This window comes from Aeromicrobium sp., from assembly GCF_023146395.1.
Taxonomy (GTDB): domain Bacteria; phylum Actinomycetota; class Actinomycetes; order Propionibacteriales; family Nocardioidaceae; genus Aeromicrobium.
Genome location: NZ_JAGLCD010000007.1, coordinates 1 through 114,735, shown reverse-complemented (window position 1 = coordinate 114,735; position 114,735 = coordinate 1). Strand labels below are relative to the sequence as shown.

The window sequence follows — 114,735 nt, the reverse complement described above, 5'->3', positions numbered from 1 at the left end:
GACGGCCTCGACCCGAAGGACGAGAGCAAGACCGACACGCGCGAGCCGTCCGACGACGTGCCGTTCTCGGGCCTGGCGTTCAAGATCGCCACGGACCCGCACCTCGGCAAGCTCACGTTCGTGCGCGTCTACTCCGGCCGCCTGGAGGCGGGCACCCAGGTGCTCAACGTCACCAAGGGCCGCAAGGAGCGGATCGGCAAGGTCTATCAGATGCACGCCAACAAGCGTGAGGAGATCGCGTCGGTCGGCGCCGGTCAAATCGTCGCCGTCATGGGCCTGAAGGACACCACCACGGGTGAGACGTTGGCCGACTCGGCCAACCCCATCGTGCTGGAGTCCATGACGTTCCCCGACCCGGTCATCCAGGTCGCGATCGAGCCCAAGACCAAGAGCGACCAGGAGAAGCTCGGCGTCGCGATCCAGAAGCTCGCCGAGGAGGACCCGACGTTCCAGGTCCACACCGACGAGGAGACCGGGCAGACCATCATCGCCGGCATGGGCGAGCTGCACCTCGACATCCTGGTCGACCGCATGAAGCGGGAGTTCAACGTCGAGGCCAACGTCGGCAAGCCGCAGGTCGCGTACCGCGAGACCATCCGCAAGACGGTCACGGGGCACAGCTACACGCACAAGAAGCAGACCGGTGGCTCGGGCCAGTTCGCAAAGGTCGTCATCGGCATCGCCCCCAACGGCCCCGAGACCGGCGGCGAGGGCGGCTACGAGTTCGTCAACGAGGTCACGGGTGGTCGCGTCCCGCGCGAGTACATCCCGTCGGTCGACGCCGGTGGACAGGCCGCCATGGAGTTCGGCGTGCTCGCCGGCTACCCCATGGTCGACGTCAAGTTCACCCTGGAGGACGGCGCGTACCACGACGTCGACTCCAGCGAGCTCGCGTTCAAGCTGGCCGGCAACATGGCCTTCAAGGAGGCCGCTCGCAAGGCCGGTCCGGTCCTGCTCGAGCCGATGTTCTCGGTCGAGGTCACGACGCCCGACGACTACATGGGCGACGTGATCGGCGACCTCAACTCCCGCCGCGGCCAGGTCCAGTCGATGGACGAGGGCTACGGAGGCGCGAAGCTCATCAAGGCTCTCGTGCCGCTCTCGGAGATGTTCGGCTACGTCGGCGACCTGCGGTCCAAGACCTCGGGTCGTGCCTCGTACTCGATGCAGTTCGACTCGTACGCGGAGGTCCCCAAGGCCGTCGCGGAGGAGATCGTCAAGAAGGTTCGCGGCGAGTAGTCCGCGGGGCCTCGGCCCCACCACCACTCGGTAGTACCCATCCCCTAAGGTGGCCTGAGGTTTCCCACGCGGGGCCCGACGGCTTTCACAGTCAGCACCATCACAACCCAGAAGGAGCCCCAGTGGCTAAGGCGAAGTTCGAGCGGACCAAGCCGCACATGAACATCGGCACCATCGGACACATCGACCACGGCAAGACGACCTTGACCGCGGCGATCACGAAGGTGCTGCACGACAAGTACCCCGAGCTGAACGAGGCCTCGGCCTTCGACCAGATCGACAAGGCTCCCGAGGAGCGTCAGCGCGGCATCACGATCTCGATCTCGCACGTCGAGTACCAGACCGAGAACCGCCACTACGCGCACGTCGACTGCCCGGGTCACGCCGACTATGTCAAGAACATGATCACGGGTGCGGCGCAGATGGACGGCGCGATCCTCGTGGTCGCCGCCACCGACGGCCCCATGCCCCAGACGCGTGAGCACGTGCTGCTCGCCCGCCAGGTCGGCGTGCCGTCCATGGTCGTGGCGCTCAACAAGTGCGACATGGTCGACGACGAGGAGATCCTCGAGCTCGTCGAGATGGAGGTCCGCGAGCTGCTGAGCGACCAGGACTTCGACGGCGACAACGTCCCGATCGTCCGCGTCGCCGCGCACCCCGCGCTGCAGGGCGACGCGAAGTGGGGCGACTCGATCGCCGAGCTCATGGCTGCTGTCGACGACTACATCCCGCTGCCCCCGCGTGAGACGGACAAGCCGTTCCTCATGCCGGTCGAGGACGTCTTCACGATCACCGGTCGTGGCACCGTCATCACCGGTCGCATCGAGCGTGGTGTCATCAAGGTCAACGAGACCGTCGACATCGTCGGTATCCGTGACACGAAGCAGACCACGACGGTCACGGGCATCGAGATGTTCCGCAAGCTCCTCGACGAGGGCCAGGCCGGCGAGAACGTGGGCCTGCTGCTCCGCGGCACCAAGCGTGAGGACGTCGAGCGGGGCATGGTCATCATCGCTCCCGGCTCGACCACGCCGCACACGGAGTTCGAGGGCCAGGCGTACATCCTGTCCAAGGAGGAGGGCGGCCGTCACACGCCGTTCTTCAACAACTACCGTCCGCAGTTCTACTTCCGCACCACGGACGTCACCGGCGTCGTCACGCTGCCCGAGGGCACCGAGATGGTCATGCCCGGCGACAACACCGAGATGAGCGTCGAGCTGATCCAGCCCATCGCCATGGAGGAGGGCCTGCGCTTCGCCATCCGCGAGGGCGGCCGTACCGTCGGCGCCGGCCGGGTCACCAAGATCAACAAGTGATCGAGTTGATCTGACCCAGCTCAGCTGAGACCAAGCCCCTCGGACCTTCGGGTCCGGGGGGCTTCGTCGTGCGCCGGGAGCGCCGCGTGGGTGGTCCCGGCCTGCGCCGGTGGCGACGCAATCTGCGGGGTTGCGGGTGCCCTGGCGCCCTCAACCCCGCAGACTCGGTCGTGCGAGCGACCGCCATCCCTCAGATTCGGTCCACGTGGGGGAGCGGCGGGGTGGGAACGGTTGTCGTGGGCGTCCCTTGGGCGGACACGCCCTCGCCGTCTCGGCGGTGCGCGCGTAGCGTCGGGTGCATGGGACACGGACACGACCACACTGCCGGCGGGGCCGGGGTTCGCCATCGCCGCAAGCTCGTGCTCGTGCTGGTCCTGACGGTGGCGGTGCTCGTGGTGCAGGCCGTCGTCGCGATCATCACCGGGAGCCTCGCGCTGCTGGCTGACGCCGGCCACATGCTCAGTGACTCGTTCGGTCTGGTCATGGCGCTCGCGGCGATCGCGGTCGCCCAGCGCGGCGCGCCGGCCGGCTCGCCCCGCACGTTCGGGTACCACCGCACCGAGATCCTCGCCGCCGGCGCGAACGGCCTGCTGCTGGTCGGTCTCTGCGCGTGGATCGTGGTCAGCGCCGTCCGCCGGCTCGGCGATCCTGTCGAGCTCGAGGCCTGGCCCGTGCTCGCAGCCGGCGCGGTGGGCCTGGTCGTCAACGTCATCGGCCTCCTCGTGCTGCGCTCCGGCGCAGGGGAGAGCCTGAACGTCCGGGGCGCCTACCTCGAGGTCATGGGCGATGCGCTCGGCTCGATCGCCGTGCTGGTGTCCGCCGTCGTGATCCTCGCGACCGGCTGGTACCGGGCCGACGCGGTGGCCTCGTTGGCCATCGCCGTGCTGATCCTGCCGCGGGCCGCGAGTCTGCTGCGGGACGTGGGCGCGGTGCTGATGGAGTCGTCGCCGCAGGACGTCGACCTCGCCGAGCTGCGCCGCCACATCCTGCAGACCCCGGGCGTGGCCGACGTGCACGACCTGCACGTGTGGACCATCACCTCCGGCATGCCGGTCATGAGCGCCCATGTCGTCGTGGAGGACTCGATCGAGCAGATGGGTCAGGCTCACGCGGTGCTCGACGGTCTTCGTGCGTGCCTGGCGGAGCACTTCGACGTCGCCCACTCGACCCTGCAGATCGAGCCGCGCGGCCACGCCGACTCCGAGCCGCACCTGCACGCCTGACACGTAGGGCCCGGCCCCCGACTCGTGTGAGCCTGGGACCGGGCCCCTGGGGCGCGGCGGGTCAGGAGGTCGGCAGGGCCTCGGTCCAGATCTGCTCGGGGATCTCGGTGTCCTGGCCGATGACCGTGGCGGCCTGGCGCTTGTACTCGAACTGGTAGGCGTCGGCGCGGGTGTTGACCTGGAACGCGACCCATCCCTTCGCGGCCTCGCCGGAGGAGGGGTTGTCGAGCGGGGTGAGGCCCGCGGCCTCCAGGTCCTCGTCGAGGATCGTGGTCGCGGAGCCGGCCAGCTCACCGTCGGCGGTGACCAGCTTCCAGCCGCCCTGGATGCCGCCGGAGAACTGGTCGCCGGCCACGAGGTCGAGCTCGAGGAGCACGAACTCGCCGCCGCCCTCGACGACGGCACTGCCGGTGTCGCTGGGCGCGAAGTCGCGGACCATCTGCGTGACCGAGATCGTGTCGCCGAGCACGTCGTCGGTGATCGTGATGCTCACCGGCAGCGTCTCGCTCTCCGGGGCCTCCGCGGTGTCCTCGGTCTGCTCGACGGTGGGGGTGGGGGTGGACTCGGAGTCGGAGTCGTCGGAGCCGCACGCGGTCAGGGTCAGGGCGACGGCGGCGGCCAGGGCGATGTGGCGGAGCTTCACAGGGCGATCCTCGAATCTGGGGTCGGTGGTGATGTCTCGGATGACGGTGTCATCCTCCCAGTCTCCACACAGGCGACGCACAGCAGGCGGCTCGCCCGTGATCGTGCTGGACACCGGTCTGAGGGGGGCAGGGCGCCAGATGTTCCCGCCTCTCGGCCACCGATTTGGAGATCCGTGCCGATCTCTGTCAGACTAGTGCGGTTGCTCCGGCCGGACTGCTGGGGTGCGCTCGCTCGGAACTCACGCCGAGACTCAACGGGTGCGCCGAACCTGAGGTCCGACCCGGTTCGCCGAAAGCTCGATGATCTCCCGATCATCTGCAGCACAGCGAATCCAACCACCCAACTTGAGATCTGTGCATGTCCGCGCCAGCGCGCAGTAGCGACACGCCCGACCTCGGGGAACGTGGGACCGGAGTGGCCGAGCCACTCCGAGGGGGAGTGGATCGCGAAACGTACGACGACGCAAAGGACAACGCGAGCATGGCGGGACAGAAGATCCGTATCCGGCTCAAGGCCTACGACCACGAGGTCATTGACTCCTCGGCACGCAAGATCGTGGACACGGTGACGAGCACGGGCGCGAAGGTGGCCGGACCGGTCCCGCTCCCGACGGAGAAGAACGTGTTCTGCGTGATCCGTTCGCCGCACAAGTACAAGGACAGCCGCGAGCACTTCGAGATGCGCACCCACAAGCGGCTCATCGACATTCTCGACCCGACCCCCAAGACGGTCGACTCGCTCATGCGACTCGACCTCCCCGCGGGTGTCGACATCGAGATCAAGCTCTGAGGGGACTGCGAGTCATGAGCAACTCTGCCACCGCCACCGCGCGCGGCATCCTCGGTCGCAAGCTCGGGATGACGCAGGTCTGGGACGAGGACAACCGGGTCGTCCCGGTCACCGTCATCGCCGCCAGCACCAACGTCGTGACCCAGATCCGTACCCGTGAGACCGACGGCTACAGCGCCGTTCAGATCGGGTTCGGCGAGATCGACGGACGCAAGGTCAACAAGCCGCAGTCCGGTCACTTCGCCAAGGCCGGCGTCACGCCGCGCCGCCACGTCGTCGAGATCCGCACCGAGCTGGTCGCTGACTACACGCTCGGCCAGGAGATCTCGCCCGAGATCTTCAGCGCCGGCGACAAGATCGACGTCACCGGCACCAGCAAGGGCAAGGGCTTCGCGGGCGTCATGAAGCGTCACGGCTTCGCCGGCGTCGGTGCGTCGCACGGCGCCCACCGCAACCACCGCAAGCCGGGCTCGATCGGTGGCTGCGCCACGCCGGGTCGCGTCTTCAAGGGCCTGCGCATGGCGGGCCACATGGGCACCGACACGGTGACCACCCAGAACCTCACCGTCCACGCGGTCGACGTCGAGAAGGGCATCATCCTGGTCAAGGGTGCCGTGCCCGGCCCCAAGGGCCAGCTCGTCGTCCTCCGCTCCGCCGCCAAGGGGGCATGACCATGGCTCAGACGATCGACGTCGACCTGCCGGTCGACATCTTCGACACCCAGGTCAACGTGCCGTTGATCCACCAGGTGGTCGTGGCGCAGCTCGCCGCGGCGCGCCAGGGCACGCACAGCACCAAGACGCGCGGCGAGGTGTCCGGCGGCGGCAAGAAGCCGTACCGCCAGAAGGGCACCGGCCGCGCCCGTCAGGGCTCGATCCGCGCCCCCCAGTACGCCGGCGGTGGCACGGTCCACGGCCCGACGCCGCGTGACTACGAGCAGCGCACGCCCAAGAAGATGAAGGCCGCCGCCCTGCGCGGTGCCCTCTCGGACCGGGCCCGCTCGGGTCGCCTCCACGTCGTGGAGTCCTTCGTCACGGGCGACGCCCCGTCGACCAAGGCCGCCATCGCCGCGGTGCGCGCCGTCACGACGCGTCACCGGGTCCTGGTCGTCATCGAGCCCGGTGACGACGTCACGGCCAAGAGCCTGCGCAACCTCACGGGCCTGGTGGTCCTGACGTTCGACCAGCTCAACACCTACGACGTCATCAAGAGCGACGACGTGGTCTTCACCAAGGCCGCGTTCGACGCCTTCGTGGCGGCTCGGTCGGCCGAGGGTGTCGACACCATCAAGCTGAGCGCGGCCGTCGTCGAGTCGTCCGGTGCCCCGTCGGCCCCGGCCAAGAAGGCGGCCCCGGCCAAGAAGGCCCCGGCCACCAAGGCGGCAGCGGCCAAGGCCGACGAGCCGGCCGACGCCGGCGTCACCAAGACCCAGCCGTACGGCCCGGGTTCCAAGGCTCCGCTCAAGAGTGGCAACGCCCCCAAGGGCTTTGACATCAAGGGCAACGCCGATTCCATGAAGTACCACGTGCCCGACGGCCAGTGGTACGACGCCACGATCGCCGAGGTCTGGTTCGACTCCGTGGAGTCGGCCGAGGCCGCGGGATTCACGAAGGCTGGTGAGTGACCATGACCAACCTGCCCAAGGACCCGCGCGACGTCGTGCTGTCCCCGGTCGTCAGTGAGAAGACGTACAACCTCATCGACGACAACAAGTACACCTTCGTGGTGCACCCCGACGCGAACAAGACGGAGATCAAGATCGCCGTCGAGCAGATCTTCGACGTCAAGGTCACCGCGGTCAACACGCTCAACCGCAAGGGCAAGACGCGCCGCACCCGCAACGGTGTCGGCAAGCGCAAGGACACCAAGCGGGCGATCGTCAGCGTCGCTGCCGGTCAGAGCATCGACATCTTCTCGAGCCCGAGCTGAGGACTGAGCAGACATGGCAATCCGTAAGTACAAGCCGACCACCCCGGGCCGTCGTGGCTCCTCGGTGGCCGACTTCGCCGAGATCACTCGCACGACTCCTGAGAAGTCGCTGGTCGAGCCGCTGCCCAAGAAGGGCGGCCGCAACAACCAGGGACGCATCACGACTCGTCACCAGGGCGGTGGCCACAAGCGTGCCTACCGCATCATCGACTTCAAGCGCTACGACAAGGACGGCGTGCCGGCCAAGGTCGCTCACATCGAGTACGACCCGAACCGCACCGCCCGCATCGCGCTGCTGCACTACGCCGACGGTGAGAAGCGGTACATCATCGCGCCCGAGGGTCTGCGGCAGGGCATGACGGTCGAGTCCGGCGTCGGCGCCGACATCAAGACCGGCAACAACCTGCCGCTGCGCAACATCCCGGTCGGCTCGGTCGTGCACTCGGTCGAGCTCCGCCCCGGGGGCGGCGCCAAGATGGGTCGTTCGGCCGGCGTTCGCGTCCAGCTCGTCGCCAAGGAGGGCTCGCGCGCACAGCTGCGCCTGCCGTCCGGCGAGATGCGCTACGTCGACGTCCGCTGCCGCGCCACGCTGGGCGAGGTCGGCAACGCCGAGCAGTCCAACATCAACTGGGGCAAGGCCGGCCGCAACCGGTGGAAGGGCAAGCGCCCGACCGTCCGCGGTGTCGCCATGAACCCGGTCGACCACCCGCACGGTGGTGGCGAGGGCAAGACCTCCGGAGGCCGTCACCCGGTCAGCCCGTGGGGCAAGCCCGAGGGCCGTACGCGCAAGCGCAAGGCCAGTGACCAGATGATCGTCCGCCGCCGCAAGTCCGGCCGCTGAGAGGACCTGAACAATGCCCCGCAGCCTGAAGAAGGGCCCGTTCGTCGACGGCCACCTCGAGAAGAAGGTGGACGCTCAGAACGAGGCCGGTACGCACACCGTCATCAAGACCTGGTCGCGTCGCTCGATGATCCTGCCGTCCTTCATCGGACACACGGTCGCCGTGCACGACGGCCGCAAGCACGTCCCCGTGTTCATCACCGACTCGATGGTCGGCCACAAGCTGGGTGAGTTCGCTCCCACCCGCACCTTCCGTGGCCACGAGAAGGACGACCGAAAGGCGAAGCGTCGATGAACGTGAACTCCGTCGTCAATTGCGCGGCAGTCGTCACGTCGGCTGCCACGCCGTCCGTATCGAACCAGGTGGTGTCCTCATGAGTGCACAGACTCGCGAGCAGGTTTCTGCGCGTCGCGAGCGCCTGCTGGGCGACCAGCCCGGTGCGTTCGCCGTCGCCCGATTCGTCCGCGTCACCCCGCAGAAGGCCCGCCGTGTGGCGGACCTGATCCGCGGTGCGCAGGTCGACGAGGCCGTCGCGACGCTCCAGTTCGCCCCGCAGGCCGTCGCCCAGAACTTCCTGAAGCTGGTCGAGTCCGCTGTCGCGAACGCCGAGACCACCGAGGACCTCGACGCCGCCGACCTGGTGGTCAGCGTCGTCACGGTCGACGAGGGCCCCACGATGAAGCGTTGGCGCCCCCGCGCCAAGGGTGCGGCCAACCGCATCCTCAAGCGCACGAGCCACCTGACCGTCGTCGTCACGCCGGTCGACACCACGAAGGGAGGGACTCGCTGATGGGACAGAAGATCAACCCGCACGGGTTCCGACTCGGTATCTCGACCGATCACAAGAGCCGTTGGTACGCCGACAAGCTGTACAGCAGCTACGTCGGCGAGGACGTCAAGATCCGCAAGATGCTGACCAAGGGCATGGACCGCGCCGGCATCAGCCGCGTGGAGATCGAGCGCACGCGTGACCGCGTCCGCGTCGACATCCACACCGCGCGTCCGGGCATCGTCATCGGCCGCCGCGGCGCCGAGGCCGACCGCATCCGCGGCGATCTCGAGAAGCTCACCGGCAAGCAGGTGCAGCTCAACATCCTCGAGGTCAAGCAGCCCGAGCTCGACGCGCAGCTCGTCGCGCAGGGCGTGGCCGAGCAGCTGAGTGGTCGTGTGCAGTTCCGTCGCGCGATGCGCAAGGCGATGCAGACCACGATGCGTTCGGGTGCCAAGGGCATCCGGATCCAGTGCTCGGGTCGTCTCGGCGGCGCCGAGATGAGCCGCTCGGAGTTCTACCGCGAGGGCCGCGTGCCCCTGCACACCCTCCGTGCCGACGTCGACTACGGCTTCTACGAGGCCAAGACCACGTTCGGTCGCATCGGCGTCAAGGTCTGGATCTACAAGGGCGAGGTCGCCGGCACCCGTGCCGAGCGCGAGGCCGAGGCCGCCAAGCGCGCCGCAGCCCCGGGTGCCCGCCGCGCCGGTCGTGGCGGCGGTCGCCGTCCCGAGCGTCCGGCCCGTGAGGGTGCCCCCGCGTCGGCCACGTCCGAGGCCCCGTCGTCGGCTCAGCCTGCGGCCGAGCCGGTCGCGGCTGCCGCTGCTCCTGCTACCGCCGAGGGAGGCGAGTCCTGATGTTGATGCCCCGACGGGTCAAGTACCGCAAGCAGCACCACCCGAAGCGCCGCGGCATGGCCAAGGGCGGCACGACGCTCGCCTTCGGCGAGTACGGCATCCAGGCGGTCGAGGGTCACTACGTGACCAACCGCCAGATCGAGTCGGCTCGTATCGCCATGACGCGTCACATCAAGCGTGGCGGCAAGGTCTGGATCAACATCTACCCGGACCGCCCCCTCACCAAGAAGCCCGCCGAGACCCGCATGGGTTCGGGCAAGGGCTCGCCGGAGTGGTGGGTCGCCAACGTCAAGCCGGGCCGCGTCATGTTCGAGCTCTCGGGCGTCGACGAGAACACGGCCCGCGAGGCGATGCGCCGCGCGATCCACAAGCTGCCGATGAAGGCACGTTTCATCAGCCGTGAGACCGAGGGAGGCATCTGATGGCGATCACGACTGCAGTGGAGCTGCGTCTGCTCGACGCCGACGGCCTTGCCGAGAAGCTGCGCGACGCCAAGGAAGAGCTGTTCAACCTGCGCTTCCAGAACGCGACGGGCCAGCTCGACAACACCGCGCGTCTGCGCACCGTCCGCAAGGACATCGCCCGCATCTACACGGTGCTGCGCGAGCGTGAGCTCGGCATCATCGAGACCACCGACGACAACGCCGAGGTGGACGCATGAGCACGAAGGACGAGACTGTGACGAACGAGCGCTCTGCACGCAAGGTGCGCGAGGGCCTGGTCGTGAGCGACAAGATGGACAAGACCATCGTCGTGAACGTCGAGGAGCGCTACAAGCACGCCCTGTACGGCAAGGTGCTGCGCCGCAACATCAAGCTGAAGGCCCACGACGAGGAGAACGGCGCCGGGATCGGCGACCGCGTGCGGATCATGGAGACCCGCCCGCTGTCGGCCACCAAGCGCTGGCGCCTCGTCGAGGTCCTCGAGAAGGCGAAGTGACGACATGATCCAGCAAGAGTCGCGACTCAAGGTCGCCGACAACACCGGTGCGAAGGAGATCCTCTGCATCCGTGTCCTCGGTGGCTCGGGCCGGCGTTACGCCGGCATCGGCGACACGATCGTCGCCACCGTCAAGGACGCGATCCCGGGCGGCAACGTCAAGAAGGGCGATGTCGTCAAGGCCGTCGTCGTGCGGACCGTGAAGGAGCGCCGTCGTCCCGACGGTTCCTACATCAAGTTCGACGAGAACGCGGCCGTGATCCTCAAGGCGGACGGAGACCCGCGCGGCACGCGCATCTTCGGCCCCGTCGGGCGCGAGCTTCGTGACAAGAAGTTCATGCGCATCATCTCGCTGGCACCGGAGGTGCTGTGATGTCAGGCATCAAGAAGGGCGATCAGGTCCAGGTCATCGCCGGCGCCGACAAGGGCGTCACCGGCAAGGTGATCCAGGTCCTGACCGAGCACGATCGCGTGATCGTCGAGGGCGTCAACCGCGTCAAGAAGCACACCCGGGCTGCCCAGTCCGGTGGCGCTGAGACCGGCGGCATCATCACGGTCGAGGCCGCGATCCACATCTCGAACGTGCAGCTCGTCGTCGACGGCGACGACGGCAAGACCACGACGCGGATCGGCTACCGCCGCGACGACGTCACCAAGACCCGGCCCGACGGCTCGACCTACGCGGCCCAGCGCAGCGTGCGGATCGCGCGCAAGACCGGAAAGGAGATCTGAGCATGGCTACTGATTCATCGACGGCCACCGCCACGGCTCCGCGTCTCAAGGAGAAGTACCGCAACGAGATCGTCTCGGCGCTGCGCGAGAAGTTCGAGTACGACAACGTCATGCAGGTGCCCGGCCTGACCAAGATCGTGGTCAACATGGGCGTCGGCGAGGCTGCGCGTGACGGCAAGCTGATCGAGGGCGCCGTGCGCGACCTCACCGCGATCACCGGCCAGAAGCCGCAGGTCACCAAGGCCCGCAAGTCCATCGCCCAGTTCAAGCTGCGCGAGGGCATGCCGATCGGTGCGCACGTCACGCTGCGTGGCGACCGCATGTGGGAGTTCCTGGACCGCCTGCTGACGCTGGCGCTTCCCCGCATCCGCGACTTCCGTGGTCTCAGCCCCAAGCAGTTCGACGGACGCGGCAACTACACCTTCGGTCTGACCGAGCAGGTCATGTTCCACGAGATCGATCAGGACAAGATCGACCGCTCGCGGGGCATGGACATCACGGTCGTCACCACCGCCACGAACGATGACGAGGGTCGCGCGCTGCTCAAGCTGCTCGGCTTCCCCTACAAGGAGAACTGACATGGCGAAGACTGGTCTCAAGGTCAAGGCCGCCCGCAAGCCCAAGTTCGCGGTGCGTGGCTACACGCGCTGCCAGCGTTGTGGCCGCTCGCAGTCGGTCTACAAGAAGTTCGGCCTGTGCCGCATCTGCCTGCGTGAGATGGCGCATCGCGGAGAGCTGCCGGGCGTCACGAAGTCCTCCTGGTAATCCAGAAGAACACCTACCCGTTGGAGGTCCCCTCCCACTCGGCCCCGGCCGAGGACGAGACGGAAACCGCAGCGAGAAACGGAAACACCACCCATGACGATGACTGACCCGATCGCGGATCTGCTGACGCGGATCCGCAACGGCAACCAGGCGTACCACGACTCCGTGACCGCGCCCTACAGCAAGCTGAAGGAGGGTGTCGTCACCCTGCTGAAGCAGGAGGGCTACATCACGGACTTCTCCGTGGCCGAGCCCGCCGAGGGCGAGGTCGGCCGCACGCTGACCGTGACCCTCAAGTACGGCCCGCACCGCGAGCGCTCGATCGCCGGCATCCGCCGCATCAGCAAGCCCGGTCTGCGTGTCTACGCCAAGAGCAGCAACCTGCCCAAGGTCCTCGGCGGCCTCGGCGTGGCGATCATCTCCACGAGCCAGGGTCTGCTGACCGACCGTCAGGCCAACAGCAAGGGCGTAGGTGGGGAAGTCCTCGCCTACGTCTGGTGAGGGGAGGAGAACCATGTCACGCATTGGCAAGATTCCCGTCGCCGTTCCCGCGGGCGTCGAGGTCTCGATCGAGGGCCAGGACGTTCGCGTCAAGGGCCCCAAGGGCGAGCTCTCGCACACCGTCGCGGAGCCCATCACCGTCACGAAGTCCGAGGACGGCAGCCTGGCCGTCGAGCGCCCGAACGACGAGCGTCGCAGCAAGGCGCTCCACGGCCTGAGCCGCACCCTGATCAGCAACATGGTCGTGGGCGTGACCGAGGGCTACGAGAAGAAGCTCGAGATCGTCGGCGTCGGCTACCGCGTGCTCGCCAAGGGCCCGAACGCCGTCGAGCTCAACCTCGGCTTCAGCCACCCGGTGCCGTTCGACGCGCCCGAGGGCATCACGTTCGCGGTCGAGTCGGCCACCAAGCTGTCGGTGCAGGGCATCGACAAGCAGCTGGTCGGCGAGGTCGCTGCCAACATCCGCAAGATCCGCAAGCCCGAGCCGTACAAGGGCAAGGGCGTGCGCTACGCCGGCGAGCGCGTCGTGCGCAAGGCCGGAAAGGCTGGTAAGTGATGGCCATCTCCATCAATCACAAGCGCAATCTCGCGAGCCGCGCTGCGTCGCGGTCGCGTCGTCAGATCCGTGGGCGCAAGAAGATCGCCGGTTCGGCCGATCGTCCCCGCCTCGTGATCACCCGGTCGAGCAAGCACATCGTGGCTCAGGTCGTCAACGACCTCGAGGGCCACACGCTCGCCTCGGCCTCCACCATGGAGTCGGACCTGCGTTCGTTCGAGGGCGACAAGACGGCCAAGGCCAAGAAGGTCGGCGAGCTCGTGGCCGATCGTGCGAAGGCGGCTGGAGTCGAGACGGTCGTGTTCGACCGCGCCGGCAACAAGTACGCCGGTCGCGTCGCGGCCCTGGCCGACGGCGCTCGCTCGGGCGGACTGGAGTTCTGATGACCACCATTCACACCAACACCTTTGGGAGCGTTGCATGAGCCAGCGTCGAGGCGGCGGAGCCGGTCGCGGTCAGCGAGGCGACCGCGGCGAGAAGTCCAACTACATCGAGAAGGTCGTCACGATCAACCGTGTCGCCAAGGTCGTCAAGGGTGGTCGACGCTTCAGCTTCACCGCCCTGGTGATCGTCGGCGACGGCGACGGTCAGGTCGGCGTCGGCTACGGCAAGGCCAAGGAGGTCCCCACGGCGATCTCCAAGGGTGTCGAGGAGGCGAAGAAGAACTTCTTCCGCGTCCCGCGCATCCAGGGCACCATCCCGCACCCCGTGCAGGGTGAGAAGGCGGCCGGCGTGGTCTTCCTGCGCCCGGCATCGCCCGGTACCGGCGTCATCGCCGGTGGTCCGGTGCGCGCCGTGCTCGAGGCCGCCGGCATCCACGACGTGCTGAGCAAGTCGCTCGGCTCGTCCAACGCCATCAACATCGTGCACGCCACGGTCGAGGCCCTCCGCACCCTGGAGTCGCCCGAGCAGGTCGCCGCGCGGCGTGGTCTGCGCGTCGAGGACGTCGCTCCGGCGGCGCTGCTCAAGGCCGGCCAGGAGACCTCGGCCGCCCCGGCCGAGCCCGTCGAGGCAGGTGTCTGATGGCGAATCTCAAGGTCACCCAGGTCAAGTCGGCCATCGGCCGACCCCAGAACCAGCTGCACACGCTGCGTTCGCTGGGCCTGAAGCGCATCGGCCACACGGTCGTCAAGGAAGATCGTCCCGAGATCCGCGGCATGGTCGAGACCATCCCGCACCTCGTGACGTTCGAGGAGATTGATTGACATGACGCTCAAGCTGCATCACCTGCGCCCCGCCCCGGGCGCCAAGACCGCCAAGACCCGTGTGGGTCGCGGTGAGGGCTCCAAGGGCAAGACGGCCGGTCGTGGCACCAAGGGCACCAAGGCCCGCTACCAGGTGCCCGTCGGCTTCGAGGGCGGCCAGGTCCCGATCCACATGCGCCTGCCCAAGCTGAAGGGGTTCACCAACCCGTTCCGCGTGGAGTTCCAGGTCGTCAACCTCGACCGGCTCGAGGCCCTGTTCCCCGAGGGCGGTGCCGTCGACGTCGACGCGCTCGTCGCCAAGGGTGCGGTCCGCAAGAACCAGCCGGTCAAGGTGCTCGGCAACGGCGAGATCGGCGTGGCCGTCCAGGTCACCGCCGACAAGTTCTCGGCCAGCGCCAAGACCAAGATCGAGGCGGCCGGCGGCAGCGTCAGCGAGCGCTGACACCCGTACGGTTCGCACCCGGTGGCGAGGCTCTCCTCGGAGGGCCTCGCCGTCGTGGTTCAGCAGGGCGGCCCCTCCGGGCCGCATGCGCGTCCCGATGACGCGAACCCGACGCAGGCGTGTGCGTCGGTGAGAAGTGTGACTGTTACAGTCGCCGGGTTGCCCGGCTGCCCACCCTGAGGAGGACGGAAGTGCTCAGCGCCTTCGTCAATGCGTTCCGCACGCCTGACCTGCGACGCAAGTTGCTCTTCGTCCTGGGCATCATCGTGCTGTTCCGGCTCGGGTCCATGACGCCGGCTCCCGGGATCGATGTCGCCAACGTGCAGCAGTGCATCGACACGGCCAGCGCTGGTGAGAACGGCAACCTGTTCGCCCTGATCAACGTCTTCTCCGGCGGCGCTCTCCTGCAGCTCACCGTGTTCGCGCTCGGCATCATGCCGTACATCACCGCGAGCATCATCCTCCAGCTGCTCGTCGTCGTGATCCCGCGTCTGGAGGCCCTCAAGAAGGAGGGCCAAGCGGGTCAGGCCAAGATCACGCAGTACACGCGCTACCTGACGCTGGGCCTGGCGGTCCTCCAGGCCACGGGCATCGTGGCCCTGGCGCGCAGCGGCCGGCTGTTCGGCGGCGCCTGCACGCAGGACCTGCTCTACCACCCCGACAGCATCCCGGCCTTCCTGCTCATCGTCCTGGTGATGGTCGCGGGCACCGCCATCATCATGTGGTTCGGTGAGCTCATCACCGACCGCGGCGTCGGCAACGGCATGTCGATCCTGATCTTCACGCAGGTCATCGCGACCTTCCCCGGCGCGCTGTGGCAGATCAAGGCGCAGGCCGCCTCCGAGCGCGAGGGCTGGATCACCTTCTCCCTCGTGATCCTGGTCGGTCTGCTCGTCGTGGCGGGCGTCATCTTCATCGAGCAGGCGCAGCGCCGGATCCCGGTGCAGTACGCCAAGCGCATGGTCGGGCGCCGCATGTTCGGCGGCTCGTCGACGTACATCCCGCTCAAGGTCAACCAGGCCGGCATCATCCCGGTCATCTTCGCCTCGAGCCTGATGTACCTGCCGGCCCTGCTCGCGCAGTTCAACGAGGGGTCGAGCTGGGCGACGTGGGTCAACGACCACTTCGTCCGTGGCGACCACCCGTACTACATGATCACGTTCTTCACGCTGATCGTGTTCTTCACGTACTTCTACGTCGCGATCACCTTCAACCCCGAGGAGGTCGCCGACAACATGAAGAAGTACGGCGGCTTCATCCCGGGCATCCGTGCCGGCCGTCCGACGCAGGACTACCTCCAGTACGTCCTGAGCCGCATCACCGCTCCGGGCGCGCTGTACCTCGGCCTGATCGCGCTGATCCCGATGTTCGCCATCGCGCTGCTCAACGCGAGCCAGAACTTCCCGTTCGGCGGCACGACGATCCTCATCATCGTCGGCGTCGGACTCGACACGGTCAAGCAGATCGAGAGCCAGCTCCAGCAGCGCAACTACGAAGGGTTCCTGCGGTCATGAGGATGCTCATCATGGGCCCGCCCGGCGCGGGCAAGGGCACCCAGGCCACCGGCCTGGCCGAGCGCATCGGGGGCGCCCACATCTCGACCGGAGACATCTTCCGGGCGAACGTGGCCGGTGGCACCGAGCTCGGCAAGCTGGCGCAGTCCTACATGGACGCCGGCAAGTACGTGCCCGACGAGGTCACCAACGCGATGGTCAAGGACCGGCTGGCCCAGGACGACGCGCGCACCGGGTTCGTCCTCGACGGCTACCCGCGCACGCCGGACCAGGTCGAGACGCTCGACGCGATCCTGGCCGACCTGGGTGCGGCCCTCGACGCGGTCCTGGTGCTCACGGTCGACCACGAGGAGCTCATCGGTCGCCTGCTGAAGCGCGCGGAGACCAGCGGTCGTGCCGACGACACCGAGGACGTCATCCGCGAGCGGCAGGAGGTCTACATCGCCGAGACCGCGCCGCTGCTCCCGGTGTACCGCGAGCGCGGACTGCTGCGCGAGGTCGACGGTGTGGGATCGATCGACGAGGTCGAGGCCCGCATCAACGCCGCCCTCGGACTCTGACCGGGTACGACCGCATGTTCGGCCGCAGCGTCGAGTACAAGACGGCCGACCAGATCGCCGTGATGCGCCGGGCCGGTGCAGTCGTGGCCGAGATGCACGCGGCCGTGCGTGCGGCCGTGGCCCCGGGCGTCACGACGCGCGAGCTGGACCTCGTGGCCCGGGAGGTCCTGGCTCGCCACGGTGCCACGTCGAACTTCCTGGGCTACGGCGCACGAGGCGCCTCCGGTGAGGGGGGATTCTCGGGCGTCATCTGCACGTCGGTCAACGACGAGGTCGTGCACGGCATCCCGGGGGGCCGCATCCTGCGTGACGGCGACCTCGTCTCGGTCGATGCCGGCGCCGTGGTCGAGGGCTGGCACGGCGATGCGGCCATCACGGTGCCGGTCGGTACCGTCAGCGCGGCCGATGCGGAGCTGTCGCGCGTCACCGAGGCTGCCCTCTGGGCCGGCATCGAGGCGGCCCGTCCTGGAGCCCGGCTCGGCGACATCGGCCACGCGATCGCCACGACGATCCGTGCGGCCGGCGACTACGGCATCGTGGAGGGGTTCACGGGCCATGGCATCGGCACCGCGATGCACATGGACCCGGACGTCGCGAACACGGGGCGCCCGGGCCACGGCATGAAGCTCAAGCCGGGCCTGGTCATCGCGATCGAGCCCATGGTCTCTCGCGGCTCGCCGTACACGCAGATCCTCGAGGACGACTGGACGGCGGTCACGATCGACGGCTCCCGTGCCGCCCACTGGGAGCACACGGTGGCCGTCACGGCGGCCGGCCCCGTCGTGCTGACGCTGCCGACTTAGGGCGCGCGGCTCCTTCGTCGCCGCTCCACCGGTTCGTACCGGTTCCTGAGGTGTGAGCGAGGAACGAGCGAGCCTCGAAGGGCACCGGTGCCGGGCTTCGCCCGGGCGCCTGCCTCGCCTCCGGCTCGGCCCGTGGATCCACCGGGGGCGGGCGAGGCACGGACCACGACTCGAGTGATTGCCGGTGCGCCAGCAACCTTCCAGACCCGTGGTGGGGTTGCCCACCCACCCCCGGCAGACGGGGCGTGGTCCGAACCCGTCAGCTGCCGTAGATGGCGGGGACCTCGGAGGCCGGCTTGGTCTCGTCGCCGATGCGTACGAGAGTGCCGGGGTGGATCCGCCCCTCGACCATGAATCCGCGCACCCGCTCGGTCGGGTAGGGGCCGTACTCCTGACCGTGGATCACGAGGAACACGTCGTCGTCGGTCTCCGCGTCCTCCTCGTCGGCGGCGACAGCTGCTCCAGCGGCAGCGGAGTCGTGGTCGTCGGCGGGCAGGTCGGCCTGGGCCGGTGTCGCCGGCGGCGGGGTGCCGTCGACGTGGGGGACCGGCGGCGCCAGGGCGACGACCGGCTCGGGACGGGGCCCGCGCACCAGACACAGCAGCACGATGAGCGCCTGCAGGGCCAGCACCACGACGAGGAACGGCAGCCCGCTCGACGGGCCCCAGGAGCGGTTGGGCTCCAGGAAGCTGCTGCGGAAGTTCGTGTCGATGATCTGGACCGCGAAGCCGACGTGCAGCAGGGCCGAGACGAGGGTGACGACGAGGACGCCGACGGCGAACCGGCGCGCAGCGAGGCCGATGATGGCCAGCCCGCCGGCGAGGGCACCGAACGACTCGGCGCCGAGGGCGAGGAGCCGGAACCGCCCGTCGGAGTTGTTGCTGCCGAAGGGGTCGTAGACGCTCCAGAGGTCGTTGCGCACGATGTCGACCCACTGCGTCAGCGCCATGAGGGCGAGGTAGCCACCGAGGAACGCGGCGACGGCCAGCGCGAGGGTGCGAGCGGTCCCGAAGCGCCGGACGGGTCGACCGTCGTCGACGGAGGTGGTGTCGGCCGGGGTGGCCTCGACGGGGGCCGGTGGGGGAGTCGTGCTCGTCATGTCGTGAAGCCTAGAACGACGCAGGGCCTCGTGCGCGTCACGACTCACGTGAGGCCGGCAGGAAAGCGCAGGTCAGGCGTGGTGCTCCATCGTGCAGCACTTCACGCTGCCGCCCGAGGTGCGGAACTCGCTGAGCTCGACCGGCACCGGCTCGTAGCCGCGGTGCGTGAGCCGCGCGGCCAGTGCGGAGGCATCGTGCGGCAGCACGACGTGCCGTCCGTCGCTCACGAGGTTGAGGCCGAGGGTGAGCGCCTCGTCGCGACCCACGAGGAGCGCGTCGGGGAACAGCTCGCGCAGGGTGCGCCGGCTGTGGGCGCTGAACGCGCCGGGGTAGTAGGCGATGTCCGCAGGAGCGTCTCCGCGTCCGTCGTCGAGCACACCGAGTGCGACGTCGAGGTGGTAGAAGAGCGGGTCGACCAGCTCGAGGGTCACGAACGGACGGTCGATCACGGTGGCGGCCTCGACGTGGGCGGCCAGGCTCGTGCGAAAACCGGTGCCGGCCAGGACGACGTGGCCCAGCACGAGAAAGTCGCCCTCGCCCTCCGCCGGGTGGGAGGCCGGCACGACGTCGACCCCGCGGTCGCGCCACCAGGTCGCGAAGGCGGCCGCCTCGGCGGTCCGCTCCGGGAAGCGGAACTGCGAGCCGTAGGCGACCTCACCCACGACCAGGGCGCCGTTCGCGGCGAAGACCATGTCGGGCTGACCGGGCAGCGGATCGACTTCCTCGACCCGGTGCCCGAGGGAGCGGTACGTCGCGACGAGCCCCTCCCACTGGCGCATCGCGCGGGCCCGGTCGACCGGACGCGACGGGTCCATCCAGGGGTTGATCGCGTACTCGACGGTGAACTCGGTCGGGCGGCACATCACGTAGCTGCGGGTGCGGGGACTGCGGGCGGGTGCGGCGGGCGTCGCGTGGCGGCCGGTGGGCCGGGTGCGGTGCGGGTCGAGCACGGTCATGGTGGTCACCTCGGGTCTCGTGGCGAGAGGACGTCAGTCCCGGTCCGCGGCGCCGGTCGGGGTGGGACCGAGCGCAACGAATCAATGCTAGAAGCCAACTGGTGCGACACGCGAAGCCGATACGTGGCTTCCCGTCGAAGATCTGTTGCGTTGGCACCGCGAAACCATCGGATTCTTGCACCCGTGCGACGATGACCACATGGACACGATCGATCGACGCATCGTCGAGGTGCTGCTGGACGACGGCCGGGCCAGCCTCGCGGTCATCGGCGATCGGGTCGGACTCTCGGCGCCCGCGGTCAAGCGCCGCGTCGACCGCCTCGTGGCCGACGGGGTCATCCGCGGCTTCACGGCCGTGCTCGACCCCCAGCACCTCGGCTGGGGCACCGAGGCGTACGTCGAGCTCCACTGCCAGGGCACGATCGGTCCTGCCGAGCTGCGGGCGGCCTTCGCCTCGGTGCCCGAGGTGCAGGACGCGGCGACCGTGACCGGTCAGGCCGATGCCATCGTCCGTCTCGTCGCGCGCGACGTGCGCCACCTGGAGGATGCGCTGGAGCGGCTGCGCAACGCGGCGCGCAACGTCGAGCGCACTGAGACGGCCATCGTGCTCTCGCGTCTGGTCGAGCGCGGTGGGGCGCTGCCGGCACGACCGCTCGAGTGAGCGCCAGCGGGTGAGCGCACCGGACCTGAGCGCACTGGCCGGGTGAGGATGCTGGGCCGTGGTCCACGCCCGTCGTACGCTCGGCAGGTGACCTCGACCTCGCGCGCCACCTCCATCGGCGCGGGTCTGGTCGGAGCCCTCGTCTTCGTCGAGTTCGTCAGCGGGTTCCTGCAGGGCTACTACACCCCGCTCGCGTCCGACATCGGCCGGCACCTGGGCATCAACGACGCCGACGTCAACTGGTTCGAGGCGGCCCAGCTGCTGCTCTCGGCCCTGTGCGTGCCGGCGCTGTCGAAGCTCGGAGACCTCGTGGGGCACCAGCGGGTGCTCTGGTGGTCGGCCGTGCTCACGGCCGTCGCGACCTGGGGCGTCGCGTTCTCGTCGTCCTTCGAGACCTACCTCGTGTTCTGGGCGCTCCAGGGGGTCTTCACGGTGTGGCTGCCGCTCGAGGTGGCCCTGATCTACCGCCGCAGCCTCGGCATCGCTGACCGTGCCTCCGCGACCCGCAGGGCCACGGGCGTCATCGTCGCCGCGCTGCAGGCGGGAGCGATCGCCGGAGCCCTCTCGGCCGGAGCGACGTCCGCTGCCTTCGAGCCCATCTGGATCGTGCTCGCGGTCCCGGCCCTGCTCACGACAGGTGTCGTGCTCGTGATCCATCTCGCCGTCGACCGTGAGCACGTGGTGCAGGAGGGCAGCCTCGACGTCCGCGGGCTGGTGCTCGTGAGCGCGAGCCTGCTGCTGGTGACCGGCGGCCTGTCGCTCGTGCGCACCGAGGGGGTCGCCTCGCCGTGGCCCTGGCTCGCGATGGCGATCGGCCTGGTGATGCTCGTGCCGTTCGGGCGGTGGGAGCTGCGGTCGCCCGACCCGCTGGTCGACCTGCGGGTCATGCGCCGCTCGTCGATGTGGCCCGTGCAGCTGACCGCGCTGCTGTTCGGCGTGAGCGTGCTGGGCGCGCAGATCCCGCTGTCGACCTTCGCGCAGACCGATCCCGACGAGTTCGGCTTCGGACTCGGACTCGACTCGTCGTCGGCCGCGCCGTTGATCGGCGTGTACGTGCTCTCGCTCCTCGTGGGAGCGCTGGCGTTCGCCCGGATCAGCCAGCGGTTCAGCCCCCGCAACTGCCTGATCGGAGCCGCGACGCTCGTGGCGATCGGGTACGGGCTCCTGGTGCCGCTGCACGACACGGTGCCGACCGTCGCAGCCTGCATGATGGTGGCCGGCCTGGGCGCGGGAGCCCTCGTGGCCGCCCTGCCCGCGGCCGCCGCAGCCGCTGCACCGGAGGGCCGCACCGCGGTCGCGACCGGCCTGACCAACACGACCAAGACGATCGGCGGCGCGATCGCCTCGTGCGTCTTCGGCGTCGCGCTCGCCCAGGGCACGGCGGGCGAGACCGCCGCCTCGCTCAGCGGCTACTACACGGTGTGGGTCGTGTGCTCGGCCACCGCCGTGGTGGCGGCCGTGCTGCTGACCTTCGTGCCCAAGCTCGCCTTCGCCGACCCCGAGAGGCCCGTGATCCCGTGACTCCCGCAGCCGGCCCTGCGCCCGACCCCCACGGCAGCACCGTGGCGGAGCGGCTCGCCGAGCTCGTGCGCTGCCGCACCGTCTCGGCCCCCGACGAGCGCGACGAGGCCGAGTTCGTGCGGTTCCGCGAGACGTTCGCGCGCCTGTACCCGCGGCTCCACGCCGAGCTGGAGCTCGTGACGTTCCCGGTCGGCTCGCTGCTGTTTCGCTGGCGCGGTCGCACCGAGGCCGATCCGGTCGTGCTCATGGCGCACTACGACGTCGTGCCCGCGCCGGCCGAGCAGTGGGACCGCGACCCGTTCTCGGGCGAGGTCGTCGACGGACCGACCGGGGCGGTCGTGCACGGGCGCGGCACGCTCGACGACAAGGGGTCGTTGGTCTGCGTCGCGGAGGCGGTCGAGCGGCTGCTCGCGGACGGGCACGTGCCCGCGCACGACGTGTGGCTCCTGTTCGGGGCCGACGAGGAGGTCGAGGGCCACGAGGCGCGCCGGGTCGTCGACCACCTGGCGGCACTCGGGGTGCGGCCCTGGCTCGTCTCCGACGAGGGCGGGGCCGTGGTCGACGACGCGCTGCCCGGTCTCTCGGGCTTCAGCGCGATGGTCGCGACGGTCGAGAAGGGCATGACGAACGTGCACCTCGTGGCGCGCGGCGGGGGAGGGCACGCCTCCACCCCGGCACCCGGGGGCGCCACGGCCCGGCTGGCGCGCGCCGTCGTCCGGATCGAGGAGAATCCCGCGCCGGTCGGGCTGTCCGAGCCGGTGCTGCAGATGCTCGACGTGGTGGCGCAGGCCATGCCGTGGCCCGCGCGGGCGGTCCTGCGCCAGGCGCGCCGTGCGCCCCGACCGGTGGCCGAGGTCCTGGCGCGGGTCAGCAAGGAGACGAGCGCGATGGTGCGCACCACGATGGCCGTGACCCGGTTGAGCGGGAGCCCGGCCGCGAACGTGCTCGCGACCGAGGCGCGGGCCGTCGTCAACGTGCGTCTCGCGGTGGGCGACGACCGCGAGGCGCTGCGGTCGCGGATGACCGCGCTGCTGAAGGGCCTCGACGTCGAGATCGAGTCGATCGAGGGCAACGACCCGCCCCCGGTCTCGCGGACCGACTCCGCGGCGTGGGCCCACCTCGTCGCCGCGATCGCCGCGCTCGACCCTGCGCCGCACGACGGCATCCGGGTGGTGCCGTACGTGCAGACCGGGGCGACCGACAGCCGGTACTTCACGCGCATCAGTGACGGGGTGTACCGGTTCAGCCCTCTGCGGATGAGCCGCGCCCAGCGCGACTCGATCCACGCCCCGAACGAGTGGGTCGACGCGATGTGGCTCGAACGCGGTGTCGCGTTCTACCGGGCGCTCGTCGCCGGCGAGCGGTGAGCTGCTCGTCTATCCCGGCCCTCGATCGGCGAGCAGCTCACCGCCGCACCGGCGGACAGGCGAGCAGCTCACCGCCGCGATTTGGTCACCGCGCCGGTGCGGGCGTAGACTTGCGAGTCGGCCTGTCCAGGCGGGTTTCCGCATGTCCGGGCCACCAGACGAAGCAACACCGAGAAGCTGAGGTTCATGGCGAAAAAAGAAGGCGTCATCGAGATGGAAGGCGCGGTGGTGGAGGCTCTCCCCAACGCGATGTTCCGCGTCGAGCTGACGAACGGGCACAAGGTGCTCGCTCACATCAGCGGCAAGATGCGCCAGCACTACATCCGGATCCTCCCCGAGGACCGTGTCGTGGTGGAGCTCTCGCCGTACGACCTGAGCCGCGGACGCATCGTCTACCGCTACAAGTGACGCATCGTCCCTGACGCGTCGCGGGCACCGCGTGCCCACACAACTGCATAACCGACAATCACGTTCAGAAAAGGGCTTCTCCATGAAGGTCAACCCGAGCGTGAAGAAGATCTGTGACAAGTGCAAGGTGATCCGTCGCCACGGCCGCGTCATGGTCATCTGCGAGAACCCCCGGCACAAGCAGCGCCAGGGCTGACGCAGACCCGCGTTCTTCTTCACCAGCACGACTGAACATCTGACGGCTCACCCGGGACCACTCCCGGGTGCGACCCCCGGCGCGAAGGCCGGGGCCCGGTTCCGGAACACCCTGCTCCCCACACCCGTGACGGAGAGGCCTCCGGGAGGCAACCGGGGCGCCGCGGATGACCACACCTTCGCCGTACCGAAAGGAACTGCCAGCACATGGCACGCCTCATCGGAGTCGATCTCCCGCGCGAGAAGCGCCTCGAGATCGCACTCACCTACATCTTCGGCATCGGGCGCACCCGCGCCGCCGAGACCCTCGCCGCCACCGGCGTCTCCGGCGACCTCCGGGTCCACGAGCTCACCGACGACCAGCTCGTCGCGCTCCGTGACCACATCGAGGCCAACTACCAGACCGAGGGCGACCTCCGTCGTGAGGTGACCGCCGACATCCGTCGCAAGATGGAGATCGGCAGCTACCAGGGCCGTCGTCACCGTGCGCACCTGCCGGTCCGCGGCCAGCGCACCAAGACCAACGCGCGCACCCGCAAGGGCCCCAAGCGCACCGTCGCCGGAAAGAAGAAGTGATTCGCTGATGCCTCCCAAGAGCGCTGGCGCCAAGAAGGTGCGCCGCAAGGAGAAGAAGAACGTCGCTGCGGGCCACGCCCACATCAAGAGCACGTTCAACAACACGCACGTCACCATCACCGACCCGTCCGGCGCGGTCATCGCCTGGGCGTCCGGTGGAACCGTGGGCTTCAAGGGCTCCCGCAAGTCGACCCCGTTCGCGGCCGGCATGGCGGCCGAGGCGGCTGGGCGTCAGGCCCAGGAGCACGGCATGAAGAAGGTCGACGTCTTCGTCAAGGGTCCGGGTTCGGGCCGCGAGACCGCGATCCGCTCGCTGAGCGGCGTCGGTCTGGAGGTCGGCACGATCTCCGACGTCACCCCCAGCCCCCACAACGGCTGCCGCCCGCCCAAGCACCGTCGTCTCTGAGACCTTCGCGTCCCAGCTCGACCCACGAATTTCAGGAGCACTGAACCATGGCCCGTTACACCGGTCCTCTCACCAAGAAGTCGCGCCGCCTCGGCGTCGACCTCGTCGGTGGTGACGCCGCCTTCGAGCGCCGTCCCTACCCGCCCGGCCAGCACGGCCGCGCCCGCATCAAGGAGTCCGAGTACCGCACCCAGCTGCAGGAGAAGCAGAAGGCGCGCTACACCTACGGCATCCTCGAGAAGCAGTTCGCCAACTACTACGAGCTCGCCTCGCGTCGTCCCGGCAAGACCGGCGACAACCTGCTGACGCTGCTCGAGTCGCGTCTGGACAACGTGGTCTACCGCGCGGGCCTGGCTCGCACGCGTCGCCACGCTCGTCAGCTCGTCAACCACGGTCATTTCCTGGTCAACGGCGTCAAGACGAACATCCCGTCGTTCCAGGTCAGCAAGTTCGACATCGTCGACGTCAAGCCCAAGAGCCTGAACACGACGCCGTTCATCGTCGCGCGCGAGACCCACGACTCCGACACCGTGCCCGCGTGGCTCGACGTCTCGCCCGAGCGAGGCCGGATCCTGGTCCACCAGAACCCGGTCCGCGAGCAGATCACCGTTCCGATCCAGGAACAGCTCATCGTCGAGTTCTACTCGAAGAAGTAGTCATCCCACCGACCCGGGCTTCATATAACGGTTGTCCCGGAAAGGAATCACCATGCTGATCGCCCAGCGCCCCACCCTGTCCGAAGAGGTCGTCGACGAGTTCCGTTCGCGGTTCGTCATCGAGCCCCTCGAGCCCGGGTTCGGCTACACCCTCGGCAACTCGCTGCGTCGCACCCTCCTGAGCTCGATCCCGGGTGCAGCCGTGACGTCGATCAAGATCGACGGCGTCCTGCACGAGTTCTCGACCGTCCCCGGGGTCACCGAGGACGTCACCGAGATCATCCTGAACCTGAAGGGCCTCGTGGTCTCCTCGACCGTCGACGAGCCCGTCGTCATGTACCTGCGCGCCTCGGGCGCCGGCGACGCGACGGCGGCCAACATCGAGGTGCCGGCCGACGTGGAGATCCACAACCCGGATCTGCACATCGCCACGCTCAACGACAAGGCCCGTCTCGACATCGAGCTCGTCGTCGAGCGGGGTCGCGGCTACGTCACGGCGGTGCAGAACAAGACCGGCGACGAGGAGATCGGCCGCATGCCGATCGACTCGATCTACAGCCCGGTGCTGAAGGTCACCTACAAGGTCGAGGCCACGCGTGTCGAGCAGCGCACCGACTTCGACAAGCTCGTGATCGACGTCGAGACCAAGGGTTCGCTCCTGCCGCGCGACGCCATCGCGTCGGCCGGTTCGACCCTCGTGGAGCTGTTCGGCCTGGCCCGTGAGCTCAACGTCGAGGCCGAGGGCATCGACATCGGTCCCTCGCCGGTCGACGAGCAGCTCGCCGCCGATCTCGCGCTGCCGATCGAGGACCTCGACTTCAGCGTCCGGTCGTACAACTGCCTCAAGCGTGAGGGCATCCACACCGTCGGCGAGCTGATCACCCGTTCGGAGCAGGATCTCCTCGACATCCGCAACTTCGGGCAGAAGTCGATCGACGAGGTCAAGGAGAAGCTGGTCGAGATGGGTCTGGGCCTGAAGGACAGCCCGGCCGGCTTCGACCCGAGCGCCGCGTTCGACGACGAGGCCGACGCCTCGTTCGCCGAGGACGAGCAGTACTGAGCCCCCCGGCGAGCCGACGGCCCGCCGCATCCCACCTGGAGTAACGCATGCCCACCCCCACCAAGGGTCCCCGCCTCGGCGGCAGCCCCGCGCACCAGCGGCTGATCCTGGCCAACCTGGCGCAGTCGCTGTTCGAGCACGGCAAGATCACGACGACCGAGGCCAAGGCCCGCCGTCTGCGTCCCTACGCCGAGCAGCTCATCACCAAGGCCAAGACCGACACCGTGGCCAACCGCCGCCTCGTCGTCAAGGTCATCCGTGACAAGAACGTGCTGCACACCCTGTTCACCGAGATCGGCCCGGCCATGGCCACCCGTCCCGGCGGCTACACGCGCATCACGAAGCTCGGCCCCCGCAAGGGCGACAACGCCCCCATGGCCGTGATCGAGATCGTCGAGGCCCAGGAGTTCGCGGCGCAGAACCAGGCGCCCCAGGCCACGAAGGCCGAGACGCCCGCCCCCGTCGAGGAGGCTCCCGTCGAGGAGACCGCCGACGAGGTCGTGACCGACGAGGCTGCGGAGACGCCGGCCGAGGAGACCACCACCGAGGCTCCGGCCGAGGCGGAGGCCACCGACGCCGACGTCACCGACGAGGAGTCCTCCACCAAGGAGTGACACCCGCCTGCCTGACGATGAAGGCCCCGCACCGTTCACCCGGTGCGGGGCCTTCGGCGTCCTGGCCTCAGGGGCGCCGGGCCCGCAGGAGGCGGAAGCCCTTCGCCGAGCCGATGCGCTCGGTGGGCCAGCCCTGCTCGACGAGCCATCGCTGCAGCGAGTCGGCACCGAGCTGCCGCCCGACGACCATCGTCATGGTGCCCTCGGCGGTCAGACGGTCGAGCCAGTGCAGCAGCAGGTCGTGCAGGGCCTGCTTGCCGATCCTGATCGGCGGGTTGGACCAGATCGCGTCGAACGTCAGGGCGTCGGGGACGTCCTCGGGCAGCGAGGTCGTCACGGGGAGGTCGTGGCGCTCGGCATTGCGTGCGGTGAGCTCCAGGGCGCGCTCGTTGACGTCGACGGCCCAGACCTCGGCCTGCGGCCAGCGGGTCGCCAGCGCGAGCGCGACGGGGCCCCAGCCGCACCCGAGGTCCAGGACCCGCGCGGGTGTGGTGTCGTCGACGTCGAGCCGGTCCAGCAGGTGCCGCGTCGCGTGGTCGAGGCCGTCGGCGGAGAAGACACCGGACGACGTGCGCATCGCGAAGGACCGACCGCCGATCTCCACCTCGATCTCGCGCAGGCGTGCCGCGACCCCGGGCTTGCGGGAGAAGTAGTGGTCGGCCACCGGTCCAGTCTTTCTCAGCAGTGCTCGAACACGTACTCCGGGTCGCCCACCGGTGTGACGTCCCGATCGCGCAGCAGGATCGAGCGCCGGCCGGCCGCGTCGTCGCAGACGTCCTCGTACGTGTCGCGGCCGTTGTCGGTGTACTCGATCTTGATGACGTGTCCGCCGTACCGGTCGGGATCGGGCGCCGAGGTCCTGTCGCGCGTCACCACCTCGACGTCGTCGGCGGGCTCGTAGGCGCCCCCGAGCTGGTAGTCGACCACGGCGCCGACCGGCGGCAGGTCCAGGGTGCCGTCGCCGGGCCCGCCCGCGCAGCCGGTCAGGAGAGCGACCAGGAGAAGCAGCGCCGGACCGGCGCGCCTCACGACTCGGCTTCCCATGCCTTCCGGACCCGAACCTTTGCCATCAGGCGCCAGGCCTCGGTCAGCAACTCGCGGAGCTCCTCGGGGGCGACCTCCTCGGGGCGCACGAGGACCGCGTTCGTGCCGAACTTCCGGAAGTGTTCGATGGTGAAGAACGGGCTCGTGTCGTCGGCCACGAGGGCCTCGAGCTCCTCGGGGGCGACCTTGACGGCCACGGAGCCGGGGGAGTCCGGCGCGTCGCGCCACCACGCGACGAGCTTGCCGCCGGTCTTCACCGCGGGGTTGCCCCACGTCGTGGTGAGCTCGGTGTCAGGCAGCTGTGTCAGGTGAGCCACGATCGCGTCCCAGTCCATGGCCTCAGTCTGACAGCGCGGCGAGCCGCTGGAGGTGCTCCGCCTGCGCCGCGACCACGACCGTGGCGGCGGTCTCGAGGTCGAACCACGCGACCCGGTCGAGCTCGGGCACCTCGAGGGTGCGTCCCGATCGCGGGGGCCACTCCAGGGCGAACGTGCCGGGGACGACCGTGTCCGGGTCGAGGTCGGCCTCGAGCGCCCAGATGCGGACGTCCTTGCGCGACTGGCGCACCGTGCCCAGGTCGACGAGGGTGCCCTCCGGCACGGGGACGCCGAGCTCCTCGCTGAACTCGCGGCGGGCTCCGTCGATCGGCTCCTCCCCGTCCTCGACGACGCCCTTGGGGATCGACCAGGCCCGCTCGTGCTTGCGGGCCCAGTACGGGCCGCCCAGGTGGCCGAGGAGCACCTCGCTGCGCCCGTCGCGCCGTCGGTGCAGCAGGATCCCCGCGCTCAGCAACCTCGCCACGTCACTCGTCCCGGCGGCGGCGTGCGGCGTGGACGCGGGCCGCGAGCCCGGCCTCGTCGGGGTACACGACCTCCTCGAGCACCAGGCCGTGCGGCTCCATGACCTTGACCCGGGAGTCGCGCACCTTGCCGGCCAGCACCTCCGCGGCGAACTCCGGGGGGAAGCGGCGCTCGCCCACGGCGACGAGGCAGCCCATCAGCGAGCGCACCATCGAGTGGCAGAACGCATCGGCGCGGACCGTCGTGGCGATCGTCTCGCCGCCGCGGACCGTGCGCAGCGCCAGCAGGGTGCGGATCGTCGTGGCCCCCTCCCGCTTGCGGCAGAACGCGGCGAAGTCGTGCTCGCCCAGCAGGTGGTCGGCCGCCTCGTTCATGAGGTCGACCGTGAGCGGGCGAGGGTGGGCCACGATCATGCCGCGGGCCAGCGGATCCGGGCCCGCCGGATGATCGGTCATGCGATAGACGTACCGACGCTCCACGGCGGCAAAACGCGCCTCGAAGTCCGGGTGGGCCTCGGAGATCGCCTTGATCCGGATGTCCGGGGGCAGGTAGCGGCGCAGACGACGCTCGAGCACGCCCGGGTGGGTCTCGAGGTCGACGTGCGCGACCTGGCCCCGGGCGTGGACGCCGGCGTCGGTGCGACCCGCGACCGTGACCGAGGGCGGCGCGGGAAGACGCAGGATCGTGCCGAGGGCGGCCTCCAGCTCACCCTGCACGGTGCGCTGGCCCGGCTGGGTCGCCCAGCCGGCGAAGTCGGTGCCGTCGTACGCCAGGTCGATCCGCAGTCTCACGGGGACACGGTAGTCGGCCGGGTCATGGACCACTCGACGGGGCGCGACCACCCTGTCGCGGCTTCCCCCGAGGACCCACCGGGGGAGTCGGGGGAAGCCGCAGACCGGAGGAGGTCAGGCCCAGCGCTGCGCGGCCGGGACGAAGTCGAGCGTGCGCTGGCCGGTGTAGATCTGCTTCGGGCGGGCGATCTTCTGCTCCGGGTCGTCGACGAGCTCGATCCACTGCGCGAGCCAGCCCGAGGTGCGCGGGATGGCGAACAGCACCGTGAACATCTCCGGCGGGAACTGCAGCGCCTCGTAGATCAGGCCCGAGTAGAAGTCGACGTTCGGGTAGAGCTTGCGCGAGACGAAGTACTCGTCGTTGAGCGCGATCTTCTCCAGCTCCTGCGCGACCTCGAGCAAGGGGTTGACGCCCGTGACCTCGAAGACGTCGTCGACGGCCTTCTTGATGATCGTGGCGCGCGGGTCGAAGTTCTTGTAGACGCGGTGACCGAAGCCCATGAGCTTCTCCTCACCGTTCTTGACCCCCTCGATGAAGGCCGGGACGTTGTCCTTGGTCTTGATGCGCTTCAGCATGCGGAGCACGGCCTCGTTGGCGCCGCCGTGCAGCGGGCCGTAGAGGGCGGCGATGCCGGCGCTGACGGCCGAGTACGGGTCGACCTGGCTGGAGCCCACCGAGCGCACGGCGTTGGTCGAGCAGTTCTGCTCGTGGTCGGCGTGCAGGATGAACAGGACCTCGAGGGCCTTGACCAGGCGCGGGTCGGCGTCGTAGTTGCGCTCGCTCATCTTGAAGAGCATCGAGAGGAAGTTCTCGGTGTACGACAGGTCGTTGTCGGGGTAGACGTACGGCTTGCCCTGGGCGTGACGGAACGACCAGGCGCCGAGCGTCGGCATCTTGGCGATCAGGCGCACGACCTGGGCCATCCGGGTCTCGGGATCCTTGATGTTGCGCGCCTCGGGGTAGAACGTCGACAGCGCGCCCACGCTCGACAGCAGCTGACCCATGGGGTGCGCGTCGTAGCGGAAGCCCTGCATGAAGCTCTTGAGGTTCTCGTGCACGAAGGTGTGGAACGTGATGTCGTGCACCCACTGCTCGTGCTGCTTCTGGTTCGGCAGCTCGCCGTTGACCAGGAGGTAGGCGACCTCGAGGTACGTCGAGTGCTCGGCCAGCTGCTCGATCGGGTAGCCGCGGTACTCGAGGATGCCCTTCTCGCCGTCGATGTAGGTGACGGCGCTGCGGGTCGAGGCGGTGTTGGTGAATCCGGGGTCGTAGACCGCCAGGCCGGGGGAGTCGTCGGTCTTGCCGATCTTGCCGAGGTCGGTCGCGCGGACGGCGCCGTCGGCGATGTCGACCTCGTACTCCTCACCCGTGCGGTTGTCGCGGACGGTCAGGGTGTTCTTCTCGGTCACGATGGGTCTCCTGTGACGTACGTCGTGCGCCGGGGTGTGACGCTTCCGACATCAACTTAGCCCCGCCTGACGAGGCGCGCGTCCCGGGGGTGGCGCCAGGACCGGTCGTTTTGACCCGGGAGACCCCGGGCGGTTAGTCTTGGACGTCGTCGTGCCTGCTGTATCGCCACCGACCCACATGCGGGCGACGGCCATCGATCCTCATCGCGGCTTCCTGCCGCTATTTTCCACCAGCTCCAGAACGAGAAGGTCACGCCGTGCGCACGTTCAGCCCGAAGCCCGCTGACATCACCCGTCAGTGGCACGTCATTGATGCCCAGGACGTCGTCCTGGGCCGCCTGGCCGTCGAGGCTGCCACGCTGCTGCGTGGTAAGCACAAGCCGACCTTCGCCCCGCACGTCGACGGTGGCGACTTCGTCATCATCGTCAACGCCGACAAGGTGGCCCTGTCCGGCGCCAAGCGCACCGACAAGCAGGTCTACCGTCACAGCGGCTTCCCGGGCGGTCTGAAGCAGATCTCCTACGGCGAGCTGCTCGAGCGCGACGCCCGCAAGGCCATCGAGAAGTCGGTCAGCGGCATGCTGCCCAAGAACCGTCTCGGCCGCGCGCAGATCAGCAAGCTCAAGGTCTACTCGGGCCCGAGCCACCCGCACGCCGCCCAGAAGCCCCAGCCGTTCGAGATCACGCAGATCTCCCAGACCCAGACCGCTCAGTGAGCACGAGAGAGCAGACCACCGTGGCTGACAGCACCACCGACACCGAGCTCGAGGTTCCGGCCTCCGGCGTGTACACCTCCGAGTCCAGCGGCATCTCCGCCTCGGCGACCGACCGTCCGGCCCTCGTGGCCCCCGGTGCCGCCACCGGCCGCCGCAAGGAGGCCGTCGCGCGCGTGCGCATCGTGCCCGGCACGGGTGTGTGGACCGTCAACGGCAAGCCGCTCGAGGAGTACCTCCCGAACAAGCTGCACCAGCAGATCGCCAAGGAGGCGCTCACGGCCGTCGGTCTGGCCGACAGCTTCGACGTCGTCGCCCGCGTCACCGGTGGTGGCATGACGGGTCAGGCCGGCGCGCTGCGTCTGGGCGTCGCCCGCTCGCTCAACGGCATCGACGAGGAGGCCAACCGCCCGGTCCTGAAGAAGGCCGGTCTCCTCACGCGCGACTCGCGCATCAAGGAGCGCAAGAAGGCCGGTCTCAAGAAGGCCCGCAAGGCTCCGCAGTACAGCAAGCGCTGATCCGCGCGTGGGTCGGATCTTCGGAACCGACGGGGTTCGGGGGCTCGCCAACCGCGACCTGACGGCCGAGCTGGCCGTCGACCTGGCCGTCGCGGCCGCCCACGTCCTGGGCGAGCGCGGCGCGTTCGCCGACAGCCGGCCCACCGCGGTGGTGGCCCGTGACACGCGGGTCTCGGGTGAGTTCCTCGAGTCCGCGGTCGTCGCTGGCCTGGCCTCGGCCGGTGTCGACGTGCACCGGCTCGGTGTCGTCCCGACGCCGGGCTGCGCGTTCTTGACGCAGCATCTCGACGCCGACATGGGCGTCATGATCTCGGCGAGCCACAACCCCATGCCCGACAACGGCATCAAGTTCCTGGGCCGAGGTGGCCACAAGCTCGACGACGCGATCGAGCGACAGATCGAGGACCGCCTCGAGGAGCCCTGGGACCGCCCGACCGGCGCGGCCGTGGGCCGGGTCGGCGACAGCCGGGCCGGGCTCGGCGAGTACGTCCGCCACCTCGTGCGCACCTCGCCGGCACGCCTCGACGGTCTGCGGGTCGTCCTGGACTGTGCGCACGGTGCCGCGTACGAGGTCGGTCCCGAGGCGTTCGCGGCCCTGGGTGCCGAGGTCGTCGCGATCAACGCCTCCCCGGACGGCACCAACATCAACGAGGCCGCGGGATCGACCCACCCCGAGAGCCTCCAAGCCGCCGTCGTCGCGCACCAGGCCCACGCGGGCTTCGCCTTCGACGGCGACGCCGACCGCTGCCTGGCGGTCGATGCCGACGGCGAGCTGGTCGACGGCGACCAGATCCTGGCGATCCTGGCCCTCGCGGCGCAGGAGGCGGGCAGCCTCACCGGCGACACCGTCGTCGTGACCCAGATGAGCAACCTCGGCTTCGTGCAGGCCATGGAGCGGTCGGGCATCGTGTGCGTCCGCACCGCGGTCGGCGACCGGTACGTGCTCGAGGCGATGCGCGCCGGCAGCTTCGCCCTGGGCGGCGAGCAGTCGGGGCACGTCATCATCGCCGAGCACGCCACCACGGGCGACGGCGTCCTCGCCGCGATCCAGCTGGCCGCCCGGATGCGGGCCACGGGTCGCAGTCTGGCGGACCTGGCCACCGTCATGACGCGCCTTCCGCAGGTGCTCGTCAACGTGCCCGACGTCGACCGCAGCCGCAGCGGCACCGATCCGGTGCTGCAGGGTGCAGTCGCGGCGGCCTCCGGCGCGCTGGCCGGGCGCGGTCGGGTGCTGCTGCGTCCGTCCGGCACCGAGCCCCTGGTCCGAGTCATGGTCGAGGCGCCCACGTCCGACGAGGCCGAGCGGGTCGCGGACGATCTCGCCGCTGTCGTCCGTGCCCAGCTCGCGCTCTGACGCTCGTGGAGGTCGGGGAGCTGCGGCTCGAGATCGGCGGCCTGGACCGTGACGACGTGCGGGCTCTGCTGGCGGAGCACCTCGTGGAGATGCGGGCCACGAGCCCTGCGGAGAGCGTGCACGCCCTGCCGCTCGAGGCTCTTCGTGCCGAGGACATCACCTTCTGGACCGCACGCGCCGGCGACGTCCTGGTCGGCTGCGGTGCCCTGAAGGACCTCGGTGACGGGCACGTCGAGATCAAGTCCATGCGCACGGCAGTCGCGGCGCGTGGCCGTGGGGTGGGTCGGCGCCTGCTCCGGCACCTGCTCGAGGAGGCGCGACGCCGCGGTGGCACGCGGGTCAGCCTCGAGACGGGTACGCAGGACCACTTCGCCGCGGCCCGCCGGCTGTACGAGCGGCACGGCTTCGTGCCGGTGGCCCCGTTCGGCAGCTACGTGCTCGATCCGAGCAGCGCGTTCTACTCGCGCGAGCTCTGAGGTCCTGGCGACGCTGGCACCGGGGACCGGTCCCCATGGTGCCGCGGCTCGATTCGCTCCTAGGTTGGGGGCGTCGTATCCTGCGGCCCACGGGCGGCGCCGTCATCTGGCCTGACCAAGGGTGGCCGGACCCAGGGGCGCTGGGCGCGACAGATCTGGGGCAGGACAGTTCTGGGCAGGACAGTTCTGGGGCACGGCAGTGCGGGACGGGAACAGACCGGGAGGGCCGATCGGGTGACGCAGACAACCGCAGTGACGTGGACGCCGGACATCGTGTCGGCGGGCGTCACGCTGGTCGCGTCCGGCTCGACCCACGAGGGAGCAGTGCGCACCCACAACGAGGACGCCTGGCTCGTCAGTCCACCGGTGTACGTCGTGGCCGACGGCATGGGGGGTCATGCCGCGGGTGACGTCGCCAGCCAGCTCGTGATCGAGGCCTTCGCCGAGCTCGCCGGCCGCGACGACGTCACCGCGCCGGACATCGAGCGCGTGCTGGAGTCGTCACGCACGGCGGTCGCGGCCCTCGCCACCTCACCCGTCACGGCGCCCGGGTCCACGGTCGTCGCGGCGGTCTACGTCGTGGAGCGGGGGCGTGGCTACTGGCTGCTCGTCAACATCGGCGACTCCCGGGCCTACCTGCTGACGCCGGAGCGGCTCGAGCAGGTCAGTCACGACCACTCCCTGGTGCAGGAGATGATCGACGCCGGCGAGATCGACGAGCGACAGGCCCGCGTGCACCCGGACCGGCACGTCATCACCCGCGCGATCGGCGCGGTCGACGACGCGGCCGCCGACTTCACCCTGATGCCCGCTCGCGGAGGCACCCGTCTGCTGCTGTGCTCCGACGGGCTCACCGGCGAGCTCGACGACGCCCGCATCGAGCGCATCCTGCGCGGTGGCGCCGCGGCGGCCGTGACCTCGGCGCGCCTCGTCGCCGCGGCGGTCGAGGCCGGCGGCCGCGACAACGTCACCGCGATCGTGATCGACGTGATCGGCAGCGACGTCCTGTCGCAGGCCGACACGCTCGGTCACTGCAGCGATCCCGAGGTCGACACCGTGCCGCAGGCGAGGAGCCACGCATGAGGGGCCACGCGTGAGCGGCCTGCGACCGAGGAGCGGTCCGTCGTGACCGGCCGCTGGTACCGGTCCGGAGACGCCCTCGCCCTCGTCACGGGCGTGGGCGTCGTCGTGACCGATCCCGGTCAGGAGGCCACGCTCGCCGCGCTGTTCGAGCAGCCGCTCACGGTGCCCGGTCTCGTCGAGGCGCTCACGGCCCGTGGCTGGTCGTCCGTCCCGGACTTCGCCTGCACCCTGGTGGAGGGTGACGAGGTCCGCGTGCTGGTGCGGGGCCGTCACCGGGTCGAGATCGGCGACGAGCTGCTGGAAGGGCACGGGGTCACGACCTGGTCGGAGCGCTCGTGGCCCCGCGCCGAGGTCGACACCGTCGTGCTGCACGCCGGCGACAGCGGTGGAGCGGAGCCGTCGGACGCCGTCCGCCTGCCGATCGACGCCGGTCTCGTCCGGGCCTCGCAGGTGCGATGGGTCCTGCGGAGCCGCCCCGAGGCCGGTGCGGCGGCGCCTGCCGCTCTTTCCACCGCCGCACTTTCCACCGCCGCGGACCCGGTGCCCGCTGCCGACCCAGTGGCTGCCGAGCCACCGGCCCCCGACTCGCCCGCGACGATCATCGAGCCGGACGAGCACGAGTTCGACGCGATGTTCGGCGTCACGGTGCCTGGTCGCCGGCCCGAGGACGCCGCCGTGCGTCCGGTCGAGGCCGATCTCGACGAGGGGCCCGAGGACCCCGCGGAGGAGGACCCCACCACCCCGGAGGCCGTCATGACTCCCGGAAGCGGCGACCACGACGGTCACACCGTCGCGCGCGCGAGCCTGCCCCGCCGGGGTGCGGCCGCCCGGACGGTGTCGCACCGACCGGGCCCCCTCGTGACCCTGACCCTGAGCACGGGGGAGACCTACGACGTGTCCGGCCGGGCCCTCGTCGGTCGCAGCCCCCGCTCGACCGCCGTCACGGGGGCTGCGCTGCCCCAGCTCGTCGTGGTCGACGACCCGTACGTCTCCAGCACCCACTTGGAGATCGCGGTGGCCGCGGCTACCGTGCTGGTGACCGATGTGTCGACCAACGGCACGACGCTGACTCCGCCTGGGGGCACGGAGGGGGTACTGGTGCGGGACGTCCCCACCGATGCGGCTGACGGCTCGGTGCTGCGCCTCTCCGACGACCTCACGATCACGCTCGCCCTCTCCGGCGGTGCGCCGTGACCCGCCTGCGCAGCACGCCACCCCGTCTGACGGGCTTCACCTTCGTCGACCACATCGGCGAGGGCGGATTCGCCGACGTCTTCCTGTACCGCGACGGTCTCAACCGGCAGGTCGCGGTCAAGGTACTGCTGGAGTCGGCGGTCCAGGCGGCCGAGCGCGACGTCTTCCACGCCGAGGCCAACCTCATGGCCCAGCTGTCGGACCACCCGTCGATCGTCTCGATCTTCCAGGCCGGGGTCAGCGTCGACGGACGCCCGTACCTGGTCATGGAGTACTGCCCGGCGCCGAACCTCGCCGCGCGCTACCGGGCCGAACGCTTCTCGGTGCCCGACACCCTGGAGATCGGGGTCCGGCTCTGCAGTGCGGTCGAGACCGCCCACCGCGCCGGCATCCTGCACCGCGACATCAAGCCGCACAACATCCTCACGAGCGCCTACGGGTCGCCCATGCTCACCGACTTCGGCATCGCGGCCACGACGCACGACACCGACACCGGCGCCACGGGGGTGTCGGTGCCCTGGTCGCCGCCGGAGTTCTTCGGCGACGACCCGCCGACCGACGTCCGCAGCGACGTCTGGTCGCTCGGCGCCACGCTGTACACGCTGCTGGCCGGGCGCTCGCCGTTCGAGGTCCCCGGCGCGGCCAACGACAACGCCACCCTCATGACCCGCATCGAGCGGCAGCAGCCGGCCCGCATCAACCGCGGCGACGTGCCGGACTCGCTCATGACGATCCTCACGACCGCCATGAGCAAGGACCTCGAGGCGCGCCAGCCCTCCGCGCTGGCCCTGGCGTCGGCGCTCTACGACGTGCAGCTCGAGCTCGGCGAGCCCCCCACGCGCATCGAGGTGCTCGACGCCTCGGCCACCGACCCGGTCACCCCGAGCGACGACGACCGCACCCGGGTGCGCCCCGTCGCGGTCGTCGAGCCCCAGTCGAAGGACCAGGCCCAGCCCGAGGGCACCCGCCTGCGTCCGGTCGTGATCTCCGACGTCGACGACCGCACCCACGTGCGCCCCCTGCCGTCGGGCCCGCCCGTGCCGGCCGCGTCCAGTGCCCCGACTCCCGCACCCTCAGGTCGGGTCGCGCCGCCGGCCGGCCCGGCGTCACCCGCCCCGGCACCGCGACCTGCGACACCGGCTGCGGGCCATGACGACGCCATCCCGTGGCACGTCGCCTCGGCCCTGGCTCCGGTCGCCGCGCCCCCGGCCGCCACCACGGCCCCGGCCGCGGAGCGCGCTCGCCGCTCGCCGTGGCTCTGGGTCGGGGGGCTCGTGGTGCTCCTCGTCATCGTGGGCCTCGTCGCCGCTGCACTGCTGAGCGGCACCTCGTCGGACCGCGACCAGGCCGACGACCTCGACGACGGACAACGCCAGGACCCCACCGTGGTCGTGGGCGACGCGCCCCAGGCCCCGACCGACCTGGAGGGTCGGATCCAGGAAGGTCTCGCGGTCTTCACCTGGACCAACCCCGATCCGGAGACGGGCGACACGTACGTCTGGATGCGGGCCGGTGCCGGTCAGCTCGAGACCGCCAACGAGGTGGCCGAGCCGACGCTCACGATCCGCGCCGCCGGGACCGGGTCGACGTGCATCGTCGTGCTGGTCAAACGCGCCGACGGGCGGACCTCGCCCGTCGAGGACTCCGGCCCGGTCTGCGCGCGGTGAGGGACCGGGGGAAGATATGAGGATCGTCGGGGGGCGTCGGCTCCGCGGGGCACCGTCCCTCCACGGACAGCGAGCACAGGAACAGGACGCGAGAACATGAGTCACGGGGGCGTGGGCGACGACGCGACGTCGCAGGACCTCGAGGTCGGCGATGACGACCTCGTGCCCGGTGGCGCGCGTCTGACGGTCGAGTTCTGCGGCGAGGAGTACGACGTCGCGGTCGGGGAGTCCTTCACGATCGGCCGCGAGGGCGACCTCGTGGTCGACGAGGACAATCCTTACCTGCACCGCCAGCTCGTCGACCTGCGCCACGAGCGGGGCTTCTGGTGGATCAGCAACGTCGGCACCCGCCTGTCGCTGACCGTCACGGGCGAGGCCGGCACGCTGCAGTCGGTCGTCGGCCCGGGTTCGCAGGTTCCGGTCGTTCTGCCGGACCTGGCCGTGCTGTTCACCGCGGGTGAGACGACCTACGAGGTCACGGTGCACAGCGCCGCGCCGACGTTCGTCGTGAGCCCGCACCAGGATCTCGAGCAGCCGTCGGGCGATCACACCCTCGGGGCCGTGGAGCTCACCCCGACCCAGTTTCGCCTGATCCTGGCCCTGGCCGAGGGCTCCCTGCGCCGCGCCGGGACCGGCATCAGCGAGCTGCCCAGCAACGCCAAGGCGGCCGAGCGGCTCGGCTGGCCCATCACGACCTTCAACCGCAAGCTCGACAACGTCTGCGACAAGTTCTCCGCGGCCGGGGTCAAGGGGCTGCGCGGCGGAGCCGGCCGGCTCGCCACCAACCGGCGCGCCCGCCTCGTGGAGTACGCCGTGGCAGCCCGGATCGTGCGTCCCGAGCACCTGGAGATCCTCGACGAGCCCCAGGAGCGCACGTGAGGCGCTCGGCCGGGGGCCGGCGCGTCGCGGCCCCGGCGGCCACGGCGGCCCGAGGGCTCGCGAAGCCGCGGGCCCGCCGCTGGCGCACGATCGCCTCGGGTGCCTCGCTGGCCCTGGTCTCGTCGCTCCTGGTGGTCCTGGCCTTCCGGGCCGACGGCACTCCCGTCACCGATGTCGAGCTGCACGACGGCAGCGTCTGGGTCTCGAACTCCCAGCGGCTCCTGATCGGCCGGCTCAACCCGCAGATCAAGCAGCTCGACCTGGGCGTCTCGACCGACTCGGCCGACGTGGACATCTTCCAGAACGGTCCCACGGTCTTCATCGACAACCAGTCCGGCACCCGCACGCTGCGACAGGTCGACGTCGCCAGCGCCGTGGCCTCGGAGCCGGTCGAGCTCCCGGAGACCGTCGACGCCGCCTTCGGCGGCCACACGATCGGTCTGCTCGACACCCAGACCGGCCAGCTGTGGGTCCGGTCGAGCCAGAACGTGGCGTCGTTCTCGGCCAAGGCCGAGCCGGAGATCGCCAAGGTCGCGCGCGACGGCGCGGTCGCGGTCAGCCCGAACGGGGTGGCCTACGTCCTGGACCGCAGCTCCGGCACCGTCACGAGCTTCGCGCTCGCCGAGGACGGCACCCCCGAGCAGGAGGGAACCTGGGAGCTCGGCGACTCGATCGGCGAGGACGCCCAGCTCACGGTGGTCGGCTCGGACCCCGTCGCCTACGACGCCGCCCAGGCCCGGCTGTTCCGCGCGGGCGCCGAGCCGGTGCGGATCGAGACCGAGAAGCCCGGCGCGGTGAAGCTCCAGGTGCCCAGCGCCGCAGGTGGCACGCTCTACATCGGCACCGAGGAGGGGCTGCTGAGCACCTCGCCGACCGGTGGCGACCTCGAACAGCTCAAGCAGCCGCCCGTCGCGGGCGACCCCGCGGCCCCGGTCGTGCTCGACGGCTGTGTGCACGCGGCGTGGGCCGACGCCCGCACGACCGACGACGGCGCGGCCGAGTCCTACACCCGCCTGTGCGAGGGGGAGCGGCCCTTCCACAAGGCGATTCCTGGCCTCACGGCGTCGGCGAACCTGGTGTTCCGGGTCAACCGGGACGTCGTGGTGCTGAACGACACGGTCTCCGGCGACTCCTGGATGGTGCAGAAGGACTCGCTCGACCGCGTCAACAACTGGGACGACGTCGACCCCAACACCCAGCGCCAGGAGCTCGAGAAGCAGGAGGTCGAGGACCCCGACGAGCAGCCCGAGAACCGCCCGCCCGTCGCGAACCCCGACAACCTCGGCGCACGCCCCGGTCAGGCCACGATCCTGCCGGTCGTGCTCAACGACACCGATCCGGACCGTGACCTCATCACGATCACCAAGGTCACCCACGTGAGCGGCCCCGAGCCCGTGAGCGGCTACGCCGTCGTGGGCAACGACACCCAGGTCCAGGCCTCGTTCGCCCCCGACGCCGCCGGTGACGCGGTGTTCCGGTACGACATCGCCGACGGGCGCGGCGGCACGGCCTCGACCGAGGCCACGATCGCGATGCGCGGCGCGGCCGAGAACCTCGTGCCGGTCAAGCTCCCCGACCGCGACACCTCGCTGACGGTGGCACAGGGGCAGCGCAACTCCGTCTTCGTCCTGGCCGACTGGCTCGACCCCGACGGCGACGACCTCACGATCTCGGCAGCCACCGCCACGGGGGAGGGTCAGGTCGAGTTCCGTCCCGACGGCACGGTGGAGTTCGTCGACACGCTCGGTCAGATCGGGCAGAACGGCATCGAGATCACGGTCTCGGACGGTCGTGGGGGCGATGTCACGGCGGTCGTGCCGGTCAACGTCGTGGCCGCGACGTCGGCCGTCCCGGAGCCGATTGCCGACCGCGCGGTGGGCATCGCCGGCACCAAGACCCTGGTCGAGCCGCTGCTCAACGACGGCAGCCCGACGGGGGTGCCGCTGACCCTGACCGACGTCGGTCGTCCCGAGGGCGTCGAGGTCGTCGTCGACGCGATCGCGGGGACCTTCACGGCCACGACCCAGCGACCCGGCACCTACTACCTGCCGTACACCGCCGCGAACGTCGACAAGTCCGCCTCGTCGGTCGTGCGCCTCGACGTCAAGGCCCCGTCCGACGCCAACGCGGCCCCGGTCGCGGTCAAGGACCAAGGGGTCCTGCCGGCGGGTGGCTCGGTGCTCGTCGACGTCCTCGCCAACGACTACGACCCCGACGAGGACGTCCTGGTGGTCCAGGGCGTCGAGGTCGGCGACGGGGTGCCGCTCAAGGCGGTGCTGCTCGAGAACAGGATGCTGCGCGTCGAGGCCACGGGCGAGCTGACCGAACCGGCCCAGATCGACTACGTCCTGTCCGACGGCGAGGAGACCGCGACCGGCGCCGTCGTCATCAGTCCCGGCCCCCGCGGCGAGAACCGTCCCCCGGTCGTCAACGCCGACTACCAGACCATGCGTGCCGGTGCCGTGGCCACCGTGTCGGTGCTCGAGAACGACTCCGACCCCGACGGTGACGACCTCGACCTCGTGCAGGACGACCTCGTGGTCGACGAGGCCACGACCGAGGCGGGGCTGCTGGTGTTCGTGTCGGGCCAGGACCTCAAGGTCCGGGCCCCCGAGGAGCCGGGCCAGTACTCGTTCACGTACGGCGTGCGCGACGCCGCCGGGGTGCGGGTGGCCTCGACGGTCTGGCTCACGGTCAAGCCCGACACCCCTGAGGGCAACAGCGCGCCTCGACCCAACCCCATCGTCGACCGCGCGATCGTCGGCAGCACCGTGCGGATCCCGCTCAACGTGCAGGGCGCCGATCCCGACGGCGACGCGGTGGGCTTCAAGAGCGTCGTCCAGGCCCCGCAGAAGGGACGCATCGTCGCGACGGGTGCCGACTGGGTCGAGTACGAGCCCTTCGAGAGCGAGTCAGGCACCGACGTCTTCAGCGTCACGGTCGCCGACAAGTACGGCGGGTCGGCCCCCGCGGAGGTGCGCGTCGGCGTGATCCCGCAGGCTCCGGTCAACCAGGCGCCGGTCGCCCTCAACGACGAGCTCCTGGTCAAGCCGGGCAAGAAGATCCAGTACGACCCGCGCCTCAACGACGCCGATCCCGACGGCGACCCGATCGACCTCCTGGCCGAGCTCACAGTGCCGTCCGGCTCCGACGCCCGGGTCTCGGGCACGTTCATCGAGGTCACCGCCCCCCAGCCCGACGGCGACCAGACGGCCACGAGCTCGATCGGCTACACGATCACCGACGGGCTCGGCGGCAACGGCACCGCGTTCTTCGTCCTCAGCGCCAGCGAGGACGCCCCGTTCCACGCTCCCATCGTGCGCGACGACTCGGCCGACCTCGCCGAGGTCACGGGCAAGAAGGCCGGTGACACGGCGCTCGTCGACGTCCTGGAGAACGACGGAGACCTGGACGGCCGGCTCGAGGACCTGGAGATCGAGGCGATCGACGCCGACGTGAGCCGGGTCAAGGGTCGCCAGCTCGAGGTCACGCTCGCCGCCGAGGACCAGGTCGTCGCCTACAAGGTCACCGACGCCGACGACCAGGTCGCCTACGGCTTCGTGTTCGTGTCCGGCACCGACAGCGCCCCGCCGACGGTCGACCCGACGGCGGTGCCGCTCGAGACGCCGGTCAACACCCCGATCGAGATCGAGCTCGCCGACGTCATCCTCGTCCGGGACGGACGCACGCCCGTGCTCACGACGCAGGACGTCATCACGGCGCAGCGCTCCGACGGCTCGCCCCTGGTGCGCGACGGCCAGGACGACCGCGTGGTCTTCACGCCGCAGGCCGACTACGTCGGCCCCGCCTCGGTCACGGTCGAGGTCACCGACGGCGACGGCCTGAACGATCCCGACGGCAAGCGAGCCCTCCTGACGATCCCGATCGACGTCACGCCCGACGGCAACGTGCCCCCCACGATGCGCACGGTGCGGATGGTCGTCTCCGACGACGGCGAGCCCTCGCGGCTCGACCTGGTGAACGCGGCGACGGACCTCAACGACGACGACCTCAGCTTCGAGGTCACCGGGGTCGAGGGGCCGGTCGACGCCGACATGGACGGCAGCACGGTCATCGAGGTCTCGGCCCAGGACGGCGCCGCGACGGGCGACACCGCCACGGTCGACGTCGTGGTCGACGACGGCACGGTGCAGGTGCCGGGCCAGGTGCTCGTGACGGTCTCGAGCTCCACCCGGCCGCCCATCGTCGTCGCACCGATCCGCGTCGACGCCACGGCGGGCGATCCCGTGACGATCGACGTCGCCGACTTCGCGACCAACCCCTACGCCGACGACGACGAACCGCTCCGGGTCTCGCAGGTGCAGGTCGAGTCCGGTGAGGGCACGATCTCCGGCGAGCGGGGCACCGAGTTCACGGTGACCCCGAGGGCCGACACGTTCGGCGTCGTGTCGGTCAAGTTCACGGTCTCGGACGCCTCGGGCGACTCCTTGCGCGACGTCGTCGGGCGGGCGACCGTCACGGTCGCCGGCCGTCCCGAGGCGCCCGGTCGCCCCCAGGTGACCACGACCGAGGCCCGTTCGGTCGTGCTGACCTGGTCGGCGCCCAACGACCGGGGCGCCCCCATCACGACCTACCGGGTCACCGGATCGGGCGGAGTCAGCCAGGAGTGCGCGTCGACCACGTGCACGATCGGGGGCCTCAACCCCGGTGACGCGTACACGTTCACGGTGGTGGCGGTGAACCGGGTCGGCGACAGTGATCCGAGTGCCGCGTCCGCGCCGGTCACGCCCGACAAGATGCCCGACGTCATGGCTCCGCCGCAGATCGCGATCGAGCCGACCGCGATGGACGGCCAGCTCCGGCTCTCCTGGACGCCGCCGGGCAACGAGGGCTCGGCCGTGACGTCGTACGAGATCAAGATGGTCGGGTCGGGGCAGTCGCAGTCGGTCCCCGGTGGCTCGACCTCGTACACGTGGGCCGGGCTCACGAACGGCACGACCTACCAGTTCCAGATCCGCGCGATCAACAAGACGCCGACGCAGCAGCAGTTCTCACCGTCGTCGGCCGCCGTGGCCCCGTTCGGCAAGCCGGCCGTCATGCGGGCACCCGTGGCCGAGGCGCTGAGCAACGGCGCCGACGGCGGCAAGACGATCCGGGCCCTGTGGGAGCCGTCGGACGACAACGGTGACCCCATCGCGGGCTACCGGCTCGTGACGTACGCGAACGGGTCGGTCCTGCGCACCGAGGAGCTGCCGGCGGGCACGACGTCGCGCACCTACAACGGCGTCGAGAACGGCATCGACTACTCCTTCGCGATCGAGGCGCGCAACCGCGCCGGCTGGAGCCCGAGCCCAAGTCCGCAGTCCAACGCGGTCAAGCCCTTCGGGCCGGCGAGCGAGCCGCGGATCACCGGTGCCACCGAGGGCGACGGCCGGTTCGACCTGCAGATCGTGACCCCGGCCGACAACGGCGGCTACCCCGTGCGCGCCTACCGGGTCTCCGGCGCGGGCGGCACCAAGACCGTCAACGCGCCGACCCAGGCCGAGGGTGCCGCGACGACGCTGACGGTGACCGGCGTGGCCAACAGCGAGAGCGGCTACAACGTCTCCATCGTGCCGCTCAGCGGCGACAACGGATCGCTGCCGGGTGCGCAGTCCAACACCTGGAACAACATCCGCCCCAACGGTCCGCCCAACGCGCCGACCAACGTCCAGGCCAGTCGCGACGGACGTACCGCGATCAACTACTCCTGGTCGCGGCCGGCCACCAACGGCCGGCCCATCTCCGGCTTCGAGTACCGCATCGACGGCGGCACCTGGCGGTCGACGAACGGCACGAGCTTCCGTGGCACGGGCTACGAGCCCGGTTCGCGGCACACGATCGACGTCCGCACGGTCGACTCCGAGGGTCGCAAGTCCGACCCCCGGTCGGCGGCAGCCACGACCGAGGACTTCAACCCGACGGTCACCACCGGGTACACCGGCGGCACCCGGTTCGGCTTCCCCGAGGTCCGGATCAACGGTGACGACCTGCCGAACGGCAACTACACGATGTCGCTGCGCAAGGACGTCGACGGAACCCTGCTCGACGGGACCGAGCAGCGCACGGTCACGGCCTCGAACAACCAGGTTCGCGAGTTCGGATCGGCCTGCGCCCCGGGCGGCGGGAGCAACCGCTACTACGCCCAGCTGGTCAACAACTCGACCGGCCAGGTCTACCAGTCTAATCGCGTCACCTTCCAGCGCTGCCCTGGAACCTAAGGAGCTCATCGATGACCCTCACCCCCGACCAGACGCAGTGGTTCGCCACGACGTTCAGCCAGCTCGTCGGCAACGTCGAGCAGGCCGTCGTGGGCAAGACCCACCAGGTCCAGCTCGCGATGGCCTGCCTGCTGGCCGAGGGCCACCTGCTCCTGGAGGACTTCCCGGGCACGGGCAAGACCTCGCTGGCCCGCGCCATGGCCCAGACGCTGAAGGGCGACCAGAGCCGCATCCAGTTCACGCCCGACCTGCTGCCCAGCGACGTCACGGGCGTCACGATCTTCGACCAGCGCACCGAGAAGTTCGAGTTCCACCCGGGTCCGGTGTTCACCAACATCCTGCTGGCCGACGAGATCAACCGTGCCTCGCCGAAGACGCAGTCGGCCCTCCTCGAAGTCATGGAGGAGGGGCAGGTCACGGTCGACGGCATCACGCACCGCGTCGGCCGCCCGTTCATGGTCATCGCCACGATGAACCCGATCGAGCAGGCCGGCACCTACCGGCTGCCCGAGGCCCAGCTCGACCGCTTCCTCATGAAGACGACGCTGGGCTACCCCGACCACGCCAGCACGCTGAAGATCCTCGCGGCCACGGCCACCAAGGCCTCGGCGAGCGAGCTCGAGCCGCTCATCACGACCGAGGCCGTCGCCTCGATGATCGACCTGGCCGCGCGGGTGCACGTCGACGACGTCGTGCTGGAGTACGTCACGACGCTGCTCGCCGAGACGCGCAGCGCACCCGAGGTGCAGCTCGGCTGCAGCGTCCGGGCGGGCCTGGCCCTGATCCGGGTCGCCAAGGTCTGGGCCGCGGCGTCGGGGCGCCACTACGTGCTGCCCGACGACATCAAGGTCCTCGCCAGCCCCGCGCTCGCGCACCGGATGGTGCTCGATCCGGAGGAGGAGTTCCGCGGCCTGACGACCGAGGCGGTCGTGCAGCGCCTGCTCGACACGATCCCGGCTCCGCAGGAGCGCGCGGCGGGATGACAGCGACGGGGGCTGAGCAGCGGATCACGGGCGCGCGACGGCGTGTCCGTCATCTCGCGCTGGGCACCCGCGACCGCCTGGCCCGCCTCACGGCGACCCCGCGACGCTGGCTGCAGCCCGTCACCGACGTCACGAGCGAGGCGGCTGCTGCGGTCGCGGTGGCGGCCCTCACCGCCGGCCTCGTCGGCTGGCGGCTCGGGTGGCGCGAGCTCGTGCTGGGCTTCTGGCTCGGGCTCGCGCTGCTGGCCGTCTGTGCGCTGTTCGTGCTCGGGCGCCATCAGCTGTCGGCGCGCTTCGACCTCGGCCGAGACCGGGTCGTCGTGGGCGAGCGCGCCAACGGGGCGATCGTCGTCAGCAACCGGTCGCGCCGCCGCAGCCTGCCCGTCACGGTCGAGCTGCCGGTGGGGCGGGCCAGCGCCGCGTTCCACGTCACGTCGATGCGGGTCGGCGACGAGCGGGAGGAGCTCTTCGCGATCCCGACCCATCGCCGCGCGATCATCCCGGTCGGCCCCGTCCTGTCGGTGCGGGCCGATCCGTTCACGCTCTTTCGCCGGGAGCAGCCCTTGACCAGGGAGCACGAGCTCTACGTTCACCCGCGCACGGTGCGCCTCGAGAGCTCGGCCACCGGCCTGATCCGCGACCTCGAGGGCCAGACGGTGCGCAAGCTCTCCGACAGCGACGTCGCCTTCCACGCCCTGCGCCCGTACGTGCCCGGTGACGACCGCCGGTACATCCACTGGAAGTCCAGCGCCCGCACCGGCACGCTGATGGTGCGCCAGTTCGAGGAGACCCGCCGCTCGCACCTGCTCGTGGCGCTCAGCACCCGGCTGGACGACTACGCCTCCGACGAGGAGTTCGAGCTCGCCGTCTCGGTCGCCGGCTCGCTCGGGGTGCAGTGCCTGGGGGAGGGGCAGACCCTCAGCGGGTCCACGTCGACCCGACGGCTCCGCACGCCGACGGTGCAGCAGTGGCTCGACCAGCTCTCTGGGGTCGCCTACGAGGCCACGTCGCCGCGGCTGTCGGAGCTCGTGCGCCGACTCGTGCGCGAGGTCACGGGAGCCAGCGTCGCGGTGCTCGTGTGCGGGGCGCTCGTCGATCCCGCCGAGATCCGCCGCGCCCGCCGCTTCCTGCCGATCGACGTGCGCACGATCGTGGTGCAGGCGCGCCCCGGCGCGCAGTCCCAGATCCACCCCATGGGTGACGTCGACGTCGCGGTCCTGGGCGAGCTCGACGACCTGGCGACCACGATGCGAAGGCTCGCGACATGAGCACCGGCACGAGCACGGCCGACCGGGTCAGCCGCGCTCGGACGCTGCAGACGTCCGAGCTGCGCGACCGTCGCCTGACCGCGCCGCTCGTCGTGCTCGATCTCGTGGCTCTGCTCGGGCTGGGCCTGGTCGCCGCCAGCCCGCTCGCCGATGCCTACGGCGGGACGCGGTGGGCGCTCGCCGTCGGGGGCGGCCTCCTGCTCGGCCTGCTCGTCGCACTGCTCTCGCGCGTGGCGCGGCTCGGAGCGTGGCCCACCGCGGGGGTCCTGGTGCTGGTCTACCTGCTCGTCGGGCCGGCTCTGGCCACCCCCGAGGTCGCCGCGGGTGGCGTCGCGCCGAGCCCTGACGCGATCCGCACGCTGCTCACGGGGATCGTCGACGCCTGGCGCGACTCGCTGACCCTGGTCGCCCCGCTCGGCAGCAGCGGCAACGTGCTCGTCGTGCCCTGGGTCGTGGGTCTGCTCGGCGGCGTCCTGGCCGGCATCGCGGTCTGGCGCAGCCGCTGGCCCGGTGCCGCCGCCCTCGTGATCCTGGCCGTCCTGGCGGTCTCCTCGGCGTTCGGCACGGCCCTCACGACCCACACGACGCTGCGCGGCGTCGGCCTCGCGGTGCTCCTGCTGCTCTGGGTCCGCTGGCGGTCGATGACCGGGTCGCGGGCCGCGTGGGTGCGACGGGGACTGCTCGGGGCGCTCACCCTGGCGCTCGTGGGCGGTGCCGCGGTCGGCGTCACGGGCCTGACCGACCCGCCCCAGCGCGAGGTGCTGCGCGATCACGTCGACCCACCGTTCGACCCGCGCGACTACCCGAGCCCGCTCTCGAAGTTCCGGGCCTACACCGACCAGCTCAACCTCAAGAACACGCCGATGTTCCAGGTCGAGGGTCTCGAGGGCGGAACGCTCGTGCGGGTCGCGACGATGGACTACTTCGACGGCATCGTGTGGAACGTCACCGGGGGCGCCGGCTCGGGCGACGCCTCGGGCACGTTCGTGCGGTTCAGCGACGGTCTCGTGTCGGGCGACACGACCGAGGTCACGGTGCGGATCGACCAGTACACGGGAGTCTGGGTGCCCTCGGTCGGGGACAGCCAGACCGTCACGGTGCGCGACGTCGGTGGCGACGTCGACGGGGAGCGGTCGGCACGCGTGCTCCACAACGTGGCGACCGGCACGGTCGCCCAGGTCGGCGGGGTCGCGCCCGGCGTCGAGTACCAGTACGAGACCGTGCTGCCCGAGGCGTTCTCCGAGGACGAGGTCGCCGACGCCGCGCGACAGCAGGGGGTCGACCTCGAGGCCCCCGTCGGCGTGCCGGAGAACCTCGCCAAGCTCGTCGAGAGCTGGATCGGTGACGCCGCCGCGCCCGGCGGCGACGGGGCCACGGCCCAGCTGTTGGCGCAGCGTTTCAAGGACGACGGGTTCTACAGCGACGGCAAGCCGAGCGGCTATCCCTCGGCGGCGGGCCACGGCGTCAAGCGGATCACGGACCTGGTCGAGCGTCCGCGCCAGATGGTCGGCAACGACGAGCAGTACGCGGCGGCACTCGGCGTCGCCCTGCAGAACCTCAGCGTGCCGGCCCGGGTCGTGATCGGGGCCGAGGTCCCGGCGAGCGGCCAGGTCACGGGCGACGACATGCACGCCTGGGTCGAGGTCGCGCTCGACGGTCTGGGCTGGGTGCCGTTGCAACCGACTCCGCCGGACGACCAGATCCTCAAGGAGGAGCAGGAGGAGCCGGACCCGGTGCCGCAGCCCTACCTGCCCCAGCCGCCGGAGGTGCCCCAGGAGCCGGGCGAGGCCGACCAGGCACCCCCGCAGGGTGCCGGCGAGAACACGGGCTTCGACCTGTGGGGCCTGATCCTGACGATCCTGGGCTACCTCGTCGACCTGCTCAAGCTCTTGCTGCTGCTGTCGCCGATCTGGGGCCTGCTGCTGGCCAAGCGGCTGCGGCGCAACCGGCGGCGACGGGCGGGCGACCCAGTCGTCCAGCTCAGCGGCGGCTGGCGCGAGGTCACCGACCGGGCCCGAGACCTGGGGGTGCGCCTGCCGGTCAGCAACACGCGCTACCAGAACGGCCTGGTGCTCGACGGACGGTTCCCCGACGCTGAGGCTCCGCGGCTCGCCTCCGTCGCCGACCGGCACGTCTTCGCGCCGGGCCAGCCCACGCCGGACGAGGTCGAGTCCTACTGGGACGACGTCCACACCGCCCTGGTACGGATGCGCACGTCCGTGCCATGGTGGCGGCGCTGGATCGCGGTGCTCTCGCCGGCCAGCATTCCGTGGGCCGACCTCGCCCGCCGAGCGCGCTCGCGGGCCGTGGGTCTGGCACGATTCGCACGACGGTCCGGCCCCGCCCGCTGGGGTGCGGACCGTGCGGCGGCGCTGCGACGTCGCCAGCACCAGCGCAGAGGGAAGGGGACCTCATGACCGAGTCGTCGAGCCAGGTGAACCGCGTCGGCACCGTGACCGGGCCGTTCGCGTCGCTCGGGGCCCGTCTCGGGGCCTTCGTGATCGACCGGATGCTGCTCCTGGCCTTCGTGGCCCCGGCTGCGGCGCTGTACTACGTGGCCCTCGAGGACGGCTCGCCGAGCGGTCGACAGCTGTTTTTCGCGGGGATCCCGACGCTCCTCACGGTGGTCCTGCTCGTCGTGCAGTGGGTCAACCTCGCCCGGCGGGGTCGCACGATCGGCGGGTTCGCGCTCGGGGTGTCGGTCGTGCGCGGCGACGGTGGGGCGCCCCTGGGCTTCGGCAAGGCACTGCTGCGGACCGTCGTGCTCCAGCTGATCGCGGCGGTGCCCTTCCTGGTCCTCGTCGCGATGATCCTCAGCGCCAAGCACCCGCGTCGCCAGGCGTGGCACGACAGCGCCGTGGGCGCCGTGGTCGTCAAGGCCACCCCCGAGTCGCTCCTGGAGGCGGCCGACCGTCGCGCTCGTGAGGCCCCCATTCCGTTCGGCGGCCCTCCCGTGCTCCTCGACAGCTCCGCGCCGCCCGCGGTAGCGAGCCAGGCCCCCGCGTCGCCCGCCCCGGTCGTGCCCGCGCCCCCCTCGGCAGCTCCGGCAGCCCCGTCGGCACCCCCGGCGGCGCCGCCCACGGGGCCTCCGGCCGAGGTGCTTCCCCCGCTGCCGCTGCCCCCGCCGCCCAGTGCGCCCGAGACCAGTGCGTCCGAGACCAGTGCGCCCGAGACCGCTGCGCCCCAGACCGACACGTCGGACCTGCCGGCGCCTGCGTCGCCCGAGCCCGAGGTGGCCCCGGCCCCGGCCTCCCAGCCGGCCCCCGCTGCGCCGGCTGCCTCGGTCGCGCCGACTGCCCCCGCGGCGCCAGTGGCCCCGGCCGCGCCGTCGTCCCCGCCGTCGGGTGCCGCGGGCGGGCGACTCATCACCTCGGTGCCCGGCTTCGAGCCGGAGCAGGAGGAGCCCTCCGGTGCGGCCCCGGTCGATTCTGCACCTGCCGAACCTGCGCCGGTCGTCGGTCGTCGGCGGGCCACCCCCGTGGCCGAGGAGCAGCCGCTCGACGCACCGTCCGAGGGTGATGACGTCGACGGAGCCACCCGCGTCGGTCAGCGGCGCAGCACCCGCCCCACGTGGGTCCTCGTCGGTGAGGACGGCCGGCGGATCGCGGTGCGCTCCACCGTGGTCGTGGGGCGTGACCCCGACACCGGCGACCACACCGGCGCGCTGCCGGCCGCGGTGCCGGACCCGGAGCGCAGCGTGTCCAAGACCCACGCCGTGCTCACGGTGGCCGACGGCGCCCTGCGCGTGGACGACCTCCACTCCACCAACGGCACGCACGTGCTGAGCCACGGAGTCGAGTCAGCCGTGCAGCCCGGTCAGCCGCTCGAGATCCAGCCCGGCGACACCGTGTGGTTCGGCGACCGCGCGTTCGTCGCGGAGCACGGCGGATGAAGCTCAAGCTCTCCCTCCAGCGGACCTCGGGACCCACGACCGACGTCGTCCTGATCACCGAGCCGACCGCGGCCGTGGGCGACGTCGCGCGCGAGATCGTGGAGCAGGACCCGCTCGTGCCCGACGCCGTGCGCAGTGCGGCCGAGGTGACGCTCGCGGTGGCGCCGCCCGGCGACGGACGACCCGTCGTCCTGCCGACCGAGCGCCTGCTCGGCGAGGCCCCCGTGGCCTCCGGCAGCGTCGTGTCGGTCGTGGAGTCGGTCAGCGGGTCGCGGTCCACGGAGGTCGCTGCCACGATGCGCATCGAGTCCGGGCCCGACGCCGGGCGACAGGTCAACCTGCCGCCGGGATCGACCGTGCTCGGTCGCGACCCCTCCGCCGACGTCGTGCTCGGTGACCAGTTCGTCTCCAAGCGGCACGCGCGCGTCGAGGTCGGGGCCACGATCGAGCTCGTCGACCTCAACTCGGCCAACGGCATCGTCATCGACGGCTCGGTCGTCTCGCGTGTCGCGATGCTGCCGGGCCAGGTCGTCCAGCTCGGCGACACGCGTCTGTCCTTCGCGATGGTCGCCGGACAGCAGCCCGTCACGGCCAGTCCGGAGATCCGCGGCGGGGCGATCCCGTTCAACCGGTCGCCCCGGGTGGAGGAGCGGTATCCCGAGCACCAGCACCCGCGGCCCGCCGTCCCGGTCGAGCCGACCCCGGCGCCCTTCCCCTTCCTCATGATGGTCGCGCCGATCGTCATGGGCACCGCGATGTTCACGATCACCGGCAACCCGATGTCGTTGCTGTTCGTGGCCATGGCGCCGCTCATGATGACGAGCAACTTCGTCAACCGGAAGCTGCGCAACAACCGGCAGCTCGCGGTCGACTCCGAGAAGTTCACCGAGCAGCTGCGCGTCCTCGAGCAGCGGCTGCGCGAGGCGATGCCGCAGGAGCATCGCGTGCGGCAGGCGGAGGTGCCGGCCGTGGCCCTGGTCTACCAGGCCGGCATCGAGCGCAACGACCTGCTCTGGACCCGCCGGCCCGAGCACTGGACCGCGCTCACCGTGCGTCTCGGTACTGCCACGCTCCCGTCGCGACACACGGTCGCGGAGGCCCACGACATGGACGAGGGCATGCCCAAGTACGCGCGCCTGCTCGAGGAGGTCGAGGAGCGCTACCGCGAGGTCCCGGACGTCCCGGTCGTCGAGTCGCTCTTCACGGCCGGCGCGCTCGGCATCGTCGGTCCGGTGCAGCAGGCCGCGGACGCGGTGCGCGGCACGGTGCTGCAGCTCGCGGGGCTCCACTCGCCCGCCGAGGTCGTCCTGACCGCGATCGCGAGCCCCGACGAGACCCCGGCGATCGACTGGATGCGCTGGCTGCCGCACACGAGCTCCCCGCAGTCGCCGCTCTCGGGCTCGCACCTGGTCGACACCCAGACCACGGCCACGGGACTCGTGTCGTCGCTGGAGCAGCTCGTCGACGAGCGCCTCGGGCGGCGGGCGAGCATGGCCGCCGAACGTCTGGGGCCGCTCTCGCACGACCTGGAGTCGACCGCGCGTGGCGGAACGGTCGGCGTCGTCGACGACAAGAGCGACGACGACGAGGTGCCCCTCCCGATCGTCGTCGTGCTCGTCACCGAGGACGCCCCGATCGACCGCCCCCGCGTCGTGCAGCTGTTCGAGCGGGCCCACAGCGTGGGCGTCTTCCCGATCTGGGTGGGATCCACGCGGGGGCGGCTGCCCGCGATGTGTCGCACGTTCCTCGACGTCACCGGAGGTCTGGGCGCGGCCGAGGCCCACTTCGTGCGGCACGGGCAGGTCGTCACCGACGTGCGGGTCGAGGGGGTCAGCGTCGAGCACGCCCTGAAGTTCGCGATGGCCCTGGCGCCGCTCGCCGACGACGGCGCCGTGACCGACGACTCCAGCGACCTGCCGCGCCAGGTCTCGATGGTCACGCTCGTGGGCACCGAGCTCCGATCGTCCGGTGAGGCGGTCCTCGACCGCTGGCGGCAGAACTTCTCGGTGCACGAGCGGGACGCACCGCCGCGCCCGCTGCCGCGGGCCGGGACCCTTCGCGCGCTGGTGGGGCAGGGTGCCACCGACGCGATGCACCTCGACCTGCGCACCCAGGGCCCGCACGCGCTCGTGGGCGGCACGACCGGGTCGGGCAAGAGCGAGTTCCTGCAGTCGTGGGTGCTCGGCATGGCTGCCGAGTACAGCCCGGACCGGGTCACGTTCCTGTTCGTCGACTACAAGGGCGGCGCGGCCTTTGCCGACTGCGTCCGGCTCCCGCACTGCGTCGGCCTGGTGACCGACCTCAGCCCGCACCTCGTGCGCCGGGCCCTGACGAGCCTGCGCGCCGAGCTCCACCACCGTGAGCTCGTGCTGCAGCGCAAGCGCGCCAAGGACCTGCTCGAGCTCGAGAAGCGCGGCGACCCCGAGTCGCCGCCGGCACTGATCCTCGTGATCGACGAGTTCGCGGCCCTCGTCAGCGAGGTGCCCGAGTTCGTCGACGGCGTCGTCGACATCGCCCAGCGCGGACGGTCGCTCGGCATCCACCTGATCATGGCCACACAGCGTCCCGCCGGCGTGATCAAGGACAACCTGCGCGCCAACACGAACCTGCGCATCGCGCTGCGCATGGCCGACGAGTCCGACAGCGCCGACGTGATCGACTCCAAGGAGGCGGCCCACTTCGACCCGTCGATCCCGGGTCGCGCCGTCGCCAAGATGGGTCCGGGCCGCCTCATCCCGTTCCAGTCGGCCTACGCCGGCGGCCACACGACCGACGAGGTCGTGCCGGCCTCGGTGCATCTGCACCCGCTCAAGTTCGGCGCCGAGGAGCGCTGGCGGCGCCGTGAGCCCGACGCGCGGGTCGAGGTCGCCGACCCCGGCCCGACCGACCAGGTGCGCCTGGTCGACACGATCGGCCGCGCCTCCCTGCTCGCCGAGCTGCCCGAGCCGCGTCGGCCCTGGCTCGACGAGCTCAGCGAGGTCTACGACCTCGCGCTGCTCGGCCCCCGCACCGACACCGAGCTGCTCATGGGCGTCGCCGACTTCCCGGAGCACCAGGCCCAGCACGTCGTCGCGTTCAAGCCTGATGTCGACGGCAACATGGCGATCTACGGCACGGGCGGGTCCGGCAAGTCCGTGCTGCTGCGCTCGCTCGCGGCCGGTGCCGGCGTCACGCCGCGGGGTGGCCCGGTGCACGTGTACGGCCTCGACTTCGCCGCCGGTGGCCTGCGCATGCTCGAGGCGCTGCCGCACGTCGGCTCGATCGTCGCGGGCGACGACGACGAACGCATCGTGCGCCTGCTGCGCACGCTCCGGGGCATCGCCGAGCAGCGGGCTCGCGACTTCCCCGAGGTCAACGCCGGCTCGATCACCGAGTACCGGGAGGCCACGGGCCGGCCCGACGAGCCGCGCATCCTGCTGCTGCTGGACAACTTCCCCGCGTTCCGGGAGGCGTACGACTCCGGTGGCTCGCGGGCGCAGTGGTACGCCGTGCTGCAGCAGCTGCTGTCGGAGGGGCGCCAGCTCGGCATCCACGTCGTCTTCACGGCCGACCGGCCCGCCAGCGTCCCGGGCTCGATCTCGTCGAGCGTGCCCCGCCGGGTCGTCCTGCGCCTGGCCGACGAGACCGCCTATCTCGTGATGGGCATGCCGAACGACATCCTCTCGGCGGCCTCGCCCCCGGGCCGGGCCGTGATCGACGGGGTCGAGACGCAGATCGCGGTGCTCGGCGGGTCCGGCAACGTGGCCGACCAGTCCCAGGCGATCGGCAAGCTCGGCCGGGCGATGCAGCGCCAGCAGGTCCCCCCGGCGCCCGCCGTCGGCTCGATGCCGTCCGAGGTGCCCGAGGCGAGCCTGCCGCCGGAGGTGGGGGGCCGCCCCGTCCTCGGGATCGGCGAGGAGACGCTCGAGCCGATCGGCTTCGAGGCGTCGGGCACGTTCCTGATCGGGGGTGGGCCGGCCAGCGGCCGGACCAACACGATCGTGGCGCTCGCGCGCTCGCTGCACCGGTGGCGCCCGGACGGCGAGCTCGTCTACCTGGGCCATCGCCGCTCCGCCGTGCCGCGGCTCGCGCCGTGGACCCGCGCCGAGACCGACGTCGCCGAGATCGCCACTCTGGCGAAGGAGCTCGCCGCCCGCGTGGCGCAGGAGGACGACGGCCACATCGCGGTCTTCGTGGAGTCGATCGCCGACTTCCTCTCGACGCCGGCCGACGCGCCCATCGTCGAGCTGATCCGGGCCATCAAGCGCACCGACCACGTCCTTCTGGCCGAGTCCGAGTCCGGGACGTGGGGATCGATGTACCCCTTGCTCTCGGAGATTCGCAACGGCCGGCGCGGCATGCTGCTGCAGCCGGAGTCGATCGAGGGCGAGACGATCATGCGGACCCCGTTCCCGCGCTTTGCGAAACGGGAGTTCCCCCCGGGCCGCGCGATGGCCGTGCTGAAGGGCAAGCCGGTCCGGGTCCAGGTGCCGTGGACCGGCGAAGAAGGCTGAGATCCCAAGGATTCTCGACCGTCGTGAATGTTCCCGTCGGCGCCGGGGAGTGCTCCCCATCGCGCGGGGGCCGATCCGCTCCTAGAGTCCTTCTCACAAGCCGCCGCAGGGGCGGGTCAGTCTGAGAAGGGGAACACCATGTCGAACGTTTCGGTCACTTACGACGAGATGCGCTCCGCGGCCAGCCAGCTGCGCACGGGCCAGGAGAACATGAACACGACGCTCACCGAGCTGAGCAGCTTCATCCAGAACCTCGTGCAGAGCGGGTTCGTCACCGATCAGGCCTCGGTGACCTACAACGACCAGTACGAGCAGTTCACGACGAGCACCCGTGCGGCGGTCGACGCCCTCGAGCAGCTCGCCGCGTACCTGGAGCAGGCAGCCGACACGCTGTCCGCGACCGACGCCGACCTGTCGAGCGCGATCAACGCCTCCTGACCTGATCTGCTGGTCGCTCCGGCCGGGGAGCCGGAGCGACCGCGAACCGGGGGGACCCGGAGCGGACGCGACCCGAAGGACACGCCATGCCCATCATGATTCCTGAGCCCGTCGAGTGGGCTCTCGACCTGTTCGGTCTCAAGTGGATCAACATCAACGAGGACGCCGTCGAGGAGCTCGGGGGCCAGCTCCTGGCCTTCACCGAGGGCCTCGACAGCTTCGTCGAGGCGGTGGGCAACGCGATCGGCACGGTCGCGGAGGTCTCGGACTCCAGTGCGCTGGACTCCTACACCGACGTCTTCCAGGACACCCGCTCCCAGATCTTCACGCCGCTCAACGAGGCGGTCGGCGCGACGCAGCCGATCTGCTCGGCGATCGCCGACGGCATCCGCAGCTACAAGTACGCGGTCCTGGCCGTCGGCACCGTCCAGGCGGGCCTGATGATCGCCGCCGGCCCGGCCGGCGCCCTCGTCAGGCTCGCGGCCAAGGAGGCGATCAGGTCGGTCGTCGAGGTCGCGGTCGCCGAGCTCATGTCGCAGGTCGTGGGCGCGATCAACCAGCAGATCCAGGAACAGGTCATCGACCCCATCAACAACCTCACGGAGTCGGCGATCCAAGCGGTCACCCGCCCGGTCTCCGACGTGGTCGTGTCCCTCACGCCGTCGGTCAGCGGCACGGTCGTGGTCCCGACCCTGGTGTGCGACGTCCTCGACATCGAGAAGGCCGTCACCGACATCCAGACCGCGTACGACGACTTCTCGGTCGCCTTCAACACGCTGCTCGACTGGCACATGCAGTGCGACTACCTGACGCCGACCTCGATCCCGGACCTGGCGACGTCCGGCATGTTCAAGGCCATGCTCGACGACATGCTCGACACCGTCTCGTCCGAGATGGGTCTGATGGGTCAGGCGGTCGTCGAGAAGCTCGCCTCCGGCGTGACGGTCGTGTACGAGAAGTACACCGAGGCCGACGAGCAGCTGGCGCAGACCGGGTCCGAGGTGCTCGACAACATCGAGTTCCCGCCGCTCACGCACCCGTTCCTGATCGATCGGGAGCCGGCGCCCGCCCCGACTGACATCGACCTGTCGGACGGTCCCGTCCAGACCGGTGCGGGTCAGTCCGACGCCAGCGACGGCCTGGCCACGACGCAGGTCGACCTGGCCGACGACCCGATCCAGACCGGTCCCGGCGAGTCGACGGCGCGCGAGGACATCGAGCAGGTCCAGATCGACGAGCCGGACGCTCCGGTGCAGACCGGTCCTGCGCAGTCCGACGCGCGCGACAACATCCAGCCCATCCACGTCAACACGGGCCAGCCGGCCTGACCCGGATGAGGCGGGGGAGCGCGGTCGTCACCGGTGCGGTGGTGCTCGCGATCCTCGCCGCGGCGGGCGGGTGCGGCGGCAACGACGGCGGCGACACCCGATGCGAGGAGTTCGCCCTCATGTCGCAGGACGACCGCACGGCGGTCGTGGAGAAGCTGCTCGGCGGTGATCCGTCGGACGGCACGGTGCAGCTCACCGTCAGCGCCGCGACCTACCACTGCCTCGCTCCCGACGCGCGCGACGACCTGGTCAAGGACGTCCTCGGCTGACCCCCAGCCCCCCAGATGTGCGCGCAAAAGCAGGTCCGGGAGCCCGGTGGGTCCGCCTTTGCGCGCACTTCCGGGGGCGGGTGCGGGGCGGGTGCGGGTCAGGCCGCGAACCAGTGGGTCCAGAGGAGGCTTTGCACGGGTGCCGGTCCCGGGTAGCCGTGGCGGACGAGGGCGGCGTGGACGCGGGCCGGTACCGAGTCCGGACGCGAGAGGTCCTTCGCCGTGACCACGATGACGATCCAGCCGTCGGCCTCGAGGAGCTCACGGCGTCGGATGTCGTGCTGCCGGGTCCGTGGGTCGCGCTCGTGGTGGATCCCGTCGTACTCCACGATCACCTTCCAGCGCCGGTAGACGAGGTCGCCGCGGGCCAGGAACTCGCCCGAGGCGTCGTGGACCACGCCGTTGACCTCGGGCTCGGGAAGTCGCGCGAAGCGGAGCAGCAGACGCACGATCGACTCCGGCGGCGACTCGGCTCCGGCTCGGACGAGCGGCGCGACCCGGCGAGCGCGGCGTACGCCGTCGAGGTGGCGCGACTCCACGTACCAGCGGAGGTCGTCGACCGTCGTGAGGCCGCGGTGGACGAGGTGGTCGCCGAACGCGACGAGGTCAGGGAGACGCAGCAGCAGCGCCACGTCGACGAACGTGCGGTCGGGCCCCAGGGTCGGGACTCCGTGGACGGTGCGCGGATGCAACGTCCCGCGGCGCCGGTGCACCGTGACACCGGGGAGCCGCCGCTGGTGGCGCGTGTTGGTCGAGAACTCCAGGGCGGGGTGGCCGGGACGGTCGAAACCGTGCAGCCGCATGGCGGTGGAGTGGCTCACGGCGGCATCGCGCGGGAGCACCAGGCGCGCGCCCTCGATCCTCGTGAGCAGGTCGAGCTCGACGTCGGCCGCCACGTGGACGCCGTGGAACAGGCTGCGGAAGCGTGGTCCGGACAGTGATGCACGGGAGATTCCGGCCGCGCGAGCCTGGGCCGTGGTGAACGGGCGGTGGACGTCGAACATCGCCCCACGGTGGGCTCCTCCGCGGTGCGTGCGCTGGTCGAGAACGACGCCTGTGGACGAGACGCCCCTGTGGACACTCCCGCCGGCGCCGCCCGCTCCGCCCAGATGTGCGCGCAAAGTCAGGCGGGTCGCCCCCGCGCAGCTGCTTTTGCGCGCACATCTGGTGGGTCCCGGTGGGCTGGGGGTTACATCTTGCGGAGTCGGACCCACTTGACGTTGTGGTCGGCGTCCTTGCGCAGGACGAGATCGGCGCGGCCGCGGGTCGTGACGATGTTCTCGCGCAGGTTGGGCCAGTTGATCGTGTCCCACAGGTGCTCGGCGCGCGCCACGGCCTCGTCGTCGCTGAGCGAGCTGTAGCGGTGGAAGTACGACTCCGGGTCGGCGAACGCGGTGCGGCGCAGGGCCAGGAACCGGTCGACGTACCAGCGCTTGATGTCGCGGTTCGCGCCGTCGACGTAGACCGAGAAGTCGAAGAAGTCGCTGATGGCCAGGCCCGGGCTGCCGTCGCCCCGAGCGCGAGCGGGTGCGAGCACGTTGAGGCCCTCGACGATCACGATGTCGGGCCGGTGCAGGCGCACGACCTCGTCGGTCACGTCGTAGGTGAGGTGGGAGTACACAGGCGCCTCGACGAGCTCCGCGCCGGACTTGACGCTCATGATGAAGCGCAGGAGCCGCTTGCGGTCGTAGGACTCGGGGAATCCCTTGCGCTCGAGCAGGCCGCGGCGTTCGAGCTCGGCGTTGGGCAGCAGGAATCCGTCGGTCGTGACCAGCTCGACCTGCGGACCCTCGGGCGCGTGGGCGAGCAGCTCGCGGATCAGGCGGGCCGTCGTGGACTTGCCGACCGCGACCGACCCGCCGATGCCGATGACGTACGGCGTGCGCTGTGGCTGCGGGTTGCCGAGGAACTTCTCGGTGGCCCGGTAGAGCCCGGAGGCAGCACGGATGCGCAGCGCGATCAGCTCGGCGAGCGGGAGGTAGACCTGACGGACCTCCTCGAGGTCCAGCTCGTCGCCGATGCCGCGGACCCGCTCGATCTCGGGAGCCTCCAGCGGCAGCGGCGCGTCGCCGGCCAGCTGGGCCCACGCATCGCGCTCCAGCTCGACGTAGGGCGAGAGGTCGCGTGACATGCGCACCATTGTCACCGTCGCCGCGGCCGGTGACGCAGTCGGTACCCTGATCCGCATGTGCGGAATCGTGGGTTACGTCGGCCAGCGCTCCGCTGTCGACGTCGTCATGGGGGGTCTGCGGCGACTCGAGTACCGCGGTTACGACTCCGGCGGCGTCGCGGTCGTCGGCGAGGGCGGACTGTCCTCGGCCAAGAAGGCCGGCAAGCTCGCCAACCTCGACGCGCTGCTGGCCGAGCAGCCGCTCCCGGACGCGGGTACAGGCATCGGCCACACGCGCTGGGCGACGCACGGCGGGCCCACCGACCGCAACGCCCACCCGCACCTCGACGACACCGGCAGGGTCGCGATCGTCCACAACGGCATCATCGAGAACTTCGCCGATCTCCGCGACGGCATCGAGCGCTCCGGTCGTGAGCTCGAGAGCGAGACCGACTCCGAGGTCGTGGCGTTCCTCGTGCAGGAGCGGCTCGCCGCGGGCGACGACCTCGCCGAGGCGGTCCGCATCGTGTGTCGCCGCCTGGAGGGCGCCTTCACGCTCGTGATCTGCGACGCCCAGAACCCCGGTGTCGTGGTGGGGGCGCGGCGCAACTCGCCGCTCGTGGTGGGCCGTGGCGAGGGTGAGAACTTCCTCGGCTCCGACGTCGCGGCCTTCATCGAGCACACCCGCGACGCCATCGAGCTCGGCCAGGACCAGGTCGTCGTCATCACGGCCGACGACATCGTCGTCACCGACTTCGACGGCGCCCCGGCTGAGACCACCGAGTACACCGTCGACTGGGACCTCTCGGCCGCCCAGAAGGACGGCTACGAGTGGTACATGCTCAAGGAGATCGCCGAGCAGCCGAAGGCCGTGGCCGACACCCTGCTCGGCCGGCACGACGCCGACGGACTGCTGCAGCTGGACGAGATGCGGCTGTCCGACGACGAGCTCCGGGGTGTCGACAAGATCGTCGCGATCGCCTGCGGCACCTCGTACTACGCCGCGCTCGTGGCCAAGTACGCGATCGAGCACTGGACCCGCATCCCGGTCGAGGTCGAGCTCGCGAGCGAGTTCCGCTACCGCGACCCGATCCTCGACCAGTCGACGCTGGTCGTCACGATCAGCCAGTCGGGCGAGACCATGGACACCCTGATGGCGATCCGCTACGCCCGGCAGCAGCGCGCCCGGGTGCTCAGCATCTGCAACACCAACGGCTCGACGATCCCGCGCGAGTCCGACGCGGTCATCTACACCCACGCCGGGCCCGAGGTCGCGGTCGCGTCGACCAAGGCCTTCCTCGCGCAGATCGTGGCCTGCTACCTCCTGGGGCTGTACCTCGCGCAGGTCAAGGGAGCCAAGTTCGGCGACGAGATCGCCCGCATCATCGACGACCTCGACCGGACACCGGCCGCGATCCAGCGGATGCTCGACGACGCCGACGTCGTCCGCAAGATCAGCGCCGAGCTCGCGGGTGCCACCTCGTTCATCTTCCTGGGACGCCACGTCGGATACCCCGTCGCGCTGGAGGGAGCGCTCAAGCTCAAGGAGCTCGCGTACCTGCACGCCGAGGGCTTCGCGGCCGGCGAGCTCAAGCACGGACCCATCGCGGTCATCGAGGAGGGGGTTCCCGTGTTCGTCGTGGTGCCGCCGCCGGGCCGGGGCGAGGTGCACGACAAGGTCGTCAGCAACATCCAGGAGGTGCGGGCCCGCGGGGCGCGCACGATCGTGCTGGCGCAGGACGGTGACGACAGCGTCGTGCCGTACGCCGACCACCTGATCCGCCTCCCGGAAGTGCCCACGCTGCTGCAGCCGCTCGTGGCGACGGTGCCGTTGCAGATCTTCGCGTGCGAGTACGCGGCGCAGCTGGGCCACGACGTCGACCAGCCCCGCAACCTCGCGAAGAGCGTGACGGTCGAGTAGGGCGCGCGCCTCACCGACCCCCGCACCACGAGCTCGTTCCTCGCCGTGGCGAGGGGATCGGTTCGGCGCACCCGCGGTTCGTTCCTCACCGCGGCCGGGCTTCGCCCGGGCGCCTGCCTCGCTCCGCTCGGCCCGTGGACCCGCCAGTGGTAAGTCGCGCTTCGAGGCTCGGAAGTCCACGCGGCGATAGGGTGGCTCTCATGGCGATCGTGGGTGTCGGGGTCGACGTCGTGGACCTGGAACGGTTCGCGGAGTCGCTCGAGCGCACCCCGACCCTGCGCCAGCGGATCCTGACCGCCGCCGAGGGCGAGCTCAGCCTGACCTCGATGGCCGGACGCTTCGCCGCGAAGGAGGCGTTCGTCAAGGCGCTGCGCGCTCCGTCGGGCCTGTCCTGGACCGACATCGAGGTCGTCGTCGACGAGCGTGGCGCGCCGTCCTTCGTCCTGTCGGACCTGGCAGCCGCCCGTGTGGCCGAGCTCGGCATCACCGCCCTGCACCTGTCGATCGCGCACGACGGCCCCGTGGCCACGGCGTTCGTCGTCGCCGAGGCGGCCTGACGGTGCTCCGCGCCCACGACGCCTCTGCGGTGCGTGCCGCCGAGGAGTTGGCGGCCCGCACGTCGAGCTGGGACGACCTGATGCAGCAGGCGGCCGCGGCGCTGGCCGACGTCCTGCTCGCCGAGCTCCCGCCGGGGCGTACCCCCGTGGTCCTCGTGGGTCCGGGCAACAACGGCGGCGACGCGCTCTTCGCGGCGGCGCGCCTGCGCGAGCGCGGCCTCCCGATCAACGTCTGCCTGCTCGAGCCGGACCGGGCGCACGCGAGGGGGCTCGCCGCGGCCCGAGCGGCTGGCGTCGGCGAGGTCGACGAGCCTCACGGCCACGCCGTCGTGGTCGACGGCGTGCTCGGCATCGGCGCCCGGCCTGGTCTGACGGGGCGCGCCGCCGCGTGGGCCGAGTGGCAGGCGAAGGCCGGCCCCTTCACGGTCGCCGTCGACGTGCCCTCGGGCATCGGGGTCGACGACGGCACGGCCCCCGGTCCCCACCTCGTGGCCGACCGGACCGTCACGTTCGGCACGTACAAGCCGGGCCTCCTGCTCGGTCCTGCGGCCGCCGCCGCAGGAACCGTGACGCTCGCGCCGATCGGCCTGGGGCCCCATCTCGGAGATCCGGTCGTCGAGGCGATCACGACCCACGACCGCGACGTGCTGGCGCCGGCGGTGCCGCACGGCCACGCCCACAAGTACACGCGCGGCGTCCTGGGCATCCGCGCCGGATCGGCCGGTTACCCCGGCGCCGCCCACCTCGCCGTGGCCGGGGGGCAGTCCGGCCCGGCGGGTTACCTGCGGTTCGTCGGACACCCGGACGTGGCGCAGCAGGTCGTGCTGCGGGCGCCGGAGGTCGTCGCGGGCCGCGGCCGCGTCCAGGCCTGGGTCGTCGGTCCGGGCGGCGGTGACGACACCGACGTGCACGTCGCCGAGGCCCGGGCCGACGAGCTGCCGACCGTGCTCGACGCGACGGCCCTGCAGCACCTGCCGGACCGGCTCCGGGCCCACGACGTGATGACCCCGCACGCGGGCGAGCTCGCGACGCTGCTCGACGTCGACCGTGAGGTCGTCGAGGCCGACCCCTGGGGCCATGCGCGCCGTGCGGCCGACCACTGGGGAGCGACGGTCCTGCTCAAGGGTCACCGCACGCTCGTCGTGACGCCCGGGCGGCCCACCCGCGTGAATCTGTCAGGCACCGCCTGGCTCGGCACGGCCGGCTCCGGCGACGTCCTGTCAGGCTTCGTCGGCGCGCTGCTGGCCTCCGGCCTCGACCCGCTCGACGCGGCCTCGGTCGGCGCCTTCCTGCACGGGGCCGCGGGCGTGCACGCCAACCCGGGCGGACCCGTCACGGCCACGGCCGTCGCGGCGGCACTGCCCGGGGTCGTCGCCGACTTCCTGGCTGGCCGTCTGAGCGGGGAGCGGAACTGGTGAGGCCGTCGCAGACTGTGCCCGCGACGCCCCAAGCGTGGGCCGAGGTCGACCTCGACGCGTACCGCGCGAACGTCCGTGCCCTCGCGGCTCGTGCGCCCACCGCCCAGCTCATGGCCGTGGTCAAGGCCGATGCGTACGGCCACGGACTGGTGCCCGTGGCGCGCGCCGCGCGGGAGGCAGGCGCCGACTGGCTCGGCGTCGCGACCCTCGAGGAGGCGCTGGCCCTGCGTGCCGGTGGCGACGAGGGCCCCCTGCTGTGCTGGCTCGCGGCACCAGGTGCCGACTTTGCCGCGGCGGCGCGGTGCGACATCGAGGTCACGGCCTCCTCGGCTGAACAGCTCGCCGAGATCCTTGCCGCCGACGTGGTGCCGCGGATCCAGCTCAAGGTCGACACGGGCCTGGGCCGCAACGGGGCGTTCGGCGACCAGTGGGGCGAGCTCGTCTCGGCCGCCGTCGACGCCGCCGCGGCGGGCGCGCGGCTCACGGGCGTCTGGTCGCACCTCGCGTGCGCCGACGAACCCGACCACCCGGCCAACGACGCCCAGGAGGCCCGGTTCCGCGACGCGGTCGACGACCTGCGGGCCGCGGGTCTGGACCCGGGCCTGCGCCACCTCGCCAACTCGGCGGCGCTCCTGACGCGGCCCAGCGCGCACTTCGACCTGGTGCGGGCCGGCATCGCGACCTACGGCCTGCCGCCGGACCCGGCGATGCCCCACGACGTGCCGCTGATCCCTGTCATGACGCTGCGGGCCCGGCTCGCCGCGGTCAAGCGGGTCCCGGCCGGCCAGGGCGTCTCCTACGGGTACCGGCACGTCACCGACCGGGAGACCACGCTCGGACTCGTGCCGATCGGCTACGGCGAAGGAGTCCACCGCGCGGCCACGGGGCGGGCCGAGACCTGGGTCCGGGGCCGCCGGGTCGCGGTCGTGGGCACGATCTGCATGGACCAGATGGTCGTCGACCTCGGCGACCTGCCGGCCGAGCGTGGCGACGTCGTCACGCTGTTCGGCCCGGGGGGCGCGGGCGAGCCCACCGCGGTCGAGTGGGCGCAGGCCTCTGGCACGATCGCCTACGAGGTCGTGACGGGGCTCGGCGGCCGCATCCACCTCACCCACACCGACGATCCAGGGAGATCCCGATGAAGCGCATCACGACCGCGGCGATCACGGCAGGTGCCTTCGCGGGCGCCGGCGTGGCGGCCTCGCTCCTGCGGCGCCAGCGCATCGTCCAGCGTCGCCGGCACCTGGGCGGCGAGGTCCCGTTCGGGTCCCTGCGCGGCGACCAGTACACCGTGGTCGCCGAGGACGGCGTCGCGATCAACGTCGAGGTCGACGAGCCCGCCGACGACGGCGACCACGACCTGACGCTGCTGTTCGTGCACGGCTGGATGTGCGACCAGGACACCTGGCACTTCCAGCGTCAGCACCTGCGGGGCCGTGCACGCCTGGTCTTCGTCGACCTGCGCGGCCACGGAGCGTCCGGGGTCACCTCGGCCGCGAACTCCTCGTTGCCGCACCTGGCCGACGACCTCGCGCGGGTCATCGCCGAGCACGGCAAGGGGCGCGTCCTCGTCGTGGGCCACTCGATGGGCGGCATGGCCACGATGCAGCTCGCGGCCGACCACCCGGAGCTGTTCGGCGGCACCGTCGTGGGCGTCGCCCTGGTGGGCACCAGCGCGGGGAAGCTCGTGCGCGGTACGCCGGCGCTGGAACGTCTTGCCTGGCTCGTGCGCCGCTCCGGTCCGCTGCTCGACTGGGGGCGGACGTTCAACAGCGAGACCGTGATCCGACGCTGGGCCGTGGGACCGGACGCCGACCCGGCCCGGGCCGCGATGGCCGACGAGATGATCTCACGAGCCCCGTCGCGGGTCGTGGCGGACTTCTATCCGAACTTTCCCTCGCTCGATCTGTTCGAGGCGCTCTCGACCCTCGCCGACGTCCCGGTCACGGTCGTCTGCGGCACCGCCGACCTGCTCACCCCGCCCAAGCACAGTCGGCGGCTGGCCGAGGCGATCGACGGAGCACGGCTCGTGCTCGTCGAGGGGGCCGGTCACATGGTGATGCTCGAGAACCCGCGCGAGGTCGACGACGCGATCGACGAGCTCGTGGCGAAGGTCGGGTGAGCTGATGGTCTCCTCCCACGCCCTCGACGTCAGCGAGGCCGGGCCCGAGCACGCCGAGACGATCGCCGACATCATCCGGCGGTCCTTCGCGGCCCGGCCGGTCCTGGACCCGCCCAGCACCGCGACCGACGAGACCGCGGAGAGCGTGCGCGCGTCCCTGGAGGACGCGGGCGGACTTCTCGTGGAGCGTCGCGGCCGGCCCATGGGTGCGCTGCTGTTCGACGAGTCCCGGCCGAACCTGCTCGGGCTGCGCCGCGTCGCGGTCGACCCCGACATCCAGTCCCGCGGCGTGGCCTCGGCGATGGTCGGTGTCGCCGAGGACACCGCCGAGGAGCGGGGCAAGGACGGCATCTGGCTGCACGTGCGCTCCGAGCTGCCCGACACCGTGCGGTTCTGGGAGCGGCGCAAGTACGTCCGGGTCGCCGGGCAGGGCGACGCCACGCTCCTGGAGTTCGGCAAGACGCTCTGGCTCGCGCGCGAGACGCACACCCCCGTCGACACGCAGGCGCTCGCAGGCCGGCTCGCGACGCTGCTGCGTCCCGGCGACCTGCTCGTGCTCTCGGGCGACCTCGGGGCCGGCAAGACGACCTTCACCCAGGGGCTGGCCGACGGCCTCGGGGTCCGTGGTCCGATCACGTCGCCGACGTTCGTCATCGCGCGCACCCACCCCTCGCTCGCGGACGGGCCGCCCCTGGTCCACGTCGACGCGTACCGCCTCGGCTCGGCGGGCGAGCTCGACGACCTCGACCTGGACGCCTCGGTCGCCGACTCCGTCACGGTCGTGGAGTGGGGCCAGGGCCTGGCCGAGCAGCTCGCGCCCGATCGCCTGCACATCCACCTCGAGCGGCGCCACGCGCGACCCGGTGATCCGCTGGGCACGCGAGACCCCCTGGGCGTCGCCGCCGGGGAGGCCGACGACCTCGCCGAGTCCCGGGTCATCACGGTGCGCTCGTACGGTGCGCGCTGGCTCGGTGTCCCGCTGCGCTCGACCCTGCTGGGCCCGACCGAGGGCTGAGCCGCTTGTAGGCTCCTCTCGTGCTCCTGCTCGCCTTCGACACCGCGACCCCGGCGATCACCGTCGCGGTCCACGACGGCACGTCGGTCGTGGGTCGGTCCGGGGGCGAGGGAGCGACGGCGCACGGTGAGCTGCTGGCACCGGCGATCCGCGCGGCCCTGGACGAGGCGGGTCTGGCGCCCTGCGACCTCACGGATGTCGCTGTCGGTGTCGGGCCGGGCCCCTACACCGGGCTGCGCGTGGGAGTCGTGACGGCGCTGACGCTCGGCGCGACCCTGGGTCTGCGCACGCACGGCGTCTGCACGCTCGACATCCTCGCCGCCGAGGCCGCGCCGGGGCTCGGCACGGAGTTCCTCGTCGCCACCGACGCGCGGCGCCGCGAGGTCTACTGGGCGCGCTACGCGTCGGACGGCCGCCGACTCGAGGGTCCCTCGGTCGACCTGCCGACGACCGTCGCTCAGCGGTTCGGGGGACTGCCCGTCGTGGGCCGGGGCGCCGACGTCCACGCCGAGGTCCTCGGCGGCTCGTCAGGCCCGGTCGACCCCTCGGCCGCGGCCCTCGCGGCCGTCGTCCTGGCCGGCGCGGTCGAGGTGCTGCCGCTCGAGCCGCTGTACCTGCGCCGCCCGGACGCCGTGCCGATCGACCAGCGATGACCGTGGATCCGTCGCCCGACCTCCGGCCCGCGGCGGGCGAGGACCTCTCCGCGATCGTGCAGCTCGAGCGGGTCAGCTTCGACGACCCGTGGTCGGCAGCTTCGCTCGCCGGTGAGCTGGGCTCCGGGGGCCGGATCGTCCGTGTCGCGGAGGCCAGCGGCGAGGTCGTGGGGTGGTCGTCGACCTCGGTCGTGGGCGACACGGCCGACCTGCTGCGCGTCGCGGTCGCCCCCACGGCCCGCCGCCACGGCCTCGGTCGGGTCCTGGTCGAGGACGTCCTGCGGGGTGCGGCCTCGGCCGGAGCCGAGCGGGTCCTGCTCGAGGTCGCCGCGACCAACACCGCGGCCCGAGCGCTCTACGCCGCGACCGGGTTCGACCAGATCCACCGCCGACGTCGCTACTACGCGGACGGCACCGACGCCCTCGTGCTGGAACGGGTCCTGGCGTGAACGACGTGCTGGAGTCCATCCGGTCGTGGCCGTGGGCCTGGGCCTGGCTGGCCCTGTTCGCGATCGTCGTGCTGCGAGCCGGGGCGACGTTCGCGATCGGCCGCCTGATCGCGAGCGGGGCGGCGCGTGGCCGTGAGCCGAGCCCACGCATGCGGGTCGCGATCGAGCGGGTCGACCACTGGGGTCCGCCCGCCGTCACGCTGAGCTTCCTGACGGTCGGTGCCCAGACCGTGATCAACCTCGCCGCCGGGCTGTGCCGCATGACGGTACCGCGCTACCTGCTCGGCCTGGTCCCGGGCGCCGCGCTGTGGGCGACGATCTGGACCACGCTCGGCGCGGGGGTCGTGGTGGCGCTGACGCGGGCCGACGACGACTCGCGACTGCTGATCGCGCTGGTCGGGGCGGTCCTGCTCGGGGTCGTCGTGCTCACCGTCGGCACGGGACGGCGCAGCAGGTCGCGACCGGACGACGACGGCGCGCCCCGGTAGGGTGGCGCCGTGCGCGCAGGCGAGACGGACCGAGGGTCCGCCCCAGGCTCTCGCCGCGCGAGTCTCCTCTGGTGCCTCACGGCCTGCTTGCTCGCGATGGGCACGGGACTGGCCCGGGTCATCGGCGACTCCCGGTACTTCTTCGCCGACGACACCCAGGCCGGCGCCACGGGGGTCTGGTACGTCCAGGGACAGCGCTTGCTCGACGGTGGCGTGACCTTGCTCGACCCCGGCTCGTGGCAGGGAGGCAACTACCTCGCGGAGGGGCAGTGGGGACTGTTCAGCCCGATCCTGTGGGCGGTGTCGCTCGGCAGCACGGTCACCGACGACCTCGTGCTGCTCGCGATCGCGGCCAAGGTCCCGTTCCTGGCCGTCATGGCCGCCGGGGTCTTCCTGCTGGCGCGCTCGTTCGGCTCCTCGCCGGCCTGGGCCGCCGTGGCCGGCTTCACGGTCACGACAGCGGGCCAGACGACCTACGTCGACGCCACCTCGTGGATCACGGGACTGCAGGGAGCGGCCCTGCTGCCCTGGGTGTGGTGGGGCCTGCGTCGCCACCTCGTCCACGGGAAGGGCCCCGGCGCGTACTTCGTCAGCGCGGGGCTCATGATCACCCTGGGATACCTGGCCCCGGTGCTGATGCTGGTGCTGCTGTTCGCGGCGCTGCTCGGAGAGTCGATCCTGCGGAGGGAGCCGCGCACCCGCGCGGTGAGGATCCTGCTGCTCGGCCTCTACAGCGGCCTGCTCTCCCTGCTGGTGTTCCTCCCGGCACTGCTCTCGGCGCAGGTCACGAGCCGCGAGGGCGGGATCGTCAACCGGATGCTGCTCACGACCGATCTCGGCGATCTCGCCGTCGGGTCGCTCGCCACGGCACTGCCGACCATCTCCTGGTTCAACGGCGTCCTCGCGCCCTCGCCGGTGGCCTACCTCGGGTGGTTCCTGCCGCTGCTCGTGGTGCTGCTCCTGCGGTACTGGCGGACGGTGCCGCCCTCCGTGGCCGTCCTGACCGTCGGTGCGCTGTTCCTGCTCCTCGCGCCGAGCGACCTCGGTCCCCTCCGCTTCCCGCTGCGCATGCAGCCGTACGTGGTGCTCGGCCTCGGCCTGCTGTTCGCCGTGCTGGCGACCCGCGCTGCGGTCGACCGGAGCTGGAGCGTCGTCGAACGACGCCGGGTCCGGCTGCTCCTCGGTCTTGCGGTCGGGCTCGCGGTCTCGGCCGTCCCGGCCAACGCGGACTGGGTGCTCGTGGGTGCGGCGCTGCAGGCGATCGTCCAAGAGCTCGTGATGCGTGCGTGGTCAGCAGACCGACCGGCGGGTTCCCGGCTGCGCGTGCCGGCGGTGGCGATGGCGCTCGGAGTCGGGCTCAGCGCGATCACGATGGTGCAGGCGCCGGTCTCGCCCATGCCCGACCACGGTCTCCCCGGCTCGATCGACGCCTACCCGGAGGTCGCCGCGGCGGGTCAGCACGGCATCGTCACGGTCGGCGACTTCCACGCGTTGAAGGACTCCGGCGGCTTCGATGAGGCCGTCTTCGCCAATGCCTGGTACCTCACGGGCTGGGACTCCCTCAGCGTGTACACCGTCCTGCGCTTCCCGGCCCTGGCCGACCAGTTCTGCGCCGGCTTCCGCGGCGAGACCTGTGCCGCGGCCTACGACGCGCTGGTCGCTCCCGGCGACGGCGGTCGCCCACCGCTGGCCGACGACCTCCTCGTCAACACGATCGTCGTGGTGCGCGACGGCGCCACGACACGGCCCGTCCCGCCGACCGGCTGGTCGCTCGAGGTCGGCGACGCCACGTGGATCGTGCGCCGTGACGCGCCGACGCAACGCGCCGGATCGGTGCTGCGCACCACGGGAGCCGAGGTCTCGGTCGTGCGCCGGAGCGACAGCGAGATCGTGCTGCGGGTCGACGACGTCGACGCGTCCGGCGGACAGGTGGTGCTGTCCCGGCTCGACTGGCCCGGCTATCGCGTGACGGGTCCGGCCCGACTGACCGACCCCGACCGTGGCTTCCTCCTCACGCTCGACGTGGCGCCGGGATCGACCGGCCGCGAGATCGTGGTGCGGTTCCGGCCGCCGGGCTGGCCCCTGGAGATCGGGTCGGGCCTGGCCGCGGTCGTCCTCGCGCTGGGCTGGACCGCTGCGGCGGCGATCGGGCGCCGCCGGGTGCGGGCCGAGGCCTCGGTCGTGGCGACGACCCGACCCGAGGCGGACGTCGCGCCGTGAGGTCCGGCAGACACCAGCGCGACTCTGCCGCATACTGACTCCCATGCGTCGCAGCAACCCCACCCGTCACAGCCGTGCCTCGGTCGGCCGCTCGACGCGTCTGCTCCTCGTCCTGGCCCTCCTTGTCTCCGGCCTCACGTCGGTCGTCGGCCTGGCGGGCACGCCCCGGGCCGAGGCTGCCGACAACTCCCAGTTCAGAGCCGGCAACATCATCAGCGACCGGGTCTTCTTCGACACGACGACGATGAGCATCGCCCAGATCCAGGCGTTCCTCGACTTCCAGGGCACCAGGTGCTCCGACGCCTACTGCCTGAAGCACATCAACCTGATCTCGGTCACCAAGGCGGCCGACGCGTACTGCGCCGGCTACTCCTCCCCGGGGTACGAGAAGGCCGCCACGATCATCTGGAAGGTCGCCCAGTCCTGCGGCGTCAACCCGCAGGTCATCCTGGTCATGCTCCAGAAGGAGCAGGGGCTCGTCACGACGACGGCCCCCAACGACACCAAGTACCGGGCCGCGATGGGCATGGGGTGCCCGGACACCGCGGCCTGCGACTCCCAGTACTACGGGTTCGCCAACCAGGTGTATGCCGGCGTGCGCCAGATGCGCGTGTACGAGCTCAGCGGCCGCTACACCTGGAACCGGCCCGGCACGACCGTCAACGTGCGGTTCCACCCCAATGCGGCCTGCGGCACGTCCCCGGTCTACATCGAGAACCAGGCCACGGCGAACTTGTACTACTACACGCCGTACCAGCCGAACGCCGCGTCGCTCGCCGCCGGCGCCGGCACGGGAGACGCCTGCTCCTCGTACGGCAACCGCAACTTCTACCGGTACTTCACCGACTGGTTCGGCACGACCCAGGGCGGATCGGTCCGCCTCGCGAAGGGCTCGTCGTCGTCGGTCTACCTCATCGACGGGGTCAAGCGCTGGCACGTGACGGCGGAGGCCTACCCGGAGCTGCTCGCGATCCTGGGGCCGCTGTTCTCGGTCGGTGACTCCTTCATCAACCGGCTGCCCGACGGTGGGGTCGCGGCCGGGGTGTTCCTGCGCAACAGCATGACCGGCGAGATCAGCATGGCGCAGGGCGGGTCACTGCACCGCTTCTCGAGCTGCGAGACGCTCGCGCGCTGGGGCGGCTCGTGCAGCTCCTACGTCGACGCGCACCCGGCCATGTTCGCGGGCGTCACCTACGGCGAGCCGATGTCGGACTGGATGCGGGTCGCCGGGACGTCGACCTGGGCGCGCTTCACCGGGGCCTCGTCGGTGCAGCCCTACCTCGACGAGTCCTCCGCGCGGGCGCTCGAGCCCACGACGCCGACGTACGCGGCGCAGATCTCGGCCGCGCGCTACGCGTCGCTCACCAAGGCGCGGACCCTCGTCGGCCCGGCCCGCCTCGTGAAGGAGCCGTCCTCGGCGCAGGTCTGGCTCACCGACGGCTCGACGACGCTGCACCCCGTGCCGGACTTCGCGGTCAGCACCGACCTGGGGGTCGCGTCGAGCTCGCTCACGACGCTTCCGGCCTCCGACCTCGCCGGGTACACCCGCGCCGCGACACCGCTCTCGACGATCGTGACCTGCTCGGGCGTGACCTATGTCGCCGGCTCGGGCCGGCTGCACGCGCTCTCGACCCCGGCGCGGGCCGGCACGAGTGGGACCGGGTTGCAGCCCGTCACCTGTGCGCAGCTCGACCGCTCGGGTGCCGCGATCCCGAACGTGCCGCTCGTCAAGGCGTCCGGGTCGGACGTGGTGTCGTCGCTGGAGGACGGTCGCCGGTGGTCGGTCCGCTCCTGGTCCGACGCCCAGGTCCTCGGCGGCGCCACCAACCCCGTGATCGTGACGATCCGTCCCGGCAGCCTCGCGCGGATCCCGGACGGCGGGGTGCGCCTCGGGGACGCGACGCTCGTCAAGGGCAGCGGTCCCGAGGTGCTGGCCGTCACGGGGCTGACGACGCTCGCGCGCATCCCGTCGTTCGCGATGGCGCGCGAGTGGGGCATCGCCACGACCTTCGCGACGGTCGCCGACTCCGCCGTCACGAGCCGCACCAAGGTCGCCGATCTCGGCCTCTGGGGCACGTGCGGCTCCGCGACGGTCGTCGCCGCGTCCGGCACGGTGCACGTCGTGACGGGCTCGTCGGCGGGATTCACCCCGGCGGCGTGGTCGACCGAGGCCTGTGCCCGGTTCTCGCGATCCGGCACGACGCTCGCTCGGGTCTTCGTCAAGGCGGCCTCGTCCGACGTCGTCTATCTCGCCGAGAACGGTGCCTACCGTCCGGTGCAGTCGTGGGCTGCGCTCGTGCGGGCCAACGGCGGCACGTCGCCGCAGATCCTGACGTCGGCGAACGACGTCGTCGCCGGCCTCCCGAAGGGAGCCCCGCTCAGCTGAGGGGCGCCGAGGGGTCGGAGGGCCGCCGGAACGAGAAACGGCTGTGCCCGACGTAGCTCACGATCGTCGTCACGAACACGATCAGGAGCTGGGCCACGATCGGCTCGAGCCCGCCGACCTCGACCGCCAGGGGGAGCAGGACGAGGTTGATGCCCAGACCCACGAGGTAGACCGACTCGAAGCGCGCCAGGTCGACGAGCACGTTGCCGGTGACCCGGAACACGAAGCGTCGGTAGAGCACGAACGCGCACAGCACCGCGGCGACGTGGGCGAACAGCAGCGTGACCATGTAGCCCCACAGCTGCCCGATCGTGCGGTCGAACAGCACGAACCACACGACCCCGCTGAGGGTGTTGACCGCGCCGACGATCAGGAACGCGACCCGTCGGTCGCCGACGATGCGCAGCAGGGGGCCGGCCGGGCCGGGATCGTCCGGCTCGGTCGTCGGCTCGGCGCTGGCGCCATCGCGCTCGCCGTGCCCCGGGTCGTGCTCGTGCATCGTGGTCCTGTCGTCGGTGAGGTCGCGCTGCGGCTCGCGTCGGCACGTCGGTCGTGCGGGTCGCCTTGGTAGCGTAGGACCTCGTGTCCGACCGGCCCCGACCCGAGGCGATGTCTGTGTCCCCCCTGCGAACGTACCTGGGCGAGCCGTGCCTCTTCGAGGTCGTCCTCGACGACCCGGCCACCGAGGCCCTGAGCGCGCGGGAGCGCCGCCTGTTCGTGGGAGCGATCAACGCTCACACCCTGACGACGCCCGAGCTCGAGCTCACGGTGCACCTCTACGACCCCTTCGACGGCTACACGCCTCGCACGACCGACGACCGGACCTTCGACGGTCGTTCCCGCCTCTATCGCCGGCGTCGGGCCACGGTGCGGGTGCGCTCCACGGCCCCCGCGACGCCGGCCCCCGTGGTCGACGCCCGACAGCTCACCTTGGTCGGCTCCGCGACGCGTCACGTCATGCTGTCCTCCGACGCGACCGCCGAGGCACGCCCGGAGTTCCTCGCGCCCGGTGACCTGCGCGGCAAGGTCCTGCGCCGGCTGCGGGTCGCCGCCCCCCTGCTCTACGACGAGCTCCGCGACCTGGAGCTGCTGCGCCACGGCGGACCCATCCGGCACCGGGTCGAGCGCGTGCACGACACGACGTTCTTCGCGCCGGGCACGGCCTTCGAGTCCGCGCGCATGAACCCGGCGGGTGCCGTCGCGGGTGACGCGCCGCGGGCGGTCCTGATCGGCATGCACTGGTTCGAGATGGGCGGCGCCGAGCGATGGGCGTTCGAGACCGTGCGCCTCGTGCGCGAGGCGGGTCTCCTGCCGGTCGTCCTGACCTCGCGCGACTCCCACCACGAGCAGATCACCCGATCCGAGCTCGACGGAGCAGTGCTGCTCCCGCTCTCGGAACCCACCTCGCTCAGTCAGACGCCCGGCAGCGAGCCGATCCTGCGCGCGCTGCTGGAGAACCTCGACGTCCGTGGCGTCGTGGTCCACCACAGCCAGTGGCTGTACGACCGACTGCCGTTCCTCAAGCGGAGCAGGCCCGACCTCCCGGTCGTCGACTCGACGCACATCATCGAGTACCGCGGCGGCGGGTATCCGGTCTCGTCGGCCCGGGCCGCGGACTTCATCGACACGCACCATGTGATCTCCCCGGCGCTCGCGTCCTGGATGACGGAGGTGCAGGGAGTCCCGGCGTCGAAGGTCGAGATGGCTCCGCTCGCCGGCCTGACCGTCGACTCGGCCCGCGACGCGGCCTTCCGTCCGCGCAACGGTGAGCGTCGGTTCGTCGTGGCCTTCGTCGGGCGGCTGGCCCGGCAGAAGGCGCCCGAGGTCTTCATCGAGGCCGCGGCCCGCATCCACAAGGTCCGCCCCGACGTCCGATTCATCCTGCACGGCCATGGCGAGCTCAACCAGTGGGTCACCGATCTCGTGCGGGCCGCGGGCCTCGAGGACGTGCTGGAGCGCCGCGATGGCGCGGTCCCGGTCGCCACGACGCTCGATGAGGCCGACCTGCTCGTCATCACCTCGCACAACGAGGGCCTGACCCTCACGACGCTGGAGGCCGTCGCCCACGGCACCCCGGTCGTCTCGACCGACGTCGGTGCTCAGGCGAACCTGATCCCGGCGGAGGCTCTCGCGCCGCGCAACGTGCACCGTGCGGTGCGGGGCATCGCCGACATCGTGGTGCGTTACGTCGGCGACGAGGACGCTCGGCGGCGGTTGTGGGAGAGTGAGCGGTCGGCGGAGCGCGAGCTGGTCGCGCACCCGTCCGGACGAGACTGGTTCGAGGAGTTGGTGTCGACGTGGTGAAGGTCGCGGCCGTCGTGGTCACGTACAACCGGCTGGAGAAGCTCAAGACGGTCATCGACCGTCTGGAGCAGCAGACGCTGGCCCCGGCGTGGATCGTCGTGGTGGACAATGCCTCGACCGACGGCACGGGCGACTGGCTCGGCGAGCTGGAGACCGAGGCCGCCCTCCACGTGGTCTCGATGACCGAGAACCTCGGGGGCGCGGGCGGCTTCGCCCGCGGCATGTCGGAGGGGTACCTGCTCGGCGCCGACCACGTCTGGATCATGGACGACGACTGCTACGCCGAGCCGGATGCGCTCGAGCGGCTCGTCGGCGGTCTGGACGCCGCCGTCCTGGAGCTCGGGCCCGACGTGCCGTTCTCGTGCTCGGTCGTCACGTTCACCGACGGCTCGATCTGCGAGATGAACAACCCGGTCACCTCGTGGGACTGGGGACGCCTCCTGGTCAAGGACCAGCCGAACGTCATGGTCACGGCATGCTCCTTCGTCTCGGTCCTCGTGCCGCGCTGGGTCATCGCCGAGCACGGACTGCCGTACGCCGAGTACTTCATCTGGTTCGACGACCGGGAGTACACGCTGCGCCTGACCGAGCGGTGCCCCGGGGTCCAGGTCCTGGACAGCGTCGTCGTGCACGACATGGGCGACAACAAGGGCGTCAACTTCTCGATGGTCAACGCCGACAACGCCTGGAAGTTCGCCCACGGCATCCGCAACGAGTCGTCCTGGCTGCTGCATCACCGCGGCATCATCCGCTGGGTCGAGTTCGGCTTCCGCCTGCTGGTGAACTTCCGTCGTGGGCGGGTCTCGCCGCGGCTGCAGCTGCGCATGTACCGGCAGTACCTCCGCGGGATCGGCTTCAACCCGGCGGTGCAGTACCCCGAGCCGCCGCGGGCCGAGCTCACCGCGACGCACGTGCCGCTGTGAGCGCGGCGGGATGAGTGGGGGAGGTCGGTACGCTGACGCGGTGTCCGACACCTCCACCGCCTCGGTGACCACGCCCGAGGGGGCTGCCTCTCGGCGCGGCGTCCTGCTGTGGTGGCTCGCCTCCGCGGTCGCGGTCGTCGTGGTCGCCGCCGACCGCGTGCGCGTGACGCGGCGCTACTTCTACGTCGACGACACCCAGCTGGGCGCCTTCGGGCAGTGGTACGACATCGGTCGACGGCTCCTGCACGGGGAGTGGACGATCCTGGACCCGGGATCGTGGCAGGGCGGCAACTTCCTGGCCGAGCAGCAGTGGGGCCTGTGGAGTCCGCTGACCTGGCTCGTCGGGCTCGGCTCGCAGGTCCAGGACAACGCCGCCCTGTACGCCACCGGCATCAAGATCGTGTTCCTGCTGCTCCTGCAGACATCGGTGTTCGGCCTGGCCCGCTCCTACGGCGCGAGCGCCCCGTGGGCCGCCCTGGCCGGTCTCAGCGCCGTCGTGGGCGGACAGACGATGTACATGGACGCCCCGTCGTGGGTCACGGGGCTCTCCGGCGCCGGGCTGTTCGTGCTGACCTGGTGGATGATGCGGCGACACCTCGACGAGGGCCGCAGCCCGTGGGCCTACTTCGTGACGGCCTACCTGCTGATCGCGCTGGGCTACATCTTCGCGGTCATCGCGCTCGTGTTCCTGTTCCTGGCCCTGCTGGTCGAGACCGAATGGGTCCGACGTGACCGCGAGCGGCTCGTGCGCGTGCTCGGCCTCGGTGTCTACAGCGGTCTCCTGACGATCTTCGTCTACCTGCCGGGCATCCTCACCGCGTCGGTCACCGAGCGTGGCTCGACCGGCATTGCGAACGACCAGTTCCTCGGGCTCGACCTGGGCGACCTGGCGGCCGGTCCGGCGGCCACCGGTCTGTCAAGCGTCGCGGGCTACTGGGGACCCATCGCCCCGGCGCCGCTGCAGTACCTGGGATGGTTCCTGCCGCTGCTGGTGGTCGTGGGGGTCGCCCTGCGACGCGAGTGGCGCGGGCTCGTCGTGGTGGGTGTCGTGGCGGCGTGCACTCTCGCCATGGTGCTGGGACCCAGCGTCGTGGGGCCGCTGCGCTACCCCGCCCGCATGCTGCCGTACCTCGTGATCTGCCTGGCCGTGGGCTTCGCCGTGCTCGCCACGAAGGCGTGGCCGCACGTCGTCGAGCGCAGTAAAGCCGCGGCCGCACTGGGGCTCTCTGCCCTGGCGCTGTGGCTCGCCTGGTCGGCGCAGCCCGACAACACCCGGTGGCTCGTGGTGGGCGGCCTGGTGCAGCTCGCGGCCCTCGTGGTCATGTTTTTCGTGAGCGCTCGGGGTCGTGCCTCGCAGGCGCCGGGCCGGGCGGCCGCGGTCGCGATCGTCGCGACGGTGCTGCTGCTGAACCTGCAGATGCACGTGGCCCGCGCCGCCCCGCTGGGCGACTTCGGGGCGCCCGCCTCGGTCGACCGGGTGCAGCAGGTCCAGGACGACCTCGAGACGGGCGTGTTCACGGTCGGCGACGTGTACGGGCTCCAGAACGACCTCGAGGCCTGGGACGAGACCCTGCTCGCCAACGTCTGGCACGTCACCGACCTCGACGTCGCGAGCGTCTACACCGTGCTGCCGCACCGTGAGCTCGCCTCGCGCCTGTGCGTCGACCTGCGAGGCGTGACCTGCCCCGAGGCGTACGACGCGCTGTTCGAGGAGCAGGCCGACGGCTCGCGCATCGTCGACGACATGCATCTCAACACCATCATCGTCTGGCGCGGCGTCGACGCCGACGGCGACCCGGTCGAGGCGCCCGAGGTCCACGAGGGCTGGACCCTCGAGGTGGGCGACGCGACGTGGACCGTGCGGCGCGATGACCCCGTGGTCCCCGCCGGCGGGGTCACCCGCACGATCGACGCCATGGTGTCCGACGTCGACGTGCGCGACACCGAGGTCAGCTTCACGGTCGACGCGGTCGATGGAGAGGCCGGCGAGGTCGTCCTGAGCCGCATCGACTGGCCCGGCTACCGGATCGACGGTGCGCGCCAGGCCGATCCGGCCCAGGGATACCTGCTGACGGTCGAGGTCACGCCCGACGACGTGGGCCGCGAGGTGACGGTGTCGTTCCGGCCGCCCGGCTGGCCGATCGAGCTCGCCAGCGCCGTGCTCGCCGCGATGCTCGCCGTGGCCTGGACCGGGACCGACCTGGTGCGCCGTCGCGTCCGGAGCCGCGCCGCACGCTGATCGTCAGGCGCAGGTCCCTCAGCGCGTGGGGGCGCCGTGCGCCATGACCTCGGCCATCTGGGCGCGGTGCAGCGCCCCGAGGCCCTCGGGCAGGGTCGTGCGCGCCAGGCCGTCCAGGTCGGTCCACACCTCGGAACGGACGCGGAGGTCCTGCGCCTGACCACGCGCTCCGTCCACGGGCCCCTGGGCCGCCACGATCGGGGCGCTGAGCCGGTGCATGCGGCTCGCCTCGCCCAGGATCGCCCCGATCGACCACGGGGTCATGGATCCGAGGATCTTGACGACGGACGTACCGGCCGGCTCGCGCGCGAGCAGCCGCAGACCGTCGAGCACCATGTGGCCGCAGTCGTCGGCATACAGGTAGTCGCGCAGCGTGTCGAGTGAGACGTAGATCGTGGCCGGGCGGCCCGTCAGGTGACTGGCCACGATCGTCGAGAGCAGCCCCTGCCCCTTGGTGAGGTCCTGGGCGGGGCCGTACAGGTTGGTGATGCGGCCGATGAAGGAGCGCAGCCCGGTCTGCGTCGAGGCGGCTCTCACGTGCTGCTCCATCGCGAGCTTGGCCTCGCCGTAGGGCGACATCGGGCACGGCGGGGTCGCCTCCGTGAAGGGCGGGTCGGTGCACCCGGCGTAGATGCCGCCGACCGAGGACGCCAGGAACAGTCCGCCGCGGTCGAGCGCGATCTCACGATGACCCGTGAGCGCCGCCACGAAGCGGTGGAACACGTCGACCTCGACGTCCAGCACGTCACGGGGGGAGGACGTCACGCCGCGTCCTGCGCACCAGTGGATCTCCCACCGGTCCTGACCGGTCGTGGCGACGAAGCGGTCGAGCCCGGCCAGGAGGTCGGTGACGGCGTCCTCGGGATCGTGCCACCGGACGTCGGCCGTGAACGGCGTCTGCTGCGAGGCGGCGATGACGGCGCGTCCCAGGAGGCCGCGACCGATCACCCACCGCGCCGTCACGGCGCGCTGGTCGGGCCGGGAGCGGGATCGGCGTGCCCGAGCGGCCCGCTCGCCGGGTCGCGCACGATGAGGTAGGACGGCTTGCCCAGGGCCGCGTTGACCGCGACCCCGAGGTACTCCGCCACGATGCCCAGCGACATCAGGATCGCGCCGGTGCCGAGCGACAGCAGCACCATGATCGAGGTCCAGCCCTCGGCATCGACACCGCCGGCCAGGCGGTTGACCGCGAGGTAGACCGCGAACAGCACGCCGGCGAGGGCGAAGAGGGCACCGACGACCGTGACGAGCCGGAGCCCCCGGGTGCCGGAGGTCAGGATCATGCGCAGGAAGTGCGCCATGAGGCTGCGGTAGGAGTAGCCGCTGGCGCGCCCACCCTCCTCGCGCAGGGTCACCGGTGACGTGACCGCGGGACGCGCGATCCACCCGAGGGCCACGTCGAGGTAGACGCCGTTGCCGGAGTAGGCCGCGACGCTGCGGGCGACGTCGCCGATCACGAGCCGGAAGCTGTTGAACTCCGAGGCGTTGCCACCGCCGAACAGCGACTCGAGGATGCGCTTGGCGGTCTTCGAGGCGGTGTTGCGGACGAATCCGTGGGGCGGGAGGTTGTCGGGTCGGGCGTAGACGATCTGGGCCCGCTCCCGCAGGGCGGTGTCGAGGAGACCACCGATGAACGCGGGATCGTGCTGGCCGTCCTCGTCCATCGTGACGACCCAGTCGCCTCCGGACGAGGCGATGCCGGCCAGCGTCGCGGCGTGCTGACCGAAGTTGCGGCTCAGCCACACGGGCTTGACGAAGGGGTGCGTGGCCGAGAGCTCCCGAATGACCCGGTCGGAGCCGTCCGGCCCGTTGTCGTGGCTGAGGATGACCTCGGTGACGACGGCCTGGTGGCCGTCGGCCGTCGTGAAGTCGGATGTGAGCGGCGCGATCTCCTCGAGCAGGCCCGGGAGAGTGCGCTCGCCCTTGTAGACGGGCACGACGATCGACACGCGGTGCACGTACGGGGCGTGGTCGGTCCCGGAGGTCGTCATCGCATCCTCCGCTTCAGCATCGCGTACGCGATGCGCCGGGCCCGGGCCGCCAGGGAGGCTCGCACGTTGCCGATGCGGACGTCGGCCGCCGACACGACCTCGGGGTGGTGCTCGTGCATCCACCGGTGGAACCCGTGCGCCTGGCTCGACTGGTCCTTGACCAGCGCGACGCTCCACTGCTCGTTGCTCAGGCGGAACGTCGCGCCGACCTCGTCGTCGGGCACGAAGTCGCCCGCGAGCAGCACGCGCGCGTAGGAGGCCTGGTCGATCAGGTAGGGGAAGTCCGGGAACCAGCCGCCGGCCTGTGTTAGAGCGGCGCGCCGCATCATGACCGAGGCGGGCTCGCCGAACGGGTTGACGCCTGCGCGGACGCAGTGGCGGACCGCCTCGGTGCCCGGCATCGGCCGGTTGATGCCCTGCAGGCCGCGGCCGGCGATGAGCGTGCGTCCGGAGGAGTCGATGACGTCACGGCGGCAGGCCGTCAGCACGGCCTCCGGATGTGTCTCCAGCAGCGCGACTTGGCGGGCCAGGACACCGGGGCGCAGGATGTCGTCACCGCACACGAGCTTGAGGTACGTGCCGCTCGCCGCGTCGGTGACGCGCTGCCAGTTGGCGGGGGCGCCGCCGCCGGCCGGGGTGTCGAGCAGCGTCAGGCGTGGGTCGTCGAGGTAGGACTCCACGACGGCGCGGGTGTCGTCGCCCGAGGTGTGGTCGGCCACGACCAGCTCGAGGTCGACGCCCTCCTGGGACAGGATGCTCTCGATCGTGGCGCCGACGTACTTGCCGTTGTTGTACGCGGGAACCACGATCGACAGCGTGGGGGAGCTCATGTGACGTCCTTTCGGGTCGCGACCGTGGCTCAGGTTACCGACCGGGGCGGGGTCGGGGTGGTCACGCGGTGGCCAGTGCCGTGGCGAGCCGCTCGTCGAGCACGTCGCGCGTGCTCGCCGCGAACGACCTCGTGAGGTGGTTGTCGTCGCTGTAGACCACGAGTCCGCCGATGCGCGACAGGCAGCGGTCAGGCAGGCAGAACACGTCGGTGAGGTCGACGACGGGCACGCCGACCATCGCGGCGGCCTCCCGCATGGGGTCCGGCACCTCGGCCTCGGCCCGCGGCAGGCTGCACTCATGGGGCGATCCGGCGTCCTGCAGGCAGTCGGCTGCGCTCGCGGCGGCCTGCGGTGGCACGGCCGACATCTCGGGCGGGTCGGCGAGCACGACGACCCGCTTGCCGGACTCCAGGAGCGCCCGCATCGTGGCTGCGACGCGGTCGGCCGTGAGCAGCAGCGATCCGGCGTACAGGCGCGTGCGATTGCTCAGGACGACCGTCGTGATCGAGGGATCGGCCACGACCTCGGCGAGGACGTCGGTCAGCGCCGTCGCGCAGTTGTCGGCCTGGGTGGGGTCGGAGCCCCAGATGCTGCCGATCGGGTCGGTCGTGGCCATCGAGCAGCCCGAGACCAGGAAGGTGCTGAGGCGGGTGTCGTGCCGGGCCGAGACCTCGCCGAGGACCTCGGCCCAGCGTGTGGCGTGGGAGTCGCCGATCAGCGCGGTGCCGCCCTGGGGGTCGGACCCGCCGAGCTCGCACCGGCGGTACGTCGCCGCGGCGTTGGAGGACTCGCACTCCAGGACGGACGGCAGCGGCAGGTCGCCCGGGAAGGCCGTCTCGTCGGCGAGCAGCTCGATGTCCTCGGGGGATCCGCAGTCCGGGTCGAGCATCGCCGTGGCTCCGACGCACGGGCCGATCTGCTCGCCCACGACCGGGGGTGGGGGAGCGGTCCACCGTGAGAGCGGCAGGGTGCCGACGACGATCACGAGCGAGGCCACCGCGACCCCCAGGAACGTCGAGCTGGTGCCGTGCCACGCGCCCGTGCCGGGCCGGCGGATCGGGTCCTCGACGAAGTTCTTGGACGCCCAGCCGAGGGTGAAGCTGCCGAGCAGGATCGCAAGGCGCTCCGGGCGCGTGAGGTCGTGGCCCGTGGCGTACGGGAGCAGGATGATCAGGGGCCAGTGCCACAGGTAGACGCCGTACGAGACGTCGCCCATGAACTGCACGGGCCGCCACCGCATGAGCGGGGTCGGGGCGAGGCGGCCCCGGGGGGCTCCCGCGGCGATGACCGCCAGGGTGCCGACGACCGGCAGCGCGGCGGTGTAGCCGGGGAAGGGTGTCCGGTCGTCGAACATGACCATCGCGACCAGCACGGCCGCCGCGCCGGCCCAGGAGAGGGCCGTGGCGGGCCCGGCGCGGAGGGTCCCCACGAGTCCGCGGCGCACGGCCCACGCCAGCAGGCCCCCGGCGGCGAACTCCCACGCCCGCGTGGTCGTGACGAAGTACGCGCGGCCGGGGTCCGACGCCGTCAGGTCGATCGAGTGGATCAGGCTCAGCACCACGACGGCCGCGAGCGTGAGGCCGATCGCCCTGACCGGGTCGCGCCGCAGGCGCGTGGCCACCAGCACCACGAGCGCGATGAGCACGGGCCACACGAGGTAGAACTGCTCCTCGACTCCGAGCGACCAGAAGTGCTGCGTGGGGGACTTGACGTTCGAGAGCGCCATGTAGTCGACAGCCTGGCGCGCGAGCTCCCAGTTCTGGACGTAGAGGGTCGAGGTCCACAGCTCGCGCCCGAACTGCGGCCACCGGTTCTCGGGCACCAAGGCCCAGACGGCGACCGCGGTGGCGGCGATCGCCAGGAAGGAGGCGGGGAGCAGCCGGCGGGCGCGCCGGGCCCAGAAGCGCACGAGCCGCGGCGGCCCGGAGCGCTCGACCTCGCGCAGGAGGTGGTCGGTGATGAGGTAGCCGGACACCACGAAGAACACGTCGACGCCGACGTAGCCGCCGCTGAGGCGCGTCGGCCACAGGTGGTACAGCACCACCCCCAGGACCGCGACGGCCCGGAGCGCCTGAATCTCCGGCCGCACGCCGCCGCCCGCAGGCGCCGGAGCCGGCGCGGACGCGAGGGCGGGGGCGGGGGACGGCACGGAGCACGAGGATACGCGTTCGCCGCACCGTTCATGTCATCCGTACGGTGCACGCGTGTGCACTACGGTGGCGACATGCGCGACGTGACGTACCCGCCCGTCATCGTGACGGCCAAGACGCTCTTCAAGGTGCTGGGCATGAGCTTCCAGACCTCGGGCACCGAGCACATCCCGCGCTCCGGCGGTGCGGTGCTCGCGGCCAACCACATCAGCTACGTCGACTTCGTCTTCGACGGCCTCGCGGCGCAGCCCAGCAAGCGGCTCGTGCGGTTCATGGCCAAGCGGGAGGCGTTCGAGGGGGCCACGGGTCGTCTGATGCGGTCCTTCCACCACATCAGCGTCGACCGCGACCACGGCGAGCAGTCCTATGCCACGGCGGTCGAGTACCTGCGGTCGGGCGAGATCGTGGGGATCTTCCCGGAAGCCACGATCAGCAGGTCGATGGAGATCAAGGAGCTCAAGACCGGCGCGGTCCGCATGGCGGCCGAGGCCGGCGTGCCGTTGATCCCGATGGTCACGTGGGGCACCCAGCTGCTCAAGACCAAGGACCACGAGTCCGACATCTTCGGCCGGGGCAAGACGATCGGTCTGCACGTGGGCCCGCCGCTCGCCGTCACAGGGGAGGACCCGGTCGCCGAGACCGCCCTGCTGAAGGCGGAGATGACGCGGCTCCTCGAGCACGCGATCGCCGAGTACCCGATCGCGCCCGCGGGGCAGTGGTGGGCCCCGGCCCGCTTCGGCGGCCTCGCCCCGACCCCCGAGGAGGCCGCGCGCCTCGACGAGGAGGAGAAGGCCGCCAAGGCGGCTCGCCGCGCGGAGCGCGAGAACGGCTGAGCGCTTTCAGGATCGTGGGGCCACACTGGGGGTGACCCCTGAGGAGGCACCATGAAGGCCGTCTACGGCAGCACTGTCCTGGCCGAGGCTCCGCGTGAGGAGCTCGTCAAGATCGAGGGGAACTGGTACTTCCCGCCGTCGAGCCTGACCGAGGGCCAGTTCGCGCCGAGCGACACCGCCTACCACTGTCCGTGGAAGGGCGACGCGCAGTACTGGGACGTCGGCCACGGTGACGACCAGCTCGCTGACGGCGCGTGGTCGTACCCCGACCTCCTGCCGGGTGCGGTCGAGCGCGTCGGCACCGAGTTCGCCGGCTACGTCGCGTTCGACCGTCGGGTGACGGTCGAGGAGTAGCCCGGACGAGGTGGGCCCGGCGGGGGTGCCGGGCCGTGGGCGGCGAGGTGGGCCCGGCGGGGGTGCCGGGCCGTGGGCGGCGAGGTGGGCCCGGCGGGGGTGCCGGGCCGTGGGCGGCAGGTGGGATGATGAGCCGGTGAGCGAGCCCGTCGTCCTCGGCATCGAGTCGTCCTGCGACGAGACCGGTGTCGGCATCGTGCGGGGCACCGAGCTCCTGGCGCACGTCGTCGCCTCCAGCATGGAGGAGCACGTCCGCTTCGGCGGGATCGTGCCCGAGGTGGCCAGCCGCGCGCACCTGGAGGCCTTCGTCCCCACGCTCACCGGCGCGCTCGACGAGGCCGGTCTGACGATGTCCGACGTCGACGCGATCGCCGTCACGAGCGGTCCCGGGCTGACCGGAGCGCTGCTCGTGGGCCTCGCCGGGGCGAAGGCGCTGGCCCTGGCCCGCGACACGCCGCTGTACGGCGTCAACCACCTCGCGGCCCACGTGGCGGTCGACCAGCTCGAGCACGGCCGCTTCGACCGGCGGGTCGTGGCGCTGCTCGCGAGCGGGGGGCACTCCGAGATCCTCCTGGTCGACGACATCGCGACCGACGTGACCCTGCTCGGCCAGACGATCGACGACGCGGCGGGGGAGGCGTTCGACAAGGTCGCGCGCCTGCTCGGCCTGCCGTATCCCGGCGGCCCGCACATCGACCGGGTCGCGGCGGGTGGGGATCCCCGGGCCGTGCCGTTCCCGCGGGGCCTCACGGCCGCGCGCGACCAGGAGCGGCATCGCTGGAACTTCTCGTTCTCCGGCCTGAAGAGTGCGGTCTCACGTCACGTGCAGCGCGAGCAGCTCGCCGGACGTGAGCTCGTCGTCGCCGACGTCGCGGCGTCGTTCCAGGACGCGGTGTGCGACGTGCTCACGGCCAAGGCCGTCGAGGCGTGCCGTGTGCACGACGTCGGCACCCTCGTGGTGGGCGGCGGGGTCGCCGCCAACTCGCGGCTGCGCTGGTACGCCGAGCAGCGCTGTGCCGAGGCCGGCCTGGAGCTGCGCGTGCCGCGTCTCGGCCTGTGCACCGACAACGGAGCCATGGTGGCCGCGCTGGGTGCCGAGGTCGTGCGTCGCGGCCTGTCGCCCTCGCCCTTCGACCTGCGGGCCGACTCCGGTCTCCCGGTCACCTCGATCGTCGCCTGACTCCACCGCCCGCTCAGGGTGCGGGATGCCGGCGGAACCGCAGGATGCGGCCGGGCGCTGCCTGGGCCAGCAGGTCGGTGTCGGCGTCGACCACGACGCCGATCACGGGGTAGCCGCCCGTCGCCGGGTGGTCAGGCCCCAGCACGACTGGCAGCCCGGCCGAGGTGACCTGGATGCTGCCCCGCACGACCGCCTCCGACTCGAGCTCTCCCGCGACGGCCCGCTCCAGCGGTGGGCCGTCGAGACGCAGGCCGATCCGGTCGCTGCGGTCCGACACGGTCCAGCCCGTGCGGAGCAGCGTGTCGGCCGCGTCGGCGGAGAACCAGTCGTCGCGCGGACCGAGCACGACCCGCACCGTCAGGTCGCCGACGCCCCAGACGCCGGTGTCGAGCTGGCGCCGGTCGGGTCCGACGGGGCCCGGTGCCACGACGACCGGGGACCCGATCTCGAGCGGCGCTGGTCCGAGACCGGCGAGGGTGTCGGTCGACCGCGACCCGAGGACGGGGTCGGTGGCGATCCCGCCCGCGAATGCCACGACGCGGCGGAGCCCGACGACGGCGGGACCGACCGACAGCACGCCCCCCGCGGGCACGCGCAGGAGGCGCAGCGAGGACGCCGGCACGCCGTCGATCGTGAGTGGTCCCGGTGCGCCAGCCACCACGACGGCGGTCTCCCGACTCGCCCGGAGCGAGAGCGCGCCGACGACCTCGAGCACGGCGGCGCCCGGGGCGTTGCCGACGAGGGCGTTCGCCTGCCGGGCCGCCCGCCGGTCGAAGACCCCGGACGGGGACACCCCGATCTCCGAGCGGCCCGGTCGTCCCAGGTCCTGCACCAGGGCCGACCCGAGCATCGCCGTGACGCGCAGGCTCATGGCGTCGCCCCGGGACGCGCGACCGTGAACCGCACCCGGGTTCCCGGCTGCAGCAGGGCAGGCGGGTCGCGGTCGAGGTCCCAGACCGGGAGGTCGGTGCGCCCGAGCAGCTGCCATCCGCCGGGGGACTCTCGCGGGTAGATGCCGGAGTAGGGCCCGGCGAGCGCCACGGCCCCGGCCGGGACCCGCGACCGCGGGGTGCCGCGCCGGGGCACGTGCAGGCGCGGGTCGCCACCGGTCAGGTAGGCGAAGCCGGGGGCGAATCCCGTGAACGCGACGTCCCAGACCGCCGCAGTGTGCGCCGCGACCACCTCGTCGGCCGTCAGGCCGGTGAGCCCGGCGACCTCCGCCAGGTCGGGACCGTCGTAGACCACGGGCACCGTGACCTCGTGCAGCTCGCGCGCGGCGGCGTCGCCCGGTGACGTGCTGGCCAGGAGGCGGCGCACCTCGGCCGGATCGCCGCGCACCAGCAGGGTGCGCGCGCCCAGGGTCACGTCGGCCGCGCCGGCCAGGGCGGCGTGCCAGCCACGGGCCTCGGCCGCGTCGGTGCAGTCGAGCATCAGGGCCTGGTCGCCGACCGGCAGGAGCCTCACGCGAACGACCGCACCGTGTGGCCGGCGTCCTCCAGACCGGCGCGCACCGCGCGGGTGAGGTCGAGCGCCCCGGGGGAGTCGCCGTGGACGCACAGCGAGTCGACCTCGGCCGCCAGTCGGAGGGCCTGCGCCACGGCGGTCGCCGGGTCGTCGTGCACGGCACCGGGCTCCGAGCGCGGCACGAGCGTGCCGTCGGGTCGGTAGGCCCGGTCGGCGAAGCCCTCCCGCACGACCGGCAGCCCGTCGGCGCGGGCCAGGCGCAGGGAGGCCGCGTGGGGGAGCCCGAGCAGCCCGAGCCCGTACGGGGCGACGGCCTCGACGACGGCGCCCGCCTGGCGCTCGTCGGAGACGACGGTGTTGTAGAGCGCACCGTGCGGCTTGACGTATGCGACGTGCCCGCCCGACGCGTCGGCGATCTCGGCGAGCAGGTCGATCTGCTCGCGGAGCGACTCGATGAGCTCCTCGCTGTCGACCTCGAGCGGGCGCCGGCCGAATCCCTCGGGGTCGGCGTACCCTACCTGGGCCCCGATCGTGACGCCGCGCTCGACGGCCCTGGTGCACGCGGCGAGCATCAGGTCGATGCCGCCCGCGTACGCCCCGCAGCACACGTTGGCGCTGGTCACGACGTCCAGGAGCGCGAGGTCGTCCGGGCTCTCGGCGACGTCGGCGTTGAGGTCGACCTGCATGGCGTCAGCGTAGGCCCGCGGCGCGGCTCAGGGCTTCAGCGGCTCGACGAGGAACGCCCGGCCCTGGCCGTCGACGCGCGTCATGATGACCGTGGCGCGGTTGGGGCCGCTGAGCCGGAGCCGCTTGACGAGCTCCTCGGGCACGACCTGCACCCCGCGCTTCTTGATCGTCAGGGTCCCCACACGGCGCTGCTGCAGGGCAGCCTTGAGCGGCTTCTCGCGGAACGGGAGCTCGGCCGTGACCGCGAAGCGTCGCGCGAGCGGGGTGACGTCGCCGCGGTCGGCGCTCACGTAGGCGATGCGCGGGTCGGGGAGCCAGCCGCCCAGCTCCGCCGCGAGCTCGGCCACGACGCCGGCGCGGATCACGGCGTCGTCCGGCTCGTAGAGGTAGGCGCCGACTGGTGCGACGACGGCGGGCTCGTCGTGCAGGGCGAGCGTGGCGCCGGAGGGGAGCAGCGTCGCGCGCCGGCGGGTCCGGGCGTAGGGGCTGCCCCACAGACAGCACTCCACCAGGTCGCCCCCGTCGCTGACCCACTCGGCCTCGACGCCGGCCGGCACGTCGTCGTGCGCCAGGCCGGGCATGACCTTGGCGACGGCGCGGCCGTGCAGCAGCTCGCGCGCCCAGGGCCACGGCGGCTGGAGGTCGGCGGTGCCGAAGACCCGGCCCTTCCCGGTGCGGCGGGCCGGGTCGACGAAGGCCGTCTCGCCCGGCGCCACCTCGGTGCGCGTCGCGTCGCCCACCTCGACGTGACCGTCGAGGTCGAGCGCGCGGAGGTTCGCCGCGGCGATCGCCGCTCGGACGGGGTCCTGCTCGATCCCGCGGACGCGCAGGCCGGCCCGGGCGAACGCGATCAGGTCCGCGCCGATGCCGCACCCCAGGTCGACCACCGACGTGGCTCCTGCGCCGGCGAGCCGCTGGGCCCGGTGGTCGGCCACCCGGCGCCGCGTGGCCTGCTCGAGCGCGTCGTGCGTGAAGTACAGGCGCGCGGCGTCGGCGCCCAGCTTGGCCGCGGCCTTCCCGCGGAGGTGGTTCTGGGTGACGGCGGCAGCGACCAGGTCGTTGTCGTGGGTCTTGCGCAGCCGGGTGCCCAGTCCGAGGTCGGACTCCACCCCGGCGCGCTCGGCGATCTCGGCCAGCAGCTCCTGACCCTCCGGCGTCAGCAGCCGCTCGAAGGTCGCGAGCTCCATCCCGAGAGCGTATCGGTGGGGCGCCCGCCCCTTCGCCTCCCGGGCGCGCGGAGGCCGAGCTTGGCGGGTGACAAGCGGCACGGACCAGGAGCGGTGGGTGCAGGAGCCGTTCATCCGCGGGTGGCGTCCCGAAATGCGCCGAGATGTGGGTTTCCGCCGTGCCCGAACTGCACGTCTCGGCGCAAATCTCGGAAGGACGGTCGGTTGAGGGCCGCCGTACCCTGCGGTGTGGTCCATGCCGCTTGTCCCGTCCCCACCGTTCTTGGCACGTGACCGATTAGCACTCCCGTCGACCGAGTGCCAACGATCTGCTACCTTCGGAACTGGCACTCTCCACGTGAGATTGCTAGCCGTGCACGGCACCCGCGACGACGTGCGCAGCTCACCCGAAGAACCACAGACTCCACTCTCAGAACGAAGGGGAGGTCGACCAGTGTCGACTATCAAGCCGCTCGAGGACCGTCTCATCATCAAGACGAGCGAGGCCGAGCAGACCACCGCGTCCGGTCTCGTCATCCCGGACACCGCCAAGGAGAAGCCCCAGGAGGGCGAGGTCGTGGCCGTGGGCCCCGGTCGCATCGACGACAACGGCAACCGCGTCCCGATCGACGTCGCCGTGGGCGACAAGATCATCTTCAGCAAGTACGGCGGAACCGAGGTCAAGCACGCCGGTCAGGACTACCTGATCCTCTCGGCGCGCGACATCCTCGCCGTCATCTCCTGATGCGCTGACGCCCCGGCCCGCCCTCCCACCTCGTGGGCGGGGCGCCGGGGCGCTCGCGTCTCCCATCCTTTTTCGCACTCAGAGAGGCTCACCATGCCCAAGATCCTGGAGTTCGACGAGAACGCCCGCCGCGCCCTCGAGCGCGGTGTCGACAAGCTCGCCGACACCGTCAAGGTCACGCTCGGCCCCAAGGGCCGCTACGTCGTGCTCGACAAGAAGTGGGGCGCCCCCACGATCACCAACGACGGTGTCACCGTCGCCCGTGAGGTCGAGCTCGACGACCCCTTCGAGAACCTCGGCGCCCAGCTCGCCAAGGAGGTCGCCACCAAGACGAACGACGTCGCCGGTGACGGCACCACCACCGCCACCGTGCTGGCCCAGGCGATGGTCCACGAGGGCCTGCGCGCCGTGGCCGCCGGCGCCAACCCGGTCGGTCTGAAGAAGGGCATCGAGGCGGCCGTCGCGGCCGTCGTCGAGAAGCTCCACGAGACGGCCCGCACCGTCGACGACGTCAAGGACATGACGGCCGTCGCCACGGTGTCCAGCCGTGACGCCCACATCGGCGAGCTCATCGCCGAGGCCTTCGACAAGGTCGGCAAGGACGGCGTCATCACGGTCGAGGAGTCCAACACCCTCGGCACGCAGCTCGACTTCACCGAGGGCATGCAGTTCGACAAGGGCTACCTGAGCCCGTACATGGTCACCGACACCGAGCGCATGGAGGCCGTCCTCGACGACCCCTACGTCCTGCTGCACAGCGGCAAGATCTCGGCCGTCTCCGACCTCCTCCCGTTGCTCGAGAAGGTCATCGCCGCCGGCAAGACCTTGTTCGTGATCGCCGAGGACATCGAGGGCGAGGCGCTCAGCACGCTCGTCGTCAACAAGATCCGCGGCACCTTCACCTCGGTCGCGGTCAAGGCCCCGGCCTTCGGCGACCGTCGCAAGGCGATCCTGCAGGACATCGCGACGCTCACCGGCGCCACGGTCGTCACGCCCGACGTCGGCCTCAAGCTCGACTCGGTCGGCCTGGAGGTGCTCGGCACCGCGCGTCGCATCGTCGTCACCAAGGACGACACCACGATCGTCGAGGGCGGCGGCGACGCCGCCGAGGTCAGCGGTCGCGTGGCGCAGATCAAGTCCGAGATCGAGCTCTCCGACTCCGACTGGGACAAGGAGAAGCTCCAGGAGCGTCTCGCGAAGCTCGCCGGCGGCGTCTGCGTGATCCAGGTCGGCGCGGCCACCGAGGTCGAGCTCAAGGAGAAGAAGCACCGCATCGAGGACGCCGTCTCGGCGACCCGAGCGGCCATCGAGGAGGGCATCGTCCCCGGCGGTGGCTCCGCGCTCGTCCACGCGGTCTCGGTGCTCGACGGCGACCTCGGTCTGACCGGCGACGAGGCCTTCGGTGTCCGCATCGTCCGCAAGGGTGCCGACGCCCCGCTGGAGTGGATCGCCCGCAACGGTGGTGCCGCCGGCGAGGTCGTCGTGAGCAAGGTCCGCGAGTCGGGCCAGGGCTACAACGGCGCCACGGGTGAGTACGGCGACCTGCTCGCGCAGGGCATCCTCGACCCGGTCAAGGTCACGCGTTCGGCCCTGGCCAACGCGGCCTCGATCACGGCGATGCTGCTGACGACCGAGACCCTCGTGGCCGAGAAGCCGGCCGAGGACGAGGCCGACGCCCACGCGGGTCACCAGCACTGATCGGTCCATCTGGTCCGAACGGCCCGTCCCCCTCGTGGGGGGCGGGCCGTTCGGCGTCCCGGGCGGGTGCCGCGCCATGGGTCGGGGGTGTTAGGTAAACCTTGCCAAGGTCAGGGTAGCCTTGCCGACATGAAGACTCGCTCCATCGCCGGCGCCGTCGTCGGCGCCCTCCTGCTCCTGCCCCTGGCCGCGTGCGGCTCCGACTCCGACTCCGACTCCGGCTCCGGTGACGGCAACGTCGACCAGACCGACGGCATCGACGTCGACCTGCCGGACGGTGGCCCCGAGCGCATCGTGGCTCAGAGCACCATGGCCGCGGCGCTCACGCAGCTCGGGCTCGGCGACCGGATCGTCGGTACGTTCGGCCCGCTCGAGGGCCCCGACGGCGGCGTCGACAGCCAGGCCGCCGGCCTCGACCCGGAGTCGGTCGAGGACGTTACGGGAGCCGGCGACTACGGCGACATCGACGAGGAGAAGGTCGCCGCGCTCGATCCCGACCTGATCATCACCTCGAGCTACATCGAGGGCGACTACTGGTACATGTCGAAGCCGATCCACGACAGCCTCGGCAAGCAGTGGGACATCGTGGCCGTCAGCTACGACGGCCTGGACCTCACCGAGCAGATCGAGTCGGTGCAGGACCTCGCCGGCGAGCTGGGTGCCGACCTCGAGAGCGAGGAGGTCACGGCGGGCGAAGCCGCCTTCGAGGAGGCCTCGGCCACGGCCACGGACCTCGGTGAGCAGCTCACCGCGGCCGGCAAGACCGCGATCGCCGTCTCGGGCTCGGTCGACAGCTACTACGTCTCGAACCCGGCCGTCTCGGCCGATCTGAACTACTGGGTCGAGACCCTGGGCCTGCCGATCGTCGTGCCGGACAACCCGGACCCGCAGGGCTACTTCGAGACCCTCAGCTGGGAGGAGTCGGACAAGTACAACGCCGACCTCGCGCTGTACGACGACCGTCAGGGTCAGGCCGGGCTGGAGGCTCTCAAGGCGCAGCCGGTCTTCGCGACCATCGCGGCCGCCCAGAACGACGCCTTCACCCCGTGGACCTCGGTCTACCCGCCGACGTACGCCGAGGCGGCCACCCTGCTCAACCGGTTCACGACCGCGGCGCAGGGTCTGCTCTGATCCATGGCGCTCCGCACGCCCGGCTTCCTGGCCGACCAGGTCATGAAGTCGGCCCACGCCGCGACCCTGGTCCGCCGTCGCGACCTCGGGCACGGGCTCATCGAGCTCGTGCTCGGGTCCGACGACTTTCGGGAGGCGACGATCCTGCCGGGCGACTCCACGGCCTTTCGCACCAGCCGCACCGAGTTCCGGCACTACACCCCGGCGCGGATCGACGCCGCGTCCGGGGAGCTCTCGATCATCGTCCACCGGCACGGGTCGGGGCCCGGTGAGGAGCTGATCCTCAGCTGGCACGAGGGCGATCCGGTGGCGGTGTGTCAGTGGGGCTCGAAGAAGAGCTTCCGCTGGGAGGCCGGCGACGAGCCCGTGCTCGTCGTGGGCGACGCGACGGTCATCAGCCTCGCGATGGCCTTCGGCGACCGGTGCCGGTCCGAGGGGCGTCCCTTCCAGGCCCTTCTCGAGGTCGACCCGGGCGACGTCGAGGCCACCGGCGAGCTAGTGCCGCAGGCCACGGTCGTGGCCCGCTCGGGCGCCCACGGCCTCGACGCCGAGGCGTGGCTGCAGCGGCACGCGGAGCAGCTCGACGCCACGACCACGGTCTACCTCGCCGGTCACGGGCAGTCGATCCAGCGGCAGCGTCGGGTGCTGCTGGACCTGACGCCGATCGACCGGCGCAGCATCCGCACCCAGCCCTACTGGGCCGACGGCAAGACCGGCCTCTGAGCGGTCGGACCACGGCCGCGGTGACGTGTCCCACACGACGCTCACCGCGGCCGGAGCCGTCGTCGGGGGCGCGTACGATGACGTCATGAGTGGTGGAATCCCCGACAAGTTCCAGACGCTGGGACTCACCTACGACGACGTCCTGCTGCTGCCCGGCGAGACCGACGTCATCCCGAGCGAGGTCGACACGACCGCGCGTCTGACCCGGGAGCTCACGCTGCGGATCCCGCTGCTGTCGAGCGCGATGGACACCGTCACGGAGTCGCGCATGGCGATCGCCATGGCCCGCGAGGGTGGCATCGGCATCCTGCACCGCAACCTCTCGATCGAGGACCAGGCGTACCAGGTCGACCTCGTCAAGCGCACGCAGACGGGCATGATCCCGAACCCCGTCACGATCGGCCCCAAGGCGACGCTGGAGGATCTCGACGCCAAGTGCGGCGAGTACCGCGTCTCGGGCCTGCCCGTCGTCGACGAGGACGGCACGCTCATCGGCATCATCACCAACCGCGACCTGCGGTTCACGCCCGTGGCGGAGTGGGCCAGCACGCACGTCGGCGACGTCATGACCCCCATGCCGCTGATCACGGGTCAGGTCGGCATCACCCGCGACGAGGCACAGTCCCTGCTGCGCCAGCACAAGCGTGAGCGGCTGCCGATCGTCGACGCCGACGGCCAGCTCGCCGGGCTCATCACGGTCAAGGACTTCGTCAAGTCCGAGCAGTTCCCGCTCGCCAGCAACGACTCCTCGGGCCGCCTCATGGTCGGCGCCGCGGTCGGCTTCTTCGGCGACGCGTGGGAGCGGGCCAACCAGCTGCGTGAGGCCGGCGTCGACGTGCTCGTCGTCGACACCGCCCACGGCCACGCGCGGCTCCTGCTCGACATGATCCGTCGTATCAAGGCCGACTCCGCCTTCGACGGCGTCCAGATCATCGGCGGCAACGTCGCCACGCGCGAGGGTGCCCAGGCGTTGGTCGACGCCGGGGTCGACGCCGTCAAGGTCGGCGTCGGTCCGGGCTCGATCTGCACCACGCGCGTCGTCGCGGGCGTCGGCGTCCCCCAGATCACGGCGGTCTACGAGGCGTCGCTCGCGGCCGGCCCTGCGGGGGTCCCGGTCATCGCCGACGGCGGGCTGCAGTACTCCGGCGACATCGCGAAGGCGCTCGTCGCCGGCGCCGACACCGTCATGGTGGGCTCGCTGCTCGCCGGTTGCGAGGAGAGCCCCGGCGACCTGATCTTCGTCGGCGGCAAGCAGTACAAGTCGTACCGCGGCATGGGCTCGCTCGGGGCGATGGCCTCGCGCGGCAAGAAGTCCTACTCCAAGGACCGCTACTTCCAGGCCGACGTCACGAGCGACGACCAGATCGTGCCCGAGGGCATCGAGGGCCAGGTGGCTTACCGCGGTCCCGTCGGCGCGGTGGCCCACCAGCTCGTGGGAGGCCTGCACCAGTCGATGTTCTACGTCGGCGCCCGCACGATCGACGACCTGCAGACCAAGGGCAAGTTCGTGCGCATCACCTCGGCCGGGCTCAAGGAGTCGCACCCGCACGACATCCAGATGACCGTCGAGGCCCCCAACTACGCCGGTCGCTGAGCTAGCCGCGCTGCTCAGCACGGCAACTGGTGACTTCGCACGGCACAGGAGCCGTGGGAAGTCACCATCCTCCGTGTGAAGTCGAGCGCGCGGCCACGCAAGCGGCCGCGGGACCCACCGCTTCTGGTCCATGCTGCTTGTCCTGCACGACGAACGGCCCGCGCCTCGACCCGGCCTCGCGGGTGCCTCGTCCTGCCGCCGATAGGGTGGGCGCCATGGCAGACCTCGACATCGGAGCCGCGAAGCGCGGCCGCCGGGCCTACTCCTTCGACGACATCGCGATCGTGCCGAGCCGGCGTACGCGTGACCCGGAGGAGGTCTCGACGGCCTGGCAGATCGACGCCTACCGCTTCGAGCTCCCGGTGCTGGCCGCGCCGATGGACTCGGTCATGAGCCCGGCCACGGCGATCGCGCTCGGCCGGCTCGGCGGGCTGGGCGTGCTCGACCTCGAGGGACTGTGGACCCGCTACGAGGACCCGGAGCCGCTCCTGGCGGAGATCGCGAGTCTCGACACGGTCGCGGCGAATGCCCGCATGCAGGAGATCTACGCCGAGTCGATCAAGCCCGAGCTGATCGTGAGCCGGCTGCAGGAGATCCGTGACGCGGGTGTCACGGTCGCGGCCGCGCTCTCGCCCCAGCGCACCAAGCAGTTCGCCGACGTCGTCGTGCGCGCCGGGGTCGACCTGTTCGTGATCCGCGGCACGACGGTCTCGGCCGAGCACGTCTCGGGCCAGGCCGAGCCGCTCAACCTCAAGGAGTTCATCTACGAGCTCGACGTCCCGGTCATCGTGGGTGGCTGCGCGACCTACCAGGCCGCCCTCCACCTGATGCGCACCGGCGCCGCGGGGGTCCTGGTCGGATTCGGTGGCGGCGCCGCGCACACGACGCGGTCGGTCCTGGGTGTCTCGGTGCCGATGGCGTCGGCCGTGGCCGACGTGGCCGCCGCGCGCCGCGACTACCTCGACGAGTCGGGCGGTCGCTACGTGCACGTCATCGCCGACGGGTCGATCGGTCGCAGTGGCGACATCGCGAAGGCCGTGGCGTGCGGCGCCGACGCCGTCATGATCGGGTCCCCGCTGGCGCGCGCCCACGAGGCGCCGGGCCGCGGCTTCCACTGGGGCGCCGAGGCGTGGCACGCCGAGCTGCCCCGGGGCCAGCGCGTCGAGTTCGGCACGATCGGCACGCTCGAGTCGGTCCTGTTCGGGCCCTCGACCGTGCCCGACGGCACGATGAACCTGATCGGTGCCCTGCGCCGCGCGATGGCCACGACGGGGTACACCGAGCTCAAGGAGTTCCAGCGGGTCGAGGTCGTCGTCGGGTGATCCCGGTCGCCCTGGTCGAGGTGGCCGTGGACGACCCTGTCGTGCAGCGGATGCGTCAGGCCATGGGTGAGGAGATGGCGGCCCTGTACGGGCGGCCCCGGCATGCGTCACCGGCCGAGGACATCGACCCGGGCTCGGTCGTCGTGACGCTGCTCGCGCGGCAGGGAGACCTGCCGGTGGGCACGGGAGCGCTGCGCCGGCTCGGACCGGATCTCGAGGTCAAGCGGATGTACGTCCCGCCCGCAGGACGCGGTCGGGGCCTGGGTCGGCTGTTGCTGGAGAACCTGGAGGAGCGGGCGCGGCACGCCGGCGCCCCGCGCCTGCTCCTGCACACGGGGTCGCGCCAGGAGTCGGCGCTGGCTCTGTACCGGGCGAGCGGATACACGGAGGTGCCGGTGTTCGAGCCCTACCTGTCGGTGCCCGACTCGGTCTGCTTCGCGAAGCATCTCGCTGCGGACCGCGCACCGTGAGGGTCGCGGTGGCGCAGCTGACCTCCGTCCCGGGGGACGTGGCAGCCAATGTCGCGACCGCGGTCGACGCCGTGTCCCGGGCCGACGGGGCGTCGCTCCTGGTGCTGCCGGAGCTCTTCCTGACCGGTTACACGCTCCCGCCGGCGGTCATCGCGCTGGACGATCCGTGCCTCGCCCCGTTGCAGGAGGCCGCCGCCGCAGCGGGAGCTGTCGTGCTCGCGGGCGCGGCCATCGCGGGCGCCGAGCGGCCGACCCTGACGACCCTCGCATTCGGCGGGACCGCGCCGCAGCGGGTCTACGACAAGCAGCACCTCTCGGGTGGGGAGCAGGAGTGCTTCGCGGCCGGCGAGGCGGGCACCGTCCTGGACCTCGCAGGGGACCGGATCGCCCTGGCCACCTGCTACGACACCTGCTTTCCCGAGCACGGCCGAGCTGCCGCCGACGCGGGAGCCGTGCTCTACGCCGCCTCGATCGCCTACTACGCCGGCAGCGAGCACCGACGCGACCTCTACACCCGCGCTCGAGCGCTCGACAACGGCTTCTTCGTGGCGGTCGGCGCCCTCGTGGGACCGTGCGGCGAGGGCGAGTTCTGCGGAGGAGCCGCGATCCACGACCCGGAGGGACGCACCCTGGTGGCGGTGCCCGACGGCGAGCAGGGGGTCGTGATCGCCGATCTCGAGCTGGATCTCGTCGCGGCGACCCGCGCGGCTCATCCCATGCTGGCGGAACGGCGGGCCCTCGGCCCGGCGCGGAGCGTGCGGCTCTGAGGGGTCGACGGGCGACCCGGCACCGCACCTGACCTGCGACGGTGGCACGGTTCACATACCGGCGGTATGCTCGCCCCCATGTCGACCACGTCTGTTCGCCCCAGTGTCTCCGACGCCCGCGTGGACGCGCCGGTCAGCGCGGCCCGGGCGGCCGAGCTGACCTCCCTGATCCGCAGCACGACGGGCGAGGTCCGCACGACGTCGACCCCCTTCACGGGCGAGGCGCTCGCCGAGGTGCCGGTCTCGAGTCCGAGCGACGTCGACGACGCCTTCGACGCCGCTCGCGCGATCCAGCCCCGCTGGGCCTCGACCTCGGTGCGCGACCGGGCCGGCATGCTGCTGCGCCTGCACGATCTCGTGCTCGCCCACCAGAACGAGCTGATGGACCTGATCCAGCTCGAGTCGGGCAAGACCCGCAAGCACGCCTACGACGAGGTCCTCCACCTGGCGCTCACGGCCCGCTACTACGGCCGGCGCCTGCGCTACCTGGCCGGATCGCGACGTGGCGTCGGCGTGTTCCCGTTCCTGACCCAGATCACGGTCCACCACGTGCCGAAGGGCGTCGTGGGCATCATCAGCCCCTGGAACTACCCCCTCACGATGGCCCTGGCCGACGGTCTGCCCGCGATCGCGGCCGGCAACGTCGTCGTCCAGAAGCCCGACAGCCAGAGCCCCTTGACCGCGCTCGCCGCCCTGGAGCTGCTGCGCAAGGCCGGCGTCCCGGCCGACGTCTGGCAGATGGTCAGCGGTGCGGGCTCCGTCGTCGGCACGGCGATCGTGCAGCAGGCCGACTACATCTGCTTCACGGGATCGACCGCGACCGGCACGGGCATCGCCAAGCTCGCCGCGGAGCGGCTCATCGGCTACTCCCTCGAGCTCGGCGGCAAGAACCCCATGATCGTGCTCCCCGGCGCCGACGTCGAGAAGGCGGCCGAGGGCGCGGTCGGGGCCTGCTTCTCGTCGGCCGGCCAGCTGTGCGTCTCGATCGAGCGGCTCTACGTGCACGACTCGTTGTACGACGACTTCCGCGACGCGTTCGTGCGCCGCGTCCGCGCCATGAGCCTCGGGGCCTCGCTCGACTGGGACGTCGACATGGGCTCGCTGGTCTCGGCCAGCCAGCTCGAGACCGTCACCAAGCACGTCGACGACGCCGTGGCCAACGGCGCCACGGTCCTCGCGGGCGGACGGGCCCGGCCCGACCTCGGTCCATACTTCTTCGAGCCCACGGTGCTGGAGGACGTCACCGAGGCGGCCGAGTGCTTCGCGGAGGAGACCTTCGGCCCGCTGGTCTCGCTCTACCGCTTCGCGGACGTCGACGAGGCCGTCGCGCTCGCCAACGCCGGGGAGTACGGGCTCAACGCCTCGATCTTCGGACCCGTGGGCCTGGCCCGCGCCCTCGCGCCGCGGATCAAGGCCGGCACGGTCAACGTCAACGAGGGCTTCGGCGCCACGTTCGGCAGCGTCGACGCGCCCATGGGGGGCATGCGGACCTCGGGCACGGGCCGTCGCCAGGGCGAGGAGGGCTACTACCGGTACACCGAGACCCAGTCGGTCGGCGTCCAGCGCCTCCTGCCCGTCGCGGGCCCTGCCGCGGTCCCCGCCAAGCCGTACGCTGCCGTCCTGACGTTCCTGCTGCGCGTCCTGCGCCGCACGACCGTCCGCCGCTGAGAAGGAGAGCCGCATGACTGACCAGATCCTGGAATCCGACGAGGGCGCGGACGTCGACTACGACGTCATCGTGATCGGCTCGGGCTTCGGTGGCAGCGTCTCGGCGCTGCGCCTGACCGAGAAGGGCTACAAGGTCGCGGTCCTGGAGGCCGGCAAGCGGTTCGAGGACGACGACTTCGCGAAGAGCTCCTGGCGCCTGCGCAAGTTCCTCTGGATGCCGCAGCTCGGGTGCTACGGCATCCAGCGCATCGACAAGCTCAAGGACGTCCTGATCCTGTCGGGCGCCGGGGTCGGCGGTGGTTCGCTGGTCTACGCCAACACGCTGTACGAGCCGCTCGACCCGTTCTACAAGGATCCGGCGTGGGGCCACATCACTGACTGGCGCGCCGAGCTGGCGCCGTACTATAACCAGGCCAAGCGCATGCTCGGCGTGAGCATCTATCCCTACGAGACCGAGGCCGACCGGCTGATCAAGCAGGTCGCCACCGAGATGGGCGTCGAGGGCACGTTCCACCACACGCCGGTCGGCGTGCTGTTCGGTGACGAGCAGGGTGCCGAGATGGGCGACCCGTACTTCGGCGGCGCAGGGCCTGATCGCAAGGCCTGCATCAACTGCGGCGAGTGCATGACCGGGTGCCGGCACAACGCCAAGAACACGCTCGTCAAGAACTACCTCTACCTGGCCGAGCAGAACGGCGCGGAGGTCCACGCGCTCACGACGGTCACGGCCGTCCGGCCCCTCGCCGGTGGTGGGGGCTACGAGGTCGAGACGCGGCGCACCAACAAGCGCTTCCGACCGCACCGCACGCTGCGGGCCCGCCAGGTCGTCTTCGCCGCCAGCACGATGGGCACCCAGAAGCTCCTGCACAAGATGCGCGACTCCGGCGACCTCCCGCACGTCTCGCAGCGGCTCGGCCTGCTGACCCGCACCAACTCCGAGGCGCTCCTGGGCGCGATCTCGGACGGCAAGGACATCGACTACAGCGAGGGCGTGGCGATCACCTCGTCGTTCCACCCCAACGAGCACACGCACATCGAGCCCGTCCGCTACGGTCGGGGCTCGAACGCGATGTCGCTGATGCAGACCGTGCTCACCGACGGCAGCGGCCCGAAGGCCCGCTGGCGGGTCTGGCTGCGCGAGATGTGGAACCAGAAGCGCAATCTGTTCAAGCTCTACGACCTGCGGCACTGGTCGGAGCGCACCGTCATCGCCCTGGTCATGCAGACGCACGACAACTCGATCACGACGTACACCAAGCGCGGCATCCTGGGGCGCAAGCGCCTGACGTCACGCCAGGGCCACGGAGCCCCCAACCCGTCGTTCATCCCCGAGGGGCACGAAGCGGTGCAGCGCATGGCGCACCACATGCCGGGCACGGCCGGCGGCACGATCGGCGAGCCGTTCAACGTGCCGCTGACCGCCCACTTCATGGGCGGTGCCTGCATCGGTGACAGCACCGAGACGGGGGTCATCGACCCGTACCACCGGCTCTACGGCCACGAGGGTCTTCACGTCGTGGACGGCTCGGCCATCACGGCCAACCTCGGGGTCAACCCGTCGCTCACGATCACGGCCCAGGCGGAGCGGGCGATGTCGTTCTGGCCCAACAAGGGCGAGACCGACACGCGACCCGGCGTGACCGAGGGCTATCGCCGCCTCGAGCCCGTCGCGCCCAAGAACCCCGTCGTGCCCGACGACGCTCCGGGCGCCCTGCGCCTGCCCATCGTCAACTAGCGTCGCGCGGGCGCGATAGCCCGCCAGATGTGCGCGCAGACGCAGCCCAGGAGTCACTTCTGAGCCCCGTTTGCGCGCACATCTGGCGGACACATGGGGAAGGCGAGCGGTCCGCCCCCGCGGCTGGTCGGGAGAGACCTGCTGCGGGAGCGGACCAACTTTTTCGCGGTGCGGCTCCTGCAAAGCACAGAGCCCGGTCGGGAGGGAGAAAGTGACCGGGCCCTGTTGTGCCACGAGGAGCGGGCACGAGTGGATCTGACGGGAGGGAGAATGTGTCAGATCCACTCCAAACAACGAGGGGCGGAGCAGGGGGTTACGCGGGGTCTCGAGAAGTTTTTCGGCCGCTAGGATCGCCGGTGTGACCGACGCACCTGCCACCACGCCCGAGGCCACCCCCGAGGAAGTCGCGGAGGCCCAGCACGACACGGTCCTCGTGGTCGACTTCGGCGCCCAGTACGCCCAGCTGATCGCGCGCCGGGTGCGCGAGGCCCGCATCTTCTCCGAGATCGTGCCCTCGACGATGCCGGCGGCGCAGATGCTCGCGAAGAAGCCGGCGGCCATCATCCTGTCGGGTGGGCCGTCGTCGGTGTACGAGCCCGGCGCACCACAGCTCGACGCGGGCGTCCTCGACGGCACGGTGCCCGTCTTCGGCATCTGCTACGGCTTCCAGGCGATGGCCGCGGCCCTCGGCGGCACCGTGGCGCGCACGGGACTCTCGGAGTTCGGCCGCACCGACGTCTCGGTCGTGTCCGGGGGCGTGCTGCTCGACGGGATCCCGCCGTCGCACCGGATCTGGATGAGCCACGGCGATGCCGTGACGCAGGCCCCGGAGGGCTTCTCGGTGCTCGCGAGCACCGGTGGTGCTCCCGTCGCGGCCTTCGAGGACACCGGCCGCGGGTTCGCGGGCGTGCAGTGGCACCCGGAGGTGCTGCACAGCGAGCACGGCCAGCAGGTGCTCGAACGCTTCCTGGTCGAGATCGCGGGGTGCCGCCAGTCGTGGACGAGCGCCAACATCGTCGAGGAGCAGGTCGCCCTGATCCGCGAGCAGGTCGGGGACTCCCGCGTCATCTCGGCGCTGTCGGGCGGGGTCGACTCCGCGGTGTCGACCGCGTTGGTCCAGCGCGCGATCGGCGACCAGCTCACGGCGGTCTTCGTCGATCACGGTCTGCTGCGCCAGGGGGAGGCCGAGCAGGTCGAGCACGACTACGTCGCCGCGACCGGGGTCGACCTGAAGGTCGTCGATGCCGCCGAGCAGTTCCTCGGGCACCTCGCGGGGGTCAGCGATCCCGAGGAGAAGCGCAAGATCATCGGGCGCGAGTTCATCCGCACGTTCGAGGCCGCCGAGCGCGAGATCCTCGCGACGCCGGGCCCGCCCGTGAAGTGGCTCGTCCAAGGCACGCTCTACCCCGATGTCGTCGAGTCCGGCGGTGGCGAGGGTGCAGCCAACATCAAGAGCCACCACAACGTCGGCGGCCTGCCCGAGGACCTGGAGTTCGGGCTGATCGAGCCCCTGCGAGCCCTGTTCAAGGACGAGGTCCGCGAGGTCGGACGCCAGCTGGGCATCCCCGAGGCGATCGTCGGGCGGCACCCGTTCCCCGGTCCGGGCCTCGCGATCCGCATCGTGGGCGCGGTCGACGCCGACCGGCTGCGCATCCTGCGCGACGCCGACGCGATCGTGCGCGAGGAGACCACCGCGGCGGGTCTGGACGCCGACATCTGGCAGTTCCCCGTCGTGCTGCTGGCCGACGTGCGCTCGGTCGGGGTCCAGGGTGACGGGCGCACGTACGGCCATCCGATCGTGCTGCGCCCGGTCTCCAGCGAGGACGCCATGACGGCCGACTGGAGCCGCCTGCCGCACGAGCTGCTGGAACGGATCTCGACCCGCATCACCAACGAGGTGCGGGAGGTCAACCGCGTCGTGCTCGACGTCACGAGCAAGCCGCCGGGCACGATCGAGTGGGAGTGAGCCAGCGCGTCTGGGGGCTCGTGCCGTGAGCCCCAAACCGTGAGCCCCCGACCGTGAGTACCGACGTCGCGATCGCCGCACCGAGCGAGGTCGCCGCCGACGCGGGGGAGCAGATCGCCCGGGCGGGCGGCAACGCGGTCGACGCCGCGATCGCCGCGGTGCTGGTGACGATGGTCAACGAGGTGGGTCTGGTCTCGCTGAGCTCGGGCGGCTTCGTCACGGTGCAGCCGGGCGACGGCTCTGCACCCGTCACGATCGACGGCTGGATGGACATGCCGGGCCGTGACACGACCGAGCTCGGTGGCGGCACGTGGGACGTCGACACGGGCTACGGCGGTGGCGTCACGATCACGGTCGGTCCCGGGGCGGTCGCGACCCACGGGTCGGTCGCCGCGCTCGGCCAGACGCACGCGCGCTGGGGCTCGCTGCCGTGGGCCGAGCTCGTGCGGCCGGCGATCGACGTGGCCCGGTCGGGCTTCCGGCTCAGCGCCGCGTCGCGGTACTACCTGGAGTACGTGCACGAGTCGATCTTCGGCTGGGACGCCGCGAGCCGGGCGATCGTGCACGACGCCGACGGCGAGATCACGACCGGGGCCGTCGTGGTGCCCGACCTCGCGGCGACGCTCGAGATCATCGCCGCCGAAGGTCCCCGGGCGATGCACGAAGGCGACCTGGCGCGCGCGATCAGCGCCGACGTCCTCGACCGCGGCGGTCTCCTCGGTGCGGCCGATCTCGCGGCGTACCGGCCGGTCGTGCGTGCCTCGCTCGCCTCCCGCCTGGGGGACTGGACCTTCGGCACCAATCCTCCGCCCGCGGTGGGCGGGGTATGCGTCGCCGCGATGCTGGCCCTGCTCGACGGTCACCCGCGGAGCCCGCTGACCGACCTGCGCTGGAGCCAGGCCGACGTCGATCACGTGGTGCGCGTCCAGCGCGCGGTGCTCGCCGCGAGGCTGGACCGACTCGAAGGTGCGGCCGACCTCGCGGCCGAGGCGGCGACGTTGCTGGCGCAGGTCGACACCGGCGGGCTCGCGGCGCTGGAGTCCGGGTCCACGGCGCACGTGTCGACCACCGACGCCGCGGGTCTGGCCTGCGCCGTGACGGTCTCGTCCGGCTACAGCTCCGGCATGATCGCGGCGGGAACGGGGATCTGGCTCAACAACTGCCTCGGCGAGCAGGAGCTGAACCCCAGGGGTCTGCACGGTCTGGCCCCGGGCACGCGCCTGCTCTCGAACATGGCGCCCACCGTGGGCCGGCGCGACGACGGCACGACCCTGGCGATCGGTTCACCGGGCGCCGACCGCATCACGACCGCGATCGTCCAGGCCGTCGCGGGATTCGTGAACGGCGGCCTGGGGCTCCAGGCCGCGGTCAACCACCCCCGGGTGCACGTGCACCGCGCCGGCCGCCCGACCGAGGAGGTCAAAGTCGAGACCGAGCCCTCGATGTACTTCGGCGGTGTGGCCGCGACGCTGCGCCGGCCCGACGGTCACCTCGTCGCGGCCGCCGACCCGCGGCGCGACGGCGCCGTGCGACTGGTCCGTCTCGACCGCTGACGCCCTGCGCGGTGGCATGATGGGATCGTGGCCCGGCCGATCGTGAGTCGACCGATCGTGATCGGTCATCGCGGTGTTCCCGTGTGCCGGCTCGAGCACTCCCGGGCGTCCTACGAGCTCGCGATCGCGTGGGGGGCCGACTTCATCGAGCCCGACCTGGTCTGCACGGCCGACGGTCATCTCGTGGTGCGGCACGAGAACGAGATCGGTGACACGACCGATGTCGCCGATCGACCCGAGTTCGCGCACCGCAAGACGGCGAAGTTCGTCGACGGCATCCCCCGAGCGGGGTGGTTCACCGAGGACTTCACGCTCGCCGAGCTCAGGACCCTGCGGACCCGGGAGCGGCTGCCGCAGCTGCGACCGCAGAACATCGGGCTCTCGGCAGAGATCCTGACCTTCGACGACGTGCTCGACATCGCCGCGGCGGCGGACCGCCGAGTCGGGGTGTGCCTCGAGATCAAGCACTCCACCTACTTCCGGGGCCTCGGGCTCGACCTCGACGACCGGGTCGTCGCGACGTTGGAGCGGCGCGACCTCAACCGCCTGGACGCGCCGGTCCCGGTCGTGATCCAGTCCTTCGAGACGCGCAACCTGCGCGCCCTGCGCCCCCGTACCCCGCTGCCCCTGACCCAGCTGCTCGATCGCAAGGGCGCGCCCTGGGACTTCATCGAGGCGAGGGACCCCCGCACCTACGACGACCTGACGACGCCGGAGGCCCTGGCCGACATCGCGACCTACGCCGACGTGATCGGCCCGAACAAGAGCCTCGTGGTCGGCCGGCGGACGGGGCACTGGCTGACGGGGGAGACGGGGCTCGTCGACGCCGCGCACCGCGTGGGACTCCAGGTGCACATCTGGACGATGCGCAGCGAGAACAACTTCCTGCCGGCCGACTTCCGGCTCGGTGACGACAAGGCGGCGCCCGGCGACGCGCTGGCCGAGTACCGGGTGTTCATCGACGCGGGCGTCGACGGCTTCTTCGCCGACGACACCCGCGTCGCCCGGGCGGCCCTGGGGCTCACGACGTCCGCTTGAACGTGAGCGCCAGGCCTCCCACGCCGAGCAGGATCAGGGCCACGGGGGCCGCGGTCAGCAGGTCCCGCGGGCTGGCGAGGTCGGCCGTGACGAACGCCCCGGCTGCCGCGATGAGCAGGAAGAGGGCTCCGGCGACGAAGCTCCAGGGATTGAAGGGGTGCTGGTTCATGCTCGCTCCACGTCGATCTGTCCGAGGGTCTGGTCGATCACCAGGACCAGGGCGGGCCGCTCGTCGCTGACGACGTCGAGGCTCGCGCCCCGGCCGGAGGTCTCCTCGCCGAGGGCCCGGATCTGACCACCGACGATGGTCGCCCGCACGGTGATCGGGAGGTCGTCGGGCACGATGACGCGCACCTGGCCGAGCCCGCCGTCGACCACGATGGTGCGACCCAGGAGCTCCTCGGGGTCGCGGACCCCGGCGAGGTCGAGCCGCAGGCTCCCGGCACCGATCTCGTACCGCGAGTCGACGGCGGCCGCGGTCGACGGGGCGCGGCGCACGTCGCCGATGGGACCGTCGGGGACCAGGCCGATCGCGCCGAGCACGGCCACCAGCACGATCCCGACCGGAACCAGCGCGATGCTGCGTCCCCACCGGGCGCCGACGAGGAGGCCAGCACCCACGATGCCGAGCGCGACGGCGGGGTAGGTCTGCGCCGGGAGGTCCAGACCCGCCGCGGCATGGACCGTGGCGAGCCCGCCGAGCGCGATGAGCACGACCGACATCGTCGCCAGGAAGAGCGTGGGCGGCGTGCGGGGCGCGAACGGTCGCGGCTGGGGTCCACCGACCACGGTGTGCGGTGCCGGTGGCGGGGGGACGTCGTCGCTCCCGGCCCCGTCGTTGGTGGTGGCGTCGCTGGTGGCGGCATCGCTGGTGGTGGCGGGCTCGTCCGGGTCCGCCGCGACGTCCTCGTCGCGCGCGGTGGCGTCGGTCGGGTCGCCGGCGACGTCGTCGGGCTCCTGATCCTCGGCCGCATCCGCACCGGGATCTGCGACGGAGGGCGTGGCCGGCGGCGGCGGGTAGCCGGTCGGGCCGCTCGCGGGAGGCGCACCGACGGGCCCGGGCGTCGTCGGGGCGCGGCCGCCACCTCGGCGCCGAGGCAGCACGGCGAACACCCAGTAGAGGAACAGGGCCGGGATCGCGAGCCACAGCGCCCCGATCGGGGGCCCGCCCCAGTACCAGTCGGCGTCGCCGACGATCGCGACCAGGGCCAGGAGCCCCCCGGCCACGAGTGCGCCGACCCGCACCTGCGGCTCGCTGTCGCCGAGCCGGAACCAGTCGGCCATGACGCTCGGGCGACCGTCGTCGCTCGGCAGCGCGAACCACGCCACCGCGTAGAGGATCAGTCCGGAGAGTCCGGCGAAGCACAGGGCGACGAGCACGATGCGCACGATGATCGGGTCGATGCCGAGCTGACGACCCACCCCGGAGGCCACGCCGGCGAGCAGGCGGCCGTCCGTGGCGCGCCGGGCGGACGTGATCGACCGCAGGCGCTCGGCGTCGGGGCCGGTGCCTGGACCGGTGCCTGAGGCGTGGGGGCCGCCGGGTGGCGGAGGCGGTGGGGTCGTGGTCTGGTTCATGGTTCCATCGTGGTGTCGGGAGCCGGCTCGGACCATCGGGGCCGACCCTGATCCGACCCTGAGATGACCCGGGGTGAGCCGGGGCGGCTCCCTCATGGTGCCGCGCGAGGCGACGTGTGACGATCAGGGGGTGACCCCGTCCTCCCCGCGCCCGGTGCCGCCCGTGCGCCGTGCCCATCGGCCGGCCGGCCGCCGACTGCTGTCGGGCGTGAGTGCGGGCGTCGCCGAGCACCTCGGGGTCGACACCCTCTGGGTGCGCCTCGCCTTCACCGTCACGGCCGCCGTCAACGGCACCGGCATCGTCGCGTACCTGCTGCTCTGGCGCTTCCTGCCGATGGCCGAGGACGCCGCCAGCCCGGGCCTGGAGGCCGCGGTGCGCCGCGGCCTGCGCCCGCCGCGGACCACCTCGTGGGTCGACCACACCCGGGCGGTCGCGGTCCTCGCGCTCGGTGCCGGCGTGGGCCTGGCCCTGCAGCTCTCGGGTCGGGGCATCGCCTGGAACGTCCTGGTGCCGCTCACGATCGGCGGCGCCGGCCTCGCGGTCATGTGGCGGGGCCTGGACGACGTCGGCGGGATGAGCCACCTGCGCTGGTGGTCGATCGTCCGGGTCGTCGTCGGCATCGGCATCCTCGGTGCTGCGGCCGCGTTCACCGTGACGGTCGAGGGCGGGTGGTCCTCGCTGGCCGATGCCGGGGTCGCGATCGCGGTGGCGCTGATCGGGGTGGCGCTGGTGGCCGGTCCCTGGATCGCCTCTCTGGTCGCCGACCTGGGCGAGGAGCGGCGGGAGCGGGTCCGCTCGCAGGAGCGGGCCGACGTCGCCGCCCACCTGCACGACTCGGTGCTCCAGACGCTCTCGCTCCTGCAGAAGTACGCCGACGACCCGGCCACGGTGTCGACCGTCGCGCGGCGCCAGGAGCGGGAGCTGCGGGCCTGGCTGTACGGCGGCGACGACCTGGCCGACTCCACGCTGAACGCAGCCTTGCGGGCCGCGGCTGACGAGGTCGAGGACCATCACCGCGTCGCCGTCGAGCTCGTCGTCGTGGGAGACGCTCCGGTCGATCCCGATCTCGCGGCCCTCGTGCGGGCCGTGCGCGAGGCCGTGCTCAACGCGGCACGTCACGCCGGCGTCGACCGGGTGGACGTCTTCGCCGAGGTGACGCCGGCGATGGCCGAGGTCTTCGTGCGCGACCGGGGCACGGGTTTCGACCCCGCCGCGGTCGACCCCGATCGCATGGGCCTGCGCGGCTCGATCGTCGATCGCCTGCACCGGCACGGGGGCCGGGCCGACGTCCGTTCGGCGCCCGGGGCGGGCACCGAGATCAGGATGGTCCTCCCGCGCCGGAGCGACCGCCACCTCGAGGCCGAGACCTCGACCGACACCAGGAGCGAGCATGACCGGGTCTGACCCGACCACCCCCAGCCCCACGGGGTCCGAGCCGACGCCGCTGCGGGTCGTGCTGGTCGACGACCACGCGATGTTCCGGACCGGGGTGCGGTCGGAGGTCGCGACGTCCGTCGACGTCGTGGGTGAGGCGGGCGACGTCGACACCGCGGTCGAGGTCATCGCCCGGTCGCGGCCCGACGTCGTCCTGCTGGACGTCCACCTGCCCGGTGGCGGCGGCCTGGAGGTGCTCCGGCGACTGTCGACCACGGCGCCCGAGGTGCGCTGCCTCGCGCTCTCGGTCAGCGACGCGGCCGAGGACGTGATCGGGGTGATCCGGGCCGGGGCCCGCGGGTACGTCACCAAGACGATCTCGGGCCAGGAGCTGGTCGACGCGATCGGGCGCGTGGCCGCCGGCGACGCGGTGTTCAGCCCGCGGCTGGCCGGATTTGTCCTGGACGCCTTCGCCGGTCATCTCGAGGTGGCGCAGGTCGACTCCGACCTCGACCGGCTGACCGAGCGCGAACGGGAGGTCATGCGGCTCATCGCCCGCGGCTACGCCTACAAGGAGGTCGCGCGGGAGCTGTTCATCTCGCCGAAGACCGTCGAGACCCACGTCTCGAGCGTCCTGCGCAAGCTGCAGCTGTCGAGCCGGCACGAGCTCACTCGTTGGGCGAACGACCGTCGTCTGATCTGACGGCCGGCGCCAGCCCTGGCTAGACTTTGGCCGGTCGCCGCGCGTCGGCGCGGCGCCACGATGGCTCCCGCTCGCCGCGGGACGAGCACCAGGGGGTCGGCGATGTCGAGGCGCACGGTCGCGATGCTCGCCACGGCGGCGGTGCTGGTGTCGGTCCTGACGGCGTGCGGGGACGACCAGGACCCCGATCCGGACCCGACGCCCGCGTCGACGTTCGACCCCGACGCGCTCGACCTCGGCCGGATCGATCCCACCGCGACCGACGTCTCGACGGCGCTGACGGCGGCGAGCTCGCAGCTCGTCGCCGCGTACGACCTCGGCCGGCACCTGGTGCTGCCGCAGCAGCTGCGATCCGGACTCGACCGCTTCGGCGTCGAGACCGGTGCGCTGGTCGGCCCGGGCGATTACGACTTCGCGTTGAGCGAGGTGGGCGCGCCCGTCGTGGCCGCCGGTGCGCAGACCGGGCTGCTGACCCGGCGGGTCGACACCGGTGGTGACGCCTGGATCACGACCGCGCTCGTGCAGCTTCCCGACGCGGCAGCCGCCGAGGCAGCGGTGCAGGCCGGTGCCGCGGCCCTCGTCGCCCCGGACCCGACCGGCCTGGGAGCGTCGATGGTCGTCGAGCCGGTCGCGTCGGACGACCAGGCGGTCGCCGTCGTCACGACCACGCCGGACATCGCCAACCAGGTCTACGTCCTGCGGGCGTACGGCCCGTTCCTGGCCTACGCCTGGGTGTACGACATCGACGGCGACATGGACGACGCCCGGGCGTACGCCGCCGACTTCCTGGCCGACCAGGAGCTCGCCCTCGACGACGTCGACCCCGTCGCGATCCCCGCGACCCCGCGCGTCCGCGACCTCGACCCCACGGGTCTGTGGGGCCTGACGCTCGCGCCCGACAGCAGCGGGGGGCTCTCCTCGACCGCCTACGTCGCGGGCAGCCACGCCGCGCAGACCCGTCAGATCGACGCCGACGGCATCGCCCGCGCGTTCAGCCGGGCTGGCGTCTCCCGGGTCGCGTCGAACGTCACGTCGCTCTACGCCACCGAGAACGACGAGGGTGCGCGGACTCTCCTCGACGCGTTCGTCGACCAGGGAACGGGCCTGGGCCTGGTCCAGGCCGACCCGCCCCCAGGTCTCGACGAGGCCGTCTGCCTCGCGAACCAGGACGAGGACGCCCCCGGGCTGACCCTGTGGCCCGAGTTCCTGTGCTTCTCCCCGTTCGGCGCCTATCTGCTGGAGAGCAGCGGGGTGTCGCTCGAGGAGGCCCAGCAACGGATCAGCGCCCAGGCGCTGCTGATCTTCGAAGAGCAGCAGGACCAGCGGCGTTCCTCGGGCTGATCGTCGTGTTCACGCGCGCGTCATGACCCCGCACTAGCCTGAGCAGCATGAAGCAGCCGCACCTGATCGTCCTGTTCGGGGCCACGGGCGACCTGGCCCGGCGCAAGCTCCTGCCGGGGCTCATGCACCTCGTGGAGTCCCACCTCGTGGGCGAGGCACGCATCCTCGGGGTCTCGACCCACGAGTACAGCGACGAGGAGTTCCGCGAGTTCGCGCTCGCGGCGTGCAAGGAGTTCAGCACCCGCCCGGTCCGCACCGACGTCTGGGCGAGCTTCGCGCAGAAGCTGTCGTTCCTGCCGCTCGGACACGGTCCGGAGGCGCTGCGGGAGAAGGCGGCCGAGCTCGAGGCGCCGCTCGGTGAGGACGTGCGACGGCTGCACTACCTGAGCGTGCCGCCCGCCGCTGCGCTCGACGTCGTGCACCTGATCGACCGCGCCGACCTGGTCGAGCGCTCCCGCATCGTGATGGAGAAGCCGTTCGGCACCGACGTGGCCAGCGCGCGCAGCCTCAACGCCGCGATTCACGAGGTGTTCGAGGAGGAGCAGATCTTCCGCATCGACCACTTCCTCGGCAAGGAGGCCGCGCTCAACATCCTGGCGTTCCGGTTCGCCAACGGCCTGTTCGAGCCGATCTGGAACCGCAACTTCATCGACCACGTCGAGATCGACATCCCGGAGACGCTGTCGGTCTCGGGGCGCGCCGGCTTCTACGAGGGCACCGGCGCGTACAAGGACATGGTCGTGACGCACCTGTTCCAGGTGCTGGCGTTCATGGCCATGGAGCCGCCCACCTCGCTCGACTCCGCCTCGATCAGCGAGGAGAAGAACAAGGTCTTCCGGTCGATGAAGCCCCTCGAGCCGGGCGACGTCGTGCGGGGTCAGTACGCGGGCTACCGCGACGAGGAGGGCGTCGACCCGGCGTCCGACACCGAGACCTTCGTGGCGCTGAAGGCCGAGATCGACAACTGGCGCTGGGCGGGAGTCCCGTTCTACCTGCGCACCGGCAAGCGCATGGCCGAGGGTGCGCGCATCATCTCGATCGCGTTCAACGAGCCACCCAAGTCGATGTTCCCCGAGGGCTCGGGCGTGGGGCGGTCGGGCCCGGACCACCTGACCTTCGACCTGGCCGACTCCTCGCGCATGTCGCTGTCGTTCTACGGCAAGCGACCCGGGCCGGGCATGACGCTCGACAAGCTCTCGATGCAGTTCGCGATGCAGGAGTCCGGCCACTCCGGTGACGTCCTCGAGGCGTACGAGCGGCTCATCCACGACGCGATGATGGGCGAGCGCACCCTCTTCACGACGGCCGAGGGCATCGAGCGGCTCTGGGAGGTCAGCCAGCCGATCCTCGACGACCCGCCGCCGGTGCAGCCCTATCCGCAGGGGTCGTGGGGCCCGGAGGCCGCGCTCGAGCTCATGGCGCCGCGACGCTGGCGGCTCCCGTTCGAGCGGCGCTGGCGAGGCTGACCCCACCCGGGGCTGTCGGGGCCGGCGACTAGGCTGGGACGACGATGACGCTGCCCTTTCCCGTGCCCGAAGCCCGCACCCCGGCGACCCCCTCCGAGCGCCGCCGGCCCCGGTCGGAGACGCTCCTGGAGGGCCTGAACGACCCGCAACGGGCGGCGGTCGGGCACGAGCCCGGACAGCTCCTCGTCGTCGCCGGAGCGGGGTCGGGCAAGACCCGGGTCCTGACCCGCCGCATCGCCTGGCTGATGGCGGCCCGGGGCGCCACCCCGGGGTCGATCCTGGCCATCACGTTCACCAACAAGGCCGCGGCCGAGATGCGCGAGCGGGTCGCGGAGTCCGTCGGTGGCGCGGCCCGAGCCATGTGGGTCTCCACGTTCCACTCGGCCTGCGTGCGGATCCTGCGACGTGAGGCCACGACGTTGGGCTTCACGTCCTCGTTCACGGTCTACGACGCCACCGACGCCAAGCGCCTCGTGACCCTCGTGTGCCGCGACCTGCAGCTCGACCCCAAGCGCGTCGCGCCCCGGGCGGTTCTCAACTGGATCTCGAACCACAAGAACGAGCTCGTCGACCACGAGACGGCCCGCAGCCAGGCCGCGACGCCGACCGAGGAGACCTTCGCCGAGGTGTACGGCGAGTACCAGCGCCGTCTGGCCGCCGCCAACGCGATGGACTTCGACGACCTGATCATGCACACGGTCCACCTGTTCCAGGCGTTCCCGGCCGTCGCCGAGGCGTATCGGCGCCGCTTCCGCCACGTGCTGGTCGACGAGTACCAGGACACCAACCACGCGCAGTACCAGCTCATCCGTGAGCTCAGCGACCCGGAGACCGACCTCATGGTCGTGGGTGACTCCGACCAGTCGATCTACGCCTTCCGCGGCGCCACGATCCGCAACATCCTGGAGTTCGAGCAGGACTTCCCCCACGCCGAGACGATCGTCCTGGAGCAGAACTACCGCTCGACCCAGACCATCTTGTCGGCCGCCAACGCGGTCATCAGCCGCAACGAGAACCGGCCGGCGAAGAATCTCTGGTCCGCCGCGGGGCAGGGCGAGCCGATCGTCGGGTACGTGGGCGACGACGAGCGCGACGAGGCGCAGTTCATCGCCGACGAGATCGACGAGCTCACCGACGACTCGGTCGTCACCCCGGCCGAGGTCGCGGTGTTCTACCGCACCAACGCGCAGAGCCGGGTGTTCGAGGAAGTGTTCATCCGGGTCGGCCTGCCGTACCGGGTCGTGGGTGGCGTGCGGTTCTACGAGCGCAAGGAGGTCCGCGACGCGCTGGCCTACCTGCGCGCCATCGCCAACGAGCGTGATGTCGTCTCGCTGCGGCGCATCGTCAACGAGCCCAAGCGCGGGATCGGCGAGCGCGCCGAGGCCGCGCTGGAGGGCTTCGCCTCCCGCGAGCGCATCAGCCTGACCGACGCGATGCGCCGTGTCGACGAGGTGGGCGAGCTGGCCACCCGGTCGGCCAATGCCGTCCGCGAGTTCCAGACGGTCATGGACGACCTGCGCACGATGGCGGCCGACGGTGCACCGGCCGATCAGGTGCTCGAGGCGGCGCTCACCCGCACCGGGTACCTGGCCGCCCTCGAGGCCAGTGACGACCCGCAGGACGAGACCCGGGTCGAGAACCTCGCCGAGCTCGTCGCGGTGGCGCGGGAGTTCGTCACGGCCGCTGCCACGATCGACGAGGACGAGCCGGGGGTCGCGGCGGAGCCGGACGTTCCCACCGAGGGGCAGGTCGACGACGCCGCACCGTTCGCACCGGGATCACTCGACGCGTTCCTGGAGCGGGTGGCCCTCGTGGCCGATGCCGACTCGCTGCCCGAGGAGGGTGACGGCGTCGTGACCCTCATGACCCTGCACACCGCCAAGGGGCTGGAGTTCCCGGTCGTGTTCCTGACCGGCATGGAGGACGGCATCTTCCCGCACATGCGCTCGCTCGCCGATACCGACGAGCTGGCCGAGGAGCGCCGGCTGGCCTACGTCGGCATCACGCGGGCCCGCGAGCGCCTCTACCTCACGCGGGCCACGAGCCGGTCGGCCTGGGGCGCCCCCGCCTACAACCCCGCGTCGCGCTTCCTCGACGAGGTGCCGGACGAGCTCGTCGACTGGCGGCGCGAGGCCAGCCCGCCCACGCAGTGGATGCCGTCCACCCCGTCGGTCACGACGCGTCGCGCCGAGACCTTCAGCTCGCGCTCGGTCTCGCGCTCGGCCGACATGACCGGTGTCGCCTCGTTCGAGCCCGGCGACCGCGTCACCCACGACACGTTCGGTCTGGGCACGGTCGTCTCGCTCGACGGCAGCGGGCAGAACATGCAGGCGTCGGTCGACTTCGGCTCTGCCGGGGTCAAGCGGCTGATCCTGAGGTACGCCAAGCTCGAGAAGCTGTAGTCGAGCGATCTCGCGAGCTCTGCGAGCGACGAT

Annotated in this window: 111 protein-coding genes (1 of these 111 only partly in view); 89 read left to right on the top strand and 22 right to left on the bottom strand. The window is 71.5% G+C overall.

Features of this window, described 5'->3' with window-relative positions; translation table 11 throughout:
- From fusA to KAG51_RS06555, 3 genes are all read left to right on the top strand, one after another.
- Positions 1-1,239: the 3' portion of an elongation factor G gene (gene fusA, locus KAG51_RS06565; protein WP_290581884.1), read on the top strand. It extends 873 nt beyond the left edge of the window; 1,239 of the gene's 2,112 nt are visible here — the last part of the coding sequence; its start codon lies beyond the left edge, outside the window; its stop codon occupies positions 1,237-1,239.
- Between the two features lie 122 nt (positions 1,240-1,361).
- Positions 1,362-2,555 (top strand): elongation factor Tu, encoded by a 1,194-nt coding sequence (gene tuf / locus KAG51_RS06560; RefSeq protein ID WP_290581882.1) that lies wholly within the window; start codon positions 1,362-1,364, stop codon positions 2,553-2,555.
- Between the two features lie 299 nt (positions 2,556-2,854).
- Positions 2,855-3,778, top strand: a complete 924-nt coding sequence (locus KAG51_RS06555) for a cation diffusion facilitator family transporter (RefSeq protein ID WP_290581880.1) — start codon at positions 2,855-2,857, stop codon at positions 3,776-3,778.
- 61 nt (positions 3,779-3,839) lie between these two features.
- Here KAG51_RS06555 and KAG51_RS06550 read toward each other — a convergent pair whose 3' ends face one another.
- Positions 3,840-4,421: a hypothetical protein gene (locus KAG51_RS06550; protein WP_290581878.1), complete on the bottom strand. Its 582-nt coding sequence runs from the start codon at positions 4,419-4,421 to the stop codon at positions 3,840-3,842.
- A gap of 482 nt (positions 4,422-4,903) precedes the next feature.
- On the opposite strand from KAG51_RS06550, the gene rpsJ reads away from it, so the two are divergent.
- From rpsJ to map, 24 genes are all read left to right on the top strand, one after another.
- Positions 4,904-5,212 carry a 30S ribosomal protein S10 gene (rpsJ, locus tag KAG51_RS06545; protein ID WP_229053069.1) on the top strand — a complete coding sequence of 103 codons (309 nt, stop codon included), beginning with the start codon at positions 4,904-4,906 and terminating at the stop codon, positions 5,210-5,212.
- 14 nt (positions 5,213-5,226) lie between these two features.
- On the top strand, positions 5,227-5,883 hold the full coding sequence (gene rplC, locus KAG51_RS06540; protein WP_290581875.1) for a 50S ribosomal protein L3: 657 nt from the start codon (positions 5,227-5,229) through the stop codon (positions 5,881-5,883).
- A 2-nt stretch (positions 5,884-5,885) separates the two neighbouring features.
- Complete coding sequence (gene rplD, locus KAG51_RS06535; RefSeq protein ID WP_290581873.1) at positions 5,886-6,836, top strand: 50S ribosomal protein L4; 951 nt, start codon at positions 5,886-5,888, stop codon at positions 6,834-6,836.
- Positions 6,837-6,838: 2 nt separating this feature from the next.
- Entirely contained in the window at positions 6,839-7,141 is a 303-nt protein-coding gene (gene rplW / locus KAG51_RS06530; protein ID WP_290581906.1) for a 50S ribosomal protein L23, read from the top strand.
- A 13-nt stretch (positions 7,142-7,154) separates the two neighbouring features.
- Entirely contained in the window at positions 7,155-7,982 is an 828-nt protein-coding gene (rplB, locus tag KAG51_RS06525) for a 50S ribosomal protein L2 (protein WP_290581871.1), read from the top strand.
- A gap of 13 nt (positions 7,983-7,995) precedes the next feature.
- Positions 7,996-8,277, top strand: a complete 282-nt coding sequence (gene rpsS / locus KAG51_RS06520; protein WP_229051879.1) for a 30S ribosomal protein S19 — start codon at positions 7,996-7,998, stop codon at positions 8,275-8,277.
- Between the two features lie 79 nt (positions 8,278-8,356).
- Positions 8,357-8,773 (top strand): 50S ribosomal protein L22, encoded by a 417-nt coding sequence (gene rplV / locus KAG51_RS06515; RefSeq protein WP_290581869.1) that lies wholly within the window; start codon positions 8,357-8,359, stop codon positions 8,771-8,773.
- Positions 8,773-9,609 (top strand): 30S ribosomal protein S3, encoded by an 837-nt coding sequence (gene rpsC / locus KAG51_RS06510; protein WP_290581865.1) that lies wholly within the window; start codon positions 8,773-8,775, stop codon positions 9,607-9,609. The genes rplV and rpsC overlap by 1 nt, the downstream gene beginning before the upstream one ends.
- Complete coding sequence (gene rplP, locus KAG51_RS06505) at positions 9,609-10,031, top strand: 50S ribosomal protein L16 (protein ID WP_290581863.1); 423 nt, start codon at positions 9,609-9,611, stop codon at positions 10,029-10,031. The genes rpsC and rplP overlap by 1 nt, the downstream gene beginning before the upstream one ends.
- Positions 10,028-10,270 (top strand): 50S ribosomal protein L29, encoded by a 243-nt coding sequence (gene rpmC, locus KAG51_RS06500; protein ID WP_363316147.1) that lies wholly within the window; start codon positions 10,028-10,030, stop codon positions 10,268-10,270. Before rplP ends, rpmC begins: the two co-directional genes overlap by 4 nt.
- Positions 10,267-10,548 carry a 30S ribosomal protein S17 gene (gene rpsQ / locus KAG51_RS06495; RefSeq protein WP_290581859.1) on the top strand — a complete coding sequence of 94 codons (282 nt, stop codon included), beginning with the start codon at positions 10,267-10,269 and terminating at the stop codon, positions 10,546-10,548. The genes rpmC and rpsQ overlap by 4 nt, the downstream gene beginning before the upstream one ends.
- A gap of 4 nt (positions 10,549-10,552) precedes the next feature.
- On the top strand, positions 10,553-10,921 hold the full coding sequence (gene rplN / locus KAG51_RS06490; RefSeq protein ID WP_056209423.1) for a 50S ribosomal protein L14: 369 nt from the start codon (positions 10,553-10,555) through the stop codon (positions 10,919-10,921).
- Positions 10,921-11,280, top strand: a complete 360-nt coding sequence (rplX, locus tag KAG51_RS06485; protein ID WP_290581857.1) for a 50S ribosomal protein L24 — start codon at positions 10,921-10,923, stop codon at positions 11,278-11,280. Before rplN ends, rplX begins: the two co-directional genes overlap by 1 nt.
- A gap of 2 nt (positions 11,281-11,282) precedes the next feature.
- On the top strand, positions 11,283-11,858 hold the full coding sequence (gene rplE / locus KAG51_RS06480) for a 50S ribosomal protein L5 (RefSeq protein ID WP_290581855.1): 576 nt from the start codon (positions 11,283-11,285) through the stop codon (positions 11,856-11,858).
- Position 11,859: 1 nt separating this feature from the next.
- Positions 11,860-12,045, top strand: coding sequence for a type Z 30S ribosomal protein S14 (locus KAG51_RS06475; protein WP_229051872.1), 186 nt, complete (start codon positions 11,860-11,862; stop codon positions 12,043-12,045).
- 93 nt (positions 12,046-12,138) lie between these two features.
- Positions 12,139-12,546, top strand: a complete 408-nt coding sequence (rpsH, locus tag KAG51_RS06470) for a 30S ribosomal protein S8 (protein ID WP_290581851.1) — start codon at positions 12,139-12,141, stop codon at positions 12,544-12,546.
- 13 nt (positions 12,547-12,559) lie between these two features.
- Positions 12,560-13,102, top strand: a complete 543-nt coding sequence (gene rplF, locus KAG51_RS06465) for a 50S ribosomal protein L6 (RefSeq protein WP_290581849.1) — start codon at positions 12,560-12,562, stop codon at positions 13,100-13,102.
- Positions 13,102-13,485 (top strand): 50S ribosomal protein L18, encoded by a 384-nt coding sequence (gene rplR, locus KAG51_RS06460; protein WP_290581847.1) that lies wholly within the window; start codon positions 13,102-13,104, stop codon positions 13,483-13,485. Before rplF ends, rplR begins: the two co-directional genes overlap by 1 nt.
- A gap of 37 nt (positions 13,486-13,522) precedes the next feature.
- Positions 13,523-14,125 (top strand): 30S ribosomal protein S5, encoded by a 603-nt coding sequence (gene rpsE / locus KAG51_RS06455; protein WP_290581845.1) that lies wholly within the window; start codon positions 13,523-13,525, stop codon positions 14,123-14,125.
- On the top strand, positions 14,125-14,307 hold the full coding sequence (gene rpmD, locus KAG51_RS06450; RefSeq protein ID WP_290581843.1) for a 50S ribosomal protein L30: 183 nt from the start codon (positions 14,125-14,127) through the stop codon (positions 14,305-14,307). Before rpsE ends, rpmD begins: the two co-directional genes overlap by 1 nt.
- Position 14,308: 1 nt before the next feature.
- Positions 14,309-14,749 (top strand): 50S ribosomal protein L15, encoded by a 441-nt coding sequence (rplO, locus tag KAG51_RS06445; RefSeq protein WP_290581841.1) that lies wholly within the window; start codon positions 14,309-14,311, stop codon positions 14,747-14,749.
- A gap of 191 nt (positions 14,750-14,940) precedes the next feature.
- The gene (gene secY, locus KAG51_RS06440; protein ID WP_290581840.1) at positions 14,941-16,263 is read left to right on the top strand and encodes a preprotein translocase subunit SecY; all 1,323 of its coding nucleotides are present in this window, start codon (positions 14,941-14,943) and stop codon (positions 16,261-16,263) included.
- Positions 16,260-16,823 (top strand): adenylate kinase, encoded by a 564-nt coding sequence (locus KAG51_RS06435; RefSeq protein ID WP_290581838.1) that lies wholly within the window; start codon positions 16,260-16,262, stop codon positions 16,821-16,823. The genes secY and KAG51_RS06435 overlap by 4 nt, the downstream gene beginning before the upstream one ends.
- A 14-nt stretch (positions 16,824-16,837) precedes the next feature.
- Positions 16,838-17,626 carry a type I methionyl aminopeptidase gene (map, locus tag KAG51_RS06430; protein ID WP_290581836.1) on the top strand — a complete coding sequence of 263 codons (789 nt, stop codon included), beginning with the start codon at positions 16,838-16,840 and terminating at the stop codon, positions 17,624-17,626.
- 259 nt (positions 17,627-17,885) lie between these two features.
- Here map and KAG51_RS06425 read toward each other — a convergent pair whose 3' ends face one another.
- Complete coding sequence (locus KAG51_RS06425; RefSeq protein WP_290581834.1) at positions 17,886-18,725, bottom strand: DUF4339 domain-containing protein; 840 nt, start codon at positions 18,723-18,725, stop codon at positions 17,886-17,888.
- Positions 18,726-18,797: 72 nt separating this feature from the next.
- Complete coding sequence (ddaH, locus tag KAG51_RS06420; protein ID WP_290581832.1) at positions 18,798-19,682, bottom strand: dimethylargininase; 885 nt, start codon at positions 19,680-19,682, stop codon at positions 18,798-18,800.
- A 199-nt stretch (positions 19,683-19,881) separates the two neighbouring features.
- On the opposite strand from ddaH, the gene KAG51_RS06415 reads away from it, so the two are divergent.
- From KAG51_RS06415 to rplQ, 10 genes are all read left to right on the top strand, one after another.
- A complete protein-coding gene (locus KAG51_RS06415; RefSeq protein ID WP_290581830.1) occupies positions 19,882-20,343 on the top strand; it encodes an Lrp/AsnC family transcriptional regulator in 462 nt (153 codons plus the stop codon).
- Positions 20,344-20,430: 87 nt separating this feature from the next.
- On the top strand, positions 20,431-21,864 hold the full coding sequence (locus KAG51_RS06410) for an MFS transporter (protein ID WP_290581828.1): 1,434 nt from the start codon (positions 20,431-20,433) through the stop codon (positions 21,862-21,864).
- Positions 21,861-23,231, top strand: coding sequence for a M20/M25/M40 family metallo-hydrolase (locus KAG51_RS06405; RefSeq protein ID WP_290581826.1), 1,371 nt, complete (start codon positions 21,861-21,863; stop codon positions 23,229-23,231). Before KAG51_RS06410 ends, KAG51_RS06405 begins: the two co-directional genes overlap by 4 nt.
- Before the next feature lie 186 nt (positions 23,232-23,417).
- Complete coding sequence (gene infA / locus KAG51_RS06400) at positions 23,418-23,639, top strand: translation initiation factor IF-1 (protein ID WP_023647000.1); 222 nt, start codon at positions 23,418-23,420, stop codon at positions 23,637-23,639.
- An 82-nt stretch (positions 23,640-23,721) separates the two neighbouring features.
- Positions 23,722-23,835 carry a 50S ribosomal protein L36 gene (gene rpmJ / locus KAG51_RS06395; RefSeq protein ID WP_008361054.1) on the top strand — a complete coding sequence of 38 codons (114 nt, stop codon included), beginning with the start codon at positions 23,722-23,724 and terminating at the stop codon, positions 23,833-23,835.
- Between the two features lie 206 nt (positions 23,836-24,041).
- Positions 24,042-24,410: a 30S ribosomal protein S13 gene (rpsM, locus tag KAG51_RS06390; protein WP_290581810.1), complete on the top strand. Its 369-nt coding sequence runs from the start codon at positions 24,042-24,044 to the stop codon at positions 24,408-24,410.
- A gap of 7 nt (positions 24,411-24,417) precedes the next feature.
- Positions 24,418-24,816, top strand: a complete 399-nt coding sequence (gene rpsK, locus KAG51_RS06385; RefSeq protein ID WP_290581808.1) for a 30S ribosomal protein S11 — start codon at positions 24,418-24,420, stop codon at positions 24,814-24,816.
- 47 nt (positions 24,817-24,863) lie between these two features.
- The gene (gene rpsD, locus KAG51_RS06380) at positions 24,864-25,472 is read left to right on the top strand and encodes a 30S ribosomal protein S4 (RefSeq protein WP_290581806.1); all 609 of its coding nucleotides are present in this window, start codon (positions 24,864-24,866) and stop codon (positions 25,470-25,472) included.
- A gap of 52 nt (positions 25,473-25,524) precedes the next feature.
- Positions 25,525-26,532 carry a DNA-directed RNA polymerase subunit alpha gene (locus KAG51_RS06375; RefSeq protein WP_290581804.1) on the top strand — a complete coding sequence of 336 codons (1,008 nt, stop codon included), beginning with the start codon at positions 25,525-25,527 and terminating at the stop codon, positions 26,530-26,532.
- Between the two features lie 47 nt (positions 26,533-26,579).
- On the top strand, positions 26,580-27,146 hold the full coding sequence (rplQ, locus tag KAG51_RS06370; protein WP_290581802.1) for a 50S ribosomal protein L17: 567 nt from the start codon (positions 26,580-26,582) through the stop codon (positions 27,144-27,146).
- Between the two features lie 67 nt (positions 27,147-27,213).
- Here rplQ and KAG51_RS06365 read toward each other — a convergent pair whose 3' ends face one another.
- The 6 genes from KAG51_RS06365 to KAG51_RS06340 form a co-directional block, all read right to left on the bottom strand.
- Entirely contained in the window at positions 27,214-27,810 is a 597-nt protein-coding gene (locus KAG51_RS06365) for a methyltransferase (protein WP_290581800.1), read from the bottom strand.
- Positions 27,811-27,824: 14 nt separating this feature from the next.
- A complete protein-coding gene (locus KAG51_RS06360) occupies positions 27,825-28,175 on the bottom strand; it encodes a hypothetical protein (RefSeq protein WP_290581798.1) in 351 nt (116 codons plus the stop codon).
- Entirely contained in the window at positions 28,172-28,525 is a 354-nt protein-coding gene (locus KAG51_RS06355; protein ID WP_290581796.1) for an MmcQ/YjbR family DNA-binding protein, read from the bottom strand. Before KAG51_RS06355 ends, KAG51_RS06360 begins: the two co-directional genes overlap by 4 nt.
- A 4-nt stretch (positions 28,526-28,529) precedes the next feature.
- Positions 28,530-28,991 carry an NUDIX domain-containing protein gene (locus tag KAG51_RS06350; protein ID WP_290581794.1) on the bottom strand — a complete coding sequence of 154 codons (462 nt, stop codon included), beginning with the start codon at positions 28,989-28,991 and terminating at the stop codon, positions 28,530-28,532.
- A 1-nt stretch (position 28,992) separates the two neighbouring features.
- Positions 28,993-29,781: a tRNA pseudouridine(38-40) synthase TruA gene (truA, locus tag KAG51_RS06345; RefSeq protein ID WP_290581792.1), complete on the bottom strand. Its 789-nt coding sequence runs from the start codon at positions 29,779-29,781 to the stop codon at positions 28,993-28,995.
- Between the two features lie 114 nt (positions 29,782-29,895).
- On the bottom strand, positions 29,896-31,191 hold the full coding sequence (locus KAG51_RS06340; protein ID WP_290581790.1) for a citrate synthase: 1,296 nt from the start codon (positions 31,189-31,191) through the stop codon (positions 29,896-29,898).
- A 257-nt stretch (positions 31,192-31,448) separates the two neighbouring features.
- Between KAG51_RS06340 and rplM the strand changes: the two genes are divergently transcribed.
- The 17 genes from rplM (at position 31,449) to KAG51_RS06255 (ending at position 57,967) form a co-directional block, all read left to right on the top strand.
- Positions 31,449-31,907, top strand: coding sequence for a 50S ribosomal protein L13 (rplM, locus tag KAG51_RS06335; RefSeq protein ID WP_290581788.1), 459 nt, complete (start codon positions 31,449-31,451; stop codon positions 31,905-31,907).
- 68 nt (positions 31,908-31,975) lie between these two features.
- The gene (gene rpsI / locus KAG51_RS06330) at positions 31,976-32,422 is read left to right on the top strand and encodes a 30S ribosomal protein S9 (protein WP_290581904.1); all 447 of its coding nucleotides are present in this window, start codon (positions 31,976-31,978) and stop codon (positions 32,420-32,422) included.
- A gap of 7 nt (positions 32,423-32,429) precedes the next feature.
- Positions 32,430-33,776: a phosphoglucosamine mutase gene (gene glmM / locus KAG51_RS06325; RefSeq protein ID WP_290581786.1), complete on the top strand. Its 1,347-nt coding sequence runs from the start codon at positions 32,430-32,432 to the stop codon at positions 33,774-33,776.
- A gap of 5 nt (positions 33,777-33,781) precedes the next feature.
- On the top strand, positions 33,782-34,252 hold the full coding sequence (locus KAG51_RS06320) for a GNAT family N-acetyltransferase (RefSeq protein ID WP_290581784.1): 471 nt from the start codon (positions 33,782-33,784) through the stop codon (positions 34,250-34,252).
- A gap of 252 nt (positions 34,253-34,504) precedes the next feature.
- Complete coding sequence (locus KAG51_RS06315; RefSeq protein ID WP_290581782.1) at positions 34,505-35,335, top strand: protein phosphatase 2C domain-containing protein; 831 nt, start codon at positions 34,505-34,507, stop codon at positions 35,333-35,335.
- A gap of 42 nt (positions 35,336-35,377) precedes the next feature.
- Positions 35,378-36,529 (top strand): FHA domain-containing protein, encoded by a 1,152-nt coding sequence (locus tag KAG51_RS06310; RefSeq protein ID WP_290581780.1) that lies wholly within the window; start codon positions 35,378-35,380, stop codon positions 36,527-36,529.
- A complete protein-coding gene (locus tag KAG51_RS06305) occupies positions 36,526-38,196 on the top strand; it encodes a serine/threonine-protein kinase (RefSeq protein ID WP_290581778.1) in 1,671 nt (556 codons plus the stop codon). Before KAG51_RS06310 ends, KAG51_RS06305 begins: the two co-directional genes overlap by 4 nt.
- Positions 38,197-38,292: 96 nt before the next feature.
- Entirely contained in the window at positions 38,293-39,075 is a 783-nt protein-coding gene (locus KAG51_RS06300; RefSeq protein ID WP_290581776.1) for a MarR family winged helix-turn-helix transcriptional regulator, read from the top strand.
- A complete protein-coding gene (locus tag KAG51_RS06295) occupies positions 39,072-45,296 on the top strand; it encodes an Ig-like domain-containing protein (protein WP_290581773.1) in 6,225 nt (2,074 codons plus the stop codon). The genes KAG51_RS06300 and KAG51_RS06295 overlap by 4 nt, the downstream gene beginning before the upstream one ends.
- A gap of 11 nt (positions 45,297-45,307) precedes the next feature.
- Positions 45,308-46,279 carry a MoxR family ATPase gene (locus KAG51_RS06290; protein ID WP_290581771.1) on the top strand — a complete coding sequence of 324 codons (972 nt, stop codon included), beginning with the start codon at positions 45,308-45,310 and terminating at the stop codon, positions 46,277-46,279.
- Positions 46,276-47,547 (top strand): DUF58 domain-containing protein, encoded by a 1,272-nt coding sequence (locus tag KAG51_RS06285; protein WP_290581769.1) that lies wholly within the window; start codon positions 46,276-46,278, stop codon positions 47,545-47,547. The genes KAG51_RS06290 and KAG51_RS06285 overlap by 4 nt, the downstream gene beginning before the upstream one ends.
- Complete coding sequence (locus tag KAG51_RS06280) at positions 47,544-49,964, top strand: transglutaminase-like domain-containing protein (RefSeq protein ID WP_290581767.1); 2,421 nt, start codon at positions 47,544-47,546, stop codon at positions 49,962-49,964. The genes KAG51_RS06285 and KAG51_RS06280 overlap by 4 nt, the downstream gene beginning before the upstream one ends.
- Entirely contained in the window at positions 49,961-51,439 is a 1,479-nt protein-coding gene (locus tag KAG51_RS06275) for an RDD family protein (RefSeq protein ID WP_290581765.1), read from the top strand. Before KAG51_RS06280 ends, KAG51_RS06275 begins: the two co-directional genes overlap by 4 nt.
- A complete protein-coding gene (locus KAG51_RS06270) occupies positions 51,436-55,932 on the top strand; it encodes an FtsK/SpoIIIE domain-containing protein (RefSeq protein ID WP_290581763.1) in 4,497 nt (1,498 codons plus the stop codon). The genes KAG51_RS06275 and KAG51_RS06270 overlap by 4 nt, the downstream gene beginning before the upstream one ends.
- 138 nt (positions 55,933-56,070) lie before the next feature.
- Positions 56,071-56,370, top strand: a complete 300-nt coding sequence (locus KAG51_RS06265) for a WXG100 family type VII secretion target (protein WP_290581761.1) — start codon at positions 56,071-56,073, stop codon at positions 56,368-56,370.
- A gap of 86 nt (positions 56,371-56,456) precedes the next feature.
- A complete protein-coding gene (locus KAG51_RS06260; RefSeq protein WP_290581759.1) occupies positions 56,457-57,698 on the top strand; it encodes a hypothetical protein in 1,242 nt (413 codons plus the stop codon).
- 5 nt (positions 57,699-57,703) lie between these two features.
- Positions 57,704-57,967: a hypothetical protein gene (locus tag KAG51_RS06255; protein ID WP_290581757.1), complete on the top strand. Its 264-nt coding sequence runs from the start codon at positions 57,704-57,706 to the stop codon at positions 57,965-57,967.
- A gap of 98 nt (positions 57,968-58,065) precedes the next feature.
- On the opposite strand, the gene KAG51_RS06250 is transcribed toward KAG51_RS06255, so the two are convergent.
- Together KAG51_RS06250 and coaA are read right to left on the bottom strand one after the other, a co-directional pair.
- Positions 58,066-58,971, bottom strand: a complete 906-nt coding sequence (locus KAG51_RS06250; protein ID WP_290581755.1) for a DUF559 domain-containing protein — start codon at positions 58,969-58,971, stop codon at positions 58,066-58,068.
- A 185-nt stretch (positions 58,972-59,156) separates the two neighbouring features.
- On the bottom strand, positions 59,157-60,107 hold the full coding sequence (gene coaA / locus KAG51_RS06245) for a type I pantothenate kinase (RefSeq protein WP_290581753.1): 951 nt from the start codon (positions 60,105-60,107) through the stop codon (positions 59,157-59,159).
- A gap of 46 nt (positions 60,108-60,153) precedes the next feature.
- Between coaA and glmS the strand changes: the two genes are divergently transcribed.
- The 11 genes from glmS to KAG51_RS06190 all read left to right on the top strand — a co-directional run bounded on the left by glmS (position 60,154) and on the right by KAG51_RS06190 (position 73,306).
- Complete coding sequence (gene glmS, locus KAG51_RS06240) at positions 60,154-61,998, top strand: glutamine--fructose-6-phosphate transaminase (isomerizing) (protein WP_290581902.1); 1,845 nt, start codon at positions 60,154-60,156, stop codon at positions 61,996-61,998.
- A 200-nt stretch (positions 61,999-62,198) separates the two neighbouring features.
- On the top strand, positions 62,199-62,555 hold the full coding sequence (locus tag KAG51_RS06235; protein ID WP_290581751.1) for a holo-ACP synthase: 357 nt from the start codon (positions 62,199-62,201) through the stop codon (positions 62,553-62,555).
- Positions 62,556-62,557: 2 nt separating this feature from the next.
- Positions 62,558-63,973, top strand: coding sequence for an NAD(P)H-hydrate epimerase (locus KAG51_RS06230; protein WP_290581749.1), 1,416 nt, complete (start codon positions 62,558-62,560; stop codon positions 63,971-63,973).
- Positions 63,970-65,115 (top strand): alanine racemase, encoded by a 1,146-nt coding sequence (gene alr, locus KAG51_RS06225; RefSeq protein WP_290581747.1) that lies wholly within the window; start codon positions 63,970-63,972, stop codon positions 65,113-65,115. The genes KAG51_RS06230 and alr overlap by 4 nt, the downstream gene beginning before the upstream one ends.
- Complete coding sequence (locus tag KAG51_RS06220; RefSeq protein ID WP_290581746.1) at positions 65,112-66,095, top strand: alpha/beta hydrolase; 984 nt, start codon at positions 65,112-65,114, stop codon at positions 66,093-66,095. The genes alr and KAG51_RS06220 overlap by 4 nt, the downstream gene beginning before the upstream one ends.
- Before the next feature lie 4 nt (positions 66,096-66,099).
- Positions 66,100-67,110 carry a tRNA (adenosine(37)-N6)-threonylcarbamoyltransferase complex ATPase subunit type 1 TsaE gene (gene tsaE / locus KAG51_RS06215; protein WP_290581744.1) on the top strand — a complete coding sequence of 337 codons (1,011 nt, stop codon included), beginning with the start codon at positions 66,100-66,102 and terminating at the stop codon, positions 67,108-67,110.
- A 20-nt stretch (positions 67,111-67,130) separates the two neighbouring features.
- Positions 67,131-67,763, top strand: a complete 633-nt coding sequence (tsaB, locus tag KAG51_RS06210; RefSeq protein ID WP_290581742.1) for a tRNA (adenosine(37)-N6)-threonylcarbamoyltransferase complex dimerization subunit type 1 TsaB — start codon at positions 67,131-67,133, stop codon at positions 67,761-67,763.
- Positions 67,760-68,212, top strand: coding sequence for a ribosomal protein S18-alanine N-acetyltransferase (rimI, locus tag KAG51_RS06205; protein ID WP_290581740.1), 453 nt, complete (start codon positions 67,760-67,762; stop codon positions 68,210-68,212). The genes tsaB and rimI overlap by 4 nt, the downstream gene beginning before the upstream one ends.
- The gene (locus KAG51_RS06200; protein WP_290581738.1) at positions 68,209-68,700 is read left to right on the top strand and encodes a VTT domain-containing protein; all 492 of its coding nucleotides are present in this window, start codon (positions 68,209-68,211) and stop codon (positions 68,698-68,700) included. The genes rimI and KAG51_RS06200 overlap by 4 nt, the downstream gene beginning before the upstream one ends.
- A gap of 96 nt (positions 68,701-68,796) precedes the next feature.
- Entirely contained in the window at positions 68,797-70,920 is a 2,124-nt protein-coding gene (locus KAG51_RS06195; protein ID WP_290581736.1) for a hypothetical protein, read from the top strand.
- 43 nt (positions 70,921-70,963) lie between these two features.
- Complete coding sequence (locus tag KAG51_RS06190) at positions 70,964-73,306, top strand: hypothetical protein (RefSeq protein ID WP_290581734.1); 2,343 nt, start codon at positions 70,964-70,966, stop codon at positions 73,304-73,306.
- Here the strand turns inward: KAG51_RS06190 and KAG51_RS06185 are convergent.
- Positions 73,299-73,805, bottom strand: a complete 507-nt coding sequence (locus KAG51_RS06185) for a GtrA family protein (protein ID WP_290581732.1) — start codon at positions 73,803-73,805, stop codon at positions 73,299-73,301. The genes KAG51_RS06190 and KAG51_RS06185 overlap by 8 nt on opposite strands.
- A gap of 116 nt (positions 73,806-73,921) precedes the next feature.
- On the opposite strand from KAG51_RS06185, the gene KAG51_RS06180 reads away from it, so the two are divergent.
- Genes KAG51_RS06180 through KAG51_RS06170 form a run of 3 tightly spaced genes read left to right on the top strand, consistent with a single transcriptional unit; the run spans position 73,922 to position 78,772 of the window.
- The gene (locus KAG51_RS06180) at positions 73,922-75,610 is read left to right on the top strand and encodes a glycosyltransferase (protein ID WP_290581730.1); all 1,689 of its coding nucleotides are present in this window, start codon (positions 73,922-73,924) and stop codon (positions 75,608-75,610) included.
- Positions 75,604-76,533 carry a glycosyltransferase family 2 protein gene (locus tag KAG51_RS06175; RefSeq protein ID WP_290581728.1) on the top strand — a complete coding sequence of 310 codons (930 nt, stop codon included), beginning with the start codon at positions 75,604-75,606 and terminating at the stop codon, positions 76,531-76,533. Before KAG51_RS06180 ends, KAG51_RS06175 begins: the two co-directional genes overlap by 7 nt.
- A 40-nt stretch (positions 76,534-76,573) precedes the next feature.
- The gene (locus tag KAG51_RS06170; RefSeq protein ID WP_290581726.1) at positions 76,574-78,772 is read left to right on the top strand and encodes a hypothetical protein; all 2,199 of its coding nucleotides are present in this window, start codon (positions 76,574-76,576) and stop codon (positions 78,770-78,772) included.
- A gap of 18 nt (positions 78,773-78,790) precedes the next feature.
- Here KAG51_RS06170 and KAG51_RS06165 read toward each other — a convergent pair whose 3' ends face one another.
- The 4 genes from KAG51_RS06165 to KAG51_RS06150 all read right to left on the bottom strand — a co-directional run bounded on the left by KAG51_RS06165 (position 78,791) and on the right by KAG51_RS06150 (position 83,742).
- Entirely contained in the window at positions 78,791-79,735 is a 945-nt protein-coding gene (locus KAG51_RS06165; protein ID WP_290581724.1) for an NAD-dependent epimerase/dehydratase family protein, read from the bottom strand.
- Positions 79,732-80,763 carry a glycosyltransferase gene (locus KAG51_RS06160; RefSeq protein ID WP_290581722.1) on the bottom strand — a complete coding sequence of 344 codons (1,032 nt, stop codon included), beginning with the start codon at positions 80,761-80,763 and terminating at the stop codon, positions 79,732-79,734. Before KAG51_RS06160 ends, KAG51_RS06165 begins: the two co-directional genes overlap by 4 nt.
- Positions 80,760-81,593, bottom strand: a complete 834-nt coding sequence (locus KAG51_RS06155) for a glycosyltransferase family A protein (RefSeq protein WP_290581720.1) — start codon at positions 81,591-81,593, stop codon at positions 80,760-80,762. Before KAG51_RS06155 ends, KAG51_RS06160 begins: the two co-directional genes overlap by 4 nt.
- Before the next feature lie 61 nt (positions 81,594-81,654).
- A complete protein-coding gene (locus KAG51_RS06150; RefSeq protein WP_290581718.1) occupies positions 81,655-83,742 on the bottom strand; it encodes an acyltransferase family protein in 2,088 nt (695 codons plus the stop codon).
- 75 nt (positions 83,743-83,817) lie between these two features.
- On the opposite strand from KAG51_RS06150, the gene KAG51_RS06145 reads away from it, so the two are divergent.
- The 3 genes from KAG51_RS06145 (at position 83,818) to tsaD (ending at position 86,110) form a co-directional block, all read left to right on the top strand.
- Positions 83,818-84,576 carry a lysophospholipid acyltransferase family protein gene (locus KAG51_RS06145; RefSeq protein ID WP_290581716.1) on the top strand — a complete coding sequence of 253 codons (759 nt, stop codon included), beginning with the start codon at positions 83,818-83,820 and terminating at the stop codon, positions 84,574-84,576.
- A 51-nt stretch (positions 84,577-84,627) separates the two neighbouring features.
- Positions 84,628-84,930: a DUF427 domain-containing protein gene (locus KAG51_RS06140; RefSeq protein ID WP_290581714.1), complete on the top strand. Its 303-nt coding sequence runs from the start codon at positions 84,628-84,630 to the stop codon at positions 84,928-84,930.
- Positions 84,931-85,066: 136 nt separating this feature from the next.
- Positions 85,067-86,110 carry a tRNA (adenosine(37)-N6)-threonylcarbamoyltransferase complex transferase subunit TsaD gene (gene tsaD, locus KAG51_RS06135; protein ID WP_290581713.1) on the top strand — a complete coding sequence of 348 codons (1,044 nt, stop codon included), beginning with the start codon at positions 85,067-85,069 and terminating at the stop codon, positions 86,108-86,110.
- 13 nt (positions 86,111-86,123) lie between these two features.
- Here the strand turns inward: tsaD and KAG51_RS06130 are convergent, their stop codons facing one another.
- The 4 genes from KAG51_RS06130 to KAG51_RS06115 are packed head-to-tail and all read right to left on the bottom strand — an operon-like array spanning position 86,124 to position 89,448.
- Entirely contained in the window at positions 86,124-86,981 is an 858-nt protein-coding gene (locus KAG51_RS06130) for a biotin-dependent carboxyltransferase family protein (protein WP_290581711.1), read from the bottom strand.
- Positions 86,978-87,574, bottom strand: coding sequence for an allophanate hydrolase subunit 1 (locus KAG51_RS06125; RefSeq protein ID WP_290581709.1), 597 nt, complete (start codon positions 87,572-87,574; stop codon positions 86,978-86,980). The genes KAG51_RS06130 and KAG51_RS06125 overlap by 4 nt, the downstream gene beginning before the upstream one ends.
- Positions 87,571-88,260, bottom strand: coding sequence for a 5-oxoprolinase subunit PxpA (locus KAG51_RS06120; RefSeq protein ID WP_290581707.1), 690 nt, complete (start codon positions 88,258-88,260; stop codon positions 87,571-87,573). The genes KAG51_RS06125 and KAG51_RS06120 overlap by 4 nt, the downstream gene beginning before the upstream one ends.
- A 27-nt stretch (positions 88,261-88,287) precedes the next feature.
- Positions 88,288-89,448, bottom strand: coding sequence for a class I SAM-dependent methyltransferase (locus tag KAG51_RS06115; RefSeq protein WP_290581705.1), 1,161 nt, complete (start codon positions 89,446-89,448; stop codon positions 88,288-88,290).
- Between the two features lie 433 nt (positions 89,449-89,881).
- Between KAG51_RS06115 and groES the strand changes: the two genes are divergently transcribed.
- From groES to KAG51_RS06050, 13 genes are all read left to right on the top strand, one after another.
- Positions 89,882-90,172, top strand: a complete 291-nt coding sequence (groES, locus tag KAG51_RS06110; protein ID WP_290581703.1) for a co-chaperone GroES — start codon at positions 89,882-89,884, stop codon at positions 90,170-90,172.
- Between the two features lie 93 nt (positions 90,173-90,265).
- Positions 90,266-91,870 (top strand): chaperonin GroEL, encoded by a 1,605-nt coding sequence (groL, locus tag KAG51_RS06105; protein WP_290581701.1) that lies wholly within the window; start codon positions 90,266-90,268, stop codon positions 91,868-91,870.
- Positions 91,871-91,999: 129 nt separating this feature from the next.
- On the top strand, positions 92,000-93,001 hold the full coding sequence (locus tag KAG51_RS06100) for an ABC transporter substrate-binding protein (protein ID WP_290581699.1): 1,002 nt from the start codon (positions 92,000-92,002) through the stop codon (positions 92,999-93,001).
- Positions 93,002-93,004: 3 nt separating this feature from the next.
- Positions 93,005-93,724 carry an SIP domain-containing protein gene (locus KAG51_RS06095; RefSeq protein WP_290581697.1) on the top strand — a complete coding sequence of 240 codons (720 nt, stop codon included), beginning with the start codon at positions 93,005-93,007 and terminating at the stop codon, positions 93,722-93,724.
- 85 nt (positions 93,725-93,809) lie between these two features.
- Positions 93,810-95,318: an IMP dehydrogenase gene (gene guaB / locus KAG51_RS06090; protein WP_290581695.1), complete on the top strand. Its 1,509-nt coding sequence runs from the start codon at positions 93,810-93,812 to the stop codon at positions 95,316-95,318.
- Between the two features lie 215 nt (positions 95,319-95,533).
- Positions 95,534-96,640 (top strand): GuaB3 family IMP dehydrogenase-related protein, encoded by a 1,107-nt coding sequence (locus KAG51_RS06085; protein ID WP_290581693.1) that lies wholly within the window; start codon positions 95,534-95,536, stop codon positions 96,638-96,640.
- A complete protein-coding gene (locus KAG51_RS06080; RefSeq protein ID WP_290581691.1) occupies positions 96,637-97,110 on the top strand; it encodes a GNAT family N-acetyltransferase in 474 nt (157 codons plus the stop codon). Before KAG51_RS06085 ends, KAG51_RS06080 begins: the two co-directional genes overlap by 4 nt.
- Positions 97,111-97,118: 8 nt before the next feature.
- Positions 97,119-97,877, top strand: a complete 759-nt coding sequence (locus KAG51_RS06075) for a carbon-nitrogen hydrolase family protein (RefSeq protein ID WP_290581689.1) — start codon at positions 97,119-97,121, stop codon at positions 97,875-97,877.
- Positions 97,878-97,955: 78 nt separating this feature from the next.
- Positions 97,956-99,545 (top strand): succinic semialdehyde dehydrogenase, encoded by a 1,590-nt coding sequence (locus tag KAG51_RS06070; protein ID WP_290581687.1) that lies wholly within the window; start codon positions 97,956-97,958, stop codon positions 99,543-99,545.
- A gap of 13 nt (positions 99,546-99,558) precedes the next feature.
- Positions 99,559-101,280, top strand: a complete 1,722-nt coding sequence (locus tag KAG51_RS06065; RefSeq protein ID WP_290581685.1) for a GMC family oxidoreductase — start codon at positions 99,559-99,561, stop codon at positions 101,278-101,280.
- 358 nt (positions 101,281-101,638) lie between these two features.
- Positions 101,639-103,246 carry a glutamine-hydrolyzing GMP synthase gene (gene guaA / locus KAG51_RS06060; protein ID WP_290581683.1) on the top strand — a complete coding sequence of 536 codons (1,608 nt, stop codon included), beginning with the start codon at positions 101,639-101,641 and terminating at the stop codon, positions 103,244-103,246.
- Between the two features lie 53 nt (positions 103,247-103,299).
- Positions 103,300-104,799, top strand: coding sequence for a gamma-glutamyltransferase (locus KAG51_RS06055; RefSeq protein ID WP_290581681.1), 1,500 nt, complete (start codon positions 103,300-103,302; stop codon positions 104,797-104,799).
- Positions 104,800-104,826: 27 nt separating this feature from the next.
- The gene (locus KAG51_RS06050; protein ID WP_290581679.1) at positions 104,827-105,837 is read left to right on the top strand and encodes a glycerophosphodiester phosphodiesterase family protein; all 1,011 of its coding nucleotides are present in this window, start codon (positions 104,827-104,829) and stop codon (positions 105,835-105,837) included.
- On the opposite strand, the gene KAG51_RS06045 is transcribed toward KAG51_RS06050, so the two are convergent.
- A complete protein-coding gene (locus tag KAG51_RS06045) occupies positions 105,821-106,006 on the bottom strand; it encodes a hypothetical protein (protein ID WP_290581677.1) in 186 nt (61 codons plus the stop codon). The genes KAG51_RS06050 and KAG51_RS06045 overlap by 17 nt on opposite strands.
- Entirely contained in the window at positions 106,003-107,415 is a 1,413-nt protein-coding gene (locus KAG51_RS06040; RefSeq protein WP_290581675.1) for a PspC domain-containing protein, read from the bottom strand. Before KAG51_RS06040 ends, KAG51_RS06045 begins: the two co-directional genes overlap by 4 nt.
- Positions 107,416-107,545: 130 nt before the next feature.
- Here KAG51_RS06040 and KAG51_RS06035 point away from each other — a divergent pair, with 130 nt between their 5' ends.
- From KAG51_RS06035 to pcrA, 5 genes are all read left to right on the top strand, one after another.
- Positions 107,546-108,820, top strand: coding sequence for an ATP-binding protein (locus KAG51_RS06035; protein WP_290581673.1), 1,275 nt, complete (start codon positions 107,546-107,548; stop codon positions 108,818-108,820).
- Positions 108,807-109,493: a response regulator transcription factor gene (locus tag KAG51_RS06030; protein ID WP_290581671.1), complete on the top strand. Its 687-nt coding sequence runs from the start codon at positions 108,807-108,809 to the stop codon at positions 109,491-109,493. Before KAG51_RS06035 ends, KAG51_RS06030 begins: the two co-directional genes overlap by 14 nt.
- Positions 109,494-109,595: 102 nt before the next feature.
- Complete coding sequence (locus KAG51_RS06025) at positions 109,596-110,834, top strand: hypothetical protein (RefSeq protein ID WP_290581669.1); 1,239 nt, start codon at positions 109,596-109,598, stop codon at positions 110,832-110,834.
- A gap of 47 nt (positions 110,835-110,881) precedes the next feature.
- Entirely contained in the window at positions 110,882-112,300 is a 1,419-nt protein-coding gene (zwf, locus tag KAG51_RS06020; protein WP_290581667.1) for a glucose-6-phosphate dehydrogenase, read from the top strand.
- A 44-nt stretch (positions 112,301-112,344) separates the two neighbouring features.
- On the top strand, positions 112,345-114,702 hold the full coding sequence (gene pcrA, locus KAG51_RS06015) for a DNA helicase PcrA (protein ID WP_290581665.1): 2,358 nt from the start codon (positions 112,345-112,347) through the stop codon (positions 114,700-114,702).
- Positions 114,703-114,735: the final 33 nt, after the last annotated feature.

Excerpts from the sequence above, each read along its gene's own strand:
- KAG51_RS06555 (WP_290581880.1), top strand. The coding sequence starts at position 2,855 with ATGGGACACGGACACGACCACACTGCCGGCGGGGCCGGGGTTCGCCAT.
- rpsJ (WP_229053069.1), top strand. The coding sequence starts at position 4,904 with ATGGCGGGACAGAAGATCCGTATCCGGCTCAAGGCCTACGACCACGAG.
- rplC (WP_290581875.1), top strand. The coding sequence starts at position 5,227 with ATGAGCAACTCTGCCACCGCCACCGCGCGCGGCATCCTCGGTCGCAAG.
- rplD (WP_290581873.1), top strand. The coding sequence starts at position 5,886 with ATGGCTCAGACGATCGACGTCGACCTGCCGGTCGACATCTTCGACACC.
- rplW (WP_290581906.1), top strand. The coding sequence starts at position 6,839 with ATGACCAACCTGCCCAAGGACCCGCGCGACGTCGTGCTGTCCCCGGTC.
- rplB (WP_290581871.1), top strand. The coding sequence starts at position 7,155 with ATGGCAATCCGTAAGTACAAGCCGACCACCCCGGGCCGTCGTGGCTCC.
- rpsS (WP_229051879.1), top strand. The coding sequence starts at position 7,996 with ATGCCCCGCAGCCTGAAGAAGGGCCCGTTCGTCGACGGCCACCTCGAG.
- rplV (WP_290581869.1), top strand. The coding sequence starts at position 8,357 with ATGAGTGCACAGACTCGCGAGCAGGTTTCTGCGCGTCGCGAGCGCCTG.
- rpsC (WP_290581865.1), top strand. The coding sequence starts at position 8,773 with ATGGGACAGAAGATCAACCCGCACGGGTTCCGACTCGGTATCTCGACC.
- rplP (WP_290581863.1), top strand. The coding sequence starts at position 9,609 with ATGTTGATGCCCCGACGGGTCAAGTACCGCAAGCAGCACCACCCGAAG.
- rpsQ (WP_290581859.1), top strand. The coding sequence starts at position 10,267 with ATGAGCACGAAGGACGAGACTGTGACGAACGAGCGCTCTGCACGCAAG.
- rplN (WP_056209423.1), top strand. The coding sequence starts at position 10,553 with ATGATCCAGCAAGAGTCGCGACTCAAGGTCGCCGACAACACCGGTGCG.
- rplX (WP_290581857.1), top strand. The coding sequence starts at position 10,921 with ATGTCAGGCATCAAGAAGGGCGATCAGGTCCAGGTCATCGCCGGCGCC.
- rplE (WP_290581855.1), top strand. The coding sequence starts at position 11,283 with ATGGCTACTGATTCATCGACGGCCACCGCCACGGCTCCGCGTCTCAAG.
- KAG51_RS06475 (WP_229051872.1), top strand. The coding sequence starts at position 11,860 with ATGGCGAAGACTGGTCTCAAGGTCAAGGCCGCCCGCAAGCCCAAGTTC.
- rpsH (WP_290581851.1), top strand. The coding sequence starts at position 12,139 with ATGACGATGACTGACCCGATCGCGGATCTGCTGACGCGGATCCGCAAC.
- rplF (WP_290581849.1), top strand. The coding sequence starts at position 12,560 with ATGTCACGCATTGGCAAGATTCCCGTCGCCGTTCCCGCGGGCGTCGAG.
- rplR (WP_290581847.1), top strand. The coding sequence starts at position 13,102 with ATGGCCATCTCCATCAATCACAAGCGCAATCTCGCGAGCCGCGCTGCG.
- rpsE (WP_290581845.1), top strand. The coding sequence starts at position 13,523 with ATGAGCCAGCGTCGAGGCGGCGGAGCCGGTCGCGGTCAGCGAGGCGAC.
- rpmD (WP_290581843.1), top strand. The coding sequence starts at position 14,125 with ATGGCGAATCTCAAGGTCACCCAGGTCAAGTCGGCCATCGGCCGACCC.
- rplO (WP_290581841.1), top strand. The coding sequence starts at position 14,309 with ATGACGCTCAAGCTGCATCACCTGCGCCCCGCCCCGGGCGCCAAGACC.
- KAG51_RS06435 (WP_290581838.1), top strand. The coding sequence starts at position 16,260 with ATGAGGATGCTCATCATGGGCCCGCCCGGCGCGGGCAAGGGCACCCAG.
- map (WP_290581836.1), top strand. The coding sequence starts at position 16,838 with ATGTTCGGCCGCAGCGTCGAGTACAAGACGGCCGACCAGATCGCCGTG.
- KAG51_RS06425 (WP_290581834.1), bottom strand. The coding sequence starts at position 18,725 with ATGACGAGCACGACTCCCCCACCGGCCCCCGTCGAGGCCACCCCGGCC.
- ddaH (WP_290581832.1), bottom strand. The coding sequence starts at position 19,682 with ATGACCGTGCTCGACCCGCACCGCACCCGGCCCACCGGCCGCCACGCG.
- KAG51_RS06415 (WP_290581830.1), top strand. The coding sequence starts at position 19,882 with ATGGACACGATCGATCGACGCATCGTCGAGGTGCTGCTGGACGACGGC.
- infA (WP_023647000.1), top strand. The coding sequence starts at position 23,418 with ATGGCGAAAAAAGAAGGCGTCATCGAGATGGAAGGCGCGGTGGTGGAG.
- rpmJ (WP_008361054.1), top strand. The coding sequence starts at position 23,722 with ATGAAGGTCAACCCGAGCGTGAAGAAGATCTGTGACAAGTGCAAGGTG.
- rpsM (WP_290581810.1), top strand. The coding sequence starts at position 24,042 with ATGGCACGCCTCATCGGAGTCGATCTCCCGCGCGAGAAGCGCCTCGAG.
- rpsK (WP_290581808.1), top strand. The coding sequence starts at position 24,418 with ATGCCTCCCAAGAGCGCTGGCGCCAAGAAGGTGCGCCGCAAGGAGAAG.
- rpsD (WP_290581806.1), top strand. The coding sequence starts at position 24,864 with ATGGCCCGTTACACCGGTCCTCTCACCAAGAAGTCGCGCCGCCTCGGC.
- KAG51_RS06375 (WP_290581804.1), top strand. The coding sequence starts at position 25,525 with ATGCTGATCGCCCAGCGCCCCACCCTGTCCGAAGAGGTCGTCGACGAG.
- rplQ (WP_290581802.1), top strand. The coding sequence starts at position 26,580 with ATGCCCACCCCCACCAAGGGTCCCCGCCTCGGCGGCAGCCCCGCGCAC.
- KAG51_RS06355 (WP_290581796.1), bottom strand. The coding sequence starts at position 28,525 with ATGGACTGGGACGCGATCGTGGCTCACCTGACACAGCTGCCTGACACC.
- KAG51_RS06300 (WP_290581776.1), top strand. The coding sequence starts at position 38,293 with ATGAGTCACGGGGGCGTGGGCGACGACGCGACGTCGCAGGACCTCGAG.
- KAG51_RS06290 (WP_290581771.1), top strand. The coding sequence starts at position 45,308 with ATGACCCTCACCCCCGACCAGACGCAGTGGTTCGCCACGACGTTCAGC.
- KAG51_RS06285 (WP_290581769.1), top strand. The coding sequence starts at position 46,276 with ATGACAGCGACGGGGGCTGAGCAGCGGATCACGGGCGCGCGACGGCGT.
- KAG51_RS06280 (WP_290581767.1), top strand. The coding sequence starts at position 47,544 with ATGAGCACCGGCACGAGCACGGCCGACCGGGTCAGCCGCGCTCGGACG.
- KAG51_RS06275 (WP_290581765.1), top strand. The coding sequence starts at position 49,961 with ATGACCGAGTCGTCGAGCCAGGTGAACCGCGTCGGCACCGTGACCGGG.
- KAG51_RS06270 (WP_290581763.1), top strand. The coding sequence starts at position 51,436 with ATGAAGCTCAAGCTCTCCCTCCAGCGGACCTCGGGACCCACGACCGAC.
- KAG51_RS06265 (WP_290581761.1), top strand. The coding sequence starts at position 56,071 with ATGTCGAACGTTTCGGTCACTTACGACGAGATGCGCTCCGCGGCCAGC.
- KAG51_RS06260 (WP_290581759.1), top strand. The coding sequence starts at position 56,457 with ATGCCCATCATGATTCCTGAGCCCGTCGAGTGGGCTCTCGACCTGTTC.
- KAG51_RS06255 (WP_290581757.1), top strand. The coding sequence starts at position 57,704 with ATGAGGCGGGGGAGCGCGGTCGTCACCGGTGCGGTGGTGCTCGCGATC.
- KAG51_RS06250 (WP_290581755.1), bottom strand. The coding sequence starts at position 58,971 with ATGTTCGACGTCCACCGCCCGTTCACCACGGCCCAGGCTCGCGCGGCC.
- coaA (WP_290581753.1), bottom strand. The coding sequence starts at position 60,107 with ATGGTGCGCATGTCACGCGACCTCTCGCCCTACGTCGAGCTGGAGCGC.
- glmS (WP_290581902.1), top strand. The coding sequence starts at position 60,154 with ATGTGCGGAATCGTGGGTTACGTCGGCCAGCGCTCCGCTGTCGACGTC.
- KAG51_RS06235 (WP_290581751.1), top strand. The coding sequence starts at position 62,199 with ATGGCGATCGTGGGTGTCGGGGTCGACGTCGTGGACCTGGAACGGTTC.
- KAG51_RS06220 (WP_290581746.1), top strand. The coding sequence starts at position 65,112 with ATGAAGCGCATCACGACCGCGGCGATCACGGCAGGTGCCTTCGCGGGC.
- tsaE (WP_290581744.1), top strand. The coding sequence starts at position 66,100 with ATGGTCTCCTCCCACGCCCTCGACGTCAGCGAGGCCGGGCCCGAGCAC.
- rimI (WP_290581740.1), top strand. The coding sequence starts at position 67,760 with ATGACCGTGGATCCGTCGCCCGACCTCCGGCCCGCGGCGGGCGAGGAC.
- KAG51_RS06195 (WP_290581736.1), top strand. The coding sequence starts at position 68,797 with ATGGGCACGGGACTGGCCCGGGTCATCGGCGACTCCCGGTACTTCTTC.
- KAG51_RS06190 (WP_290581734.1), top strand. The coding sequence starts at position 70,964 with ATGCGTCGCAGCAACCCCACCCGTCACAGCCGTGCCTCGGTCGGCCGC.
- KAG51_RS06185 (WP_290581732.1), bottom strand. The coding sequence starts at position 73,805 with ATGCACGAGCACGACCCGGGGCACGGCGAGCGCGATGGCGCCAGCGCC.
- KAG51_RS06160 (WP_290581722.1), bottom strand. The coding sequence starts at position 80,763 with ATGACGACCTCCGGGACCGACCACGCCCCGTACGTGCACCGCGTGTCG.
- KAG51_RS06155 (WP_290581720.1), bottom strand. The coding sequence starts at position 81,593 with ATGAGCTCCCCCACGCTGTCGATCGTGGTTCCCGCGTACAACAACGGC.
- KAG51_RS06145 (WP_290581716.1), top strand. The coding sequence starts at position 83,818 with ATGCGCGACGTGACGTACCCGCCCGTCATCGTGACGGCCAAGACGCTC.
- KAG51_RS06140 (WP_290581714.1), top strand. The coding sequence starts at position 84,628 with ATGAAGGCCGTCTACGGCAGCACTGTCCTGGCCGAGGCTCCGCGTGAG.
- KAG51_RS06130 (WP_290581711.1), bottom strand. The coding sequence starts at position 86,981 with ATGAGCCTGCGCGTCACGGCGATGCTCGGGTCGGCCCTGGTGCAGGAC.
- KAG51_RS06120 (WP_290581707.1), bottom strand. The coding sequence starts at position 88,260 with ATGCAGGTCGACCTCAACGCCGACGTCGCCGAGAGCCCGGACGACCTC.
- KAG51_RS06115 (WP_290581705.1), bottom strand. The coding sequence starts at position 89,448 with ATGGAGCTCGCGACCTTCGAGCGGCTGCTGACGCCGGAGGGTCAGGAG.
- groL (WP_290581701.1), top strand. The coding sequence starts at position 90,266 with ATGCCCAAGATCCTGGAGTTCGACGAGAACGCCCGCCGCGCCCTCGAG.
- KAG51_RS06100 (WP_290581699.1), top strand. The coding sequence starts at position 92,000 with ATGAAGACTCGCTCCATCGCCGGCGCCGTCGTCGGCGCCCTCCTGCTC.
- KAG51_RS06095 (WP_290581697.1), top strand. The coding sequence starts at position 93,005 with ATGGCGCTCCGCACGCCCGGCTTCCTGGCCGACCAGGTCATGAAGTCG.
- guaB (WP_290581695.1), top strand. The coding sequence starts at position 93,810 with ATGAGTGGTGGAATCCCCGACAAGTTCCAGACGCTGGGACTCACCTAC.
- KAG51_RS06085 (WP_290581693.1), top strand. The coding sequence starts at position 95,534 with ATGGCAGACCTCGACATCGGAGCCGCGAAGCGCGGCCGCCGGGCCTAC.
- KAG51_RS06070 (WP_290581687.1), top strand. The coding sequence starts at position 97,956 with ATGTCGACCACGTCTGTTCGCCCCAGTGTCTCCGACGCCCGCGTGGAC.
- KAG51_RS06065 (WP_290581685.1), top strand. The coding sequence starts at position 99,559 with ATGACTGACCAGATCCTGGAATCCGACGAGGGCGCGGACGTCGACTAC.
- KAG51_RS06045 (WP_290581677.1), bottom strand. The coding sequence starts at position 106,006 with ATGAACCAGCACCCCTTCAATCCCTGGAGCTTCGTCGCCGGAGCCCTC.
- KAG51_RS06040 (WP_290581675.1), bottom strand. The coding sequence starts at position 107,415 with ATGAACCAGACCACGACCCCACCGCCTCCGCCACCCGGCGGCCCCCAC.
- KAG51_RS06030 (WP_290581671.1), top strand. The coding sequence starts at position 108,807 with ATGACCGGGTCTGACCCGACCACCCCCAGCCCCACGGGGTCCGAGCCG.
- KAG51_RS06025 (WP_290581669.1), top strand. The coding sequence starts at position 109,596 with ATGTCGAGGCGCACGGTCGCGATGCTCGCCACGGCGGCGGTGCTGGTG.
- zwf (WP_290581667.1), top strand. The coding sequence starts at position 110,882 with ATGAAGCAGCCGCACCTGATCGTCCTGTTCGGGGCCACGGGCGACCTG.
- pcrA (WP_290581665.1), top strand. The coding sequence starts at position 112,345 with ATGACGCTGCCCTTTCCCGTGCCCGAAGCCCGCACCCCGGCGACCCCC.